This is a genomic window from Flagellimonas aurea (assembly GCF_017313785.1).
Classification (GTDB): domain Bacteria; phylum Bacteroidota; class Bacteroidia; order Flavobacteriales; family Flavobacteriaceae; genus Flagellimonas; species Flagellimonas aurea.
On sequence record NZ_JAFLNL010000011.1, the window covers coordinates 1 to 115343 of the forward strand.

Annotated in this window: 97 protein-coding genes and 2 pseudogenes (1 of these 99 running past the window's edge); 48 read left to right on the plus strand and 51 right to left on the minus strand. The window is 42.7% G+C overall.

Annotation, left to right across the window (positions count from 1 at the left end; translation table 11 throughout):
* Both J0656_RS20235 and J0656_RS16455 read left to right on the plus strand, forming a co-directional pair.
* A pseudogene (locus J0656_RS20235) lies at positions 1-117 on the plus strand (IS5 family transposase); the annotation flags it as partial.
* A 353-nt stretch (positions 118-470) separates the two neighbouring features.
* Positions 471-1201, plus strand: a pseudogene (locus J0656_RS16455) (YifB family Mg chelatase-like AAA ATPase); the annotation flags it as partial.
* 141 nt (positions 1202-1342) lie between these two features.
* Here the strand turns inward: J0656_RS16455 and J0656_RS16460 are convergent.
* Together J0656_RS16460 and J0656_RS16465 are read right to left on the minus strand one after the other, a co-directional pair.
* On the minus strand, positions 1343-1882 hold the full coding sequence (locus J0656_RS16460) for a hypothetical protein (protein ID WP_207035874.1): 540 nt from the start codon (positions 1880-1882) through the stop codon (positions 1343-1345).
* A gap of 14 nt (positions 1883-1896) precedes the next feature.
* Positions 1897-3324 carry a M20 family peptidase gene (locus J0656_RS16465; protein WP_207035876.1) on the minus strand — a complete coding sequence of 476 codons (1428 nt, stop codon included), beginning with the start codon at positions 3322-3324 and terminating at the stop codon, positions 1897-1899.
* 211 nt (positions 3325-3535) lie between these two features.
* Here J0656_RS16465 and J0656_RS16470 point away from each other — a divergent pair, with 211 nt between their 5' ends.
* The gene (locus J0656_RS16470; RefSeq protein WP_207035878.1) at positions 3536-3946 is read left to right on the plus strand and encodes a hypothetical protein; all 411 of its coding nucleotides are present in this window, start codon (positions 3536-3538) and stop codon (positions 3944-3946) included.
* Here the strand turns inward: J0656_RS16470 and J0656_RS16475 are convergent.
* Positions 3943-4386 carry a hypothetical protein gene (locus tag J0656_RS16475; RefSeq protein ID WP_207035880.1) on the minus strand — a complete coding sequence of 148 codons (444 nt, stop codon included), beginning with the start codon at positions 4384-4386 and terminating at the stop codon, positions 3943-3945. The two genes, J0656_RS16470 and J0656_RS16475, sit on opposite strands and share 4 nt — an antisense overlap.
* 178 nt (positions 4387-4564) lie before the next feature.
* On the opposite strand from J0656_RS16475, the gene J0656_RS16480 reads away from it, so the two are divergent.
* From J0656_RS16480 to J0656_RS16530, 11 genes are all read left to right on the plus strand, one after another.
* On the plus strand, positions 4565-5761 hold the full coding sequence (locus tag J0656_RS16480) for an Nramp family divalent metal transporter (RefSeq protein WP_207035883.1): 1197 nt from the start codon (positions 4565-4567) through the stop codon (positions 5759-5761).
* Positions 5762-6505: a 5-oxoprolinase subunit PxpA gene (gene pxpA, locus J0656_RS16485; RefSeq protein ID WP_207035886.1), complete on the plus strand. Its 744-nt coding sequence runs from the start codon at positions 5762-5764 to the stop codon at positions 6503-6505. It abuts the gene before it with no gap.
* Positions 6502-7236: a 5-oxoprolinase subunit PxpB gene (gene pxpB, locus J0656_RS16490; RefSeq protein WP_207035888.1), complete on the plus strand. Its 735-nt coding sequence runs from the start codon at positions 6502-6504 to the stop codon at positions 7234-7236. The genes pxpA and pxpB overlap by 4 nt, the downstream gene beginning before the upstream one ends.
* Positions 7229-8068 carry a 5-oxoprolinase subunit C family protein gene (locus J0656_RS16495; RefSeq protein WP_207035891.1) on the plus strand — a complete coding sequence of 280 codons (840 nt, stop codon included), beginning with the start codon at positions 7229-7231 and terminating at the stop codon, positions 8066-8068. The genes pxpB and J0656_RS16495 overlap by 8 nt, the downstream gene beginning before the upstream one ends.
* 362 nt (positions 8069-8430) lie before the next feature.
* Positions 8431-10107 (plus strand): dihydroxy-acid dehydratase, encoded by a 1677-nt coding sequence (gene ilvD / locus J0656_RS16500; protein ID WP_207035892.1) that lies wholly within the window; start codon positions 8431-8433, stop codon positions 10105-10107.
* A 36-nt stretch (positions 10108-10143) separates the two neighbouring features.
* Complete coding sequence (gene ilvB / locus J0656_RS16505) at positions 10144-11877, plus strand: biosynthetic-type acetolactate synthase large subunit (protein ID WP_207035894.1); 1734 nt, start codon at positions 10144-10146, stop codon at positions 11875-11877.
* On the plus strand, positions 11877-12455 hold the full coding sequence (locus J0656_RS16510; protein WP_207035896.1) for an O-methyltransferase: 579 nt from the start codon (positions 11877-11879) through the stop codon (positions 12453-12455). Before ilvB ends, J0656_RS16510 begins: the two co-directional genes overlap by 1 nt.
* Before the next feature lie 7 nt (positions 12456-12462).
* On the plus strand, positions 12463-12990 hold the full coding sequence (gene ilvN, locus J0656_RS16515; RefSeq protein ID WP_207035898.1) for an acetolactate synthase small subunit: 528 nt from the start codon (positions 12463-12465) through the stop codon (positions 12988-12990).
* A 24-nt stretch (positions 12991-13014) separates the two neighbouring features.
* A complete protein-coding gene (gene ilvC / locus J0656_RS16520) occupies positions 13015-14490 on the plus strand; it encodes a ketol-acid reductoisomerase (protein WP_207035900.1) in 1476 nt (491 codons plus the stop codon).
* An 18-nt stretch (positions 14491-14508) separates the two neighbouring features.
* Entirely contained in the window at positions 14509-15774 is a 1266-nt protein-coding gene (ilvA, locus tag J0656_RS16525; protein WP_207035902.1) for a threonine ammonia-lyase IlvA, read from the plus strand.
* A gap of 159 nt (positions 15775-15933) precedes the next feature.
* A complete protein-coding gene (locus tag J0656_RS16530) occupies positions 15934-17526 on the plus strand; it encodes an NADP-dependent glyceraldehyde-3-phosphate dehydrogenase (RefSeq protein ID WP_207035904.1) in 1593 nt (530 codons plus the stop codon).
* Positions 17527-17594: 68 nt separating this feature from the next.
* Here J0656_RS16530 and leuB read toward each other — a convergent pair whose 3' ends face one another.
* The 5 genes from leuB to recG all read right to left on the minus strand — a co-directional run bounded on the left by leuB (position 17595) and on the right by recG (position 24634).
* A complete protein-coding gene (gene leuB, locus J0656_RS16535; RefSeq protein WP_207035906.1) occupies positions 17595-18653 on the minus strand; it encodes a 3-isopropylmalate dehydrogenase in 1059 nt (352 codons plus the stop codon).
* A 42-nt stretch (positions 18654-18695) separates the two neighbouring features.
* Complete coding sequence (locus J0656_RS16540) at positions 18696-20213, minus strand: hydroxymethylglutaryl-CoA lyase-like TIM-barrel protein (protein WP_207035908.1); 1518 nt, start codon at positions 20211-20213, stop codon at positions 18696-18698.
* A gap of 30 nt (positions 20214-20243) precedes the next feature.
* The gene (leuD, locus tag J0656_RS16545; RefSeq protein WP_207035910.1) at positions 20244-20840 is read right to left on the minus strand and encodes a 3-isopropylmalate dehydratase small subunit; all 597 of its coding nucleotides are present in this window, start codon (positions 20838-20840) and stop codon (positions 20244-20246) included.
* Positions 20841-20915: 75 nt separating this feature from the next.
* Positions 20916-22328 (minus strand): 3-isopropylmalate dehydratase large subunit, encoded by a 1413-nt coding sequence (gene leuC, locus J0656_RS16550; protein ID WP_207035912.1) that lies wholly within the window; start codon positions 22326-22328, stop codon positions 20916-20918.
* A gap of 200 nt (positions 22329-22528) precedes the next feature.
* The gene (recG, locus tag J0656_RS16555; RefSeq protein WP_207035914.1) at positions 22529-24634 is read right to left on the minus strand and encodes an ATP-dependent DNA helicase RecG; all 2106 of its coding nucleotides are present in this window, start codon (positions 24632-24634) and stop codon (positions 22529-22531) included.
* A 46-nt stretch (positions 24635-24680) separates the two neighbouring features.
* On the opposite strand from recG, the gene J0656_RS16560 reads away from it, so the two are divergent.
* Positions 24681-26771: a M1 family metallopeptidase gene (locus tag J0656_RS16560; RefSeq protein WP_207035917.1), complete on the plus strand. Its 2091-nt coding sequence runs from the start codon at positions 24681-24683 to the stop codon at positions 26769-26771.
* Positions 26768-27682: a patatin-like phospholipase family protein gene (locus J0656_RS16565; RefSeq protein ID WP_207035919.1), complete on the plus strand. Its 915-nt coding sequence runs from the start codon at positions 26768-26770 to the stop codon at positions 27680-27682. Before J0656_RS16560 ends, J0656_RS16565 begins: the two co-directional genes overlap by 4 nt.
* A gap of 1 nt (position 27683) precedes the next feature.
* On the opposite strand, the gene J0656_RS16570 is transcribed toward J0656_RS16565, so the two are convergent.
* From J0656_RS16570 to J0656_RS16590, 5 genes are all read right to left on the minus strand, one after another.
* The gene (locus J0656_RS16570) at positions 27684-28205 is read right to left on the minus strand and encodes a DUF7935 family protein (protein WP_207035921.1); all 522 of its coding nucleotides are present in this window, start codon (positions 28203-28205) and stop codon (positions 27684-27686) included.
* Positions 28206-28281: 76 nt separating this feature from the next.
* A complete protein-coding gene (locus J0656_RS16575) occupies positions 28282-29055 on the minus strand; it encodes a coiled-coil domain-containing protein (RefSeq protein ID WP_207035923.1) in 774 nt (257 codons plus the stop codon).
* 41 nt (positions 29056-29096) lie between these two features.
* Positions 29097-30659: an FMN-binding glutamate synthase family protein gene (locus J0656_RS16580; RefSeq protein WP_207035925.1), complete on the minus strand. Its 1563-nt coding sequence runs from the start codon at positions 30657-30659 to the stop codon at positions 29097-29099.
* Positions 30660-30761: 102 nt separating this feature from the next.
* Complete coding sequence (locus tag J0656_RS16585; RefSeq protein WP_207035927.1) at positions 30762-32048, minus strand: amidohydrolase; 1287 nt, start codon at positions 32046-32048, stop codon at positions 30762-30764.
* Positions 32049-32070: 22 nt separating this feature from the next.
* Positions 32071-32529, minus strand: a complete 459-nt coding sequence (locus tag J0656_RS16590; protein ID WP_225604534.1) for a DsrE family protein — start codon at positions 32527-32529, stop codon at positions 32071-32073.
* 221 nt (positions 32530-32750) lie between these two features.
* Between J0656_RS16590 and J0656_RS16595 the strand changes: the two genes are divergently transcribed.
* From J0656_RS16595 to J0656_RS16605, 3 genes are all read left to right on the plus strand, one after another.
* Positions 32751-35081 (plus strand): ATP-dependent helicase, encoded by a 2331-nt coding sequence (locus J0656_RS16595; RefSeq protein ID WP_207035931.1) that lies wholly within the window; start codon positions 32751-32753, stop codon positions 35079-35081.
* 146 nt (positions 35082-35227) lie between these two features.
* Complete coding sequence (locus J0656_RS16600; RefSeq protein ID WP_207035933.1) at positions 35228-37444, plus strand: alpha/beta hydrolase; 2217 nt, start codon at positions 35228-35230, stop codon at positions 37442-37444.
* A 131-nt stretch (positions 37445-37575) separates the two neighbouring features.
* Entirely contained in the window at positions 37576-38196 is a 621-nt protein-coding gene (locus J0656_RS16605; RefSeq protein WP_207035935.1) for an L-threonylcarbamoyladenylate synthase, read from the plus strand.
* 54 nt (positions 38197-38250) lie between these two features.
* Here J0656_RS16605 and J0656_RS16610 read toward each other — a convergent pair whose 3' ends face one another.
* From J0656_RS16610 to J0656_RS16620, 3 genes are all read right to left on the minus strand, one after another.
* On the minus strand, positions 38251-39123 hold the full coding sequence (locus J0656_RS16610; protein WP_108247019.1) for an OmpA family protein: 873 nt from the start codon (positions 39121-39123) through the stop codon (positions 38251-38253).
* Positions 39124-39220: 97 nt separating this feature from the next.
* Positions 39221-40222, minus strand: a complete 1002-nt coding sequence (locus J0656_RS16615; protein WP_207035937.1) for a glycosyltransferase family 2 protein — start codon at positions 40220-40222, stop codon at positions 39221-39223.
* 12 nt (positions 40223-40234) lie between these two features.
* Positions 40235-40681 carry a type I restriction enzyme HsdR N-terminal domain-containing protein gene (locus J0656_RS16620; RefSeq protein ID WP_207035939.1) on the minus strand — a complete coding sequence of 149 codons (447 nt, stop codon included), beginning with the start codon at positions 40679-40681 and terminating at the stop codon, positions 40235-40237.
* Between the two features lie 26 nt (positions 40682-40707).
* On the opposite strand from J0656_RS16620, the gene holA reads away from it, so the two are divergent.
* A complete protein-coding gene (gene holA, locus J0656_RS16625; RefSeq protein ID WP_207035941.1) occupies positions 40708-41709 on the plus strand; it encodes a DNA polymerase III subunit delta in 1002 nt (333 codons plus the stop codon).
* A 3-nt stretch (positions 41710-41712) separates the two neighbouring features.
* On the opposite strand, the gene J0656_RS16630 is transcribed toward holA, so the two are convergent.
* The 6 genes from J0656_RS16630 to J0656_RS16655 all read right to left on the minus strand — a co-directional run bounded on the left by J0656_RS16630 (position 41713) and on the right by J0656_RS16655 (position 53018).
* Entirely contained in the window at positions 41713-42090 is a 378-nt protein-coding gene (locus tag J0656_RS16630; RefSeq protein ID WP_207035943.1) for a DoxX family protein, read from the minus strand.
* 101 nt (positions 42091-42191) lie between these two features.
* Complete coding sequence (locus J0656_RS16635; RefSeq protein WP_207035944.1) at positions 42192-44603, minus strand: alpha-ketoacid dehydrogenase subunit alpha/beta; 2412 nt, start codon at positions 44601-44603, stop codon at positions 42192-42194.
* 157 nt (positions 44604-44760) lie between these two features.
* Positions 44761-47646, minus strand: a complete 2886-nt coding sequence (locus tag J0656_RS16640; protein ID WP_207036080.1) for a gluzincin family metallopeptidase — start codon at positions 47644-47646, stop codon at positions 44761-44763.
* A complete protein-coding gene (locus J0656_RS16645; RefSeq protein WP_207035946.1) occupies positions 47606-48292 on the minus strand; it encodes an LOG family protein in 687 nt (228 codons plus the stop codon). Before J0656_RS16645 ends, J0656_RS16640 begins: the two co-directional genes overlap by 41 nt.
* Before the next feature lie 14 nt (positions 48293-48306).
* The gene (gene uvrA, locus J0656_RS16650) at positions 48307-51168 is read right to left on the minus strand and encodes an excinuclease ABC subunit UvrA (protein WP_207035948.1); all 2862 of its coding nucleotides are present in this window, start codon (positions 51166-51168) and stop codon (positions 48307-48309) included.
* A 101-nt stretch (positions 51169-51269) separates the two neighbouring features.
* A complete protein-coding gene (locus tag J0656_RS16655; protein ID WP_207035949.1) occupies positions 51270-53018 on the minus strand; it encodes an APC family permease in 1749 nt (582 codons plus the stop codon).
* Positions 53019-53101: 83 nt separating this feature from the next.
* Here J0656_RS16655 and J0656_RS16660 point away from each other — a divergent pair, with 83 nt between their 5' ends.
* Positions 53102-53626 carry a DUF8685 domain-containing protein gene (locus J0656_RS16660; RefSeq protein WP_207035950.1) on the plus strand — a complete coding sequence of 175 codons (525 nt, stop codon included), beginning with the start codon at positions 53102-53104 and terminating at the stop codon, positions 53624-53626.
* A gap of 9 nt (positions 53627-53635) precedes the next feature.
* Here the strand turns inward: J0656_RS16660 and J0656_RS16665 are convergent, their stop codons facing one another.
* Entirely contained in the window at positions 53636-54412 is a 777-nt protein-coding gene (locus J0656_RS16665; RefSeq protein WP_207035953.1) for a TIGR03915 family putative DNA repair protein, read from the minus strand.
* A 108-nt stretch (positions 54413-54520) separates the two neighbouring features.
* The gene (locus J0656_RS16670) at positions 54521-55783 is read right to left on the minus strand and encodes a putative DNA modification/repair radical SAM protein (RefSeq protein WP_207035955.1); all 1263 of its coding nucleotides are present in this window, start codon (positions 55781-55783) and stop codon (positions 54521-54523) included.
* A gap of 147 nt (positions 55784-55930) precedes the next feature.
* On the opposite strand from J0656_RS16670, the gene J0656_RS16675 reads away from it, so the two are divergent.
* The gene (locus J0656_RS16675; protein WP_207036082.1) at positions 55931-56683 is read left to right on the plus strand and encodes an XRE family transcriptional regulator; all 753 of its coding nucleotides are present in this window, start codon (positions 55931-55933) and stop codon (positions 56681-56683) included.
* A 7-nt stretch (positions 56684-56690) separates the two neighbouring features.
* Here J0656_RS16675 and J0656_RS16680 read toward each other — a convergent pair whose 3' ends face one another.
* From J0656_RS16680 to J0656_RS16695, 4 genes are read right to left on the minus strand one after another with little or no spacing between them, the layout of a single operon-like run.
* Entirely contained in the window at positions 56691-57686 is a 996-nt protein-coding gene (locus tag J0656_RS16680; RefSeq protein WP_207035957.1) for an SMP-30/gluconolactonase/LRE family protein, read from the minus strand.
* A 49-nt stretch (positions 57687-57735) separates the two neighbouring features.
* A complete protein-coding gene (locus J0656_RS16685) occupies positions 57736-58656 on the minus strand; it encodes an ATP-grasp domain-containing protein (RefSeq protein ID WP_207035959.1) in 921 nt (306 codons plus the stop codon).
* 15 nt (positions 58657-58671) lie between these two features.
* Positions 58672-60354 (minus strand): gamma-glutamyltransferase, encoded by a 1683-nt coding sequence (ggt, locus tag J0656_RS16690; protein WP_207035960.1) that lies wholly within the window; start codon positions 60352-60354, stop codon positions 58672-58674.
* On the minus strand, positions 60342-60935 hold the full coding sequence (locus J0656_RS16695) for an acyl carrier protein phosphodiesterase (protein WP_207035962.1): 594 nt from the start codon (positions 60933-60935) through the stop codon (positions 60342-60344). Before J0656_RS16695 ends, ggt begins: the two co-directional genes overlap by 13 nt.
* Before the next feature lie 91 nt (positions 60936-61026).
* Here J0656_RS16695 and glmM point away from each other — a divergent pair, with 91 nt between their 5' ends.
* Positions 61027-62415 (plus strand): phosphoglucosamine mutase, encoded by a 1389-nt coding sequence (gene glmM, locus J0656_RS16700; RefSeq protein WP_207035964.1) that lies wholly within the window; start codon positions 61027-61029, stop codon positions 62413-62415.
* Here glmM and J0656_RS16705 read toward each other — a convergent pair.
* Positions 62412-63329 (minus strand): lysophospholipid acyltransferase family protein, encoded by a 918-nt coding sequence (locus J0656_RS16705; protein WP_207035965.1) that lies wholly within the window; start codon positions 63327-63329, stop codon positions 62412-62414. The genes glmM and J0656_RS16705 overlap by 4 nt on opposite strands.
* A gap of 53 nt (positions 63330-63382) precedes the next feature.
* Between J0656_RS16705 and J0656_RS16710 the strand changes: the two genes are divergently transcribed.
* Positions 63383-64033, plus strand: a complete 651-nt coding sequence (locus J0656_RS16710) for a rhomboid family intramembrane serine protease (protein ID WP_207035967.1) — start codon at positions 63383-63385, stop codon at positions 64031-64033.
* Positions 64034-64093: 60 nt separating this feature from the next.
* On the opposite strand, the gene J0656_RS16715 is transcribed toward J0656_RS16710, so the two are convergent.
* Together J0656_RS16715 and J0656_RS16720 are read right to left on the minus strand one after the other, a co-directional pair.
* Positions 64094-65215: a TlpA disulfide reductase family protein gene (locus J0656_RS16715; protein WP_207035969.1), complete on the minus strand. Its 1122-nt coding sequence runs from the start codon at positions 65213-65215 to the stop codon at positions 64094-64096.
* A gap of 95 nt (positions 65216-65310) precedes the next feature.
* Positions 65311-65802 carry a hypothetical protein gene (locus tag J0656_RS16720; RefSeq protein WP_207035972.1) on the minus strand — a complete coding sequence of 164 codons (492 nt, stop codon included), beginning with the start codon at positions 65800-65802 and terminating at the stop codon, positions 65311-65313.
* 89 nt (positions 65803-65891) lie between these two features.
* On the opposite strand from J0656_RS16720, the gene J0656_RS16725 reads away from it, so the two are divergent.
* Complete coding sequence (locus J0656_RS16725; RefSeq protein ID WP_207035974.1) at positions 65892-68807, plus strand: FAD-binding and (Fe-S)-binding domain-containing protein; 2916 nt, start codon at positions 65892-65894, stop codon at positions 68805-68807.
* Here J0656_RS16725 and J0656_RS16730 read toward each other — a convergent pair.
* Positions 68778-69698 (minus strand): UDP-2,3-diacylglucosamine diphosphatase, encoded by a 921-nt coding sequence (locus J0656_RS16730; RefSeq protein ID WP_207035976.1) that lies wholly within the window; start codon positions 69696-69698, stop codon positions 68778-68780. The genes J0656_RS16725 and J0656_RS16730 overlap by 30 nt on opposite strands.
* 194 nt (positions 69699-69892) lie before the next feature.
* Between J0656_RS16730 and aroC the strand changes: the two genes are divergently transcribed.
* The gene (gene aroC / locus J0656_RS16735) at positions 69893-70957 is read left to right on the plus strand and encodes a chorismate synthase (RefSeq protein WP_207035979.1); all 1065 of its coding nucleotides are present in this window, start codon (positions 69893-69895) and stop codon (positions 70955-70957) included.
* Positions 70958-71016: 59 nt separating this feature from the next.
* A complete protein-coding gene (locus J0656_RS16740; protein WP_207035981.1) occupies positions 71017-72324 on the plus strand; it encodes a dicarboxylate/amino acid:cation symporter in 1308 nt (435 codons plus the stop codon).
* A 61-nt stretch (positions 72325-72385) separates the two neighbouring features.
* Here the strand turns inward: J0656_RS16740 and J0656_RS16745 are convergent, their stop codons facing one another.
* The 4 genes from J0656_RS16745 to J0656_RS16760 form a co-directional block, all read right to left on the minus strand.
* Positions 72386-74440, minus strand: a complete 2055-nt coding sequence (locus J0656_RS16745) for a DUF4139 domain-containing protein (RefSeq protein ID WP_207035983.1) — start codon at positions 74438-74440, stop codon at positions 72386-72388.
* A 111-nt stretch (positions 74441-74551) separates the two neighbouring features.
* Positions 74552-74956: a thiol-disulfide oxidoreductase DCC family protein gene (locus J0656_RS16750; RefSeq protein ID WP_207035985.1), complete on the minus strand. Its 405-nt coding sequence runs from the start codon at positions 74954-74956 to the stop codon at positions 74552-74554.
* A gap of 552 nt (positions 74957-75508) precedes the next feature.
* Positions 75509-77185 (minus strand): hypothetical protein, encoded by a 1677-nt coding sequence (locus tag J0656_RS16755; RefSeq protein ID WP_207035988.1) that lies wholly within the window; start codon positions 77183-77185, stop codon positions 75509-75511.
* A 113-nt stretch (positions 77186-77298) separates the two neighbouring features.
* Positions 77299-79200, minus strand: a complete 1902-nt coding sequence (locus J0656_RS16760) for a tetratricopeptide repeat protein (RefSeq protein ID WP_207035990.1) — start codon at positions 79198-79200, stop codon at positions 77299-77301.
* A 312-nt stretch (positions 79201-79512) separates the two neighbouring features.
* On the opposite strand from J0656_RS16760, the gene J0656_RS16765 reads away from it, so the two are divergent.
* Complete coding sequence (locus J0656_RS16765) at positions 79513-81099, plus strand: thiol-activated cytolysin family protein (protein ID WP_207035992.1); 1587 nt, start codon at positions 79513-79515, stop codon at positions 81097-81099.
* A gap of 665 nt (positions 81100-81764) precedes the next feature.
* Here the strand turns inward: J0656_RS16765 and J0656_RS16770 are convergent.
* The 6 genes from J0656_RS16770 to J0656_RS16795 all read right to left on the minus strand — a co-directional run bounded on the left by J0656_RS16770 (position 81765) and on the right by J0656_RS16795 (position 89068).
* Complete coding sequence (locus J0656_RS16770; protein ID WP_207035994.1) at positions 81765-82220, minus strand: hypothetical protein; 456 nt, start codon at positions 82218-82220, stop codon at positions 81765-81767.
* A 55-nt stretch (positions 82221-82275) separates the two neighbouring features.
* Entirely contained in the window at positions 82276-83493 is a 1218-nt protein-coding gene (locus J0656_RS16775) for a permease (protein ID WP_207035996.1), read from the minus strand.
* Positions 83494-83664: 171 nt separating this feature from the next.
* Positions 83665-85131, minus strand: a complete 1467-nt coding sequence (locus tag J0656_RS16780) for a Gfo/Idh/MocA family protein (RefSeq protein WP_207035999.1) — start codon at positions 85129-85131, stop codon at positions 83665-83667.
* Between the two features lie 111 nt (positions 85132-85242).
* Positions 85243-86109 carry an ATP-binding protein gene (locus J0656_RS16785; RefSeq protein WP_207036001.1) on the minus strand — a complete coding sequence of 289 codons (867 nt, stop codon included), beginning with the start codon at positions 86107-86109 and terminating at the stop codon, positions 85243-85245.
* Positions 86110-86213: 104 nt separating this feature from the next.
* Positions 86214-86633 carry an AlbA family DNA-binding domain-containing protein gene (locus J0656_RS16790; protein WP_207036003.1) on the minus strand — a complete coding sequence of 140 codons (420 nt, stop codon included), beginning with the start codon at positions 86631-86633 and terminating at the stop codon, positions 86214-86216.
* Positions 86634-86896: 263 nt separating this feature from the next.
* The gene (locus J0656_RS16795; protein WP_207036005.1) at positions 86897-89068 is read right to left on the minus strand and encodes an endonuclease MutS2; all 2172 of its coding nucleotides are present in this window, start codon (positions 89066-89068) and stop codon (positions 86897-86899) included.
* A 240-nt stretch (positions 89069-89308) separates the two neighbouring features.
* Here J0656_RS16795 and J0656_RS16800 point away from each other — a divergent pair, with 240 nt between their 5' ends.
* On the plus strand, positions 89309-89974 hold the full coding sequence (locus J0656_RS16800) for a uracil-DNA glycosylase (protein WP_207036007.1): 666 nt from the start codon (positions 89309-89311) through the stop codon (positions 89972-89974).
* Between the two features lie 93 nt (positions 89975-90067).
* On the opposite strand, the gene J0656_RS16805 is transcribed toward J0656_RS16800, so the two are convergent.
* From J0656_RS16805 to J0656_RS16825, 5 genes are all read right to left on the minus strand, one after another.
* Positions 90068-90916: a substrate-binding domain-containing protein gene (locus tag J0656_RS16805; RefSeq protein WP_207036009.1), complete on the minus strand. Its 849-nt coding sequence runs from the start codon at positions 90914-90916 to the stop codon at positions 90068-90070.
* 70 nt (positions 90917-90986) lie between these two features.
* Positions 90987-91874, minus strand: coding sequence for a nucleoside phosphorylase (locus tag J0656_RS16810; protein WP_207036011.1), 888 nt, complete (start codon positions 91872-91874; stop codon positions 90987-90989).
* A 3-nt stretch (positions 91875-91877) separates the two neighbouring features.
* Entirely contained in the window at positions 91878-92810 is a 933-nt protein-coding gene (locus J0656_RS16815) for a DUF1835 domain-containing protein (protein WP_207036013.1), read from the minus strand.
* A gap of 144 nt (positions 92811-92954) precedes the next feature.
* Positions 92955-93284 carry a translation initiation factor gene (locus J0656_RS16820; RefSeq protein ID WP_207036015.1) on the minus strand — a complete coding sequence of 110 codons (330 nt, stop codon included), beginning with the start codon at positions 93282-93284 and terminating at the stop codon, positions 92955-92957.
* Positions 93285-93286: 2 nt separating this feature from the next.
* Positions 93287-94237, minus strand: a complete 951-nt coding sequence (locus J0656_RS16825) for an isopenicillin N synthase family dioxygenase (RefSeq protein WP_207036018.1) — start codon at positions 94235-94237, stop codon at positions 93287-93289.
* Positions 94238-94348: 111 nt separating this feature from the next.
* Here J0656_RS16825 and J0656_RS16830 point away from each other — a divergent pair, with 111 nt between their 5' ends.
* From J0656_RS16830 to J0656_RS16860, 7 genes are all read left to right on the plus strand, one after another.
* Complete coding sequence (locus J0656_RS16830; protein ID WP_207036020.1) at positions 94349-96328, plus strand: alpha-ketoacid dehydrogenase subunit alpha/beta; 1980 nt, start codon at positions 94349-94351, stop codon at positions 96326-96328.
* 107 nt (positions 96329-96435) lie between these two features.
* A complete protein-coding gene (locus J0656_RS16835) occupies positions 96436-96921 on the plus strand; it encodes a lipocalin-like domain-containing protein (protein WP_108247318.1) in 486 nt (161 codons plus the stop codon).
* Positions 96922-96925: 4 nt separating this feature from the next.
* Complete coding sequence (locus J0656_RS16840) at positions 96926-97618, plus strand: YiaD family glycine zipper/OmpA-like lipoprotein (protein WP_207036022.1); 693 nt, start codon at positions 96926-96928, stop codon at positions 97616-97618.
* 162 nt (positions 97619-97780) lie between these two features.
* Complete coding sequence (locus tag J0656_RS16845) at positions 97781-98113, plus strand: P-loop NTPase family protein (RefSeq protein WP_207036024.1); 333 nt, start codon at positions 97781-97783, stop codon at positions 98111-98113.
* An 84-nt stretch (positions 98114-98197) separates the two neighbouring features.
* Entirely contained in the window at positions 98198-99115 is a 918-nt protein-coding gene (locus J0656_RS16850) for an EamA family transporter (protein WP_207036026.1), read from the plus strand.
* Positions 99116-99183: 68 nt separating this feature from the next.
* Entirely contained in the window at positions 99184-99741 is a 558-nt protein-coding gene (locus J0656_RS16855) for a DUF4251 domain-containing protein (RefSeq protein WP_207036028.1), read from the plus strand.
* A gap of 120 nt (positions 99742-99861) precedes the next feature.
* Positions 99862-101049 carry a PQQ-dependent sugar dehydrogenase gene (locus J0656_RS16860; protein WP_207036030.1) on the plus strand — a complete coding sequence of 396 codons (1188 nt, stop codon included), beginning with the start codon at positions 99862-99864 and terminating at the stop codon, positions 101047-101049.
* Between the two features lie 8 nt (positions 101050-101057).
* Here J0656_RS16860 and J0656_RS16865 read toward each other — a convergent pair whose 3' ends face one another.
* Positions 101058-101345 (minus strand): hypothetical protein, encoded by a 288-nt coding sequence (locus J0656_RS16865; RefSeq protein WP_207036031.1) that lies wholly within the window; start codon positions 101343-101345, stop codon positions 101058-101060.
* Positions 101346-101833: 488 nt separating this feature from the next.
* Here J0656_RS16865 and J0656_RS16870 point away from each other — a divergent pair, with 488 nt between their 5' ends.
* From J0656_RS16870 to J0656_RS16895, 6 genes are all read left to right on the plus strand, one after another.
* The gene (locus J0656_RS16870) at positions 101834-102568 is read left to right on the plus strand and encodes a cysteine hydrolase family protein (RefSeq protein WP_207036033.1); all 735 of its coding nucleotides are present in this window, start codon (positions 101834-101836) and stop codon (positions 102566-102568) included.
* A gap of 210 nt (positions 102569-102778) precedes the next feature.
* Positions 102779-103324: a carboxymuconolactone decarboxylase family protein gene (locus J0656_RS16875; RefSeq protein WP_207036036.1), complete on the plus strand. Its 546-nt coding sequence runs from the start codon at positions 102779-102781 to the stop codon at positions 103322-103324.
* Between the two features lie 28 nt (positions 103325-103352).
* Positions 103353-103820 (plus strand): YHS domain-containing (seleno)protein, encoded by a 468-nt coding sequence (locus J0656_RS16880; RefSeq protein WP_207036038.1) that lies wholly within the window; start codon positions 103353-103355, stop codon positions 103818-103820.
* Between the two features lie 67 nt (positions 103821-103887).
* Positions 103888-104304, plus strand: a complete 417-nt coding sequence (locus J0656_RS16885; RefSeq protein ID WP_207036040.1) for a nuclear transport factor 2 family protein — start codon at positions 103888-103890, stop codon at positions 104302-104304.
* A gap of 69 nt (positions 104305-104373) precedes the next feature.
* Positions 104374-105258, plus strand: coding sequence for a helix-turn-helix domain-containing protein (locus J0656_RS16890; RefSeq protein ID WP_207036042.1), 885 nt, complete (start codon positions 104374-104376; stop codon positions 105256-105258).
* A 9-nt stretch (positions 105259-105267) separates the two neighbouring features.
* A complete protein-coding gene (locus tag J0656_RS16895) occupies positions 105268-105645 on the plus strand; it encodes a DUF302 domain-containing protein (RefSeq protein WP_207036043.1) in 378 nt (125 codons plus the stop codon).
* 217 nt (positions 105646-105862) lie between these two features.
* On the opposite strand, the gene J0656_RS16900 is transcribed toward J0656_RS16895, so the two are convergent.
* Positions 105863-106486: a class I SAM-dependent methyltransferase gene (locus tag J0656_RS16900; protein WP_207036045.1), complete on the minus strand. Its 624-nt coding sequence runs from the start codon at positions 106484-106486 to the stop codon at positions 105863-105865.
* 16 nt (positions 106487-106502) lie between these two features.
* Entirely contained in the window at positions 106503-108032 is a 1530-nt protein-coding gene (locus tag J0656_RS16905; protein WP_237688978.1) for a prolyl oligopeptidase family serine peptidase, read from the minus strand.
* Positions 108033-108298: 266 nt separating this feature from the next.
* Between J0656_RS16905 and J0656_RS16910 the strand changes: the two genes are divergently transcribed.
* Complete coding sequence (locus tag J0656_RS16910; RefSeq protein WP_207036049.1) at positions 108299-109141, plus strand: 1,4-dihydroxy-2-naphthoyl-CoA synthase; 843 nt, start codon at positions 108299-108301, stop codon at positions 109139-109141.
* Between the two features lie 653 nt (positions 109142-109794).
* Here J0656_RS16910 and J0656_RS16915 read toward each other — a convergent pair.
* The gene (locus J0656_RS16915) at positions 109795-111129 is read right to left on the minus strand and encodes a serine hydrolase domain-containing protein (protein ID WP_207036051.1); all 1335 of its coding nucleotides are present in this window, start codon (positions 111127-111129) and stop codon (positions 109795-109797) included.
* 51 nt (positions 111130-111180) lie between these two features.
* Here J0656_RS16915 and J0656_RS16920 point away from each other — a divergent pair, with 51 nt between their 5' ends.
* The 5 genes from J0656_RS16920 to J0656_RS16940 form a co-directional block, all read left to right on the plus strand.
* A complete protein-coding gene (locus J0656_RS16920) occupies positions 111181-112053 on the plus strand; it encodes a pirin family protein (RefSeq protein WP_207036053.1) in 873 nt (290 codons plus the stop codon).
* A 188-nt stretch (positions 112054-112241) separates the two neighbouring features.
* Positions 112242-113576, plus strand: a complete 1335-nt coding sequence (locus tag J0656_RS16925) for an FG-GAP repeat domain-containing protein (protein WP_207036055.1) — start codon at positions 112242-112244, stop codon at positions 113574-113576.
* On the plus strand, positions 113567-114010 hold the full coding sequence (locus J0656_RS16930; protein ID WP_225605891.1) for a 3D domain-containing protein: 444 nt from the start codon (positions 113567-113569) through the stop codon (positions 114008-114010). The genes J0656_RS16925 and J0656_RS16930 overlap by 10 nt, the downstream gene beginning before the upstream one ends.
* On the plus strand, positions 113997-114656 hold the full coding sequence (locus J0656_RS16935; protein WP_207036057.1) for a peptidoglycan recognition protein family protein: 660 nt from the start codon (positions 113997-113999) through the stop codon (positions 114654-114656). The genes J0656_RS16930 and J0656_RS16935 overlap by 14 nt, the downstream gene beginning before the upstream one ends.
* Positions 114656-115343, plus strand: partial view of a M14 family zinc carboxypeptidase gene (locus tag J0656_RS16940; protein ID WP_207036059.1) — the 5' end (the start) only. It continues 761 nt past the right edge of the window; only the first 688 of its 1449 coding nucleotides appear in the window; it begins with the start codon at positions 114656-114658; its stop codon lies off the right edge, out of view. The genes J0656_RS16935 and J0656_RS16940 overlap by 1 nt, the downstream gene beginning before the upstream one ends.

A 115343-nucleotide genomic window follows, 5' to 3' on the forward strand; every position in this document is an offset into this window, starting at 1 on the left:
AGTTTCAGGTCACTGCTCAACAGGTTCGATACGACCATTGAGAGCTGGAAAGGCTTCAACTATCTATCGTTCATGGTAATGGCCTTGAAAAAATTCAAACCAAAAAAGTTTAAATGAGTTCTATTAATAAAAATTGATTTAAGATTAAGATGTCTTTGAAATATAGTAAATAACTCATACTATTAAATTCACTTTTGATACTTGCACATTCAAAACGATTACTAGATTCAAATTTTCAGTTGTTTCTAGTAAAGAGAAAAAATATTTATGGCATATCTAGTATTTAAAAGTATGGTTATGTCTTATTTGTCTCGATTTAGGAATACAGAGCGGATCTTCTTAAGATTTGCTAATTACATTTTCAATACAGAGTGTTTCTTGTTTGGTGCCAGCTAGGTTGTCATATTTTATTCCTTTATTGGATTAAAATTAGTGATATGCCATTTTAATAAAGGAAAGGATTTGGATTTTTTAGAGTACCACATTTAATAGAATAACTAGCGCTGCTTTGGTAGGAGGAGGAAGTTATCCACAGCCAGGCGAGATTTCGTTGGCACATAACGGTGTCCTGTTCTTGGACGAACTGCCCGAGTTTGAACGCCGTGTGCTCGAAGTTATGCGGCAACCCATCGAGGATAGGGAGGTTACCATAGCTAGGGCCCAGTTTACGGTAACATACCCCAGCAGTTTTATGCTAGTGGCCAGTATGAACCCTAGCCCAGGAGGCTATTTTAACGACCCTGATGCGCCGGTCACTTCGTCACCAGCTGAAATGCAACGGTATTTGGGAAAAATATCAGGACCATTGTTGGACAGGATCGATATCCACATTGAAGTGACCCCGGTCCCTTTTGATAAATTGTCGGAGGAACGAAAAGGGGAAAGCAGTGTAGCAATCAGGAAAAGAGTTGAGGCGGCACGTGACCTGCAGACCAAAAGATTCGAAAGTGTGGAAGGTATCCATTACAATGCCCAAATGGGAACAAAGCATATCAGGGAGTTCTGTAAACTAAACGAATCCTCTAAAAATCTCTTGAAAGAAGCGATGCAACGACTGAATTTGTCGGCCAGGGCTTACGACAGAATCTTGAAGGTGGCTCGTACCATTGCAGATTTAGAGGGTGTTGAAGGCGTAGTGGAAAACCATATATCGGAAGCCATTCAGTACCGGAGTCTGGACAGAGAAGGCTGGTTAGGGTGATAAAAGGTACTTTACTTTATTAACCACTTCAAATAGTTTTTCTGCTTCACAAACGTACATGTGCCATGGTATGGTATTCCGAAGTTTGTTGTACAATCTTATCTTAAAACGTATGTTGTTTTTTTAGTAAGGATTGCAAGGTTATTTCAATAAGTTCCACTCTTCTTCAGTTGCTTTGGATTTTTGATATTCCATTACCAACAACCAAGCTTTATCGCGTTTTACGAGCAAGGCATCAAAATGAACGAATTGTTTTTGATTGGCGTTACCAGTCCCATTGTTGGATTGGTAAGCAAAAATTCCCGTTTCATGTGCGGTAGTTTCGTCACCTATTCGCTGTGAAAAACGGAATTCCACACTATTCTGTGTTTTTCCTGTCTGGGTGTCTATGAAGCCTTGCTTCCAATTTAGTAGCGCCTTTGCAATAGGTATAGATGCTTTGTTTTCACCAGTTGTAAAAACAACAACCGCATCTTCATGGTAGGTAGCTTTATAGCCTTCAAAGTCCCCCTCATTTACAGTTCTCGAAACCTCGGCCCAAAAGTTATTTAGTTCCGCTAGTCTTAACGAATCATTTGGAGTTTCAATTTTACCGTTTGTATCGTTTTTAGGGTTACCCGCATTAGCAATTGCAACGCTTAGTGCAAGCATCAAAGTAATAACGATTCCAATGTTTTTCATATGTAAATTTGATTTTAATCGAACCTTTTGATCAAGTTGTAGGTAAAAACAATCATTTCCTTATAGTTATCTTTCGCGATTTTTTCATCGATTCCATGGAATCTTGTCATACTGTTCGGACCTATTCGAATAGGGTAGAACCTGTACACATCATCCGATACATCATAAAAATATCTGGCATCCGTACCGCCACCTATCAAACCCGGTACCACAACGGCTTCGGGAAACACGGAGCGTATGGTTTTTTCAAGGTTTTTGAAGGCATCGGAATCTATTCCGGAAACAGGGGAAGGGTTTGTGGCAAAGCCGTTCAGTTCAACCTCGATTCCATCCCCAACAGTTTTTTTGATATGTTCCTTAACAGATTCAATGGTCTCACCGGGCAATATCCTAAAATTAATAGTGGCTTTTCCAACCGTGGGAATCACATTGTCCTTGACCCCGCCTTCGATTATGGTGGGCGCCGTAGTGGTATGTGCGTTCAAAGCCTTTAGGACAGGGCCTTTGAAAAGCCATGGATTGGCAAATGCCATTTTTTTGAAAAAGGGCATTTCGGCGCCCATATATTCGAATTGATAATCGATGGGCTTTACCAGTTTATAGGGACGCTGATTGTTCTCTAGGTCAACAATGGCCTGGGCCAACATGCCAAGGGTGTTGTTTTCCGGCGGTGCCGAACTATGGCCTCCGCTGGTTTTTACAATAAGTTGAAATGAAGCATAGCCTTTTTCCGCCAAATTGACCATAGCGACGGTCTTGTCAAAATCGGGAACCATATTCTCTGCTAAAAACCCACCTTCGTCCAAGGTCATGGCCGCATGTACCCCTTTATTTTTAAGGTATGCTGCGATGGCCTTTGCGCCGTTTCCACCTCCAAGTTCCTCATCATGTCCAAAAGCCAGATAAATGGTTTGCTTTGGCACAAAGGATTCTTTCAGCAACATTTCTACGGATTCCATAAGGGCCATCAAGGAGCTTTTGTCATCCAGAGTACCCCTACCGATAATGTGCGTGTCCGTGATAGCCCCTTCGAACGGTCCCGCCTCCCATTCGGACAGGGTCGGTTGGTCCACGGGAACCACATCTTGATGTGAAAGCAATACAATAGGTTTTTGTGACGGGTCGGAACCTTCCCATTTATAGAGCAGGCTATAATCGTTTATTTTCTCCAAAACAAGGTTCTGGTGCAGGAGTGGATAGGTTTCTTTTAAGAACTGATGAAAGCCGTTGAACGCTGTGGAATCGGGAATGGCATCCTCACTAAAGGAGATGGTTCTGAACTGGATGGCTTTTGATAGATTTTGAAATGCACCCTCGGGGAAATCCATTGCTTCCAAAGGTTCCGAAGCAACTTGTTTTGATGTAAGGGAAAAGGTGTTGATCGTCAATACGGCGATAAGAATCACAATGATGGCCAGAATGGCAAGGAGAATTTTTTTCATGGTCGGTTATGGTTGATGCCTCCAAATTAGATAAAAATCGCCAAGCAATCGATAAGAAAAAAATAATTTAATCTGCTGTTATTGACCAAATTGTCAATTAAATCGATTTAATTGAACGAATGTTCACGGATTACGTTAAACATTACTTAATCTACTGTTTTTAAGTATTTTAAAATCTATATTTGCGCCGTTTTTAAAAGAAAGTACAGGAATGCAATGTGTGGAGTTGAACCCAGCGGGCAATTTTGACCCATGGGAGCAGGAGAAGATTGATGAGTTGCTACATCAAAAAATCAAAGAGTCGTTAACGGACAAATTGGTATTCGAGAACGAGAGCGTTAAACTTTGGGACCTCAGACTTTTACCCGGCGAAAGGCTTGATTTTAGAAGGCACAATACCAATTATGGATGGGTGTGCACCACCGGAGGCCTTGTGATCACGCGTTATGGAAATGGTAAAATCGACATGATCAAACTGAATCAGGGAGATGCCGATTACTTCGAAAATAGAGGAAAAAATTACATCAATGATCTAGAGAACATCGGCGAATACGCCATTGTCATCAATATCCTTGAATACAAGACTGTGGAAAAAAAGAGCAACATGCACTTTTCAAATTAAATCGCCTTGATATTTGCCTTAAGTCCGGATATGATACCTAAAATATTTTCTACGGTCTCGTCCAAATAATATTTGACCGCAAGATGAGGAATCCTAACGGTGGTAAAACCGTTTTTAAAGGAATGCATCGCATCTTCTAGGTCGTTTATGGCCTGCTCATGAGTTATCATATTGTAATTCCTGTCGATTTCAATATTTAATTTGACCCTGGAAATGGCAATATCCACGGATTTTTTACCATCCCACCATTCCAACATGGGGTGAACACCGGCATCTTTTAGGGCATAAAATAAATGGACCGCATCAATTGGGGTATCATTGTCTAGAATTACCTTTTTGATAAGTCGTGTATGTCGTTCGCAAAGCGCTACACCTAAAGCTTCTTTTGAGGCCTTAAACTGTTGGGGGCTAATGTCTTTGCCGCAATCCTTACATCTCATTAGTTTTAGTCAAGTTTATGTCAAAGTATGATTTGGGATTATTATAACTTTGAGATTTTTGAAATAGTATAAAAATTCGACGTACGGCACCTCACTTTTAGACGAATTGCATTTTTTTGGATGAAATGCATTTTTTGTTAAGATATCTTTTAAATTCATCATTTTAAATATAGTGCTCATGTTCAATAAAATAGGTCCCGGAGTGTTGGTAGCTGCAGCATTCGTGGGCCCTGGAACCATTACGATGTGTACCTTGGCGGGAACAAACTTTGGATACGCCCTGCTGTGGGCCTTGCTTGTATCCGTATTGGCTACCATCATATTGCAGGGTATGGCGGGCAGAATTGGCCTGGTGACCCAAAGCGGTCTTGTGGATGTCGTTAGGACGGAACTTAAGACCCGGTGGGTCAAAAATTTTGTGATTGCCATTGTTTTGGGCGCTATTTTAGTGGGTAACGCAGCCTACGAAGCCGGTAATATTGGAGGTGCAACTTTGGGGCTTGAACAATTGTTGCCCCAACCGCAGTTAAGATCCTTTTTGCCGACCATTATCGGAAGCATCATATTTCTTTTGCTATGGTTCAGTAGCTACAAGATTTTGGAAAAGATATTCGTTGGACTTGTTGGTGTTATGGGGGCCAGTTTTGTAATTTGTGCCGTTTTGGTTCAACCATCGATTTCTGAAATATTCAAAGGAATGTTCATTCCAAGGTTACCGGAAAACGGATTGCTTACGGTCGTTGCGCTGGTGGGAACTACGGTGGTGCCCTATAACCTTTTCTTGCATGCTTCATTGGTCAAAGAAAAATGGAATTCCAAAACCGATTTAAAAGCAGTGAACTGGGACACCATTGTTTCGATTGGATTGGGGGGGTTGGTATCCATGGCCATACTGATCACAGCTTCGGCAGCACCGATATCAGAAATTAACAATGCATTGGACATGGCCAAGGCCTTGGAGCCCCTTTTTGGAAAAATGGCGTTCTTGTTCATGGCCATCGGACTTTTGGCAGCAGGCATCACATCGGCCATTACGGCTCCTTTGGCCGCAGCCTATGTGGCCAGTAGTTGTTTTGGATGGGAAGGGGGCATGCAGAACAAAAAGTTTAAAATGGTATGGACCATTGTGCTATTGTGCGGCGTCCTATTTCTTTCCTTTGATATTAAACCCATCGAGGTAATCCAGTTTGCCCAAGTCGCCAATGGCATTTTGCTCCCGGTAATGGCCTTGTTGCTTTTATGGGTGGTAAACAAGAAATCCGTAATGGGCGAAAACAAAAATTCACTGGTCCAGAATGCATTTGGTGTGGCCATTGTGCTGTTCACGATATTTTTGGGCGCAAAAAGTATTTTTAAAGTAATCGGACTGTTTTAGATGCATAAATTCACTATTGATATTAATTGTGATGTAGGTGAGGGTGTGGGCAATGAGGCCGATATTTTCCCTTTTATAAGTTCTTGCAATATAGCTTGCGGAGGACATGCGGGAGATAGGGAAACCATGTTGAAGGTGACCAAACTCGCCAAGCGAAACAATATCAAGGTAGGTTCGCACCCATCTTATCCGGATAAGGCCAATTTTGGCAGGGAAGTGATGGATATTTCCAACCAAGATTTAATACAAAGCATTAGGCAGCAATTGTCGATTTTTGATGAAGTATTGAAAAAGACGGAAGTCAGCCTGCATCACATCAAAGCGCATGGTGCGCTGTACAATCAAACTGCGAAAGATGGAGATTTGGCAAAGGTATATTTGGATGCTGTTGAAAAGTATAAGAATCAAGCCGTGCTCTATGTTCCGTTCAAGTCGGTAATTGCGGAAATGGCAGAAGAGCGTGGATTTAAAATCTGGTTTGAAGCCTTTGCGGACCGAAATTACAATTCCGACCTATCCCTCGTTTCCAGAAAAGAAGAGAATGCTTTGATTGAAGAACCTGCAACCGTTTTAGAACACATATTGCCCATCATCAAAAAGGGAGAAGTGGTTTCGGTGCAAGGCCAATCCTTAAATATTCAGGCGGACACCCTTTGCATACATGGCGATACGGTTTCTGCATTAAAAATATTAATGTATCTTTCAAAAGCATTACCCCAAAACCAGGTGCAGATACAAAAGTGAAAAGTTACCCCATCAGCATTAAGCCTTTCGGAGAACGAGCTGTTTTAGTAGAATGGCCCGAAAAGGTGAGTGAATCCATTTTAGCGGACATCCTCGATTTTATGGACGCTTTCAAAGAACTGGAAATTCCAGGTTGGGAAATGTCCGTGGCCTATAATTCCTTGACCATGGTCTATAACCAAGACCATATCGACTTTGAGGAGACCAAAAACATGATTCTGGAGTGCCACGAAAAACAGGCCAAATCCAAAACAGAGCGCATACAACATTTATGGACATTACCCGTGTGCTATGACCTCGAATTCGGAATGGACATTGAAGAGGCCTCCAAAACATTAGGTTTGTCGGTCAAAGAACTTATTGAGCAGCACACATCGCACCAATATGTGGTGTACGGCATCGGATTTTTGCCCGGCTTTATGTATTTGGGCGGACTCCCAACATCCTTGGAGATTCCCAGAAGGGCCGAACCCAGGTTAAAGGTGCAGAAAGGTTCGGTAGGGTTGGCCAGTAAACAAACGGGCATTTATCCACAGGATTCCCCGGGCGGATGGAATATTATTGGCAATTGCCCGATCAATTTGTTCGATCCTACCAAAAAGGACCCTTGTTTTGTTAAGGTGGGGGACAAGATACAGTTTGAAAGCATATCGAAAGCAGAATACAAACTACATAAAATTGAGGGCGAAGTAGGTATTTACGAACCGGAAAAAGTTGTGCTGAATGCTTAAAGTTTTAAAACCGGGCCTTTATTCAACGATTCAGGACCTTGGCAGGTTCGGACATCGCGATATCGGGGTTCCAATATCAGGGGCCATGGATGTGGAGTCCGTGAAAAAGGCAAATATGCTTTTGGAGAATGATGAAAATGCCGCGGTCATCGAAATTACCATGACCGGTCCCACGCTGTTGTTCGATACCACTTCGTACATCTGTTTGTCAGGGGCACATATCGTTGCTACCTTGAACAATCAACCCATTGATAACTACACGGTGCTAAAAGTGGAAAAGGGCGATATTCTATCCTACGGTCGATTGGAAACCGGGTTCCGCGGGTATTTGGCCATAAAAGGCGGTTTTCAGTCCAAAAAAGTGCTCGATAGCCATTCCCTTTTTTTCCCGGTCACCAAGTCTGCCCGACTCAAGGATGGTGATGAAATACCGTATAAGGAAACCTTGTCCTACGAGCCAAAAATATCCGAAATCAAAATAGAGGAGCATTTTGAGAAAAACACATTGAAAGTGTACAAGGGCCCAGAATTTTCGTTGCTATCCGATGGTCAGCTCATGGAGATTTTCGCAAAACCTTACACAGTTTCCAAGGAAAACAACCGAATGGCCTACCAACTCTCCGAGCTGATTACCGGACACTCCCATTCCATGCTCACCTCGGGAACCTTGCCCGGAACTGTACAGCTGACACCGGCAGGCCGCATGATCATTTTAATGAAAGATGGCCAGACCACAGGAGGGTATCCCCGTATACTTCAATTGAGCGAGGAATCCATATCGGTGCTTGCACAGAAAAAGTATGGGGATGAGTTGAAGTTTAAACTGGTCTGAGAAACATATTCTAATTCTTGATTCTAAATTCAAAATATTTTTTCGTACCATTGACCTATGAAAAGAAATAAACAAGTCATTGTCGAGGTCGTGATTATTCCAGAAATGGGCTGATACAGACTTGTTATTGACTTAAAAAGGCCTGTATCCCACACGATACAGGCCTTTTTTATTACAATAAAATTAATTGAATATTGGAATTTTAATCAATCTAAAAAACTGAAATACAGTTATTTATGTTTATTATGTTTCCAGTGGATTTAAACAGCGAACAACTGTTAAAAATCTAGGGCTTTTTAAACATTTATCTTTGAATTACGGTATAAATTCAGAAGAATACTGTATTTGAATGAAATTTGATAATGGAATTGAACAAGTTTAGCAAAAAAGTAACACAAGACCCAACCTTGCCTGCCGCCCAGGCCATGTTGCATGCGATTGGACTAACGGATGAAGATTTACAAAAACCCCTAATCGGAATAGCGAGTACAGGGTACGAGGGAAACCCTTGCAACATGCACCTCAATGATTTGGCTCTCGAAGTGAAAAAAGGAGTGGAGTCTTCCAATTTGGTCGGCCTTATTTTCAACACCATCGGGGTAAGTGATGGAATTTCCAACGGTACCCCAGGTATGCGTTATTCGCTGCCTTCGCGTGACATTATTGCAGATTCCATTGAAACCGTTATCCATGCCATGAGCTATGACGGATTGGTAACCGTGGTAGGGTGCGACAAGAACATGCCAGGTGCCCTTATGGCCCAATTGCGATTGAACCGCCCATCCATTTTGGTATACGGTGGGACCATTGCACCAGGCTGTCATAACAATAAAAAATTGGATATCATCTCAGCTTTTGAAGCTTACGGACAAAAAGTGGCTGGGGCCATAGACGAGAATGAATACAAGGAAGTAATCCACAAAGCGTGTCCAGGAGCTGGAGCCTGCGGAGGGATGTACACCGCCAATACCATGGCATCTGCCATTGAGGCGATGGGAATGTCCATGCCGTTCAATTCATCAATTCCTGCAGTAAACGATAAAAAACAAGCAGATTGCGAAGCATCGGGTGCAGCATTGTACCATTTGCTGAAAGAGGACATCAAACCAAGGGATATCGTTACCAAAAAAGCATTGGAGAATGCCTTTAGATTGGTCACCGTGCTCGGGGGATCTACGAATGCGGTGCTTCACTTTATGGCCATCGCGCATGCGGCTGATGTGGATTTTACTTTGGAAGACATTACAAGAATAAGTGAATCCACGCCTTTGTTGGCCGATTTAAAACCTAGCGGAAAGTATTTGATGGAAGACCTGCATAACGTTGGCGGAGTTCCTGCGGTATTGAAATATATGTTGAAGGAAGGTATGCTTCACGGAGATTGTATGACCGTTACGGGAAAAACTTTGGCCGAAAACTTATTGGACGCCCCAGATTTGCAAGAAGGTCAAGACATCATCAGAAAAAAGGAGCAACCCATTAAGGAAACGGGACATATTCGTATATTATATGGAAACCTTGCTTCCGAAGGTGCTGTGGCAAAAATCACAGGAAAAGAAGGACTTGAATTTACGGGAACCGCCCGTGTTTTTGATAGCGAAGTTGCCGTAAACGAGGGCATTCATACAGGAAAAGTTCAAAAGGGCGATGTGGTGGTCATCCGATACGAAGGTCCAAAAGGAGCACCTGGAATGCCCGAAATGTTGAAGCCAACTTCCGCCATTATGGGTGCAGGCCTTGGAAAAGATGTAGCCTTGATCACCGATGGAAGGTTCTCGGGTGGTTCCCACGGATTTGTAGTGGGCCATGTTTCCCCCGAAGCACAAGTTGGTGGCGGAATCGCCTTGGTAAAAGACGGCGATGAAATCACGATAGATGCCGTGAACAACACCATCAATATTAATATTTCGGACGAAGAGTTCGAACAACGGAGAAAAGAATGGAAGCAACCTGAATTGAAAATAAAATCAGGGAGCTTGTACAAATACGCCAAAACGGTATCATCCGCAGCAAAAGGCTGTGTTACCGATTTGTTTTAACAATCATGATAGGGGTATCTCCCTAAATACAGGCTTATGGAGACATTGAAAGCACAAAAAAAAGATAGTAAAAGTCAAAAGGCCATCAGGATTACTGGTGCGGAGGCAATAATCCATTGTTTGCTCGCAGAAGGAGTGGATTTGATCTATGGCTACCCAGGCGGTGCCATTATGCCCGTGTATGACGAATTATATAAGTTTCAGGATAAACTTACCCATATTTTAACGCGTCACGAGCAAGGTGCTACGCATGCTGCCCAAGGTTACGCCAGGGTTACGGGCAGAGTAGGGGTTGCCATGGCAACTTCTGGACCTGGAGCGACCAATTTAGTGACCGGGATTGCCGATGCGCAGATAGATTCCACCCCTATGGTTTGTATCACGGGTCAGGTAACGAGAAGTCTTTTGGGTTCCGATGCGTTCCAGGAAACAGATATCGTAGGTATTTCTACGCCCGTGACCAAGTGGAACTACCAAATCACCAAGGTGGAGGAGATTCCAGAAATCATGGCGAAGGCATTTTATATTGCACGCTCGGGAAGACCAGGTCCCGTTTTGGTGGATATTACCAAGAATGCCCAGTTTGATGAATTCGACTTTGTATATGAAAAGTGCACGGCCGTACGAAGCTACAAGCCCGTACCAAAACCAAATCCAAGCAGTATCGAGAAGGCAGCAGAGCTCATCAATAGCGCTAAAAAACCTTTTATCGTATTTGGTCAAGGTGTGATTTTGGGAGAGGCCGAGGCCGAACTCAAAGCTTTGGTGGAAAAAGCGGGAATTCCAGCAGCTTGGACCATTCTCGGTCTTTCCGCCATGGATACCGACCACCCGTTGAATGTAGGCATGGTAGGGATGCATGGGAACTACGGACCCAATATGTTGACGAACGAATGCGATGTGCTTATAGCAATTGGAATGCGCTTTGATGACCGTGTAACAGGAAACTTGGAGACCTATGCGAAGCAGGCGAAAATCGTTCATTTTGAAATCGACCAGGCTGAAGTCAACAAAAACGTAAAAGTGGACGTTGCCGTTTTGGGCAATGCCAAGGAAACTTTAGCGCAAATACTTCCATTGCTGGATAAGAAAGAGCACAAGGAATGGAGGGCCGAGTTTGATAAAATGTATCAAATTGAATACGATACCCTGATTCATAACGATATTCACCCGACCAAAGAAGGACTGACCATGGGCGAAGTGATTGAACAGATCAACGTGGCTTCGGGTCATAAAGCCGTAATGGTTTCCGATGTGGGACAACATCAGATGATTGCCTGTCGCTATGCAAAGTTCAAACAATCCAAGAGCAATATTACTTCAGGAGGTCTGGGAACCATGGGATTTGGTCTTCCTGCGGCCATTGGTGCCAAAATGGGGGCCATGGATCGCGAAGTGGTCGCCATTATCGGTGATGGTGGTTATCAGATGACCATTCAGGAGTTGGGTGTTATTTTCCAACACAATGTCCCCGTGAAAATTGTGGTATTGAACAACGATCACTTGGGCATGGTGCGTCAGTGGCAAGAACTTTTCTTTGACAGGAGATATGCATCAACCGTAATGACAAATCCTGATTTTGTAAAGATTGCCGAAGGATATCATATCAAATCAAGAAGGGTGACCGAAAGAGCCGACCTTCAAGAGGCCGTTCAAGAAATGATAGCGTCCAAAGACCCATACTTTTTGGAAGTGAAAGTGGAGAAAGAGGATAATGTATTCCCTATGATTCCATCAGGAGCCTCTGTTTCCGATATCAGATTGAAATAATGGACCAATCCTTTATCATAGAACAGCCCAAGCAATATCAAGATTTGCTTGAGAAGAGCAAAGAAATGGGGTTTACCATGCCTTCCGATATTTACATCGGTACTTTGTTGAAAACACTGGTAGCATCAAAGCCTTCAGGAAACTTTTTGGAATTGGGCACAGGAATCGGTTTGTCCTTGGCGTGGATGGTTCAAGGAATGGACGAAGATTCAGGCATAACAAGTGTTGACAATGATTCCGAACTTATTGAAGTGGCCCAGCTGTTTTTTGAGGACGAAGATAGATTGGAGCTGGTTTGCGCCGATGGCGGTAAATGGCTTGAAGAATATAAAGGCGATTCCTTCGATTTGATTTTTGCGGATGCGTGGCCAGGAAAATACAGTCATTTGGATACGGCCTTGGCATTGTTAAAAAAAGGCGGTTACTATGTAATCGACGACATGAAGAAGCAGCCCAATTGGCCTGAGGGACATGAAGAAAAAGCAAACGAATTGGTCAAAACGATCGAGAAAAGAAAAGATATTACAATAACAAAGATGGACTGGTCCACAGGACTTATAGTTGCAGTAAAAAAATAAAAACAACATGGGAAAACAATGGTATACCATCTCGGTGTATTCCGAAAATCATGTGGGACTGCTCAATAGAATATCTGGAATATTCCTAAAGCGACACATCAACATTGAAAGCTTAAATGTTTCAAAATCAGAGATTGAAGGTGTTTCTAAATTCACGATTGTGGTCTTTACCACCGAGGATTGGACACGCAAGATAGTAGGTCAAATTGAAAAACAAATAGAGGTTATCAAGGCATACTATCATACCGATGATGAAACCATTTATCAAGAATCTGCATTGTTCAAAATTGCTTCGCACTTGTTGTTCGATGAGCGTCAGATCCAGAATATCATCAAAGAAAGCAATGCACAGATCGTAACCGTGAACCGCGAGTTTTTTGCCTTGGCCAAAACAGGCCGCAGGCACGAAATTGACGAGATGCACGACGCCCTTTTGCCGTATGGCATTATGCAATTTGTGCGTTCGGGCCGTATTGCGGTGACGAAGGCGGCAATGCCGATCAGCGAAATATTACAGGAATTTCAAGAAAACTAAATAGCGTAAAATCAAATACTAAAAATGGCAAATTACTTTAACACACTATCACTTCGCGAACAACTGACACAGTTGGGAAAATGTAGATTTATGGATTCCAGCGAATTTGCTGATGGTGTTACCGCATTAAAAGGAAAGAAAATTGTAATTGTTGGGTGTGGTGCCCAGGGGTTGAACCAAGGGCTGAACATGCGTGACTCGGGATTGGACATTTCGTACGCGCTTCGCCCAGCAGCTATCAAAGAGGAAAGACAATCCTTTAAAAACGCAAAAGAGAACAATTTTGTGGTGGGAACCTATGAGGACTTGATTCCAACTGCAGATTTGGTCATCAACCTTACTCCCGACAAGCAGCACACCAATGTGGTAGGCACAGTAATGCCTTTGATGAAAAAAGGAGCTACGTTGTCCTACTCGCACGGTTTCAATATTGTGGAAGAAGGAATGCAGGTACGTGAGGACCTTACCGTGATCATGGTGGCCCCAAAAAGTCCTGGTTCCGAGGTGCGTGAAGAGTACAAAAGAGGTTTTGGTGTACCAACTCTGATTGCCGTACACCCAGAAAACGACCCAGAGGGCAAAGGTTTGGAACAAGCCAAGGCTTATGCTGCAGCAACTGGAGGGGATAAAGCAGGGGTTCTTGAATCATCATTCGTGGCGGAAGTAAAATCAGATTTGATGGGCGAGCAGACCATTCTTTGTGGTTTGTTGCAAACAGGATCCATCTTATCCTTCAACAAAATGGTTGAAAAAGGGGTTGATAAAGCCTATGCTTCCAAATTGATCCAATACGGATGGGAAACCATCACCGAAGGTTTGAAGCAAGGAGGTATCACCAATATGATGGACCGTTTGTCCAATCCTGCCAAGATCAAAGCATTTGATTTGGCAGAAGAATTGAAAGTGATCATGCGTCCGTTGTTCCAAAAACATATGGATGACATTATGAGCGGACATTTCTCCAAAACCATGATGGAAGACTGGGACAATGGTGATAAAAACCTGTTGGATTGGAGAGCTGCCACAGGAGAAACTGCATTCGAAAAAACTCCAGCGGGAGATATGGAAATCTCTGAGCAGGAATACTACGACAATGGCGTTTTGATGGTCGCTTTTGTAAAATCCGGGGTGGAATTGGCCTATGAGACCATGACCGAATCTGGAATCATTGGCGAATCAGCCTATTATGAGTCATTGCACGAGACACCGTTGATCGCAAATACCATTGCGAGAAAGAAATTGTTCGAAATGAACCGTGTGATCTCCGATACGGCAGAGTACGGTTGTTATTTGTTCGACCATGCGTGTAAACCGCTTTTGACCGATTTTATGAAAAAAGTGGACACGGATATCATTGGCAAGCACTTTGGCGAAGGCAAGGACACTGGCGTGGACAACGTACGGTTGATCGCGGTGAACAAAGCCATCCGTGAGCACAATGTAGAGGTGGTTGGTGCCAGGTTGCGCGCATCAATGACCGCCATGAAGCCAATCGGATAACATAAAACCATTGGCCCCATGAGTGAAACTGTGGAAACTTACTTTCCGCAAATAGCGGATATTTATCAAGCAGCGAAGACCATTGCCCAAGTGGCGGAGGTTACGCCTATGCAGCAAAGTATCCGCTATTCCAAAACCCATGGGGCCAACATTCTTCTTAAACGGGAAGACCTCCACAGGGTGCGCAGCTACAAAATCCGCGGAGCGTACAACAAGATAAGCTCATTAAGCCAAAACCAACTGGACAACGGTGTGGTGTGTGCCAGCGCAGGGAACCACGCGCAGGGCGTTGCCTTTGCCTGTAGTCATTTACAGGTAAAAGGAACCATTTATATGCCTGTGGTCACGCCAAAACAGAAGATAGACCAGACCACGATGTTCGGTGGGGAATGGGTGGATGTGGTTCTTGAAGGAGACACCTTTGACGATTCCAAAAAAGCAGCCGAATTGTTCTGCGAGCAGGAAGGCAAAACTTTTGTCCATCCGTTTGATGATGAAAAAACCATCGAGGGCCAAGCTACCGTTGGTTTGGAAATCCTGCAACAAACCAGCGAGCCCATTGATTATGTTTTTGTCGCCGTTGGCGGTGGTGGATTGGCATCGGGTCTTTGTGGCACCTTCCAGGCTTTGTCTCCCAACACCAGAATAATAGGGGTTGAGCCAGAAGGAGCACCTTCCATGTTGAAATCCATTGAAGAGGGAGCGTTGGTGGAGCTTGAAAACATTGATAAGTTTATCGATGGTGCAGCGGTTCAGAAAGTGGGATCGTTGACCTATCCTATTTGCAGGGAATATCTTCATAAAATGATAACCGTTCCCGAAGGGAAAGTGTGCCAGACCATCTTGGACCTTTACAATAGGGATGCCATCGTGGTGGAGCCCGCAGGTGCTTTGACGATTGCAGCTTTGGATTATTTCAAGGAAGAAATCAAGGGCAAGAACGTGGTCTGTGTGGTAAGTGGAAGCAACAACGATATTACCCGAACGGCAGAAATCAAGGAAAGAGCCTTGCTGTATGCCCAATTGAAGCACTATTTTATTGTGAGATTTCCACAGCGCCCAGGTGCGTTAAAGGAATTTGTGGTGGATATTTTGGGCCCCAATGACGACATTACACATTTTGAATATTCAAAAAAGTCGAGCAGGGAAAATGCACCTGCCATAGTTGGGGTGGAGCTAAAATCTCCCGATGACTTGGCTCCTTTGATCCAACGGATGAAGGACAATAATTTCTTTGGGGATTATCTCAACAATAAACCAGACCTGTTCCAGTATTTGGTGTGATGCCCTTAACATTTACGATCCATGTTTTTACAAACCTGGTTTTCTGCCAGTTTCTATAGCAATGGAATGAAATCCTCCGGCCTTAAAAAGGTTTTTATGTTAGCTTTGTACAGGAAGGTCGACCCATTTATAATCAACAAGAATCAATAATAACAACTAATGGCAACAACAAAGAACAAAATTCCGGAAGCTTTTCAAATTACCGAAGAGCTTCATCAAAGAACATATTTGGTCAATGGAGAATTACGTAAATGGGACGGGGATACCAGTCCTGTAATCTCCACCATATCATCCACAGAGGAATATGCCCCAACGACTTTGGGAAGTGTCCCCGACATGGGAGAAGCCGAGGCCTTGGATGCTTTGGAGGCCGCTTTGGCAGCCTACGACAAAGGGCAGGGGCTATGGCCAACCATGAAAGTGAAGGACCGTATTGAGTGCATGGAAGCCTTCGTGAAGAAAATGGAGCAAAAGCGTGAACAAGTGGTGAAGCTTTTGATGTGGGAGATAGGAAAATCCAAGCCAGATTCTTACAAGGAGTTCGATCGTACCGTTGAGTATATTTACGACACCATTGAGGAATATAAGCAATTGGACCGCAATAATGCCAAATTTGAAAAGCATGATGGCGTTTATGCCCACATCCGTAGGGGCCCCCTTGGAGTGGTGTTGTGCCTTGGGCCATACAACTATCCGCTGAATGAGACTTTTGCTTTGTTGATTCCCGCTATCATCATGGGGAATACTACCATTTTTAAGCCGGCAAAACATGGAGTTTTGTTGATTACGCCACTTCTGGAAGCTTTTCAGAGCTGTTTTCCAAAAGGAGTGGTGAATATACTTTTCGGTAGAGGAAGAACCGTAGCGGCCCCCATAATGCAAACAGGAAAGGTGGATGTGCTGGCCTTGATAGGAAACAGTAAATCAGCGAATGCATTACAAGAACAACACCCCAAGAGCAACAGATTGCGTTTGGTTTTGGGCTTGGAAGCCAAAAACCCCGCCATTGTACTTCCCGATGCTGAATTGGATTTGACCATCAACGAGTGTATTTCGGGTACCTTGTCGTTTAATGGGCAGCGTTGTACCGCGTTAAAGGTGGTCTACGTTCACGATGAAATCAAGGATAAATTCCTAAAGAATTTCGCGGAGAAAGTCGATGGATTAAAATTCGGTAATCCATGGGACGACGGCGTTAGCCTGACACCACTTCCTGAACCCGATAAGCCTGCTTACATTCAGGAGTTGTTGGATGATGCTTTGGCGAAAGGAGCCAAAATCATCAACAAAAAAGGAGGGAAGCATTTTGACAATTACATATGGCCAGCAGTGCTTTATCCTGTAACCAAGGATATGCGGGTCTATCAAGAAGAGCAATTTGGGCCAATAATTCCTGTACTTTCCTTTCAGGATATTGAAGAGCCCTTGGATGATATGGCCGAATCAAACTACGGACAGCAGGTCAGCTTGTTCGGTAAGGATGTGTATACCTTGTCCCCGCTGATCGATACATTGGCGAATTTGGTGTGCCGCGTAAACCTGAACAGTTCCTGCCAGCGTGGCCCGGATGTGTATCCGTTTACGGGAAGAAAGGATTCTGCCCAGTCCACATTGAGCGTACACGATGCCCTGCGTTCATTCTCTATCCGAACATTTGTAGCATTCAAGGACAACAACCTGAACGTACAGACGGTAGAGCAATTGATGGAGGCTAAAGTGAGTAACTTTTTGAGTACTGACTATATTTTGTAAAAGAAAACTTCAAGAATAAAAAAAAGCCCCGAATTTCGGGGCTTTTTTTTGGTTTTCATATGGGTTGATTAAATATTCTTGGCCAACCAATCACCAACTTCGCTGGTCTTGTATGCTTTCCCGCCATCGGCAAGATCTTCGGTAACCACACCTTCAGCCAATGATTTGTTCACGACCTCACGGATGGCTTCGGCTTCGTCCTTAAGTCCAAATGCCGTTTCGAACATCATTGCTGCGGATAAAACGGTGGCCAATGGGTTGGCAATATCCTTTCCTGCAGCCTGTGGGTAAGAACCATGAATGGGTTCAAACAAGGAAGTCTTTTCCCCCAAAGAGGCTGATGGCATCAATCCCATAGATCCTGAAATCACGGAAGCTTCATCCGTTAAAATATCACCGAACAAGTTTTCTGTGATCAAAACGTCGTAGGCACTTGGCCATTGTACCAAACGCATGGCTACGGCATCCACAAATTCATAGGATACTTCCACTTCTGGATAGTCTTTTTCCAATTTCTGAACGGTTTCTCTCCATAAACGCGAAGTTTCCAGAACGTTGGCCTTGTCCACACAACAAAGTTTTTTGGATCGCTGCATGGCCATTTCAAAACCTTTTCTAGCCAAACGTTCCACTTCTGCACGCGTGTAGGTGCAGGTATCGTAAGCAGTATTGTCATTGTCCTCACGACCTCTTTTTCCAAAGTAGATACCTCCTGTAAGTTCACGTAGGAATACCAAATCCGTTCCTTCGATGCGCTCTCTTTTCAATGGCGATTTATCTATCAAAGATGGAAAAGTAAAGGTCGGACGTACATTGGCGAACAACCCCAGTTTTTGGCGCATTTTCAACAAACCTTGCTCGGGACGTACCTTGGCAGAAGGGTCATTGTCAAATCTCGGGTGGCCAATGGCTCCAAAAAGGACGGCATCGGCAGCAACACAGGCTTCGTGGGTTTTGTCCGGGTAAGGTTCGCCAACCGCATCAATGGCTGCAGCACCGGTTAGGGCAGGGGTCCAGCTAATTTCGTGACCGAACTTTGCAGCTACAGCGTCAGATACTTTTACGGCTTGATCAATTACTTCGGGGCCAATTCCATCTCCGGCCAAGAGTGCTATGTTTAGTTTCATTATATCAATTATCAGTTATCAATAAACAATTATCAAAGTCTGTTATACCAAATTCAACATTTTTTCCGTGGCTTTTATGGCAGATACCGTTTGGTCCGAATCGAGTCCGCGGGTGGTAAAGTCTTTTTCCTTGGTCTGCCAAGTGATCACGGTCTCGCAAAGGGCGTCGGAATTACTGCCTGGGGGAATACGCACCGCATAGTCCACTAGTTTGGGCAATTCTCTACCTTCTTTTTTGTACACTTTTTTCAAGGCGTTGATGAAGGCATCAAATTGACCATCGCCTTGGGCATTTTCCTCATAGATTTTACCTTCAATTTCTATGGAAAGGGTAGTGGAGGGTTTTAGTCCTTTGGAATGCGTTAAAACGTATGATTTCACAAAAACCTTTTGCTGATGCAGGTTGCTGTCAAGTACATCGGAAATGATGTAGGGCAGGTCGTCTTTTGTGACTCGTTCTTTTTTGTCCCCAAGCTCAATGATGCGTTCCGTGACTTTTTTCAGTTCGTCATCGTTCAAGGTCAACCCAAGTTCTTGAAGATTCTTTTGAATGTTTGCTTTTCCCGATGTTTTGCCCAGCGCATATTTGCGTTTCCTACCAAAACGTTCAGGTAATAAATCATTAAAGTAAAGATTCTTTTTACTGTCTCCATCCGCATGTATTCCAGCAGTTTGGGTAAATACATTATCTCCAACAATAGGTTTGTTGTCAGGTATGCTGAAACCCGTAAAGGCGGACACCAATTTACTTACTTTGTAAAGCGATGATTCCTTAACTCCAATCTTGATTTCGGGTAAAAAGTCGTTGATAACGGCCACAGCGCTTGCCAAAGGTGCGTTGCCAGCGCGTTCGCCCATACCATTTACCGTGAGGTGCAATCCGTGGGCACCAGCTCTTAGGGCTTCCATTACATTGGCCACGCTAAGGTCGTAATCATTGTGACCGTGAAAATCAAAATGAGTATTTGGATACCTTTCAATGATTTCCTTGAAAAATGCTCCAGTTTCGGTATGGGTCAATACACCCAAAGTGTCTGGAAGCAAAATTCGTTTAATGGGTTGTTGGGTCAGGAAGTCCAAAAACTGAAAAACGTAGTCCTTGGAATTGCGCATTCCGTTGCTCCAATCCTCTAAATATACATTGGTGTCTATGCCTAATTTGTTTCCTTCGGAAACTACCTTTTCAATTTCTGTAAAATGCTGTTCTGGAGTCTTTTTGAGTTGATGGATTAAATGGTTCAATGAGCCTTTTGTGAGTAGGTTCTGAACCTTTGCACCTGCCTTTTGCATCCATTTGAGCGATACGCCATTGTCCACAAAAGTCAGCACTTCCACTTTGGAAATATAACCTTCTGTAGCGGCCCAATCGGTTATCTTTCTCACAGCTTCCAGTTCCCCTTCGGAAACGCGGGCAGAGGCAACTTCGATACGGTCTACTTTGAGCTCTTCCAATAAAAGCTTTGCCAAGGTGAGCTTTTCCGAAGCCGAAAAGGAAACCCCAGAGGTTTGTTCACCATCCCGCAGGGTGGTGTCCATGATTTCTATGGTGCGTGTTTTCATTTTGTGTGCCGTAGTGTTCCGAGCAATGGATTATAAAGGCGTGCTTTCCGCGTATTTCTCAATGTCTTTCTGAATGTTCAACAAGTAGTCGATATCATCAAAACCATTGAGCATATTCTGTTTTTTGTAATTGTTGATGTCGAAACCTTCACTTTCGCCAGTGGCCAAAATGGTGATTTTTTCCTCGGGAAGGTTCACTTCCAACTCGGTTTTTGGGTTGGCTTCGATGGCCTTGAAGATTTTGTCCAAGAACTCGGGACTCACCTGAACGGGAAGAACTCCGATATTTAGACAGTTTCCCCTAAAAATATCTGCAAAAAAGCTGGATACCACACAGCGGAATCCGTAGTCGTATACCGCCCAAGCTGCATGTTCTCGAGAGGAACCTGAGCCAAAGTTTTTGCCACCTACCAAAATCTTTCCTGAGTAGATAGGATTGTTCAGTACGAATTGCTCTTTTGGCGTGCCATCGGAATTATATCTCCAGTCACGGAACAAATTGTCTCCAAACCCTTTACGCTCGGTAGCTTTTAGGAATCGTGCGGGAATGATTTGATCGGTATCCACATTCTCTATGGGCAATGGTACCGCGGAACTAGTTAGTATGTTGAATTTATCGTAAGCCATTTTTATTTCAATTTTCAGTTGTCAATTATCAATTACCAATGGATTTGTTCATTGCTAATTGTGCAGTGTTTATTGTTACGCCAATATTTCTTCGTGCATCAATTCTCTTGGGTCGGTCACTTTTCCAGTAACGGCTGCAGCAGCTGCCACCAATGGACTTGCCAATAAGGTACGGGCTCCTGGTCCTTGTCTTCCCTCAAAATTCCTGTTGGAGGTACTTACCGCATATTTCCCAGCGGGAATCTTATCGTCGTTCATGGCCAAACAGGCGGAACAGCCAGGCTCTCTCAATTCAAAACCAGCTTCGGTCAAAATATCCAAGATGCCTTCCTCCTTGATAGCCTCTTCCACTTTGTGAGATCCAGGAACCAACCAAGCGGTCACGTTGTCCGCTTTTTTCCTTCCTTTTATGATAGAGGCAAAAGCTCTAAAATCTTCAATTCTACCATTGGTACAGCTTCCGAGGAACACAAAATCGATAGGTTTGCCCACCATGGCCTCACCTTCGTTGTAATCCATGTATTCCAAGGATTTTTTGTAAGTAGCTGGAGAACCGTCGATGCTTTCCGCCAAAGGAATGTCCTTGCTGATACCGATGCCCATTCCAGGGTTGGTACCGAAAGTGATCATCGGTTCTATCTCACTGGCATCAAAAGTCACCTCTTTATCAAACTCGGCATCATTATCAGAATAGAGTGTGCTCCAGTATTCCATGGCAGCGTCCCAATCTTTGCCTTTCGGGGTATATTCCCTTCCTTTGATGTATTCAAACGTGGTTTCGTCTGGAGCGATCATACCGCCACGGGCACCCATTTCAATACTGAGGTTGCAAACGGTCATACGGCCTTCCATCGACATATTTTTAAAGACATCGCCTGCATATTCGGCAAAGTACCCAGTTGCACCAGAGGTGGACAATTTGGAAATAATGAAGAGCGCTACATCTTTCGGGGTAACTGCTTCGCTCAATTCCCCATTTACATTGATCCGCATACTCTTTGGTTTGGGCTGCATAATGCATTGGGTGGAGAGTACCATTTCCACTTCACTGGTACCGATACCAAAAGCGATGGCACCAAAGGCACCGTGCGTGGAGGTGTGGGAATCGCCACAAACAATGGTGGCCCCAGGTACGGTAATTCCGTTTTCTGGACCAATTACGTGCACAATGCCGTTTTTCCTATGTCCAAGTCCCCAATAGGGTATGTTGTGGGCGTTGGCGTTTTCTTCCAGAGCCTTTAACTGATTGGCGGACAAGGGGTCCTTAACGGGCAAGTGCTGGTTGCGGGTAGGAGTATTGTGGTCTGCGGTCGCAAAGGTGCGCTCTGGATACAATACTTTTATTCCTCTGTTCTTTAATCCTAAAAAAGCTACGGGACTCGTTACTTCGTGGACCAAATGCCTGTCAATAAAGAGTACATCTGGACCATTTTCAATATGCTTCACCACGTGGGAATCCCAAACTTTATCAAAAAGTGTCTTGCTCATTGTGTCTTCAATAATTTGTAAGCCTACAAAGTTAAAATTTGTGTGTAAACCGATTTTCGGTTAGTTGTAAAATTACGATGTTCAACCGCAATTTCAATGGGTTATTTTTAAAGTTAACAAATGGTAAGTGTTGATTTTCAATTTATAACAAAGAAGCTTGGAGAATCGTATCATCTTGCAATTACAAACCTAAATCGCTGCTAACTAATATAATTCCAAATGGTTTTGTTGGCCATCATTTTGGAATAGGCATTTAAAATAGGCGCATTTTCTGCTTTTTCCAGTCTTGGATCGTCTTTCAGCAATTGGATGGCATAGTAACGGGCCGTCTTCAGGATTTGATTATCCTTTACAATATCGGCAATCTTAAGGTTCAACATGCCGCTCTGTTGTGTGCCCATTAAATCGCCTGGCCCTCTCAGTTTAAGATCCACCTCCGCAATCTCAAAACCGTCGTTGGTATGCACCATGGTCTGTAAACGGGTCTTGGCATCTTCTGATAATTTATGGCCAGTCATCAAAATGCAAAAACTTTGTTCCGCACCTCGCCCAACACGCCCACGAAGCTGGTGCAACTGGGATAGGCCAAACCGCTCGGCACTCTCAATGATCATTACGGAGGCGTTCGGTACGTTGACACCAACCTCGATTACCGTAGTGGCAATCATAATCTGTGTTTCTCCTTTAACGAAGCGTTCCATTTCATAATCTTTGTCGCCAGGTTTCATTTGGCCGTGCACAATGGAGATTTGATACTCGGGCTGTGGAAAATCACGGGCAATACTTTCATATCCATCCATTAAGTCCTTGTAATCCAAAGCTTCAGATTCTTGAATCAGTGGATAGACAATATAGATCTGCCTCCCTTTTTTAATCTCATCTTTGATAAACCGAAATACTTTCAAACGGTTACTGTCGAACCTATGGACTGTTTTGATGGGTTTACGGCCAGGCGGTAGCTCATCAATTACAGAGATATCAAGATCGCCATACAGGCTCATGGCTAACGTTCTTGGGATAGGCGTAGCCGTCATCACCAAAATGTGAGGTGGCGTCTGATTTTTATGCCACAACTTTGACCGCTGCGCTACACCAAAACGGTGCTGCTCGTCCACAATGGCCAAACCTAGATTTTTGAACTGGACTTTGTCCTCCAAAACAGCATGGGTGCCCACCAAAATATTCAGGTTTCCATTTTCCAGTTGATTGTGAATCAAAGTCCGTTCAGATTTTTTTGTGGAACCTGTCAAGAGCGCAATTTTAACGTCCATGTTTTCCAAGAGTTCCTTGAGCCCGTTGTAGTGCTGGGTTGCCAAGATCTCGGTAGGAGCCATCAAACAGGTTTGGAAACCATTGTCGATGGCCAAAAGCATGCACATCAATGCCACAATGGTTTTTCCTGAACCTACATCTCCCTGTAAAAGTCGGTTCATCTGGGCATTGCTGCCCAAATCGTTGCGGATTTCCTTTATTACCCGTTTTTGGGCGTTGGTCAGTTCAAAAGGCAGGTGGTTTTCAAAGAATTCGGTAAACTTTTCGCCCACGGCTTCAAAAGGCATCCCTTTTATTTTTTGCTTGCGCTGTAAATTTTGGGAGATCAATCGCAATTGCACAAAAAATAGTTCCTCAAACTTTAAACGAAACTGAGCCTTGGCCAATAATTCTTGATTCTTCGGAAAGTGAATGTTGAAAAGAGCGGAACTCTTCGAAATCAATTTTAATTCTTCCAAAATGGTGGGGGATAACGATTCTTGGAACTTGCCCTTGCATTCCAAGAACAATTGTTGGATCATTTTACCCAAAACTCTGTTGGTGATGCCAAAATTTCCCAATTTTTCTGTTGAGGGGTAGATGGGCTGCATCACCATTTTTAATCCCTGTTGATGCTTTTGCAAAGTCTCCATTTCGGGATGGGGCATCGAGTAGGTGCCTCCATATTTGTTGACCCGTCCAAAGACCACGTAGGGTTCGTTCAATTTAAGATTTTCCTTGATCCATTTGTGACCTCGGAACCAGACAAGCTCCATCTGCCCTGTTTCATCCATAAAAGTGGCCACCAAACGCTTGCCACGCTTTTGTTCTACCATTTTTATATGAACAATTTTGCCCACTACCTGTACATCGGCGCCACTGGGCTGTAGTTGACTGATCTTATAGTAACTCGTCCTGTCCAAATATCGGTTGGGGAACAGGTGTAGCAGGTCCCTAAAGGTCTCAATGCCCAATTCGGCCTTTAAAATATCGGCTCGGTTAGGGCCAACACCCTTTAAATATGCTATGGGAGTTTGCAGAAAATTGGGATTCATCGAACTAAAATATGTAATTTGGAAGGACTTTTGATAAGATGATGGTATGAAGCTGAGCCCCATAGTTATTTTTTTCTTGTTCGCACAGTTCTTGTCCGCCCAAATTCAGGATAAAGTGGACTTTGTCCGTGCCGATGTACTCATTGAACCTACACCTTCCGAAAACCGCATCAGTGGTAAGGTTGCCTATCAATTCAAAGTGATAGAGGACGTAGATTCCATTTTTTTGGATGCCGTAAATATTGACTTTTCAATGGTCTCTCTTGATGGAATCAAAACTGATTACGATTACAACGGAAAGAAAATCACCATCAAAAAGGAGATGAAAATGGGGGAGAATCACATTGTCTCCATAGATTATGTGGCCAAACCAAAACAAACGGTATATTTTTTAGGATGGGATGATGGGGTCAGGAACAACGAGCAGGTTTGGACCCAAGGTCAGGGAAAATATACCAGTCATTGGCTGCCCAGTTTTGATGACATGACCGAAAAGGTGGAGTTTGACCTTGATATTCTTTTGAAGGAGGATTATACGGTAATCGCCAATGGAAATCTTGTAAAAAAAGAAGCCCTGCCCGATTCCGATGGATATTTATGGCAGTTTGATATGGAAGAGCCCATGAGCAGCTATCTCGTCGGTTTTGCCATTGGCGACTACAACAAAAAAACGATTGAATCCTCTTCGGGAGTTCCCATTGAGCTGTACTACGAACCTACGGATTTTGCAAAAGTGGAGCCCACTTACCGATATACCGCGCATATTTTTGACTTTTTGGAAACTGAAATCGGCATTCCGTATCCGTGGCAGAACTACAAGCAGGTGCCCGTTCAGGATTTTCTCTACGCAGGGATGGAAAACACTACCTGCACCATATTTTCCAATCAATATGTAATAGATTCCACGGCTTTTGTGGACAAGAATTACGTGAACATCAATGCGCATGAATTGGCCCACCAATGGTTTGGCAATCTGGTCACGGAAACCAGTAGCGAGCACCATTGGTTGCACGAAGGTTTTGCCACGTATTATGCCTACTTGGCAGAAAAGGATATTTTTGGAGACGACTATTTTTATTGGCATTTGTTAAAGACCGCACAAGCGCTGCGGAACTTTTCCGAGGATGATCAGGGCGAAGCTTTGCGAAATTCTGGAGCAGGTAGCTTAACCTTCTACGAAAAAGGTGCATGGGCCTTGGTGATGCTTCAAGACAGGGTAGGAGAGACGGTCTTTAAAAAAGGGGTTCAAAACTACCTAGACAAATACGCATTTAAGAACGTGACCATTCCCAATTTTATAGCGGAAATTGAAAAAACAGCGAACGATAATCTTGGGGATTTTGAAAAGCTGTGGCTACAGAACCCAGATTTCCCCTATAATCAGGTAGTTTCATTTTTGCAGGAAAAGAATGCATCCATCAAAATGTATTTTGAGCTTAAAAAACAGATAGCGGAGCAACCCGACAAGGCCGAAGCACTATTAAAGCGCAATTGGAGAAAATTAAAATCCCGTCAATTAAAGGAAAACCTTGTTTTGGATTATGGGGACAAGTTGTCGGCCGATTTTTTGGGCACTACCCTTCAGTCTGGAGATCTAAAGACAAGGCAGGCCACAATCCTCTCCCAAGACAAAATTCCAACAGAGCTACAAATGCAGATGGAAAGCCTTTTAAAGGACAAAAGCTATATCACCAAAGAGGCTGCTTTATATCGATTATGGACGGATTTTCCTCAAAACAGGAGCAAATACCTAAATGAAACCGATGGTATCACAGGTTTTCCAAATAAGAATATTCGATTGCTTTGGTTGACCCTGGCTTTGGTCACTCCTGAATATAATCCCGATTCAAAGGCGCTGTATTTTGACGAATTGAGCGGTTACACAGGTGCGGAACATCATTTTGAGACCCGTTTGATAGCTTTTGAGTACCTTAAAAATATTGGTGGCTTTACCGATATCGTGCTCAAAAACCTTGTGGATGCGTGCAATCATCACGTGTGGCACTTTAAAAAATCGGCCCGTACCATTTTGGGCGACTTTCTACAGTCCGAAGGGAATACTGCCCGCATTAAGGGACTTTACCCTTTGTTAAGTCAGGAAGAAAAGCAATATTTGGAGAAAACTTTAGGTGAATGAGGGCATTGGTCATTTCGGGAGGAGGTAGCAAAGGTGCCTTTGCGGGCGGCGTTGCCCAATTTTTGATTCAAGAGGCCAAACATGATTATGACCTGTTCGTTGGAACATCCACAGGAAGCCTTTTGATATCCCATTTGGCGCTGAACAAATTGGATAAGATCAAACATATCTATTCAAATGTTAATCAGGACAGTATCTTCAATAATTGTCCATTTATCATCAAGAAAAAACACGGGGTAGAGACCATTGCCATCAACCATTGGAACGTGATCAAAAATTTTATCAAGGGTAAAAAAACTTTTGGGGAAAGCGAAAACCTCAGAAAATTGATTCGTAGCTCCATTACCGTCCAAGAATTCAATAAGCTTAAAAAAAGCAAGGTGGATGTTGTGGTGACGGTATCAAATTTATCGCTGAATCAGGTGGAGTACAAATCCATTAATGATTGTACCTACGATGAGTTCTGTGACTGGATATGGATTTCATCCAATTACACTCCATTTATGAGTTTAGTAAAGAAAGATGGCTGCGAATATGCGGACGGAGGGCTTGGTACTCTAGTACCGATTGAGGAGGCTTTGTTACGTGGCGCTACGGAAGTGGATGTTGTAGTACTTCATACCGAGGTAAACCACTTGAACCGCATGTCATCTAAAAACCCTTTTGATTTGATTACTACCATTTTTGGGTTTATGTTGGATCGTATCGAGAACCAAAATGTGCGTATCGGGAAGTTGGTGGCCAACCAGAAGAATGCCATCATCAATTTTTACTATACGCCAACGGTTCTCACCACAAACTCATTGATTTTCAATAAAGAACGTATGACCTTGTGGTGGAAACGCGGTTATCTGTATGCCAAGAACAAGAATGACGAAACAAGTCCTATAGAACCTGAAAAACAGGAATAATTTATTTCCAAAGGTCGCTCACCTCTTTTTTAACATAGGCCAAGGCTGCATTGGAAGGTGATTCCTTTTCCATGGTCTGATTTAGGATGTCTTCTCGTAATTTATCCGGAGATTCAGTTGTACTCATTCCAGCGGAACGAATAATCTGTATGGTAGTGTTCTTCGCCGTTTTGATAATGTTCCAACAAGCATCCGACATGTAAATTTGTTGGGATAAGTTATGCTCGAACTCGGTTTCAATCTGTTTTATGAGCAAGTTTTCGTAATCACCCTTATTTTTACTGGTCGGCGCTACACGTACCACTAGGCTGTTAAGTGCAATGCGTTCCAAAAATAGGGCCATGCGCTCATACGCTTGCAAACGTATGGGCAAAGTTTCCTTTTGGGAATCTTTGTGCAACAAAAATCGTCTGCGCCCATCTTCGTTTCGGGTATGCAATCTAAAAAAGTAAAAGGCCACGGCACCCGTTACAACGGCCGGCATTAAATAAGCGAATAACTGAAGTATTTGATCTCCACTCATAAGGTAGTCTGGTTTTTTATTGATTTTACACTACCAAGAACGCATCAAAATTGTAAAAAGTATTTTTGACTAAAGGTTATTGGGTCGCTTTAGCACTTTCTTTGGCCTTAGCGTAAAAACCTTTGTAATCGGGTTGCAGTCTTATGTTGATTCCCTCTTTAAAATTACCATCCTTGGCGGAAATGCCTATGTTTTGGGCAGGAACTTCCAAATTGGTCACGAGTTCAGAGGCCACAGAAGCCACTTGGTCATAGGTAGAGCCAAATTCACCGGTAATGTTCAATCCTTCTACTTCGGCCTTAAAACTTGGATTGGATTTGATAATATCTGCCACACCGGCCAACCACGTTTTGCCTTCTTCCGTCAATTTATCAGAGGTGTCCGAACCAAAAAGCGTATTCAAGCTATTACTGATGACCACTACGCCACCTTCGACACTTACTTTGGCATTTTCCCCCAAGGTCTGTTTTATTCGCGTGAGAGAAACAATAGCGGTAGAGTCGTTTGCAGAAATCATATCATTAATTCCGCTCAATTGTCTTTCTTTTCTGGCAAGAGCAGCCATGGCACGATCCACGTTGTCCGAGTTTTGTTTAGATAGCTGTGAAAAATTGCTCATGTTGCCCAACAGGGTCGCATTTGCATCACGAAGCGTTAAGTTTTCCGATTTCAAGGCCTCTGCTTCGGCATTACTGGATGATATTTCCCTTTTTGCAACAGCGAGTTCTTGTTCCACTTCGGATATTTTTGATTTTAGATTGTCTATTTCAGCAATCAAATCACTTTTTCTCTGCGAATAAACACTTGTGGTTATAACAAGAAGCGCAATGACGAGTAGATTGTTTTTCATAAGTAGTACAATTATTTGGGTCTAAGTTATAATGTTTTTAATTAAGTTGTTTTCTTGCCTCCAAGATGCTCACAATTATAGAGCTCCTGCATAGAGGTGAAGGGCACTTTCTCTTTTTGGTACTTGTACACCCTTCTAATATCGCTGCTAAGATAATCATCATCCACATTCACTTGTATATCCTCCATATGAAATTGGCAGGGATGTTCATACCCCGCTGCATGGGTGATTTCCAAGAATTCCTTTTTGAAAGTATTGAAGTATTGGGCCAACCTATCCGATTTTAACGGCACGTTGATTCCGCTCTGTCTCCATTTGTTCTGCGTAGCAACACCTGCGGGACATCTATTGGTGTGGCAAACCTGTGCCTGAATACATCCAATGCTCATCATGGCTTCCCGGGCCACGTTGATGCAGTCCGCGCCCATAGCAAATGCCATGGCGGCCTTCCCGGGAAAACCTAATTTTCCACTTCCAATAAAAACAATTCTATCCGTAAGACCATGGTCTAGAAATATCTTGTAGACCGAAGAGAACCCATAGGTCCATGGCAAGGAAACATGGTCGGCAAAACTTGGAGGCGCTGCTCCTGTGCCTCCTTCACCGCCATCAATGGTTATAAAATCTGGGCCTTTGCCCGTTTTCTTCATCAAATCGGCAAGTTCTTGCCATTGGTCAATTTTACCTATGGCACCCTTAATTCCGACGGGGAGTCCTGTTTCCTCAGCTATGGATTCAATAAACTCCATAAGCTCTGGAATTGTGGAAAATGCTTTGTGGGTAGGAGGGGAGATGACATCTTTTCCAACTTCCACACCACGGATTTCAGCAAGCTCATGGGTGATTTTAGAACCGGGAAGTACTCCTCCCTTACCAGGTTTGGCTCCTTGGGAAAGCTTGATCTCAATAGCTTTGATACATGGATTTTCATCAACAAGGACTTTTAACTTGTCCATTGAAAACCCTCCATCTCTTGAACGTACTCCAAAATATCCGGTTCCAAAATGAAAAATCACATCGCCTCCCTGCTTATGATAGGGTGAAAGGCCCCCTTCGCCTGTATTGTGGTAGGCGCCGCACTTTTCAACTCCCTTGTTCAATGATTCGATGGCAGCCGCGGAAAGCGAGCCAAAACTCATTGCGGATACATTGATGATGGATGCCGGGCGGTATGGTTTCCTTCGTTTATTATAGGCACCCATTACCTTTGCGCACGGTATAAAATATGGATGTTCAATATTTGGATGCTTTTCTGGGACCTGGAACCCTATCATTGCATTTTTTATAAAAAGATGTTGGTGCTTGTAAATGTCCCTGTCGGTACCAAACCCTTCGTAATTATTTTCTTTTTTGGCCGATGCATATATCCAGCTTCGCTCTATTCTATTAAAAGGAAGTTCTTCCCGATTGTTGGCAACAAAATATTGCCGCATTTCAGGTCCTATACTTTCCAGCCAGTACCTTAGGTGCCCCACCACCGGATAGTTGTGGCTGATGGTATGGGCCTTTTGAAAAAAGATATCGCGAATGGCCACTATCGCCAGAAAAATCAAAACCCAAGTCCACCAAGGGACGTCGCCTAAAAAATCGAGGAATCCTTCCATTTATTCAATTTGATATAGTAGCTACAAATATCAAGCCCCAACATCCAAATTCCAAATATTGGAGGACATTGGGGCTTAAAAGTATGTATTTGTTAATATTGATTATTTGCTTCTATCCAAGTAATCCAAAGCGATTTCCGTCATGGCTTTTACACCAAGCTGTAATCCGCTATCGTCAATTTTAAAATCGGGAGTGTGATGGGGAAAGTGCTCATCAGGACCTGCATTGGGGTCTTTTCCTCCCAAAACATAAAAGAAACCGGGTATATTTTCTTGGTAGAACGAAAAATCCTCAGCTCCCGTTATGGCCTTGATCAAATGTACATTTTCCGCTCCTGCCACTTCTTGAAGACTGGGTAACGATGTAGCTGTCAAATCGGGGTCGTTGTAGGTGATTGGAACTCCTTTGGCGATTTCCACGGTTGCATCGGCACGGTAGGCCTTGGCAATGGTTTCAGCCATTTCTATCATCCTATCGTTAACTTGTTTTTGCATGTCATAATCCAACGTACGGATAGTTCCGATAAGTTCGGCACTTTCCGGAATGATATTGTTACGTACTCCGCCACTGATTTTTCCGACCGTGATAACGGCAGCTTCCTTGGTCAATTCCAATTCCCGGCTGATGATGGACTGGTACCCATCTACAATTTTGGATGCCACAAAAATGGGGTCGATACCGCCCCAAGGCTGTGAACCGTGGGATTGTTTTCCCTTGATCTTAACAACAAAGCGTTGTGCTGCGGCCATTGCTCCGCCTGGCTTATAGGCAATGTGCCCAACAGGTAAGTAGGAGCCAATGTGAAGTCCGTAAATCGCATCCACTTTTGGATTGTCAAGAACACCCTCTTTGACCATAAGTTCTGCGCCACCTTCTTCACCTGGAGGTGCACCTTCTTCGGCAGGTTGGAATATGAATTTTACGGTACCATGGATTTTGTCCTTGTTCTTGGCCAAGACTTCGGCTGTTCCCATCATGATTGCAATGTGCGTGTCGTGTCCACAGGCATGCATCACTCCGACCTCTTCGCCCAAATACTCGGATTTTACTTCTGATTTAAATGGTAAGTCGTTTCTTTCTGTCACCGGTAATGCATCAATATCTGCTCTCAGTGCGACCACTTTTCCCGGATGGTCCCCTTTTAAGAGACCTACAACGCCAGTATGGGCAACACCTGTTTGTACCTCTATGCCAAGGGATTTTAGGTGGGCAGCGATTTTCTCCGCAGTTTTGAACTCTCGGTTGCTCAGTTCAGGATGTTGGTGCATGTCGCGACGCCATTCAATCACTTTGGATTCAACGGCAGCGATGTCCTTTTCCAGCCCATGATCTTGGGCATACATGGATAAACTTGCGGTGCAAAGTGCAAGTGCTAAAATGTTCTTCATAATATAATTGTGTTGAGTTAGTTTATAGTCTAATCGGGCGGTAACCTTGGTTTTGCAATTGAATATTGGCTGTCATGGCGGAGAGCGCGATTTTTACCCCAGGAATCAAATCTTCTTTTGGTAGGTCCCTTGTTTTGGACGACTGTCCGCACATGATTATTTCCACACCTGCGGCTAACAGTTTTTCAACGAGTTCTCGATTTGGATTTTCTACGTTATACCTGGCTTTATATGCATCATCGGACAGTAAATTTCTTGCTGCGGTGCCATGCACTATCAATGCTGCCTTTAATTGAGCGGTTGGTATGCCACTTTGGGCGTGCATATTCAAAAAACGTGCAACGGTATTAATGTTCCTGTTAAGTTCTGTATCAGACTCAGGGCCATCCTTAACATCAAAAACCACTTTAAATTCTTGGGATGTGTCCGTCTCAAAGTCGGGGTCGTTGATTTCCCATACCGCACCGTAGCCTTCTATCACGGGGCCCGACTTGGTAGTTTGAGAAAATCCAGAAAACACAAGGAAAAGTAAAAGGAATTGAGGTAAACGTTGAAAATTCATCAGCTATTTGAGTTGAGACGTTAAATATATTTAAAAATAGGTCCAAATCCGAAAACGATGTTTATAAAAATTGAAAGCTTGATTTTAGCAAGAGCTCAATATTGGCTAATTTCACGGCTACTTTTAAAAGCTTCTGGCCCTTGAGTAATTTTATAGATGAATTGAATGATGCGCAGCGCGCCCCCGTGCTGCATAAGGATGGACCTCTAATGGTGATTGCCGGTGCAGGCTCTGGAAAGACCCGAGTGCTTACGTACCGAATCGCACATTTAATGGAGCAAGGAGTGGATTCCTTTAATATTTTGGCGTTGACCTTTACCAATAAGGCCGCCCGTGAGATGAAGAAGCGTATTGCTACCATTGTTGGCAATTCCGAGGCGAAAAACCTTTGGATGGGAACCTTCCACTCCGTTTTTGCCAAATTGCTCCGTTTTGATGGTGACAAACTGGGCTATCCGAGCAACTTCACTATTTACGATACCCAAGATTCACAACGTTTGATTGCTGCCATTATCAAAGAAATGGGGCTGGACAAGGATATTTACAAGTACAAACAGGTCCAGAACCGGATATCTTCCTACAAGAACAGCTTGATTACGGTGAAAGCATACTTTCAAAATCCTGAATTGATGGAGGCGGATGCGATGGCCAAGCGCCCAAGGTTGGGTGAAATCTATCAGAACTATGTAGATAGATGCTTTAAGGCGGGTGCCATGGATTTTGATGATTTGTTGCTGCGGACTAATGAGCTACTGACCCGATTTCCTGAGGTGCTGATGAAATACCAAGATCGTTTCCGATATATTTTGGTGGATGAGTACCAGGATACCAACCACTCACAATATTTAATTGTAAAGGCGTTATCGGACCGTTACCAAAATATTTGTGTGGTGGGGGACGATGCACAGAGTATTTATTCCTTCCGTGGCGCAAACATTAGTAATATACTCAACTTTCAACGGGATTACGACAATGTGGCCGTGTATCGGTTAGAGCAAAATTACCGTTCCACCAAGAATATTGTAAACGCAGCAAACTCCATCATTGCAAACAATAAAAATCAGCTGGAAAAAAATGTGTGGACTTCCAATGACGATGGGGGGCTCATAAAAATCCATCGAAGTGTTACCGATGCCGAGGAGGGTAGGTATGTGGCTGGCTCCATTTTTGAGAGCAAGATGCAAAATCAAATGCAGAACGGTGAGTTCGCCGTGCTGTATCGTACCAATTCACAATCCCGCGCCATTGAGGACGCACTGCGCAAGCGGGATATCCCATATCGTATTTATGGTGGATTATCTTTCTACCAGCGCAAGGAAATCAAGGATGTACTTGCCTATTTGCGATTGGTCATCAACCCCAAAGATGAGGAAGCGCTAAAACGGGTCATAAACTTTCCTACTCGTGGGATAGGGCAGACCACGATTGATAAACTTGTGGTTGCAGCCAATCATTACGGGCGTTCCATTTATGAGGTCATGGAACATTTGGACAAGCTCAATATGAACATCAATGCCGGTACCAAACGTAAACTGGCGGATTTTGTCACCATGATCAAGAGCTTCCAGATTATGAACGAAGGCTCCGATGCCTTTGTGCTGGCAGAGCATGTAGCAAAGAAGACAGGTCTTTTATTAGAGTTCAAAAAAGATGGTACCCCCGAAGGGATTGCCAAAATGGAGAATATCGAGGAGCTTTTGAACGGTATCAAGGATTTTGTGGAGGGCCAAAAAGAAGTTGCAGATGCCACGGGGAGTCTTACCGAGTTTTTGGAAGATGTAGCATTGGCAACGGACATGGACAAGGATATCGAGGATGATGACAGAGTGGCACTCATGACCATTCACCTGGCCAAAGGTTTGGAATTCCCCTACGTCTATATCGTGGGGATGGAGGAAGATTTGTTTCCATCCGCCATGAGTATGAACACTAGGAGCGAGCTGGAAGAAGAGAGACGACTGTTCTACGTGGCACTCACCCGGGCAGAAAAACAGGCATTTCTTACCTATACACAAAACCGCTATCGTTGGGGAAAATTGATTGACGCCGAACCAAGTCGTTTTTTGGAAGAAATTGAAGAAAAGTATGTAGAGAACCTAACGCCGGTCAATGATGGTTACCGATACAAATCAACAATCGATAAGAATATTTTCGGCGAGGTGGACAAGAGCAAGCTGCGTCAGGTAAAGCCATCGAACGGAACACCTCCCAGTGTTCAGGGTCCAAATGAAAACCAATTGCGTAAGCTCCGCAAACTAAAGCCCGAAATATCTTCTCCTACACAACCAATGGATTTGGACCCAGGTCTGGTAACAGGTGCCCGTGTGAACCATACGCGTTTTGGAAGGGGAAAAATCCTTAATATTGAAGGTGCCGGTAACGATAGAAAAGCGGAAATACATTTTGATCAGGGTGGAATCAAAAAATTATTGCTGCGCTTTGCCAAGCTTGAGGTTTTGGACAATGCCTAATGCAAATTTTCACTTTCTGACAATTTAACCTTTACTGGTTTGGGGATTTTCTAATTAATTTTCTGGAGTAGGTTGCTATGGACAAAAATGCTTAAATTCAGAGCTATTATTCTGAATTTTAAGACCAAACCAACCAACCTCCCCCTATGAAGAATCTATTTCTTAGACCTGTATTTTTAGCAGTTGCCATTCTTGTTGTCACCCTTTTCGGAGTGGCCGGTTATCACTACGCTATTGGATATCCCGCTTGGGTTACCATGGTGGCCGGAGTATTGATAGGCATCGTACTGATTCTAGTTTTAAAATTATTGCTGACTTGGCTCTTTCCATTGGCCAAGAAGATTCCAGTGCCGATTGCAACAACAATCTTAGGAGGCTTTTTGGCCCTTTATATTATGAGGATGTATGCCTTTAGATGGCCATCCATTTTGTTCTACAGTCTCGCTTTGTTTGGATTTATCTGCTTGGTTCTTCTTGTTATGGGCATCTGGCAAATCATAAAAAATAAAAATACAGGAAAGGGCAGCGCACTTATTCTTATTGGGATTGTTCTGATTGCATTGGGGCTTTATGGATTCAATACTTTGGATGGCGACCCGTATTTGGAAGAGTCATCATCTGAAGAACGAATGCCCGAAACAACATTGAGCGAACTTGGCGTTGCTGACCCATCAAAAAATGGCGATTTTGAAATTGAAGTCTTTACCTACGGTAGTGGAACCGATGAGAAAAGACCAGAATATGCTGAAGGTGTCAGATTCAAGACACCAACTGTAAACGCAACTTTGTTACTTCCGGAATGGAAGGGCAAAAAGAAAAAATGGCGCGAAAAATATTGGGGGTTTGGCGTGGACAGCTTCCCGTTGAATGCCCGTGTGTATATGCCCAAAGGTGAAGGTCCTTTCCCAATGGTTATGATGGTACATGGCAACCACAGTATGCTCGATTATTCCGATGGCGGTTATGCCTATCTCGGTGAGCTTTTGGCCAGTCGTGGTATAATAGGGGTCTCGGTTGACGAAAACTTCATCAACGGGCATTGGTTCGGTGATTTTATGGGCAAGGAAATGCCAACGCGTGGTTGGTTGTTGCTGAAACATCTGGAACAATGGCGAAATTGGAACGACGATGAGAGTTCCGAATTATCAGGAAAGGCAGATTTGGACAATGTAATCTTAATGGGGCATTCCAGAGGAGGCGAAGCGGTATCCATAGCGGCAGCTTTTAATAAATTAGAGAGGTTTCCCGATAATGGCAATGAGAAGTTCGACTTTGATTTTGGGATTAAAGGTATTATTACCGTAGCACCCACAGATTATAGGTACAATCGTGAGATTAGTTTAAAGGACATCAACTATTTGAGCATTCAAGGTGCATCAGACGCTGATGAAACAAGTTTTTGGGGAATGCGCCCATATCACAGACTGCAATTTTCCGATGATTTTGATGGCTTTAAAACCGGATTGTATATGAACCATGCCAATCATGGTCAATTTAATTCATCTTGGGGACGTTCGGATTTTGGCGCTCCTATGAAATGGTTGCTCAATCTTGAACCACTGGTCACAGGAGAGGAGCAAAGGCAAGTGGCAAAGGTTTATGTCAGTGCATTTGCCGAGAGCATATTTAAAGACGATGAAAGTTACCGACCCATGTTCAAAAATGTTGATTTGGTGCATGATTGGTTGCCCAAAGAAACCTATAGAAGTCAATATAGCGACATACATAAGAATGTGCTGGTCAATTTTGAAGGGGATATAGATTTGACCAATGCTACGGACAGCATTTTACTTGCTGCCAATAACTTCAAAGTTTGGCGTGAAACCGAGCTGATGTCCAGAGACGGCGGGAGCCAGCAAAACAACGCTTTGGTCTTGGGCTGGCACCATGGTAAAAATGTGCAGAAGGATTCTATTCCCGTTTATAGTATTATGCTGCCAGATACATTGAAAAATTTCAGTATTGCAGATACCCTCGCTTTATCTATGGCTATGGGTGATATTTCAGAACTGGAACTAAAAGATGGGGACAAAAAGGACAATCTACCAAAGTTTGGTTTCAATTTTAGTGTAATGCTTAAAGATAGTACGGGCAATACGGCCTCGGTTGCCATTTCGGACTACAATGTTTTACCGGGAGTAATCAAAACCAAGTTTACCAAGTTTGATTTTCTGGACAAAAACATGATAGGAAAAAACGCTGAGGACCAATTAAAAAGCTGCTATTTGCCCATGTCATCTTTCTTAAAACAGAACGATAGCTTAAAGCTGGACAAGATTAAAAGTATCCATATGGTTTTTGATAAGGATTCTATTGGGGTAGTGATTCTTGATGATATTGGGTTATACCGAGCTGGGAGATAAAGCATCAATATTTTACTAAAATATTTCGATTTAAGCTCATTGTTAATATGGGCGGCTTAAACGCTCTGCTGAATTATAAGCGTATCTTTGTACTTGGCTCTTTGGCTTCATTCTACTTATCTAAATAAAAAATGGCAGAGTTTATTAAGCTTTATGAAGAAAACCCGAACCCTAAGCAGGTGCAGCAAGTTGTGGACGTGCTCCGAAAGGGCGGCCTTGTGATCTACCCTACGGATACGGTTTACGGACTTGGTTGCGATATCACCAATACCAAGGCATTGCAGCGAATTGCCCGGATTAAGGGAATAAAGCTTGAAAAGGCCAATTGGTCGTTTATTTGTGCGGATTTGAGCAATCTTTCGGACTATGTTCGCCAAATAGATAGCCCTACGTTCAAGATTCTAAAAAGAACCTTGCCAGGGCCTTATACTTTTATTCTACCGGGAAACAATAATTTACCAAAGGACTTTAAGAAAAAGAAAACGGTAGGTATCCGTGTGCCCGATAATTCGATTGCACGCGCCTTGGTAACTGGATTGGGTCACCCCATTGTTTCTACGTCTATACGTGATGATGATGATATTTTGGAATATACCACGGACCCTGAACTTATTTTTGAGAAATGGCAGAATCTTGTGGATGTCGTGATTGACGGCGGATACGGTGATAACGTTGCCTCTACGGTAATAGACCTTTCAGGAGACGAACCGGAAGTGATTCGGGAAGGCAAGGGCAGCCTTGAGATATATTAATAAAAAAAGCGGCCAATTTTTGGCCGCTTTTCTTTTAAAGCTTAAGCTTATTTCTTATTTACCAGAACCACCGATTGCTGGATCCTTCATTCCTTCTTCGATCATGCTATAGAACTGATCAATTTTTGGAAGTACAACAATTCTTGTTCTTCTGTTTTTGGCTCTGTTTGCAGAAGTATCGTTACCTACTAGTGGCACGTAGTAGCTACGTCCGGCGGCAGTCATTCTTGCAGGGTCTACACCAAAATCATCTTGAAGTATTCTAACAACGGATGTTGCTCTTTTGGCACTCAAATCCCAGTTGTCAAGTAGTACACCACTTCTGTAAGGTACGTTATCTGTATGACCTTCTACCATAAATTCAAAATCAGGCTTGTTGTTTACTACCTTGGCAACTTTACCAAGTACTTCTTTAGCAGCGTTGGTCACGTTGTAGCTTCCGCTTCTAAACAACAATTTATCAGAGATGGAAACGAATACAACACCTTTTTCAACACTGATTTCGATGTCTTCATCGTCCAAGTTACCCAATACACCTTTTAAGCTCTGTACCAAAGAAAGGTTAACAGAATCTCTACGTGTAACGGCATCTTGCAGTTTTCTAATGGTAAGGTCTTTTTCTTTAAGGCTTTCCAAAGACTTTTCAAGGTTTTCAGCACCTTTTGTTGTAAGCGTAGTCAAGTTGCCCATATTGTTGATGAGTTCTTGGTTGTTCGCTTTAAGGAATGCATTTTGGTCTTCGAGAGTTTTCAACCTAGAGTCAGCGGTTGCTTTATCTTCCAAACAATCGTTCAATTTAACGGTTGCGGAATTTAATAGGTCTTGCGTTTCTTTGTGCTTGGCCTCCAATTCGGCATATTTCTTTTGCGATACGCAAGAGGATAATAGAATCGTCATTGCCAATGTTCCTAGAAAAACTTTTTTCATAGTTCAGATTATAATTTAAGGATTGTTAGATATATCAAATGTTAAAAAAACTATACCAAAATTAGATAAAAAGCAAAGTACCTATATTTCGGCTTCGTTAATCTTTTACTAAAATGTTAAAATTCTCTACTTGATGTACGAAGTAGGACCATACTATGGATGTCGTAATATGGTATTTTAATATAAAATTAGCTTTTTCGCGTTTTTTGTACATTTTTATAAAGTTAGCATAAAAGCTAAGATGGGCCCGCAAAATGGCGAAACAATGGTCGAATTTTAATTGGAATACAAAGCGCAAGGCGGCCAAGGCGTCCAAGACCAATCGGGCAAATACCAAAGGGATTGCTTTTTTTCTGGGAAGATTTTTTGTAATGGAGTACAACGAGTTCCTAAAGTTGAGAAATGTTTTCTTCGGGTTCATATTGGAAAGGGTGCTCCCGCCCAAATGATACACGCTGCTGTGTCCCACATAATATACTTTGTGTCCTGCATTTTTTGCGCGCCAACATAGATCTATCTCTTCTTGATGGGCAAAGTAATCCTCGTCAAAACCTTCCAGTTGATGGAACACTTCACTTTTGATAAACATACAGGCGCCCGTGGCCCAGAATACTTCTTTGATATCGTTGTATTGGCCTTCGTCTTTTTCTATGGTCTGAAAAATACGCCCCCTACAAAAAGGATATCCGAACATATCAATAAATCCACCTGCTGCACCAGCATATTCAAAGTGGTCTTTTTGGATTAGGTCCAAAATTTTTGGTTGAATAATGGATGCTTCGAGAATCGACTTAAAGGCATCTTTGATAGGCTCCAGCCAGTTGGGAGTTACTTCCACGTCAGAATTCAATAAGCAGAATACGTCAGCTTCAATATGTTTAAGGCCATCGTTATATCCCTTGGCAAAACCACCATTAGAGCTATTTTGAACTATTCCAATGGTAGGGTAGTGCTGTTTTAGAAAATCAACCGATCCGTCGGTGCTGGCATTGTCCACTACATATATATCGGCTCCATCCGAATGCTTCATAACAGAAGGCAGGAACCTTTCGAGCAAGGCTTCTCCATTCCAGTTGAGTATGACGACGGCGATTTTCAAAACGGAGGCAAATTAACGGCTAAATTCAGGAATATCCTTCAAAAAGGTATACTTTTCATTCTCATGGTCCATTTTACAATAATAATGATCTAGGCCGTTGGTCACCATTAAGTATTCAGCCTTTAGCTCATAATTGTAGCGGGCTATTTGGTCAAAAGTATCCTGAGTGATTTTCACATCCGGCCCCTTGCATTCGATTAAAAGAAGTATGGAGCCATCAGGGTTAAATACCACGACATCGTATCGTTTCTTTAGGTTGTTGACCGTCAACTGTTTTTCAACGTTGATCAAGCTCTTCGGATAATTTTTGGTAAAGACCAAATATCTGAGCACGTGCTGGCGAACCCATTCTTCCGGTTGGAGGACTACAAATTTTTTACGTAGCCCATCAAAAATGTACTGCCTATTTTGGCTATTTTTGATTCGAAACGAATAGGGTGGAAAATTCAAATCTTGCATTCTACAAAACTGGTGATATAATTTGAATGGACAAAGTAAAGGAGATTGTATCGGAAATCAACAATGGAAATCCAAAACCTATATATTTTTTAATGGGGGATGAGCCCTATTATATTGATAGGATTTCTCAATATATTGCCGAAAATGTACTCACGGAAGATGAGAAAGGCTTTAATCAAATGGTATTGTACGGTAAGGACACCTCTGTGGATGACATAGTTGCGAACGCCAAGCGATTTCCTATGATGGCCCAGTACCAAGTGGTAATTGTAAAGGAAGCCCAACATTTGTCAAGAACTATCGAAAACCTTGTTTCTTACGCTGAGAACCCACAGCCGACCACGATTTTGGTGCTTTGCTACAAATACAAGAAGTTGGATAAGCGTAAAAAACTGTACAAGGCCATTAACAAAAGTGGCGAGCTGTTCGAAAGCAAAAAACTCTACGATAATCAAGTGGCGGATTGGATTCGAAGGACCTTGGCGAGTAAAAAGTACAAGATTTCCCCCAAAGCCTGTGTAATGCTGGTGGAGTATCTTGGAACTGATTTGAGCAAAATCAGCAACGAACTTGATAAATTGACTTTGATTGTGCCACCTACCAAGGAAATTACTCCCGAGCTGATAGAGGAACATATTGGGATAAGCAAAGACTTCAATAATTTTGAGCTGAAAAAAGCGATTGGGGAGCGTGATGTTAAAAAGGCATCACGAATCATTGATTATTTCGCACAGAACCCAAAGGACAATCCCTTTGTGGTTACGGTTACGCTACTGAACACCTTTTTCACCCAACTTTTGCAATATCATGGACTCAAGGACCATTCTCCAGGAAATGTGGCCAAGGTACTTGGCGTTAATCCTTATTTTGTAAACGAGTATGTAGTGGCCGCAAAAAATTACCCGATGAAAAGAGTGAGCGGCATTATTTCCAGCTTAAGGAATTTAGATCTAAAGGGGAAAGGAGTAGGTGCCAGCAATATGGGACAGGCCGATTTGCTGAAAGAACTACTATCCGAAATAATCTAAAGATTATTTTTTATCCACACTGTACTTGCCCGGACCCAATAGCATGATGATCACAAAAAAGGCAAGATAAAGCAATGGCAACTCTTTTCTTCCGAACGGATCAGCACCGTGGATCATAAATGCGGCTACAAACATAGTAATGGCTGCAGGTATTGCGGCCCAACGGGTTTTAAACCCAATAATCATTAATAGGGGGCAGATAAATTCACCAACAACGGCTAAAAACAATGAGGGAGCTTGTCCAATCCCAAAAGGATCAGCGAATTCCGTGTTGCCATTGATAAGTTTCATAAGTTTTGGATAACCATGGGTCAGCATAAATGCAGATGGTACAATTCTAAGCAATGCGAGACCAAGGTGGATAAGAGTATTGTTTTTCATTCGAGGGGTAAAAATTATTCCCCGTGAAATTAAAGATTATGTTTTAAAAAACGTAACATTAATTGACGAAAAGTGCTTTTGAATTGACGTATAAGGATATACTAACGCAAAGACGGATACGATTTAGGATCGGATTCATGCATAATTTGGTACACTTTCTCAAAAATATCCTCGGCATTGGGTTTGGAAAAATAATCCCCATCAGAAGCATAAGCTGGCCTATGTTCCTTGGCCGATAACGTTTGGGGAGCACTGTCCAAATATTTGTAACCACCTTGCTTTTCGACCACTTCTTGCATCAAATATGCCGAACACCCACCTGGAACATCTTCGTCAATCACCAAAAAGCGGTTGGTTTTCTGAAGACTTTTTACCAGGTCATGGTCTAAATCAAATGGAAGAAGTGATTGCGCATCGATTACCTCGGCATCAATGCCTACTTCCAATAAATCGTTTGCTACTTTTTCTACAATTCGAAGTGTGGAACCGTATGATAAGAGTGTAATGTCCGTTCCTTCTTTAAGGGTTTCCACCTTGCCAATGGGTGTGCAGAACTCTGCTAGGTTAGCAGGTTTTTGCTCTTTTAGGCGATATCCGTTAAGGCTTTCTATGACCAAAGCGGGCTCGTCACTTTTCATAAGTGTATTGTAAAAGCCTGCCGCTTGGGTCATGTTCCTTGGTACTAAAATGTACATTCCCCTTAACAAATGCACCAATCCTCCCATAGGGGACCCAGAGTGCCAGATTCCTTCCAGACGGTGCCCTCGTGTACGAACGATGAGCGGGGCTTTTTGCTTACCTACCGTTCGATACATTAAAGTAGCCAAATCATCGCTCAAGGTTTGAATTGCGTAAAGGATATAATCCAGATATTGTATTTCGGCAATGGGCCGTAAGCCACGGAGTGCCATACCGATTCCTTGGCCTATTATGGATGTTTCACGAATTCCGGTATCTGCAATCCTTAGTTCGCCATACTTCTTTTGAAGGCCTTCCAGTCCTTGGTTTACATCGCCAATATTTCCTGTATCCTCGCCAAAAATAAGGGCTTCAGGATATTTGGAGAAAAGAGCGTCAAAATTATCCCTTAAGATGATTCTTCCATCGACCTCTTCTGTTTTTTCTGGGTATGAGGGAGGTACAGGCTCTATTTTTGTGGCTTTGTTGCCCAGCTCATTGTAAAGATGCGAACTGTAATGGGGTTGGTTTTCTATCAAGAAGCTATCTATCCACTGCTGAAGCTGTTTTTTTTCTACGGTGGATTCTCCCAAAAGGTAACGTAGTGCTTGTCTCGCCTTCGAAGCCAAGTCTTTTCTTAATGGTTCCTCTACTGCGATTAAATCATTCTTTAATTTATTGATGAAGGCTCTATTTGGGCTTTGGGCAGCTACTTTCTCCAATAGTTGCACCAATTCCTTTTTTGCGGTCAATTGTGGTTTCAAAAACTCGGACCAAGCTTCTTTTTTAGCGGAACGTACCTTGTGTTTTATGTCGCGCTCCACCTTTTTGAGTTCATCTTCGGTGCTTATACCATTCTCAATGATCCATTCCCTAAAGCGTTTGTTGCAATCATTTTTTCGTTCCCATTCCAAACGTTCGGAGGATTTATACCTTTCGTGCGACCCAGAGGTAGAGTGACCTTGGGGCTGGGTCAGTTCCGTTACATGGACCAATACAGGTACATGACCTTCGCGGGCAATGTCCGAAGCGTTTTCAAAAGCATGTATCAAGGCGGTGTAATCCCATCCCTTGACTTTTAAGATTTCAAAACCGTCATGTTCTTCATCCCGCTGTAATCCGCTCAAAGCTTCGGAAATGTCACCTTTGGTGGTATGGAACTCGGAGGGTACGGAGATTCCGTATTCATCATCCCAAATGCTTATTACCATGGGCACCTGCATTACCCCGGCTGCATTCAGGGTTTCAAAAAAATGACCTTCGCTGGTACTTGCATTACCAATGGTTCCCCAAGCTACTTCATTTCCGTTTTTGGAGAAATTGGTCTGGTCGATACCTTCAACATGGCGATATATTTTAGAAGCTTGGGCCAAACCTAGCAAACGAGGCATTTGGCCTGCAGTACAGGAAATATCCGCGCTACTGTTCTTTTGTTCGGTCAGGTTTTTCCATGTCCCATCTTCATTTAGGCTATGGGTCACAAAATGCCCGCCCATTTGCCTTCCGGCACTCATAGGTTCCTTCTCCAGATCCGTTGTGGCATAAAGCCCATGAAAAAATGCTTTGGGGCTTAAGTAGCCCAAAGCCATCATAAAAGTTTGGTCACGATAATAACCGCTTCTAAAATCACCATCCTGGAATGCTCTTGCCATTGCAAGTTGGGGAAGCTCTTTGCCGTCTCCGAATATTCCAAACTTGGCTTTTCCCGAAAGTACTTCGCGACGTCCCAATAGACTACATTCCCTACTCATAACGGCAGTCTCGTAATCTTGAAGAATTTGAGATTTGAAATCGTCAAAAGAGATGTCGTTACTTGTGCTAGGTTTAGGTTTCATGGAAATTTGAAGATTTATGCAAAACTATTAAAAATACATCAAAATAGCAACATCAAATCTCGTTAATAAAATGAGAATTTATCAAAATAAACGCAATAAAAATTAATTTATATTAATTATAAGTGATTTATTGGGTGTTGAATTATTGATTTGACAATCAAAACCACTTTCGTGTAAACAAACCTGTTAAGGTTCTAGGACTAATGGTAACTATAAAGCGAATACGCTCTCCATAGTTGTCCTGAGCTATTTCCCACCCCCGGTTGGAGTATACTGGAAAGTAGAGTTCAAAATAATCCGTTACTAAATTTAAGCGGATACCAGAATCGTAAACAAAACGAGGGTTGTCGCCTTTGTTCCTTAGGAACCCTAAGTCGCCATATGCCTCGACCCATCGCCAAATATTGGTGCTGGCGTTTGTTGTGGCGATCCAATCGTTTGCAAAAGGGTTTTCCAACTTTGATTTAAATCCACCTTCTGCTATTATCACCTGTTGGCTGTAAATACCGGAATCTTCTGATCGCCCGAGATATGCTAGGTCGAACATATAATCCGTAGGCCTGTCCAAAGCAAAACTGAAAAAATCGGATTCGGTATCATTCCTCAAAAACTTACCTGCATAAAAACGCAGATTAAGCTGCCTGTTGCTCTGAAAAAGTTTTCTGTATTCGAATTCAAAGGCAAGCTTTGTGAATTCGCTTGAATGCTGTGCATCCACAGACCATAGGGAGTAGTTAAGGATATTGTTGTCCACGTCCGTAAACCTTACGTTCATAACACCGTAGTCGGGGTCGGTATCCAATTCTCCAACTAAGTTCTCATCAATGCTCCTGTAGACACTTCTGTATCTGAAAAGAAGGTTTTGTCTATGGTTGGAGCGTAGGTCTTCGGGTCGCCAGCCAAAACTTACTGCCGGAGTAATTGTGGTAAACCTGGAATTTTCCTGAAAGTGAGAGGTGGAAGCAGAAAAGGAATAATTAGTGACATAGAGCCCGGTTTTTTTGTGATATTTTCTATACCTGAAACCAACTTTCCCTACCAATGTTTTTTCCAAAAAGGAGTAAGTTGGGGATATATCGTACTGGAATTGGCGCTCCAAAAAGGTTTTGTTGTACAATCGCAACCCTGGTGTAATGCCGTCATAGAGATTGAAATTTGCAATGGGGACATAAAACACCTGATTATAATAAGGGTCTTCGGTATCCTTAAAGAATTGAAATTTTAATTTTTTATTGCTGGACAGCCACCCGTTCAAGGTCTTCCAGTTATCACGTTGATTGAATTCCGGAATTTTTTGGTCGTAATTAAGTACCAGTCTATCCTCACTTTTTCTGGGTATGGTAAAGGTTTTTGTACTATCAATTTCCGAAAACCAATATTGCGATACCACTGTATCATTTTCCAACCCAAAAACAGATATGGGAACATTGGTGCCCCTCTTATTTTTTAGCGTGAAGGTGATAGAGTCCTCAGACTTTTGGATCTTTTTGATTTTGAAATCTATTTTCTTGTCCGTGGATACATATTCATCAAAAAACCAATCAACATCTTTGTCAGCATATTTTTTAATGGTTGCTCTAAAATCAGTAGCGCTGACCTGTTGCTTCTGTTTGTAATTTTTATAAAAGTCCAGCACCGTGCTATCAATCTCCTTTTTGCCCAAATAAGCGGACAAATATGACATGCCAAGCCCAGCTTTATAGCCATTGGCGATTTTTTCGTTGAACTTGATCAATGAATCGTTGGAGGTGGTCAGCGCTTGGTCAATGTTTTTCCGAGCGGACAACATACTGAACAAGGAGTATTGCTCGTTAAAATCCATTTGTGCCAAATGGAAGTTTTTAAGGCCCCAAATCCGAGAAAGTTTCCCTATCAGTTTTTGATTGGGATAATGCTCTTCCACAAATTTTATCATGAGGTAGTACCCGATGGCATCGTTCACCCACCGCTCTTTTCTTGGATTTAGGTATAAAGATTCCTTCAAGTAATTTCGGATGGCCGTTTTTAAAAACTTCATTTCAAATTGAAACTGCTCTTCGTACGGCCTGATAAATGAGGGAAGTTGACTGATTCCATAAAGCGGGGACCTGTTGTAGTCAAATTCACTGACCAAAAGGTTGTCATGGGGGTATTCCCCTAGGTTCTCATACAGAAATTGTGAAATCTTGTTTATGGATATACCTTGGGCTATTTCCTCATATTTATTGGATTCAATATCGGTAATAATATTAAGGTGTCCTGTGATATGCTTGGTAAACCTTTCATCAATGGTCAAGATAATTTCACAACTTTTTCGTTTGTCGCCAATAAGTTGTACATGCTGCCCCCCTGGAAAATTGGAAATGCTGGACATACGATAATTAGAGGCAACATATAGCAGGTTCGGAAAAGTGAAGTTAATTCGTGTGTTGGTAATATCGGTATAGAGGTCGTCAAGGTTCTTGTTATCGTAAAGCTCCCAATCTCCATTTGTGAAAACTGCAGGGGTAAAATACCAATCCTTTAAATTATAACCATTGCCTGTATATCCATACCCGGTGAACTTTGCTTCCGGCAATTTAATGGTGTAAGTGAAAAACAGCTGAATCGACTCGCCTGGTTTAAGGATTTCATTCAGGTTAACGGCAATGATATCCGTATTGCCGCGCCGTTTCCAATCCAAACCCGTATAGTTGTTGTCAACAATGGATTTAATTGTTGTTTTTCCTCGTTCCCTGTCCTTTGCCAAGTGCAAACTTCTGTTGAATTCCTCGCCGAATCTTTTGGCCAAAGCTGTATTTTTATTGGAATAGGCATGGTTCCAATCATTAAAATATAAAGTGGAGAGCCCTCTTTGGGAATGGTTCACATAAGTGAAATGTTGTCGTATCCGAATCTGATTGGTGGGTCCATCGAGTGTGGCCACAATCTCATTTTGGTGTTGCGACCAAAGCGTTGGGCACACCAGAATGATAAGCAGCAAAGTGCTAAGTAATGTTCGATGGTTAATCAATGCGGTACGATTAAAAATTTGGACTAAGGGTTCTTCCCTTGTAAAAGGCATCGATGATTTCGACCACCTCATCTTCGGTGTCCACTAATTTGATCAAATCAAGGTCTTTTGGGCTTATGTTACCGGCTTCAACCAATGTATTTTTAATCCAATCCATCAGTCCCTTCCAAAATTCGGTACCAACAAGTATGATGGGAAATGTATGTATCTTGTGGGTTTGGATGAGTGTGAGTGCTTCAAAGAATTCATCCAATGTGCCGAACCCGCCCGGCATTACCACAAAACCTTGCGAATACTTCACAAACATCACTTTTCTGACAAAAAAGTAATCAAAGTCAAGGCTCTTATCATCATCAATATAGGGATTGTCATGCTGCTCAAATGGTAAGTCAATGTTCAATCCAACGGAAGTTCCACCTGCTAAGCTGGCACCTTTGTTACCAGCTTCCATAATTCCGGGCCCCCCACCGGTGATCACCCCATAACCCGCCTCGGCGATTTTTTGGGATATTTTTACGGCTAAATCGTAATAATCATGTCCTTCACGTACCCTTGCCGACCCAAAAATGGAGACACAAGGGCCTATTCTGCTCATTTTTTCAAATCCATTGACAAACTCGCCCATAATTTTAAATATGGCCCATGAATCGTTTGTCTTGATCTCATTCCAACCTTTGGAATGTTGCTCTCTTCGCATATGCATAACTTTATTTAAACTGCTCGCGCAATTTTTTGTTTTGTGTTTTCCAATTCTTTCTTTAAAAACTTGGCGGTGAAGCTCTTCTTGTCCTTGGCGACTTCTTCCGGGGTACCTGTAGCAACAACCGTTCCACCTCCTCTTCCTCCTTCATAACCTATGTCAATAATATAATCCATCATTTTGATTACATCCATGTTGTGTTCAATGACTAGAATGGTATTTCCTTTGTCCACCAATCGGTCGAGTACGTCCATAAGTACTCTAATGTCTTCAAAGTGCAAGCCTGTTGTTGGTTCGTCGAGGATATAAAAGGTATTTCCAGTATCTCTTTTGGAAAGTTCAGTAGCTAACTTTACCCTTTGGGCTTCACCACCGGATAGGGTAGTGGACTGTTGACCCAATGATATATAACCCAAACCTACATCTTTTATTGTCTTAAGTTTACGATGAATTTTTGGAATATTCTCAAAGAAATCTACTGCTTCGTTGATGGTCATTTCCAAAACATCGGCAATCGACTTGCCCTTGTAGCGGATTTCCAAGGTTTCCCGGTTGAACCGTTTACCATTGCAAGTTTCACATTCCACGTACACATCGGGCAAAAAGTTCATTTCAATAACTTTTAGGCCGCCTCCTTGGCAGGTTTCGCATCTTCCACCGGCCACATTAAAGCTGAAACGTCCTGGTTTATATCCACGGATGGTTGCCTCGGTGGTTTTGGCGAAAAGTGAACGAATTTCGCTAAAAACGCCAGTATACGTAGCCGGGTTTGAGCGCGGTGTACGCCCAATGGGAGATTGGTTGATATCGATAACCTTATCAATATGTTCCAAACCCTTGATTTTTTTATACGGCATTGGTTTTTTAACGCCATTAAAATAGTGGGCATTCATAATGGGATAGAGGGTTTCGTTAACCAAAGTGGATTTGCCACTACCAGATACTCCTGTAACCCCGATCAATTTTCCCAAGGGAAAATCAACCGTCACATTTTTAAGGTTGTTGCCGGTACAACCAGAAAGTGTAATCTTTTTGCCGGTTCCCTTACGTCTTTCTGTTGGTACTGGAATTTCCAGTTCCCCTGTAATATATTGAGCGGTCAATGTTTGTTGATTGACCAGGTCCTTGGGACTTCCTTCTGAAATGATTTCTCCACCGTGCTTACCAGCTTTTGGACCAATATCGATGACATGGTCGGCACATTCGATCATATCGCGGTCGTGTTCCACCACAATCACCGAATTTCCGATATCCCGAAGCGATTCCAGGGAGTGAATCAACCGTTCATTGTCTCGCTGGTGCAAACCGATACTGGGTTCGTCCAAAATATAGAGCACACCTACCAACTGGGAGCCAATTTGCGTGGCCAATCGTATACGTTGCGCCTCACCGCCCGATAAAGATTTGGAACTACGGTTCAAGGAAAGATAATCAAGCCCCACATCCAATAAAAAACCGATACGTGATTTGATTTCTTTGATGATTTCCTCCGCAATTTTCTTTTGGTTGCCCTCCAAGGTATCCTCTAAATGTTTGAAAAAGTTGGCAAGCTCTGCAATGTCCATTTGGGCCAACTCGGCGATATTTTTTCCATCTATTTTAAAATAGAGCGACTCTTTTCGTAAGCGGGAACCTTCGCAGGTTGGGCATTTCACCTTATCCATATAATCTTTGGCCCATCGCTTTATGGATGTTGAATTGGCTTCCTCATATTGTGTTTTGATGAAGTTGGAAATACCCTCGTAATCAATTTTGTACTGTCTTTTTACACCCAGACTTTTGGAATCCACCTCAAAACTCTCTTTGCCTCCGTTCAAAATAACGTTCATGGCCTCTTCAGGGATTTTTTCAATGGCATCCGTGAGATCAAAATTGTAACGCTGAGCAATGGTTTCCAGTTGTTTGAACGCCCAGGATTTTTTGTATTCGCCCAAAGGAGCGAGTCCGCCGGATTTAATGGAGATCTTTTTGTTCGGGATGATTTTATGCTCGTTCACTTGGTATACATGACCAAGACCACTGCACTCAGGACACATTCCTTTTGGTGAGTTAAAGGAAAACGTGTTCGGTTCTGGGGTAGGATAGGAAATCCCTGTTGAAGGACACATTAAATCTCGGCTAAAATACCTTGGTACAGATTCACCTTCTTCAAGCACCATGAGTACATTGTCACCACTGTACATGGCGGTATTAATGGTTTCAGCCAGTCGTTTATGGAAGTCTTCACTATCGCCCACCTTCAAGCGATCAATCACAATTTCAATATCGTGCGTTTTGTAGCGGTCCACTTTCATCCCCTTGGTAATGTCCGTAATCTCACCATCAACCCGCACCTTTACAAAACCTTGCTTTGCAATCTGCTCGAAAAGTTCACGATAATGTCCTTTTCTGGATTTGATCACGGGGGCCAGTACGTTTATTTTTTTGTCCTTGTAAGATTCGATGATCAAATCCTTGATTTGTTCATCACTGTAGCTCACCATTTTTTCACCAGTATTGTAACTGTAGGCATCGCCAGCCCTAGCAAACAGCAATCGCAAAAAGTCATAAACTTCGGTAATGGTTCCTACAGTAGAGCGAGGGGATTTTGACGTAGTCTTTTGTTCAATGGCGATTACGGGGGAGAGGCCATCGATTTTATCTACATCGGGGCGTTCTAGTCCGCCCAAGAATTGTCGGGCATAGGCCGAGAACGTTTCTATGTACCGCCGTTGTCCTTCGGCATAAATAGTATCAAAGGCCAAAGAGGATTTTCCACTGCCCGAAAGCCCCGTAATGACTACTAGTTTTTCACGTGGAATGGTAACATCTATATTTTTCAGGTTATGGACCCTGGCGCCCCTTACCTCAATATTTTCTTCGTAATTGATCATAAATCATAGCAAACCTCAAATGTAGCGATTTGAACCGTAAAAACGAAGTGGCCCAAAGTCACTCTTTTTAATGAAAGGTACGACAACAATCAGGATTTAAATCAAATAATCAGCCTAACCCCCCCGAGCTCCTGCAAGGGGTATGGAAATTTCTCACTGGGACTTCCAATGAACATAAAATTGATTGGGATTTTCCATCTTTCAGAGAGTTCCCTGATCAATTCCGGTGTAAACTCACCTTTCAATTGAATGTACTCAATCTTTATCTCGGGGTATTCTCGATCCAATACATCCAAATCGGACACAAAACTATCCGTAGCTTTTTCTCCCTCTGGAAATACGGACACAATTTTCAGTTTTCGGGTATGCTCATTGTTCCGGATGTAGAGCAACACCTTATTAAGTGCCGCAACGTCATCTTTTTTAGTGAAATACACAAATTCCTGATCATTGATCTTGTCGATTACCCGGTTGATTCCTTTGTAAGATCTGATAAGAAAACGATTGATGGGGTCTAAGAAATATCGAATCAATCTCAACAACAGTTTGAGCAAAGCGGTCCTATTGAGCATGACCAGAACCAAGGCTATTGTAGGAATAAAATACTCCATGAAAACCGCAAGATAATCCGGGTTTAGGATGATGTTACCTACCAAAGCTATAATTACGGCCAAAATGGCAATCATCAAGGACAACCACCCCGAACGTTCTGGACGCGGAAGATTTTTTCGTCGGACCTTTAATAGAATATTGCCTATGCCAAAAAGCGCCATCACTGATAAAAAAGCAATGGTGTAGACTCCGGCCAAGGCTTCCAGATTACCTTCAGTAATCAATAGTATAGAGACGCATAGAAAAAAAAATACAATGGCTATGCGATACGTGCTGCCATTTTTATTTCTCTTTAAAAGAAAAGGAGGTAAGATCCTATCCAGGGTGATGCGTTCCACAAGACCGGAAACCCCAACAAAAGAGGTGAGCACTGCACCGCTTAAAACCAATACGGCATCCAAAGAAACCAAGAAGGATAGCCAAGAACCACTAACTTGGTTGCCCATAACGGAGAGCAACGCCTCACTATTTATTTCTATTTCGGAAATGGGCAAAACGGCCAATGCCAAAAATGCAATCAACGGGTTAAAAATAGTGACCACCACCCACATATTGCGCAATGTTTTTGGAAACACGCCCTTTTCCTGCTCCTCAACAAAGTTGGCCGAACTTTCAAATCCGCTGATGCCCAACATGGCGGCAGAAAAACCAAAGAATAAGGCCATGGGCAATGCACCGTGCTTTACGGGCAAAGCATTGTTGCTCGCAAAAACATCCCACCCGTGTTCAAACAGATAGAAACCAGCAAAAGAGGACAGCAATATCAATGATGATAGATGGAAGATGAAAATGGCGATTGCCACTTTGGACGATTCCCCGATTCCAATGATGACCAACCCCATAAATATGGCCAATAGACCTATTGTGGCCAAAATAACGGGCAGTTGGGGCACAATATTTTTTAAATAGGCCATTGCTTCATTGGCAGAAATAACCGCGGTTGCCATATAGGAGAGCAAGGTAAGGGATGCCGCCAAGGAGGCCATGCCCTTATTGGTGGTATTGAGCAAGGCGTTGTAGGCCCCACCGTTCATAGGAAGGGCGCCGACCACTTCACCATAAATTTTCCGAAACAAAAAGAGGACCGCACCAACGATCAATAAAGAAATCCATGCATATTGGCCTGCGTGCAACACCGCCAATGCAGATACGTAAAGACAAGAAGAACTGATGTCGTTACCACTGATTGATGTAGAGGCCAACTCTCCGAGTTTTGCTCTAATTTTATGTGGTTCCATGTATACTGGTTTATAAAACCAAACACGAAGGTAGGGGAAATGACCAAAAATTCTAAATTTGGAAATAGAAAAAAATCATAAACATGAAAGTATTGGGTATTGGCTCAAGAATCGACCACCCGGAGTATGGTAAAGGGGTGGTAACCAACGTATCGTCCAAACACTATTGGGTAACATTTTTGGAAAATGGACTGGAAACCATTGATTTGGATGCTGACTTCGAAGTGATTGAAGGTGTGGAGTACGAAGTGGACAGTGTCAGTTTTTTTGATGTGGAACGGTCTCTGGTCAAAATACTGGAAAAATGGAGCGATACCCACGAAAAAGTGGCCATGGCCGATAAATGGAAAGGCGGCAAATTGATCTTGGAACCTGATGATGGCACAGCCAACAAGGAAATACCCATTGAAACCTTTTTCCATAAAATTGTGATGGTGCGCGACCGTATCCGTGTAATGGAGCAAAAGATTAACAGCAGCAAAAACTTGGACGACCAAGAAAAGGTAGACCTACAACAATACATTACCCGAGTTTATGGCAGTTTGACCAGTTTTAATGTGCTGTTCAAGACCAAAAGCGACCATTTTGTGGGGGAGAAGAGTAAATAGTTGTAAAATTTAAACTGCCTCTTTCTTCTCGCTCAAATACTTCCAATACCGTTTGGGTACGTGTTGCGTATGTAATTTGGGGTTAATGCGCGAGGCAATATTCGTGCTTTTAAAATAATCGTTCCAAAGGGTCTGGTATTCGTATTCTTCGGTGGCAAAGGCATCACTTTTGACAGTTTTGTTGTGATGGATGTCCTTTAAGTTCAGGGATACCATCTCCACATGGTCCAGGTCATAATAAATGCCATATTTTCGTTTAACGTCATAGATCAACCATTTTTGGTCGGCGTAGCGGTCACGAAAATGCTTCGAGATGAGGGGCAAAACATCAAAATCGGGTTCAATGTTGGCAAAGTAAATATTGTCCTTCGTCAATTGGAACCGCACAAAGGCCTCCATTCTATGTTTTTCTCGGCCTACTTTTCTTGCCAGTTGCGCAATAAAGAGCACCGTGCTGTCCGAATAATCCAAATACTTACCGTTTTTGGCACGCATCAATTTTTGAATGTAGGTATAGAGCATCATCTCAACACCTTCGGTTTCGCTCAAAAAAGCAAAGTATATATTGGAAATGGCGTTGTGGCTCTTGTTGCGGATACCGTTCCATACCCGTTTGGCTTTGTCCACATGGGTAAAAATGGTCTCCGTTTCGGAAAACAATCCGTTTTGTGATTGATTGTTCTTTTGAATGTCGGCCACATTGATCTTTTCATCAAAAGCGACGAAGACGGCGGTCAAGAACCCATTAAAGCTGCCGTCGTAGACTAAGGTTGTTGAAGCATTCATAGTGTTTGCTTTTTAGTTTCTTTACTGTCATTTCAAAGGAGTTTACGACCTAGAAATCTAAATTTCTCCCCCTTCGGTCGAAATGACTTACTTGTCAATTGCCTATTCCTAATTGAACAATGACAATTGTGTACTGTACTGATCTCGAAACTTTCCGTAGGAATTCTGCAAGATCATGCCTTTAATTCTCTCCGCGTCCAAATCGCGACGCTCCCATTGGTTGGAATCGCAAACCACAAAATATTGGGCACGGTTGAGGGCTACCCCGATTTTCTTGAGGTGGTCCCAGTTCAATTTTCTAAATTTTCTGGCCTTCATTATTTTATCCACGGATTGCATTCCTATGCCGGGTATTCTGGCCAATAGCCGCTTATCGCCTTTGTTTATGTCCACAGGAAAATGATGTAGGTTGCGCAAGGCCCACGAAAGTTTTGGATCAACATCCATATCCAAATTGGGATGTTGCTTGTTCAACAGTTCCCCAATGGAAAAGCCATAAAAACGCAATAGCCAATCGGTCTGGTACAAACGGTTTTCCCGTAGCATGGGCACTTGGGAGCCAATGGCGGGCAAACGCGAATCGTGGGTAACGGGCACATATCCGGAATAATACACACGTTTCATGTTGTACGTTTTATAATAATAGGTGGCGGAATACATAATATCCTTATCCGATTCGCCCGAAGCGCCCACGATCATTTGGGTACTTTGGCCCGAGGGAGCGTATTTTGGAGTGTTCTTTATGATTTTCCGTTCGGATTGATAGCGTACAATTTCATTTTTCACTTTTTCCATGGGTTTGGTAAAGTCTTCATGCTTTTTATCCGGGGCCAATAATTTAAGTCCGGAGATAGTGGGGACCTCGATATTAACTGAAAGTCGGTCTGCGTAAAGACCTGCTTCGTACATCAATTCATCGCTTGCACCAGGAATCGACTTTAAATGGATGTAACCGTTGAAATTTTCCTCTTCCCGTAACTTTTTGGCCACGGCCACCAAACGCTCCATGGTGTGGTCGGGACTCTTGAATATCCCAGAGCTCAAAAAAAGCCCCTCGATATAGTTTCTACGGTAAAAATTGATGGTAAGGTCAACCACCTCTTGGACCTTGAAGGCTGCTCTGGGCACATCGTTGCTTTTTCGGGTAACGCAGTAGGCGCAATCAAAAATGCAATGGTTGGTCAACAAAATTTTCAATAGGGATACACATCGTCCATCCGGGGTATAACTGTGGCAGATACCCATTTTGGAGGCATTTCCAAGACCTTTGTTTTTATTGGTCCGATCACTGCCGCTGCTGGCACATGAGATATCATACTTGGCGGCATCGGCCAATATGTTCAGTTTTTCGCGTATCCTATCAAAATTCATAACTTGGAAATATTCCAATCAAATATATGGAAATAATCCAAATAATGGAAATAATCCATAAAAGTTTTTGGAAATATTCCAAAATACCTATATTTGAGAAAGTGTAGTCAATACGAGCTTACTCGTCCTGACTTTATCAACATGAAGATGGAAAATGAAATAACCCTAAAACGATTTACCGATATCCGCAGGGAACTGGGATATACACAAACCGATTTTGCCAAATTATTGGGTGTGAAGAACACTACGGCCGATATAGAGCGGGGGAGGACCAAACTTTCTGGAAAAGTGGTGGCGGAACTTTTGAAACAATTCAAAATAAATCCGTTATGGTTGTTCGGGGAAAGCGACCAAAAACATTTGGACACCTCCAAAACCAGTGTCATCCCTAAGGTGGTGACCGTGGACAATTCCGATAACGACAACATGGTGATGGTGAATGCCAAGGCGGCCGCTGGTTACCCACAGAATATTTCGGATACGAGTTGGTACAGCCAATTACCTGCTTTTGACATGCCCATTCCGGAATTTAGAAATGCGACCTATCGAGGATTTCAGGTGGAAGGTGACAGTATGTTGCCCAATTTAAGACCAAACGATTGGGTGTTGGCACGAGCCATTGAGCATATAGATCATGTCAGCCCGAATAAAATGTATGTTGTGGTGCTTCAGGATTCGGTAATGGTGAAGAAAATAGAACGAAAGCCGAATTCCAATAACATTACTTTGGTCTCTTTGAACGAAACCTATCCACCCTACGAAATCAAACCGTTTCAAATTCAGGAAATTTGGGAGGTGAGCAGTAAACTCACCTTTAATGTGGATGCCACTACCGAAACAGGTTTGCTCAGACAGCTTCAGGAATCGATGGAGGAGCTGAAAAAGCAGATTGCCAAGTAACCCGACCTTAGAAACCTGTTCCCTTGGTTTTGGTCTGAATTTTCGTCAGATAATTGTTCGCGGTCATATACAGAACCGACCCATCTTCTCCCCAAGCGCAGTTGGCCGTAGGTTGTCCGGTTGCTATGCGGCCCAAAAGTTTTCCTTTAGGGGTTATGACCAACACTCCTCCTGGCCCTGTTGAGAAAAGGGTGCCATCCTGTGCCACTTTAAGGCCGTCCAAAGAACCTTTTAAGCCAGATTCTTGTAACGAAGAGGCATCAAAGAATATCCGGCCTTCGTCCAAAGACCCATCCTGTTGGATTTTGTATGCCATAATGTAGGGAGCTTTGGAATCCGATTGGTTTACGTACAGTATTTTTTCATCTGGGGACAGAGCTACCCCATTGGGTCTTTTAAGATTGCTTACGACCATATCTACCTTTCCGTTTGAATCGATTTTATAAACCCCGAAAGCTTCAATTTCCCGCGAAGCTGAATTTTCTTGTTCAGGTAGGCCATAGGGCGGGTCGGTAAAATAATAGGTGCCATTTGATGCTTGCACAATATCATTGGGACTATTGAATCGTTTGCCCTGCCACGTATCCGCTACGGTCACTTTTCCTCCTTGGGACAAAGGCATCCGGGATATTCTACGGTCTCCATGTTCGCAAGCTACCAATTCACCATCCTTATTTATTATTAACCCGTTACTGCCAGGTTCACGGCTATACGGTAAAATACCGGTATACCCCGATGGCTCTAAAAAAACAGAGATACCTTCGCCGTCCTTCCATTTAAAAATGGTGTTCTGTGGAGCATCGGAAAACAGGAGGAAACCACCCTCCCTTACCCAAACAGGACCCTCCGACCATTTAAATCCTTCAGCAAGTACCTCTATCTCTGTACTTTTATCCACATAGTCAAAAAAGGCATCTTCGTTGGCCACCAAGTCTTCCGTCGTGTTTTGTTGGGCAGAACAACCAAGGGATATGCTCAATAGAATAACGGCTAGTTTTTTCATTTCTAAAAGTTTATTTAAAGATAAAAATATATATCAATCCCATTTGGTTTCAATCGAAGGCGAGGGTTTCCTTGATTCCTTTTGCCAGAACATTTGCTGCTACGGGGTTGAGGCGAAACCATAGTTCCGGTTCAAAAATTTCCAGTTCGGCCAGGGCCCAGCTACCATTATTGTCCCTAAAAATATCTACTCTGGCATACAGTGGCAGCTCCGGTGCAGCCTCGACCACACATTTGGCGAATGCAATCTGTTCGGCATTTGGATTGTACTTGTGAACACTTCCCCCAAAATCATCCTGTACCCTAAAATCACCGGGTTTGGCAATTTTCAAAACGGCATGGGTAAACTCTCCATTGAAAACCATCATGGAGATTTCCCCTTCAGAAACAATATTGTACTGAAATTCTTGGAGCATCATGGCCTCATTTTTCACCAATTCTTGAAAGATGGACTCGTAATCAGTGACCCCATCCTCTGCTATTTTGTAGGTATGACGGGCAGCTCCAGATACACATGGTTTTAAAATGTAAGTGTCGGCAATAAAACCATGTTCCGATTTTGCTTTTATGATGGACTCCAACAATGTTGTGGTGGAACCTTTCTCTACAAAAACTGTTTTTGGAATAGTTACCCCAGCTTTTGATAAATCTTGCAAATAGTGTTTGTCAATATTCCAATAAATGAGTTCCTTGGAATTGATGAACCTTGTCCGCTTTGAAGTTTTTTCCAGCCATTCGGAAAACTCGGCGTATCGATCAAAGTAATCCCATGTGGTTCTGAAGAGAGCATATTGGGTAGTAGACCAATCAAAATCGGGGTCGTCCCAAGCCTTGCGCACTACTTTAAGGCCTTGCTTCTCCATAGCTTCCAAAACCAAATGGTCCTCTTGCAGTACATTTTCAATATAAGGTGTCCTTGTTTTGGGTGCCACATAGCGGTGGTCCGTCAAAACTACAATATCAAATTTCATCCAAAGTGAATAGTATTAATATCCAACAGCGGCATCGTCACCGCGCTTATCGGCTCCGCCTTCCAGTTTTCCATCGGGCAGCACACGAATGGCATCCACTTTTCCGATAATGGGCGTGCGCTCCTCATTGATGATATACCCTTTTGATTTTAATTCTTCTATCAACTCTTCCGAGAACCCTTCCGGCTCAAAAATCACCATATCGGGCAACCATTGGTGATGGAATCTTGGTGCGTTCACAGCTTCTTGCATGCTCAAGTTGAATTCATAAACATTCAAAATGGTCTGTGCCACCGCGGTTATGATAGTGGAACCCCCAGGAGTCCCAACAACCATATACAGTTTGCCATCTTTTTCCACGATTGTTGGTGTCATGCTGCTCAACATTCGTTTTTCGGGCGCAATACTGTTGGCTTCTGCACCTATTAGTCCAAACATGTTGGGTACACCGGGTTTGGCACTGAAATCGTCCATTTCATTGTTCAGAAAGATGCCCAATTCTTCACAGAACAGTTTGGACCCGTATCCTCCATTTAAGGTTGATGTGACCGAAACGGCATTACCTTCGCTATCTACGATAGAGAAATGGGTGGTTTGGTCACTTTCGATAATTTCTACCTCGCCATGGCTCACTTCAGAAGAAAGAGTTGCCTTATCAAATGAAAAATTATCCATTCTATCTTGAAGGTACCCGTCACTCAAAAGTACATCGTAAGGAATGTCTACAAAGTCAGGGTCTCCCAAAAAGAAGTTCCTGTCCGCATAGGCTCTTCGAGAAGCTTCCGTAAACAATTGAATGGTTTTGGTTGAATTATGCCCAAACTTGGAAACGTTATAGGGTTCCATCATCTTGAATATTTGATTGATAGTAACACCGCCGCTACTTGGAGGGCTCATGGAAATCACTTTGATATCCTTGTAGTTGAAAACAATGGGGTCTCTCCAAACGGCTTCGTACTTTTCCAAATCTTCTTCGGTGATAAGACCACCTTTTTCTTGAACAAAGGCAGCTAATTTTTGGGCCACTTCGCCTTTGTAGAAGCCATCACGACCTTCTTCCATGATTTTTTGAAGGGTTTTGGCATAAGCAGGATATTTAATGGTGTCTCCTGCCGCAAAAGGCTGGGCAAATTTGGTGCTATCGCCATTGGCCTCGATAAAGCGTTCACGGGTATTTTCCAGTCTGGCCGCCTGTTTTTCGGTTACCACCACGCCTTTGTTGGCCAGTTCAATGATGGGCGCTATGATTTCTTTTAAGGGAAGCTTTCCGAATTTTTTATGGACCTCAATCACTCCTGCCACCGTTCCCGGTACTCCAACGGCAGTACCTCCAGAGGTGCTCAATCCAGGGATTACATTCCCCAAGGAATCCAAATACATGTTTTTATGCGCGGCTAACGGAGCTTTTTCACGATAATCGATTCCTCCGACCTCACCGTTGTTCTTGCGGTAGACCATGAATCCGCCACCGCCCACGCTTCCCGCAAAAGGGTAGGCGACTACGAGGGAGAGTTCCGTTGCTACCATGGCATCAAAGGCATTTCCGCCTTTTTTCATGATGTCAACCGCCAGTTGGGACGCTTCTTCCCGTGCTGACACGACCATGGCTTTTTCGGCCACCAGCCCAGTAGGTTCAGCTGGTTTCTGCTTACAATTGACAAAAAGGATTAGGGGAAGAAGGAGTATTAGTCTTTGCATAGAGAAATAAATTTTTGGTTGGAAAAGGTAATCAATTCTTCAAAAAATGAGGTGAACTCATTTTCAAACTCTGTATAGTGTTCTTCAAGATCCAAAATAGCAAAGTTCATTCGGGACTTGTTTTTGGTTCGTCTATTCATTCCATTTAGAACGCGGTCTATTCCTGCTAAATTGGCGTAATTGAGCAGCCAATTGTCCGCAATCATATAGGGCATCATCCGTTTGGTGGGCATGGGGAGGATATCATAGTTGTCCTCCAATAAATCATAGAAGTTTTCAACGTATTCATCTAAAGGCACATCAGAATAATCACTCCAATTCTTGGCCAAAAAATGGTCGTAGTAAATATCCACGATCACACGGCTGTAATGGCTGTAGTTTTTGTGCAGGCGTTTGCTGCTTTGTCTTGCCGTGGGGTGTGCATCGGTAAATGTGTCTATTTCTCTGTGGAGAAGAATGCCTTTCTGGATTTTGTCGGGAAAGTGCTTGAACTTATTTCCACGGATATGATCGGCAAAGAAATTCCCTAAAGTGATTTCCTTATCATCAAAAGATAGGTAGATATGCGCTAAGAAGTTCATCGGGGCAAAGTCCTTTTCTGTCGAAATTTACAAATTCAAAACATGGAATCGACCAAGCCCAGTTATATTTGCAAAAACTTTTTTAACAATTATGACACTGATCAAATCAATTTCTGGAATACGAGGCACTATCGGAGGCCAAACTAACAACAACTTAACACCTGTTGATGCGGTTAAATTTGCCGCGGCTTATGGCACATGGTTAAAATCGTATTCCGGTACGGATGATTTGAAAGTCGTAATTGGACGTGACGCTAGATTATCTGGAGAGATGATCCAAAATTTAGTGGTCTCTACCTTGGTTGGTCTTGGAATCGATGTGATTGATTTGGGATTGTCCACCACACCGACCGTGGAAATTGCGGTTCCTTTGGAAAAAGCAGATGGTGGTATCATTCTAACGGCCAGTCATAATCCCAAACAATGGAATGCATTAAAACTGCTGAATGAAAAAGGCGAGTTTTTGGATGCGGAGCAAGGTGCTAAGATTTTAGCCTTGGCGGAGAAAGAGGATTTTGAGTTTGCCGAGGTGGATGATTTGGGGGAGATCATTAAAAATGATTCCTATATCGACATCCATATTGATGAAGTGTTGGAATTGTCCTTGGTAGATGCGGATACCATTAAAAAAGCAGGTTTCAAAGTTGTTGTTGATGGTGTTAATTCCACGGGAGGTATTGCCATTCCCAAGCTGCTTGAAGAATTGGGGGTGGAAGTCGTAAAACTCTATTGCGACCCAACAGGACATTTTCCTCATAATCCAGAACCTTTAAAGGAACATTTGGGCGATATCTGTAAAAAAGTTGTGGAAGAAAAAGCTGATTTTGGTATTGTGGTGGACCCAGATGTGGACCGTTTGGCTTTTATCAGCAACGATGGGCAAATGTTTGGAGAAGAATACACTTTAGTGGCCTGCGCCGATTATGTGCTGTCCAAAACCAAAGGAAATACGGTTTCTAACCTATCATCTTCAAGAGCATTGCGCGATGTTACCGAAAAACACGGTGGGACTTATGAAGCTGCAGCGGTTGGAGAGGTGAACGTGGTGACCAAAATGAAAGAAAACAACGCCATCATTGGTGGGGAAGGAAATGGTGGGATTATCTATCCAGAGAGCCATTACGGTAGGGACGCATTGGTGGGTACTGCCTTATTCTTGATGCTGATGGCGGAAAGAGGAGGAACGGTTGCGGAACTGAGAGCTAGCTACCCAAGCTATTTCATGAGCAAAAAGAAAATCGAACTCACCGCTGATCTTAATGTGGATGCTCTTTTGGAAGCCATGCACCACAAATACAAAGATGAGGAGGTGTCGACCATTGATGGTGTGAAGATTGACTTCCCAGAAAATTGGGTACATCTTAGAAAATCTAATACGGAGCCCATTATCCGAATTTACACCGAGGCTAAATCTCAGAAAGAAGCCGATGATTTGGCGGATAGAATCATAAGTGAAATCAAAGAAGCAGCGGGACTTTAAGCGTTACTTGATTCTGCTGGTTCTTGTTGAAACTCTTTTGGAACTTTGTCCTTGTGTTTCCAACGTTTGTGTGTCCAGAAATAATATTCGGGAGCTTCCCTGATGGATTTTTCCGTTTCCCGCAGAAAGGCATCCGTTATACCGTAATCAGGAACTTCGCGGGGATTTTCAGTGAGGATTTTAAAGGTACCTTCGTAATATCCCCTTTTTAGTTTTTTAACCTTAAGGTAAACTGGTACAAAGTTGTTCGTTTTGCAGATTTCTTCGCCACCAACGTGAGCGGGAACCACTATACCCATAAAGTCGGTCCAATATTTGGCCCTGCCCACCATAGGGGACTGGTCGCTGATGATGCCTACCATCATCAGATCTTTACTTTTCCTTGCGGCTTCCAGTATTTTTCTGGATTCTCTAGTGGATATTAGTTCGGTATTGTATTTGCCCCGTATGTCCCTTACTAACTTATCAAAATATTTGTTTTCCACTTTTTGATATATACCGTATCCTTTGGATATTATTTGAAGGTTTAAGGACAACACCCACTCCCAGCTTGCGTAATGGGGAAGCATCAGCATAGTATTGATGCCTTTTTTCTCAAGGTCGTTGAGCATTTTCATATTGGTTACGGTAAACCTTTCTTGGATTTCTTTTTTGCTCATGCCCATGGTCTTCATCATCTCTAAAAAGATGTCGCACATGTGCCTGAAGAATTTTTTTTCTATCAATAATCGCTCCTCCTTGGTTTTTTCGGGAAAAACGAGGGCCAAGTTATTCCGTACTACTTTTTTACGGTATCCGATGATATGGTATAAAAGCACATAAACACCATCCGAAATAAAATAAATGACTTTAAAGGGAAGTCTGGAAATCAACCAGAGCAAAGGATAAACAAGGATATAAACTACCAGCTGCATAGACTATTCTTGTCTGCAAATATAGCTATATTTGAACCCAAACCTTTATTTACATGCTCAATTTACATATCGCTACCATTGCTATTATGGCCGCCAATGTTCTGGTTTCCCTTCGCGGATTCAACAATAACACATTCTTTGATAGATATAAATTCAGTATCAGTGCCATACAAGCGGGACAAAAGGAACGAATGTTGACTTCTGGTTTTTTACATGTTGACATTTCCCACTTGTTCTTGAACATGTTTACCCTATACTTTTTCGCTCCTGTGGTGATAAGTTGGTTCGGCTCCATAAAATTTTTGATTATTTATTTGGTGAGTTTGATTGCAGGAAGTCTCTTGGCCCTGGTTTTTCATAAAGATGAGCCATATTATAGTGCTGTGGGAGCTAGTGGAGCAGTAATGGGCGTTCTCTATGCGGCCATATTATTGAATCCGGATATGCAATTGGGTATTATGTTTATCCCGATTCCGTTACCGGCCTATGTGTTGGGTATCGCTTATTTATTGTATTCCATTTGGGGCATGAAGAGTCGCATGGGAAACATTGGCCATACCGCCCACTTTGGTGGTGCTATAGGCGGGTATGCTACCACATTATTGTTTATGCCAGGGTTGTTTGTAACGGATACTTTGATTGTGATTTTGCTCGCCATTCCTATAATCGTTCTTTTTGTGTTGGATAAAATGGGCAAACTATAGGGCAATAAAAAAGGCCTTGAAACCATCAAGACCTTTTTTCATTAAAATATATTTTACTGTTTAGCTCTTTCCAAGTATTTCGGCTACTTTTTCCTCTAACGCTGGCCCCCTTAAGTCTCGTGCTACAATAACGCCGTTTTCATCCAATAAGAATGCGGCAGGTATTGCGTTGATATTGTATAGGCGAGCAATTGGGTCTTGGAAACGTTGTAGGTTGGAAATATGGTTCCATTCCAATCCATCGGATGCAATGGCATTTTTCCATAAATCTTCTTTGTTGTCCAAAGAAACGCCCAATACGTCAAAACCTTTGTCGTGGTATTTTTTGTAAACCGATACAATGTTCGGGTTCTCGGCACGACAAGGTCTGCACCAACCGGCCCAAAAATCTACCAACGTAAGTTTTGCGTTGCTGGTCACATCGCTAAGAGCCAACATCTCACCAGATGGGGTAGGGGCCGAGAAATCTGGGGCAACCGCCCCGATTTCGGTCGACTTTAAATTCTCTAATTGCTCCGCAATCTTCTTCGCTGGTTCCGTTTGCTTCATTTCAGGGGTAAGACCCTCAAACATTGATTTGATTTCATCAACAGGTACTGCTTTTGTGGCCAAAAGATTACCGATAACCAATACGGAAACAAATGCATTCGGATTGTTTTTTGCAAAATCGATATTAAAGTTCTTGGCATCTTCTTGGAATTCGATGAATTCTTCACGCAGAGCGGTAACTGTGGCCGTATCTTGTTGCTGGGCTGCCATTCGCATATCGTTTTGCATAGACCTTGCTCTTTCGGACAGTTGGCGGGATTTTTCCAAAAAGTCCATGAACAACTCATTTTGCTGCGTACCCTTTAATTTCGCATGGTCAATACTATCTTTGGGGAACTCCACTTCAATGGTGCCATTTTCAATGATTACGGGAACATTTCCACGAACTTTATCCACAAATAAATAGTGCATTTTAGGTTCGGACTGACTTCCACTAAAACTGAACAGTCCGTTCTCTACGGTTGTAGTGTCTATATCAATCAATTGATTGATGGAATCTGTGGTTTTTAAAAATATTTGGGTGCCATTTTCGGGCTCACCGGTAATGGTACCGCTCAATGTGTAACCTTTAGGGTCTGAATTACATGATGATAAAAACAAAATTCCCAAGGATATTGCTAAAAGTCTTTTCATTTCAGAATGTTTAAGTTGCTAAGGTATTCAATGTTTATGGCAAAAAAAAACCCTTGGCTTTTATTGGCCAAGGGTTTTTTTACATGTGTTCTATATTAAAATTGATATCTAATACCTAATGCAATATCAAAATCAAAATCATTATCGAAGCCATCGTAGCCCACAAGCCCGACTTCAGGTCTAAAGTCCAATGATAACAGTAAAGGGATATTGAAATTGTATTCAATACCAATATCACCGGCTCCAAAAATGAATAGTCCTTCATCGTCGTCAAAAATGGGATCTTCAAAGTCAACGCTTCCCAATCCACCACCGGCACCAACGTACCAGTTAAAATTACCGTCTAAAGGAAATACCCATTGGTAAAGTCCGGCAAGTTTAAAGGCGTCGAAGTTTCTGTTGTCCCTCCAGCCTAGGTCAACTTCCAACCTGTTATTGGCTCCAAGAGCATTTTGGTACGAAATTTCGGCCCCAAAGCCATCGCTGTCTCCCAATCGTAGCCCCAAGGCATGTTCGGAAATACTTTGAGCGCTTACGCTAGCTGTTGCAAATAACATAACAGCGGCAAATAATGTGGTAATCTTCATGAGTTTCTCTTTTAAGTTAAAAATTAGAGATAGTTTTGTGTTAGATTTACGTTTGAAAAACCGTTTTAGTTCCCAAAAAGTATTCCAAATTGAATAAAAATTTGTTAAAAGACCTTTCTGCACATCTGAAAGGTGAGTTGTTGTTCGACGATTTGAGCAAAGCGATTTATGCCACGGATGCTTCTGTATATCGTAAATTGCCAATAGCAGTTGCATATCCAAAACATACAGAAGACCTTAAGATTTTGTTGGGTTTTGCCGGCAAAAATAAAGTTGGGTTAATACCTCGAACCGCTGGAACTTCTTTGGCAGGACAATGTGTTGGTGAAGGGATTGTGGTGGATGTCAGTCGTTATTTTACCAAAATTGTCAGTTTGGACAAGGATAAAAAGCAGGTTACCGTTCAGCCTGGGGTGGTCCGCGATGAACTCAATCAGTATTTAAAACCATTTGGTCTCTTTTTTGGCCCCAATACCTCCACATCCAACCGTTGTATGATCGGTGGAATGGTAGGAAATAATTCATCCGGGACAACTTCTATTCAATATGGGGTCACTAGGGACAAGATTATCTCCATGCAATGCGTTTTGTCCGATGGCAGTGACGCATTTTTCTCGGATATTTCCAAAGAAGAATTTGAAAAGAAGAAGGAAGGAAGCTCCTTGGAAGCAACAATCTATAGAAAACTTTACGAAGAACTTTCCAATCCAGACATACAGAACAACATTAAAGAGGAGTTCCCAAAACCTAGCATTCACAGAAGAAATACAGGCTACGCAGTAGATGAATTGTTGCATAACAATGTTTTTGGAGAGAATACAGCCGATTTTAATCTGTGCAAGTTGTTGTCCGGAAGCGAAGGAACGTTGGCATTTACTACCGAGATAACTCTGCAACTAGATGATTTGCCGCCCCAGTTTGCGGCAATGGTGGCAACCCATTACATGACCTTAGAAGATTGTTTGACCGATGTGGCCCCTGTAATGCAGCACAATCTGCATTTGTGCGAGATGATGGACAAGGTAATATTGGATTGCACCAAGAACAATAGGGCGCAACTGGCCAACCGTTTTTTTGTGGAAGGTGACCCCGCCGGAATTTTGATGCTGGAGGTTAAAGCGGATACCGAGGAAGACCTTGAAAAACGATTGAGGTCACTGTTAAAAACTATAGAAAAGTCTGGTTTAAGCTACGCCAATCCAATTTTATATGGAGACGACATAAACAAGGCCATAGAACTGCGTAAAGCAGGCCTTGGTCTTTTGGGTAATATGGTCGGAGATAAAAAAGCGGTGGCTTGTATAGAGGATACCGCCGTGGCGCTGGAAGACCTGAAAGATTTTATAGCGGAATTCTCTTTAATTATGAAAGGCTACAACCAAGATGCGGTTTACTATGCCCACGCCGGTGCAGGTGAACTCCATTTAAGGCCTATATTGAATCTTAAGAAATCCGAGGATGTAGTGCTTTTCCGAAGTATTACCACAGATGTGGCCAAATTGACTAAAAAATATAACGGTAGTTTTAGCGGGGAACACGGGGATGGAATTGTTCGTGCAGAATTTATTCCATTAATGATAGGAGAGGCGAATTATGAGCTACTGAAAAGAGTAAAGGCCCTTTTTGACCCTAACTCGATTCTAAATCCTGGGAAAATCGTGGACGCCTATCCTATGGACGAATCACTTCGTTATGAAATCGATAGGAAGGAACCCGAAGTGAAGACCGTAATGGACTTCTCCGATAGTGAAGGAATTTTAAAAGCCGCTGAAAAATGTAATGGTAGTGGTGACTGTAGAAAAAGTCACCATATGAACGGGGGTATGTGCCCAAGTTACCAAGCTACCAAAGATGAGAAAGACACTACTCGGGCCAGGGCCAACGCGTTACGGGAATTTTTAACGAACTCGGACAAAACCAATAGGTTCGACCATGAGGAGCTCAAATCTGCATTCGACCTTTGTTTGAGCTGTAAGGCCTGTGCCAGCGAATGCCCCAGTAACGTGGATGTTTCGGCTTTAAAAGCTGAATTCCTGTACAACTATCAAGAAGCCAACGGATACTCGCTACGTAGTAAATTATTCGCTCACAACACCCAATTAAACGCCTTGGGTAGTAAGGTTTCGGGTATAACCAACTGGATGTACGAGTCCAAAGTTATGGGTGGTATGCTCAAAAAGGCTGTTGGCGTGGCTCCTGAAAGAAATTTGCCCAAAGTAGGTCGTTTCAACTTTGAAGAGCATCTTAAAGCTAACCTTGGCCAGCTAAAGGAAGTTTCCAAACGACCTGTTGTTCTCTATATTGATGAGTTCGTTAAGTATTTGGATATTCAAGTTGGTAAAGATGCCATCGAACTTTTGTGCAAGCTCGGTTACGATGTGGAACTGTTCTATGGAGAAAGTGGCAGGACCTATTTATCCAAAGGATTTTTGAAACAGGCCAAAAAGTTGGTGCAGAAGAATATGGAAAACCTAAAGGATATTTTGGGTGCCGGGACACCCATTGTGGGGCTAGAGCCTTCGGCCATTCTTTCTTTTAGGGACGAATACCAGCGTTTGCACGATGATAAGGGACAATTAAAAAAGTTGTCCTCACAATCATTTTTGATCGAGGAATTTTTGGCTGCTGAGATTGTGGCAGGAGAGATTTCTTCAGATAGCTTTACCGAAGAGGAAAAGACCATCAAAATTCATGGACATTGCCATCAGAAAGCACTGAGCAATCAAAAAGTGACGTTTGATATCCTGAATCTACCGAAAAACTACAAAGTGACCATCATCCCATCAGGCTGCTGTGGTATGGCGGGTTCGTTCGGGTACGAGAAGGAACATTATGAGGTCAGTATGCAGGTTGGCGGGTTAAAACTGTTCCCTGCGGTGAAGAAGAGTTCAGAGGATACGTTGATCGCGGCGAATGGAACCAGTTGTAGGCATCAAATAAAAGATGGGACGAAAAGGGAGGCGCAACACCCCGTTTCAATCTTGAGACAGGCCCTTGTCATCTAAGAAATCAGTCTCTATATTCTCTTCTTTCTTTTCGCTCAGGTGTTCTTCCGTGACATCTTGAATATTCACTTCCTTGTCGGTAATGGAAGCGATAAGGTCGTTCATGTCCATTTCCTTGAGGTCCTCATCCATAAAAAATGGGGAAAGCCTATCATGGTTGTAATGGTAAATCTTCCATCGTTTGAAAGAGTATTCAAGTGCGGTCAAGTTTTCCACCCAATCTCCTGAATTTAGATAGGTGCAACTACCATATTTATTCTCGTACACTTCTTTTTTAGGTTGATGGATATGGCCGCACACCACATAATCATACTCATTTTCTATAGCAAGATCTGCTGCGGTTTTTTCAAAGTTGTTGATGTATTTGACGGCTCCCTTGACGCTATTTTTGATTTTTTTTGACAAGGAATATTTTTCGCGGCCCATTTTTGCCAAGCACCAGTTCAAGAAGCTATTGATCAAAATAAGAAGGTCGTAGCCATAGCCGCCCAACTTGGCCAGCCATTTTGCATTTTGAATAGAAACATCGAATACATCCCCATGGAAAATCCACGCTTTTTTGCCATCTAAATTGAGTACCAACTTATCCATCACCTTAAAATTACCCATTGAAGTGTTACTGAACTTACGGAGCATTTCATCATGATTACCAGTGATATAGTAAACTTCAACACCCTTGGATGCCATTCCTATGATCTTCCTGAGCACCTTAAGGTGGGAAGGAGGGAAATAACGTTTGCTAAACTGCCAAATATCAATGATATCCCCGTTCAAAATCAGCTTCTTCGGCTGTATGCTATTGAGATATGTTATGAGTTCATCGGCATGGCAGCCATAGGTTCCCAGGTGAACATCTGAGATAACCGCCAATTCTATCTTCCTTTTTTTCAATTGTATAGGGTTTAGTACAAAATAAAACGGTAGGAATAAAATAGAAATCAAATCCAAATCATTAATTCATGAGGATATTGTTAAAATAATATCACCTTAAGATGAATTATGTTACAATAACATTAAGTCAAACCCCTGTTTTTGAATTAGCTTTGTAACATCTACCTTTGATGGCGATATAATTTTTATACCGAATGGCAGGAAATTCTTTTGGACAACTTTTTAAGCTCACCACTTTTGGTGAATCTCACGGAAAAGCTTTGGGGGGCATCATTGATGGGTGTCCTGCAGGAATTACATTGGATTTGGATAAGATTCAAGAAGAATTGAACAGAAGAAAACCCGGACAATCTGCTATTGTCACTCAAAGAAAAGAGCCCGATACCGTTGAAATTTACTCTGGAATATTCGAGGGTAAGACCACTGGTACGCCGATAGGTTTTGCCATTCACAACACCAATCAAAAGTCAAAAGATTACTCACATATCAAAGATTCGTATCGTCCATCGCATGCGGATTACGTGTATGATCAAAAATATGGTTTTCGTGACTACCGTGGAGGTGGAAGAAGCTCGGCCCGTGAAACGGCCAGTAGGGTAGTGGCCGGGGCCATAGCCAAACAATTTTTAAGTGAAATCAAGATAAACGCCTTTGTCTCCCAAGTTGGAGAGATGAAATTGGACAAGCCCTACCAAGATTTGGACTTTTCCAAAATTGAATCCAACGCCGTTCGCTGTCCCGATACCGAGATGGCGAAAAAAATGGAGGACTATATCAAATCCATTAAAAAAGAGGGCGATACCATCGGTGGCGTTATCACTTGCGTCATCCAAAATGTACCAATTGGTCTTGGTGAGCCTGTTTTTGACAAGTTGCATGCTCGATTGGGAGAGGCCATGTTATCCATAAACGCTGTAAAAGGTTTTGAGTACGGCAGCGGCTTTGCCGGAGTGGCCATGAAGGGTAGTGAGCACAATGATGCATTCAATACGGACGGTACCACCAAAACCAATAGAAGTGGAGGCATCCAAGGTGGTATCAGCAATGGTATGGATATTTATTTCAGTGTTGCGTTTAAACCAGTGGCTACGGTGTTGCAGTCCTATGAAACCATCAACAAAGAGGGTGAAAAAGTGACCACTCAAGGCAAGGGGAGGCACGATCCATGTGTTGTCCCAAGAGCGGTTCCCATCGTGGAGGCCATGGCTGCATTGGTTTTGGCGGATTACTCGCTTTTGGCCCGTACCAACAAAATCTAGGTAGAGGTTAGGACGTTTCCATTCAATAAAGTATCTTTCCGTCCCTAACTTAACTCTTTATGAAGAAACTGGAATTACACTGGCAGATTCTAATTGGAATGGCCGCAGGTGTTTTGTTCGCGCTATTGATGGTTCAATTTGAATGGGGACCCAAAATTGTCTCCGATTGGATCAAGCCTTTTGGAAACATTTTCATCAACTCCCTAAAATTGATCGCTGTACCCTTGATTTTGGCTTCACTGATCAAAGGCGTTTCAGATTTAAAGGATATATCCAAGCTATCCCAAATGGGGGGTAGGACCATTGGCATTTATATTATCACCACGGTTATTGCGGTTACGATAGGTTTATTGGTAGTAAATACGATTAAACCGGGAAGTTCCATTTCCGAAGATACCCGGAATGAATTGGTCGAAAACTATAAAGGCGATGCCGATAATATAAAGACTGCCGCTGATAAACAGAAGGAAGCGGGGCCTTTGCAGGCGTTGGAAGATTTGGTGCCGAGCAACATTTTTAAGGCCGCGAGCGATAACGGTAACATGCTTCAGGTCATTTTCTTCGCTATTTTCTTTGGAATAGGTTTGATTTTGATTCCCGAAAAAACCGCAAAACCGGTCAAAAAATTCTTTGATGGCTTTAATGAGGTCATTCTCAAATTGATAGATATCATCATGTTGGCCGCTCCATACGGTGTGTTTGCCTTGTTGGCTGCACTTGTAGTGGAATCGCCAAGTTTGGACTTGTTCAAGGCGTTGGCTTGGTATTCCTTCTGTGTGGTGCTTGGTCTGGCCTTAATGTTATGTGTTTACCTCTTGATTGCTTGGGTTTTTACAAAAAGAAGCCCTGCCTTTTTTATGAAAGGAATGTCTCCTGCACAATTATTGGCATTTTCTACGAGTTCCAGTGCGGCGACCTTGCCCGTGACCATGGAAAGGGTAGAAGAACATTTGGGAGTAGAGGAAGAGGTTACCAGTTTTGTACTGCCCATAGGTGCTACCATTAATATGGACGGAACCAGTTTGTACCAAGCTGTTGCCGCTGTTTTTATCGCACAGGCATTTGGAATGGAGCTTAGCCTTTCCGCACAACTTGGAATTATTGTAACGGCTACGCTGGCATCCATTGGTAGTGCTGCGGTTCCCGGTGCGGGAATGGTAATGTTGGTGATCGTATTGGCACAAGCGGGTATTCCAGAAGCTGGACTTGCTTTGATTTTTGCAGTGGACCGTCCATTGGATATGTGCCGAACCGTGGTCAACGTTTCGGGAGATGCGACAGTTTCAATGGTTGTTGCAAAATCAGTAGGTAAATTGGGCGAGCCGAAAGTGAAGAACTGGGACGACAACTATCAAAAGAAACAATAGATAGATTTAAGAATCGTAAATAAAAAGACCTCTTTTTAAAGAGGTCTTTTTTGTTTTTGTTTTAAAGCGAGATATATCTTCCTTTTGGGAATTTCACTTGAAAAGAGAAGTTTTCTTTCTGTACGGATTTGGGCCCGAGTGTCATGTTCCACGTTAACAAGCCTTTGCTTACGTCGTATTCGGCATTGTTGGTACTAAGATCATCAACTTTAATTTCTTTATTTTGGGATTTTGGTATGCGGTCCATCAGCTTCAGATTAATGGGGATGTTTTTATTGTTTTTAACTTCCAAAACATATGTACGATCTACTATTCGGTTGCTGCCAACAAACGGTTTACTTTTAAAATTTCGGTCCTGTTGCCTCGTTACGGAAATATTGTGCTCAATGCCCAAGGATAGAATCATTTCTTTTTTCGTGGTATATGGGTCTATAACCGTTTTACCGGCATAGATTCCCTCAAAGTAGATATTGGCTTCTCCCGGTAAAAGTTGATGTTGTTCCCAATCCTTGAAACTTGCGGTGAGATAAACATTATCATTTAGAACGGGAGCGGCAAAGTATTCATAAGTGGCCGTCATTTTAAATGTATTCACCTCAATGGCGGTTATACCCCCATTTGCCAAAATAGTGTACGGCTCTTTTATGGCGAATTCTGTTTTGGTTGCTCCTTCCTGCATTTGACTTTTCTTGGTGGTTATCACAACAACGCCATTGGCACTCCGGTTTCCATAAATGGAGGAGGCATTAGTGCCTTTTAAGACTTCAATGTCCTGGATTTCGTTCTCGTCCAAATCACCTTCGGTAAAATTATCAATAGGAACTCCATCAATAATGTATAAGGGTTCTGGTGTACTGTCAATGGATGACGCACCTCTGATGGAAACGCCAGCTACACGACCATTTAAGGTTCTTTCAGGGGAAACCGAACCAACTGCTGCCGTGCCGTATCCGGTTACAACCACTTCTTCCAATCTTTGCGCATCTTCTTCCATACGCACGTTCATAATGGAGGAGTAAATGGGCAATTCTTGCATGTGCATCCCAATGTAGGAATAGGTCAATTCTTTCCCGGAAGGTACCTCCAACGTATAATTTCCGTCAAAATCCGAAGAGGTGCCCATAGAGGTTCCTTTGACCACAATATTGACACCGGGTAGGGGAGCACCGGATTCGTCCGTAACAGTTCCTGTGACCTTTTTAACATAAGGATTAAAAGCATAGCCCTTTTTACTTGTAGTTGCAACCTTTCTTTTATCATACGCGCTTACAAAGTTCAAATAATGTGCATCAATAGCGGGTTTGCTAATGTTATACTGGGGATTTCCCGTGGAGAGAGAAATTTTGACGTTCTTCCAATCCTGACCCGTATTTTGATACACATTGCCTTTATATGCCAAGGAAATAGGAGCATTCAAACCAGAGGATTTAATGTCGTAATTGGGTACCCATCCCGCATCTTTTACCAAGTAGGATAGCGTAGCATTCAAAGTTGTGGTAATAGGCGCATCAAAAGTGATGGTGATTTCTCCTTGGGGAGTTTGGCTGCCATTATTGGCTTCGGCCAATTGTTGTCGCAAATCATTGATTTCAAGATTGTATGTGTTAATATTCAGATTGGTCTTGAATATCTCGTTTTTGATTTCCGTGATCCTTTCCCGGTAGTAGGCACCAATTTGTTTCATACGCTCTAAATCCAATACTTGGCTATCACCGTTTACGATTCGATTGGAGGTAATTACCTTTTCTTCCTCTTCCAGACCAGCAATGGTGTTCTTTAACAACGAGATTTCTTCTTCCAATGCTTTAATTTGGTTTTCCCATTCTTTGATTTTTGGATTGCTTTCGGATTTTTCAAGATAATTAATGTTGTAGGCAATGGATAAAATGGAAACGGAACCCAAACCGGAGATTTGAATGCTACTTTCATCAATTTTATGGGACAGTCCAGTAAATATTACTTCGTTTGAACCCTCTTGGAGCAGACAAGAGGCTGTTCGGGTAATCTGTGCCCCATTCTGGTAGACAGTGACCTCCTTGATTTTGGAAGGGGTTTTCGTTGCGTTGGCAATTAAAAACAAGGGAGCCAACAAAAATAGGATGACTGTATTTTTCATAAGGGTTGGATATTTAATTGTTTACCCAAACCTATGATTCACATATTCCAATTAAAACCAACAATGGTGTGAATGGGCCGATTGACTTAGGGAAAGTCGGGTTTAGATGAGTCAGTCCAAAAACTTGGCCTTTAACTCGGGCGTAGGAATCATACAAGCATCCTGCTTTCCGAACCATTTATAGCGGTTTTTGGCCACAAGATTGTAAATGCTGTTTCTTATTGATGTGGGAATCCATGTAAAAACGGCAGTAAGTTTCCATAAGCCTCCTAAATCCTGTGCTATTTCCAAAGCGGCATCCGATTTGGTGTAGTAGGCCACACCTGGCTCAATAAGGATAATGGAATCCACCTTACTGGTATCGATATGGCGTTGGTTCACCAATTCCTGACCGATTTCACTTTGCAATGCGGCATAGCGGAATATATCCTTTTTGTCCCGCTTGATCACAAACTGGACGGAACTGTTGCACAGATTGCAAACACCATCGAACAAGATTATTTTTTTATTTTCCATAATGCAGTCATTCCCTAAGAAGTGGAAAGCCAATTTCTTTTTCACAAAGATACGCAGCTTTGCCATCAAAGGCTAACGGGTCGATACGAATGGTGCGAATTTTAATACCGTCATTTCGAACCGAGCTCTGCGAGTGTGAGAAATCTGGATTTCTCAATCGGAACTTTGTTCCTCATGTCGAAATGACCTTGGGAAGAACAATGCCACAGCACGACTGCATTCCTTTGTTGCTTGTTTTCTTAAAAGTAAGGAATCTAGCTGTGGGTGTGGGTGGAGGTGGAGGAATAGATTATGGTCTAATTTCTCACAATGAATCATTTTATATAGAACATTCCAATATCAAGGACTCGTCAAAGCCTACAGTGGTTTGTTCAAATTCCTTTTTATAAGCTTCGCCTTTTTCTTCAAACGCAACATTTAAAAATTCCAAGTACACATCCGGAATTGTGGGAGTGTATTGAGCGGATTATTGGTGATGGGGGTGATGGGTAAAGGGGTGAAAGGTTAAGGGGGGGCTTTTACGGCCCTCTTTCCTTTTGTTTTATGCTGCGTTTACTCTGTAATTATCTTTAAATGCTCATTGGAGCCCGTCATTTGCCAATGTCCCAACGAGATAGGGATATTGCCAATGCTGTTCAGCGTATCAAAAAAGTCCTTTGGGGTAAAGGGTTCGCCCTCCAGTTCTTGCAGTCGGACATAATCGGCCAAGGCGGCTTCCAACAAATATTTACCGGTAATATAGCTAGATCCATACCCCGGTTGGCGCAAATAGAGGTGTTGCTCAAAAATGAGCAGCTCCTTTTCGGTCTTCATCCAACCCCGCGGGGTGTATTCGCTGTGGATGCCTCCGGCCTCTTCCATGGTCATTTCATTGGCGTGGGCGTACAATGAGCCCAAACCTCTGGCCGCACGCTGCGCGATCATTATGTATACGATTTCCTTGGTCCGTGGACTATCGTTGTACAGACCGGCCTGCATAAACATTTCTTCCACAGCCGTGGCGGTCCCTTCGTTCCGGGAATCCCAAATGTTGTACAATAACGGACCTTTCCGTATTTCACTTTTATGGGGCTCCAAATCCATGCGCGCCAGTTCAAACCAATGGTAAAAATGGGAGTAGAGGGGTCTGGCATCGTAATGCTCCCCGATGGCGAAGAAATTACGTTTTTCCTTGGGGATAAATTCCCCTAAATGCTCCCGTAGGGCAGGGTCAAAATAGGGTTTTACGGTAACAATGTCCTGTTGCTCCAAAAAGTTTATCAAGCTTTTAGCTGATGCATCGGCCATTTTATCATAGGCTTCCGGGGAGTAGGCATCCACCAGTTCCGGCAGGTTCCTGTTATTGTGCTCCACCAATTTTAAGGAGGTCCATGCACGGGCAAGCTCCCGTTTTAGGATTATCACCTCATCTTCCCAAGTCAATGGTACGAGGTGTACATTTTGCATATACCAAGTGTAATTGTCCTTGCCAATGCCCGACGGGCCGGTTTTTGACTCGGATTCGGTCTCCAACCAACTAACAAGGTCGTCGGTGGAGGCAATGGCCTCATCGATAACGGCGACCAATTCGGCATCGTTGGCAACGGCATCGTTTTCTTTTAACTCGGTAAGCACTTCGCTCTGGTTTTTGATGTCACGGATTCCTGTGACCCATAACTCACGAGCGTTCCCTGTCAAGTTTTGCTTGGCTTGCGTGTAGAACGGGGCAATCACTTTTAAATCGGACAGAAGCTTGGAACGTTCCTCTGTGGATAAAGGAAAATTATAGGTCCAGAGTTCCGTAGTCCCATGATTGGTAGGTCCTTCGTGGGCGGGCACATCGCTTTTGGCGGTCCAGACCACTTTGTAATAGGCTGGGTCACGGACCCAAGGCTGTAAAACGCGCTGGTTGAAGTCGTAGCCGTTCATCTCGGCCCACACGATCATCCAATCCACTTGGTTTTCCACCGACCAATTGGTGGTGTCGATAGCTTGTAGTTTTGATTGCAGTTCCTTGAACCTTGGCCAGCGTTTCTCAAAGGTTGCTGCAGTGTAATCGGGAGCTCCATCCAACAGTGGAGGATTTTCGAAGGTTCTCCATTCCTTGAACAAGGCCACTAGGTCTTGATAGTCGTTGGAGGAATAATTTTCGGTTTTGGTCGGGGTTTCTGTGGCGTTCTCTTTCTTTTCTGTCTGACAGCCCATCAAACATATGAAGAGAAAGGGCAGGATAAAGTTGGTTGTTTTCAAGTGGTCTATTTTATAAGCTACCAAGTTCGTGGAAATATCTTTGAAAAACAAAAGTTCAATGCAATGGTTTGCAGGCACTTTTACATAGCAACAACCAGCATAAACCACTGACTTTATAACGTATTTAGGAAAGTGGTCAAATCGGTATCCTTTTCCAATCCCAACTTCTTTTTTAATCTATATTTGGATTTCAAAATGCTATCGGGCAACACATTGAGGGTGGCGGCGATTTCCTTTGTGGTAAGGTTCATACGTAAGAACGCGGCCAAGCGAATTTCCTTTTCTGTGATATCCGGGTAAAATGTCTTGAGTTTTTGGTCAAAGTCGTTATGTACTTCGGCAAAGTAGGTTTTAAACACTTCCCAATCCTTATCGGAGGCATTTTCCTTTTTAAGGAGCATTACGATGCGCCTAAACTCCATTTTAAATTTTTCCGGGGAGTTTTTAATGTTCTCCAAGTTCTCCATCAACTCTTGGATAAAAGTGTTTTTTTGAACCAAGTGTAAGGTTTGGCTGGCGAGTTCCTTCTTTTTATGGGCTATTTCCTGTTTGTAGATTTCCTCTTGCTTTTCGCGCTCCGCTTTGTTTTTCTTCATTTTTTGGCGGTAACCAAACACCAACAGCCCAGAAAGGGCTAGGGCAGAGGCCATGCCCCCAGCGTAAAGGCCTTTCGTAAGCTTGTCAACTTTGGCTTTGGCGTTTAAGGTGTTGATTTCCTCTTCTTGTAGGGCAATTTCAGCTTCTTTTTTCTCTGTTTCGTAGATGGTTTTCAGCTCTTCAATTTGTTGGGACTTTTTACTGTTGAAAATACTATCGTTGATAATTTGGTACGTTTTTAGGTCCGCCATGGCATTGGTGTATTTACCCAAGCTTTCATAAATCTCGCTACGTTCCTTGTAAGACTCCCCTAGGATGGATGTAGCGCCAATGCTTTCGGCCATCTCAATTACGCGGTCCATTTTTTTTAGGGCCTCGGCAAATTCTTTGGATTTGAAATCGACTTGTGCAAGCTCTTTAAGTGCGGAGGCCATGTCCAATTTTATTCCTGTGCTCTCAGCCTCTTGATACGACTCTTGCAGCAATGCCCTCGCATCATTCAACAGCCCTTTTTTAGCATAGATTCTTCCCAAATCCCGCAAAGCGGTGGACAGGGCCGATTTTACCCCCATTTCTCTCGCCAATGCTATGGAAGCTCTTTGATATTCCTCCGCTTTTTGCATATTTCCGAGCGCTTCGGCGGCCAACCCGGAATAGTTCGCTGCATAGGATTGATAAACCTTATCGCCTTCATCCCGATAAATGGTAAAGGCCTCCTCTTCGTAGGTAAGGGATGAGTCAAAATTTCCAAGTTTGTATTCAATCTGTCCTAATTGAAGCAGGGCATCTCCCTTTCGTACCCTGTCATCAACCTCTTCAAAAAAACGTAACGCATTCAAGGTTTCATTTAACGCCAAGGTATAATTGCCTTTGTCCATGTATACGCTTCCCAAAACCTCATATTCTGCTCCAATCAAGTTGAATTCTTTTAAATCCGTAGTATCCCGGTTCTCATCATTATATAGACCAATGTTTCTTTGGGTAATTTCAATGGCCTTATCGTAATTTCCTTTTTCACGTTCAATTCCGGCCAGGGAATGGTTGGCGAAAATTTGCCCTCTGATGGACTCAATTTCCTTGAATTTCTCCAAGGATAGATTGTAGTAATAGGTAGCCGAGTCGTTCTCGGTTCGGTTGGAAAAATAATTCCCGAATTGAAGATACCCGTTGCCAACACCTTTTTTGTAGTCCAGTTTTTTTGAAAGTTGAAACGCCTGCTGGGCATAATTTCTGGCCATATCGGGGTCCGAGAACATCATCCTTTCATGTATTCGGGAAAGTACTTTGGCTTTTTCAATGCTTTCCGGAAGTTGCTCAGCATGATTTATCAAACTATCCAATTCTTTTTCCCGGCCTTGTGCGTTGATGGTTTGCCAAAAACAGTTAAGTAAGCTTAAAATAATGATGAAGTGTTTCACGAGGTTATGCTTTTATACTTTCTAAAGTAGTAAATAATCCAGAGCGCCGTAACCATCCAATACCTGGTCGTAACCCCTCTTGTCCATTCATTGTCCATGGTTTAAGATGGGTTTTATTTTATTGTTAAAAATATAAAATATTGACTATCAAATATATAAATTCATTTTGAACATCTCCTGTACTATCACTGTCCATGCTCTTCAACTCACTTTGTGTCTTTGCGTGTCCATACTTTGTCCATGTCAGTAAATAGGTTGGTGGGGGTTTGAGGTCTAATTTCGACAGTGTTGAACCCATAAAGCCAAATAGTTATGAAATCAATTCTTAAAAAAATCAACTTATGGACCCTATTGATATGGTCCATGACATTATGCCTCGCTGTTTCGTGCAGCAAGGATGAAGGAACGGACCCGCCAATTGATCAGGGTGGCGAAAACGGTGGCGAGAATGGAGGAGGGGAAGATGATGACCTCGAGGCCATAAACGCCTACGTAGAAAAATTGTCTTACAATCCTGATGAACTATTAAATTTACAGTATACCGGAGGAGGCGCCACGGAGCGCACCGTAACCAATGATAATACAACCAATACCGGTCCCACATTGGGAGAGAGTTTTGAGTGTAGGACACAGGATTACAGTTTAGAGTCCAATTTTGATGACGTGGCCATATTGCGTCCGACCAATGGCATCGTATTCCCTGGAGCTTTGGTCGTTGGAAACCAAGGAATGTTGGATGGTGCTCCAGACCCTTTGACATTAGGTCGTGCACCAGTGACTCTAAGACTGGATTTACCGGGAATTGGATCGCAAGGGAATATTGTGGTGGATAATCCCACAAATTCTTCGGTACAGTCAAGTATTGATGATGCTTTGGAGTGGTGGAACGCCAATGCCTACCAAGAGGGTTATGTGAACGCTTCCAATTCTTCTTATCAAGCTTCTACCTCATACTCTTCCAAACAATTTAGTTTGGATGTTGGCCTGAATGTGGAATGGGCCACGGGATCATTGGCCTCCCAATTTGATTATGAAAGCTCAACGGAGAAGCGATACGCCGGGGTAGTGTTTAAACAAGTTTTCTATACCGTAACTATGGACACCCCAAGCTCTCCGGGCAGTGTTTTTGATACCTCGGTTACCCAAGCCGATGTTGCGTCTGCCATCGATTCCGATACGCCGCCAGCCTATGTAAGTTCCGTTTCGTACGGGCGTATAATTATGGTGCGTATGGAAACTACCAATACAAATACGTCGATTGAGTTGGATGCAGTATTGGAATATGCCGGTGGAGTGAGCGGTGTAGGAACGGTAAATTCTGACTACGATGAAATCTTGAAAACGTCCAATATAACGGTCGTTACCATTGGCGGAAATGCGGAAGCAGCCTCCGAAGCCATCAATTTAGCGGATATTGAATCGGGCTATGGTTCCTTGAACAGTGTAATTACAGGAGAGAATGCAGTGTACAGTAGAGAAAATCCAGGAGTGCCCATTGCCTATACTATCCGGTACTTAAAGGACAATACGCTGGCCAAAATGGGGTACACCACAGATTATCGGGTGGAAAGTTGCCAAACATTTAGGTATGACCACGCCAGTGTTGATGTAGACAATAATTCAATTTTCGATGTTCGTTACAGGTTTGTTTATAAGACCGCTGGTACAAACAACACGGTTATTGGCGGCTACCATACGGTAAACAATGGACAACGTTCCGTAAAAAGCCCACCCGACGGAGCGCACGATGTGGAAGTAGAATTCCAGTTTCAGGATGCTTTTGTTTGGAGGGCATTGGGCAGTCCAAGGTCTTACGGATATCTGAGCAGTCAAAAATGTTTTGAAGTGACGAATAATTTTATTCTTCAGATTACACTTTCACCAATTAGTTGTAATTAAATAGTGCTGACAGTCGGCCGCTCAAGTGGGGTTCAACCATTTGATGCCGGCTGTTATTTTATTCCCGCGAATGTGGAAATTCATGGGGTAGGTCATTTTTTGTCATTTCGAACCGACAGGAAGGAGTGTGAGAAATCTAGATTTCTCAATTGTCGCTTTGCTCCTCATGTCAAAATGACCTTTTGCGTGATGAGTCATGTAGAGCGCAGTCGAGACAGTTATTTTTTTGATTTCTCAATCCTCACTTCGTTCCCCTTATCGAAATGATCATGACATTGTTTTTTGTCATTTCGAACCAAGCTCTTCGAGTGTGAGAAATCTCTCATGTTTGGGTTTCTTAATCGTCGCTTGGCTCCTCATATCGAAATGGCCATGATACGGTTTTTGTCATTCCACTCGGATACTGAGCGTAGTCGAAGTAAGTTGCGGAATCCATTGTGGTTTTGGATTCCTGTTCTCGCAGGAATGATATCGACATAGTTGATTGCACAAATTGATACCATGTCATGTCGAGCGCAGTCGAGACATCTATTTTCTAGATTTCTCAATTGTCGCTTTGCTCCTCATGTCGAAATGACCCTAATACGGTTTTTGTCATTCCACTTGGATACTGGACGTAGTCGAAGTAAGTTGCGGAATCTATTTTGGTTTTGGAACTGTTCGTTTTAGTTGTTGGTTGACATAAAACCATACTTATCCCAATTATTTGGAAATTCATTGGTTATTTCTAGTTTGTTTGAAGTGATTGTAGGTTTCACCCTTATTATTTGTACCGTGTCTGTTATAACAACTTTATGAGTACTCCGCATATTTACCACGTCAAGATGCCTGATATTAAAAACATGATTGCCATTTTCGAGTTGTATTATGACAAAGTCCTTGGCTTTTAATTGCCCCAGATTTTTATCATCTAGTACGATGTTGAGTCTAGCGGTGTTGTCACCCGTGTGAAGAATATTTGCATCATTGTAAATCAAAACTCTTCCATTGCCCAAGCTTTCCGAAGAAATATCCTCTTTTTCCATTCTCAATAGGGCGTGTTCACTTGAAATTGGCTTTAATGCGCAAGAAGATGAAATCAGCATCAGAGCAAATAAGATGGTAGGTCGGGTTGGTTTCATGAGGTTGAATTTTGTCTTTGATTGATAAAGATAAGAAGATGGTTTCTTTCCGACATTAAACGGAAAACTTCAAAACAATCCCAACGGCCAACCATACATAGCAAACCATTGCTATCCATTTCAATGTTTTTTCCATCAACGGACTTTTTGGAGCCATTTCCTTGTGGTGTTTCACACTTTTCCATTTATAAAAACCAAAGTAGACCATCAATCCGGACAGTGCCACAAAAGCCAAATTCAAGAAAAAGGTATAATCAATAGAGAAATGCTTTTTTTCCGTGATGCCCTTATCCGTTCCCTGTGGAATCAAACTGAATAAATCAAATCCATAATGGAGCAACAGTGATGTGGCAATCAAGGAGGTAAACAACAGAAATAAGATAAAGAGCGACATTTTCCATCCGTAATATTTCGCGTTGATACGCAACACAGGAAAAACGACCAAATCACTAAAAATAAAGGCCATGACACCTGCAAAGCTCACGCCTTTGCCATACAACAGCGCGGCTAGGGGTATGTTGCCCATGGACCCGATAAACGTTAAAAATGCAGCAACGGGACCAACGATTACATGTTCCAATAGTGTAAAAAAACCAAAGGATTGTTGACCTTCTCCCGTATTGATAAAGAGTGTCTGAAAAAAGGAATCGGGAACAAAAGCGGCAACAATTCCTGCGATGGTGAAACCTACGGTGACATCTTTCCAGACCATTTTCCATTCCATACCATATTGTTTGCCCACTTTGGCCCAATTTTCATGTGATTTGATTTTTTCAGACAAGGATTTTTTATCCGCATGGTCTTCATTGGATTCATCGAGTCGTTTCCGCGCGTTCTCAATCATTTTTTTTGGATTGATGATGCGTATCAGGAGCCAACTGAACAAAATCAATAATACTCCACCGACATATTCACCGACTACGAACTGCCACCCCAAAAAGATGGATATTATGATTCCCAGTTCGATGACCAGGTTTGTGGATGCCAGTAAAAATGCAATGGAAGAAACAAAGCTGGCCCCTTTTTTAAACAATGATTTGGAGGTGGCGAGCGCAGAAAAACTACAGGAACTGCTGATAAACCCAAAAAAGGTTCCCAGCAGTACGCTTTTCCTTCCTTTGTCGCCCATCATGTTCTGCATTCTTTTTTCCGTGACGAAGACTTGGATCATCGAGCTTATCAGATAACCCAATGCAAATGCCCATAATGCCATCCAAAAAAAGCCAAGACTTGTATAGGCGGCTTCTCCCCATTCATTCAAAAACTGATTCATGTAACATGGTATTTGATGTTTTAACTATAAAAAGTGAGCTCCTATAAGTTCAGGGATTTTTGGGCCAATTCAAAATAATCTATTAGTCAACTTTCTGGATGACTTGTCTTTGGGATGATAAACTAAAAAAGGCCGCGTGTTGGCGGCCTTTTTAATAATTGTGTATTTGGTTTATACATCTTGCATTTCCCAACCTTCACGGTAGGTACGGGTAACAAACTGGTTGGCATCATCAAAATTGGTGATTTCCATGTTGTCGCCGTCCCAAAGCAATTTTTTACGGCCATAAAATTCCATATTGCCCTCGGCATTTTCCTTGCGCAACATATAACTGCGTATCGCCAAGTTGCCCATGAGTACGGTTTCCGTCATAGGTCCGGCATAGTCAAAGGAAGATGTAAGGTCTAGGTGTTCGGTACTTCCGAAACCGGCTTTACAGGCATCTACCCATTTACGTTGGTGACCGTATTCAGGCTCTGGCATTTCCTCTACCTCTGGTCCAAATTCAGTGACACCATTGCTCATGTATAATTTCGGAGTCAAAGGTGAGCTGTCATTAATATTTGTTGAGATAACTCCATGCTCTCCATGGATCAATACCCCATTTTGACTTCCTGGCCCTCCGATATCGCTATCCGCAGGTATGATCTCTGGGTGCGAAGGTCGGATTCCGCCATCGCTCCAAGTCATGGTCAACGGAGCCCCGGTCTTGTCGGTAGCTTCGTAGTTCAATGTAATAAAGGATGATGGTGGACAGCCTTCCGGATGGTAATCAGGGTTCCACATTTGGGAGAATACGGTACCTACGCTACATTCGGCCGCGGTTGGATACTTAAGTTTCAGGGTTCGGTAAGGAATGTCTATCAAGTGGCATCCTACATCGCCCAAAGCTCCGGTTCCATAATCCCACCAACCTCTCCAGTTGAACGGATGCAGGTTCGGTGTATACGGTTTCATGGGGGCTGGGCCTAACCATAGGTCCCAGTTCAAATCGTTCGGTTTGCTGGAGGGGTCCGGTTCTGGCATTGCATTACCTTGTGGCCAAACAGGACGGTTGGTCCAAATTTCGACTTTTGTGATTCTGCCCAATGCTCCGGAATCCACCCATTTTTGCACCATGCCCAATAACGGGTTGGACGCTCCTTGGTTACCCATTTGGGTCACTATTTTTTTATCACGGGCCATTTGAGTGAGCATACGTGCCTCTCGGATATTGTGCGTCATCGGTTTTTGTACATACACATGCTTGCCACGTTGCATGGCATAAGCTGCAGCCGGACCGTGAACGTGGTCGGGCGTACTGATGGTAACCGCATCGATATCCTTCATGGTATCGAGCATCTCGCGATAATCGCTAAAGAGCTTTGCCTTGGGAAAACGCTCTACCGACCTCTTGGCCGACCCGGAAAAATCGACATCACAAAGGGCCACTACATTTTCACGCCCATTAACGGAGGCGTTGGCAATATCGCTAGCTCCTTTGCCACCGGCACCAATGGCAGCGATGTTCAAACGGTCGCTGGGGGCCAAAAAGCCCGGACCGCCCAGCACATGGCGGGGCACAATAAAAATACTGGACGCCAGCGCAGTGTTTTTAACAAAATTTCTTCTGCTTTGGGAATTGGTTGTTTTTTTCATTTTTTCGTTATACGATGTTTAGTTTCTAATTGCTAAACAAGATAGGAAAAAATGAACTGAACGCTCGGAGGGATTTTGTGATATGTGTAAAATGGGGAGGGTTTGTTGGTATTATTTTTTCTTTTTCCAAGCCACTATTTTATTGCCAGTTTTGCTCATTACTGGTTCTATTAGATCCTTATCTCTTAAGTCGTAGAAATGCCTTTTCATAACATTCTCAGACTTTATACCAGTAATTTCCCTTGCCTGTCTATTCTTGATTTTTTCATTCACTTCTAAATATTCCATTATCCTTTCTTCTGGGGAGGCCAATGAAGTATGAGCAATAATTACCTTAATGTAATTTCCGTCTTCAACTATTTTTGGTGGTTCAAGCCGAAACTCCTCCATTCTTTGAAAAGCTGTGTTCAAACCTTCTCCCATATCCTTGTTAGCTGGGTTTTTATATTTGTTCAATACGCGAACTAACTTTGAATTTCGGGAAAATCGTGCATCAAGAATATTATCAATTGTAACATATCCAGGTAGTTTTCCAGGGCTTTTAATCTCAATCCTGTTATTGAAAACCAAAACTTGAATATCGTCTGAAATTGAGTAATCCCTGTGAATAAAAGCGTTCACCAAAATTTCCCAAATAGTTTCAGGTGGGTATTTCACCTTTTCTAACCCTTTAGGACCCATTACCTGTACAGCCTCCATCATTTCAGTGATTATTCTAGATGCATTTTTGATTTGTTCATTTAAGCATCCTTCGACTGAATACTGATCTTTTAGGTGTGTTCTTTCCAGAATTTCTCCCGATGTTTCATACCTGTTGATTTTAATACCACATCTTTTTGGAAGCAAAGGAATGGGGTTATCACTAAATAATAAAATCTCAGCAGTACGAGGGTCATATGATTTTCTGTCGACTAAATTTTGATTAACAGTAAAGTCAATTGAATCCGATTGTGGAGAATAGTCTGCAAGAAAACTCACAATTTCTTTTGATTCAAAAATGTCTTCTGCAGTCGCAGAATTAACTATTGAGTCTTCATATGATGATTCCCCTTTCGCATAAGATATAAGATAATGCTTGGATTTTAGCGAGGTCTTTTAAAGGAAGAGACTGGGCTGATTTTTCGCACATAAACCGTATTATTGGCTGTTTTATGTACAGATTCACTTTTTTCAATGGTAATTCTCAGCGCAAATCTTCCTTTTTCATCCTTTAGGAATTTATAGTTATGTGGAATAGTCGGTGAGAGTTGTGTTAAGTTTTGAAACACAAAGTTGAAAGATTCGATATTTTCAATTCCCTGCCAACCCTTTAAAAAATCAACTTCTTCTTTCTTGTCTCGAATTCCAATGATAAATTCTCCACCGTCAGCATTAGCGAAAGCAACTGCGATTTTCTGAATTTTACCACCCTTTATTACAAACGCTTTATTATCATAGAAATGACTTTCTTGCCTATTTGAGAGTTCCGCAATTTCCATATTTGAAACAATTCTTTCTTTCATGTTATTTTAAATTAATGCCAACGATTAAGCTAGATATTATTTCACTGACTTTTAGCGATATCCATTGAACCCCTTTTCAGCATAAATACTAAATTTCGCAGAAAACTTCTTCAGAAAAAATAGGCTAACCCACTGACTTATTAGGAGTTATCAACACTAAAAATGATGGCAGCGTGTCATTTCGAAAGCATGTGAGAAATCTAAAGTTGGCAAAGGAATTTCTCAATCGTCGGTGCCCTCCTCATTTCGAAATGACAACCGGATTACTTTTTGGCTTCCACCAATTCCAATTGGTCCACGCTCACATTTGTTGTGAACATCCCGTAGTTGACCACCGCTTTGCCTTTTTCCAGTGTATCGATGCTGCCTACGGCCTTACCATCCATCAAACGGACACGGTCACCGATTTTAAAAACAGGTCTGGGTTTGTTCTTTTCGGCCTGGATTTCCTTTTTCTTTTGGATTTTCTTCTCGACCCGTACCTTTTTGATTTTCTGCTCCAGCTCTTCGGCCACCTGTTTCTTCTCTTCCTGTTTGGCCTTGGCCTTTTTGACAGTGGTCTTTTTGCGTTTGCTGTTCTCGGTTTCCACAATACGCAGCATCTCGGAGATCAAAGGACGCTTTTTCTTGTCCATGAAGTATTTTTCCGCAGCGGTATTCACCTTGTTGCCCAATTGGATCATACGCTGGTTGTGGTCGTACATTTCTTGGTAGCTCTCCAGTTTGGATTTGATCTTGGAATTCAGTTGTTCCAAACGTTCATTTTCCTCACGGGCCTTGTTTTCTTCTTCCTTAAGTTTGGAGCCGGTCTCCACCATTTTGCTGCGCTCTTTTTGCAGCTTGGCAATTGTGGCGTCAAAACGGACCTTTCCACGTTCAATCTTTTTCTTGGCCTTATTGATCAAGGAGTAGGGGATGCCGTTCTTTTGGGCCACCTCAAACGTAAAGGAACTTCCCGCTTCGCCCAATACCAATTGAAAGGTGGGTTCCAGCGTTTTGGAATTGAACAGCATGTTGGCGTTGGTAGCATGTGGCAATTCATTGGCCAAAGCCTTCAAATTGGCATAGTGCGTTGTGATGACCCCATAAGCCTCACGCTCGTAGAACACTTCCAAGAAAGCTTCGGCCAGGGCACCTCCCAATTCGGGGTCGCTTCCCGTTCCAAATTCATCGATCAAGAACAATGTTTTGTCGTTGCACTTTTTAAGAAAGTGGTTCATGTTCTTTAACCGATAACTATATGTACTTAAATGATTTTCAATGGATTGATTATCTCCAATGTCCGTCAAAATCTTATCAAAAAAGCAAACCGAACTGCGCTCGTGCACAGGAATCAACATACCGCTTTGAAGCATTATTTGAAGCAAGCCTATTGTCTTCAACGTGATACTTTTACCCCCTGCATTGGGTCCCGAAATCACAATAATTCGGTTCTCCCTATGCAGTTTTATGGTCTGTGGCCACGTCTTTTCGTTCTTTCGCTTGTTGGATAAATAGAGTAGTGGGTGAAAGGCATCGCGAAGGTACATCTTGCGCTCCTCATTGATTTCCGGCAATAGACCGTTCATCTCGTTGGCATACCGTGCCTTTGCCGCCGTAATATCGGTTTCGGCCAAATACGTTTGATACGCCTTCATTACTTCCAAGTAAGGACGGATTTGGTCCGTCAACTTGTTCAAAATACGTTGTACCTCTTCTTTCTCGTCAAATTCCAGATTGCTCAACTCTCTGGTGTAGGCCAGCGTAGCTTCCGGCACAATGTAAACGATACTTCCAGTCTTGGATGTGCCCATCACGGTGCCCTTCACTTTTTTGCGGTGCATGGCCTTAACGGCCAAAACCCGACGGTTTTCAACTACGGATTCACGGATTTCATCCAAAAAATCAGACGATTGATAACGCCCCAATGCAGCACTAAAGCTCTGGTTTATCTTGCTACGTACTTCGTTGATTTGACTCCTGATGTACCGAAGTTCATCCGAAGCGGAATCCTTGATTTCCCCAAACTTATCGATCACATCATCAATGGCATCGGGAATTTCAGGATGTAGCTCCAAAGCATCCACTTTATTAAAAAGTAACGGATAATATTCCTTAAACTTTTTGAAGAATTTATGGTGAATGGCAACAGTCTTGCAAATGCTGCCAATTTTGCGAAAACCGCTAATTTCCAAAGTGCTGTTGTCAATTTTGAGCAGTCCCAGCTCACTATTGATGTGGTCGAAACCGTGATTGGGAATACGGTTATCGTTGGAAAACGAAGCCAGATACTCCGAAGTCTGTCCCAAAACATCCATCAACTCATCTTTGTGGCGGTATGGTTGAATGGACAATGCCTTTTCCTTTCCCAGCTCCGTATTGCATCGTGCAGCAATCTGCGTCAATACGGTTGGAAACTCTAGGTCTTGAAGTGTTTTGGGGTGAATGTTTCGCATCTTTCTCAAATAGCAAGGCAAATATAGGATTTTGAAGTGTCTTTTGAGTGCCACCCGTTTAGTAAAAACACTCCACTTTGTTTACTTTTGATTCATGCTTGATGAATACCCTACAATTGAGTTAAAATGAGGAACGACAATACCATAATCTACATAATCGCAGGGATTGTTCTGCTTCATTTTGTTGCGGGCATCGGGTATCTGATCTACAAACTGACCAAAAAGAAGTAAAGTCGACGCATGGAAGTAACTATTGAGCCAAGCTGGAAAGCACAGTTGAACAATGAATTTGAAAAACCCTATTTCCAACAATTGGCCGCTTTTGTGAAGCGGGAATATCAACAGCATACCTGTTACCCCAAAGGAGCGGATATTTTTTCGGCGTTCGACCATTGCCCATTTCATGAGACCAAAGTGGTAATTATTGGACAAGATCCGTACCACGGCCCGAACCAGGCCAACGGATTGTGCTTTTCCGTAAAAGATGGGATTCCACATCCACCATCGTTGGTCAATATTTTTAAGGAAATCAAAACTGATGTTGAAAAGCCATATCCCAAAAGTGGAAACTTGGAACGTTGGGCAGACCAAGGCGTACTCTTGTTGAACGCGACGCTGACGGTTCGGGCGCATCAGGCCGGGAGCCACCAGAAAAAGGGTTGGGAGCAGTTTACCGATGCGGTAATCCAAACAGTTTCCAACGAATTGGAAGGTGTGGTTTTTTTACTTTGGGGCGGATTCGCCAAGAAGAAATCATCTTTGATAGATAAAACCAGACACCATATTCTTACTTCTGGGCATCCTTCACCCTTGAGTGCCAATCGAGGCCTGTGGTTTGGCAATCAGCATTTCAGTAAAACAAATGATTTGTTGAACCGTATGGGTAAAGAGTCTATTGATTGGTAAATGGGTCACCTCGAGCGCAGTCGAGAGGTATATTGGCGAAATAATGACTGAGTTGATTGGTCTCGACTGCGCTCGACTTGACATCTATTTATTTTATTTCCAAAGGAATTCTGAAGCATCCTTGACTTCATCCACCAGATTAAGGTCGTGCAATCTAGATTGGACCTCGTTCACGGTTGCTGAGGAAAGTTGTTCCTGTCCCCAAGTAGTTTTGGATAGCCATGCTTTTATGTCCTCTAGTTTTTGTTCATATCTATTGGACAGGGTTCTGTCAATACTTGGAATTTGTTTGAATTCCGAGGTATATGTATTAATGACTTCCAAAACATGTTTGAGCACGCCTTCACTATGCTGAATAAATGCATCCGAAGCAGCAATCACAAAACAAGGCCACGGGGTAGGGCAGTCGCCCACTCTTTTAAAAGTGCCGTTGTCTACCAAAGGCTTTGTAGTGAAATGCTCCCACATAAAATAGGCATCGGAACCGCTGGTGAGGCTTTCTATGGCGCCATCCAAATTATTGATGATCTCAAATTCCAGCTTTTCGGTATTCCATCCTTGGTTTTGCGCATTAACGTAGGCCATTAAGTGGCTTCCACTTCCCATTCGGCTAATGGCAACTTTATCGTTCTTAAGATCAGAAATAGACTTGCGGCTACTTTTGGCATCCACATGAATGCCCCAAAGCAGCGGAGAAGAAATGAATCCCTGAACAATTTTACTGGGATTGCCCTGTGATATGCTTTTGATAATGCCCTCGGTAAGAATTATGCCCATATCGGCTTCTTCATCCTGCAGCATTTGTGTCATTTTACCTGTTCCCTCAGGAACATCGGTCCATTCCAATTGAATGCCCCTGTCTTCAAAAGCACCGTCTTCCATGGCCAGATGCCAAGGGAGGTTAAAATGTTCTGGGACACCAATAATTTTTACGGTCTTCATAGGGCTTGTTGCTTTGTGGTACTAAAATTATGATTCCGTTCGGTATCCATCAAAAAAAGTAGCCTTAAAATTATATAAGGTCACTATTTGCGATAGCGTTTAAAGTGTACTTAATGAGTTCTTCGACCGTTTTATGTCCCTGTTCGGAAAACTCTCCGGTGGCCCTATTAGCCAATATCGCATTGAGCGAAACTGCTCTGTGTCCTAGGAGTTTGGCAAGACCATAAATGCCGGCGGTTTCCATTTCAAGATTCGTTATCCTTGCATTTTGATAGGAAAACCGGGCCAACTTGTCGTTAAAATCCTGAATGGATGGCGCTAATCTCAATGTTCTTCCTTGTGGTCCATAAAAACCTGAATTTGTTATTGTTACGCCATATCGTATACGATTTGATTCAAAAATTTCGGCTAATGACTCGTCAAAATCGACAACGTAGGGATGTATGTTGTGGTTTTCCCAACCCAAATAGGATATAAGGGCGGATTCGACCGCATGGTTCGTAACGTGTCCATGCTCATAAAAATGAAGCAAGTTGTCAAAACCTATTGCGGAGCTGCTCATCAAAAACGAATCAACTGGAATATCCGGTTGTATGGAACCGGATGTACCAATCCGTATAAAACTGAGCTGTTTTTTTTCTGTTTTAACCTTTCGGGAAGCAAAGTCAATGTTTATGAGGGCGTCCAATTCATTAAAAACAATGTCGATATTGTCCGTTCCGATGCCTGTTGAAATGACAGTTATTCGTTTGTTGCTATAAATACCTGTATGAGTGATGAACTCGCGCTTTCCTTTCTTTATTTCGACGGAATCAAAGTGCTTGGAAACCTCGGATACGCGCTCAGGGTCACCTACGGTGATAATGATATCGGCAATATCCTCTGGAAGAAGGTTGAGATGGTAAATGCTCCCATCAGCATTCAGAATCAGCTCTGAACTGCTCAGTGAAGCTTTCATCTATTACAATTTCAGGATTCGTTCGGTGTCGGTATTGTATAAGAAGCTATACTTTAAAGAACCCCCCAAATACATTTGATTATCACGTATTTGCGAATAATAATTAGCCTCTTGTTTTAAAACATGTAATCCTTTTTTGGTCAATTTGACAGGGTCAAAAGAACTGAACAAAGGTTTTAACGAGGAAATCATTCTGTCGTATTGCGTGTCCCCAAAACCATAAAATCCTTGGTTGGCCAATAGCTTACCCATTAATTCATTTCTGGAATTGGGCTTTTCTTCTTTGGCCACTTCCAAAATATGGTTCTCTAGGTCGTTCAGGCCATTCTTAATGGTGGGGTAGCGCTTTAAATGCGTTTTAAGAGCGTCTGAAAGATATTCGAACTGGAAATCGTTATTGGCAATCTGATTTTCCAAACGGATGGGATTATCACTGCAATACAATTGCCAAATGTAATCCGCGTATTCGATATCATCCTGAGAAAGGAGTTTTTTGTTGTCGTAAAGTTCCAGTAGTTTTTCGTCGTTGAGCTCATTTAGGCCGTAAAGCTTATTGGAGCCTTCAACTTTGCCGCTACATACCAAGTAGATTTCGGCATGTCTTCTGTGTGTTTTGAGCCAACTAAGTACGGCCAGCATGTTTATTTGGCAAAAAAGGTCATATTCGAACCATAGCACTATCTGGTCCTGTTGTTTGTGGTTGCAAAGTGACCTGTATTCTTTCAGGGTTTTTTCTATGAACCAAGATTTGGAGACTTTATAATTTTTGTTCAGGAACTCAAACCTTGTTTTCCAGAAAGATTCGCTCCCCACGGAAGAGAGGGTTTTGCCTTCGCAAAGCATTTCTCTCCATGTAATTACGTCTCCTTTTAATTGTAAGGACTGTAATCTGGACGTGAAACTGTCTCCGTTGGTTATGTGCAACAGTGATTTCATTTTCAGCTCAGTTTTCGTTGGTTAGGATGAATAAAAGTAAGGTTTAAAGCAAGAACACAAAAATTTTTTCACAAAACATTGCTCTTAAGGTCAAGTTTTTAACATCAATTAAAATCTGAATCGATTTTTTGTTAAATTTTTATATTATCCACCAACACGCTTTACGGAAAATCCATTTTCCTTTAGGAAGTCCATAATTTTATCGCGATAATCCCCTTGAATAATGATCGCTTCGTTCTTAAAACTGCCGCCAACTCCCAAGAGAGTTTTCAAGTCTTTGGTCAGTTTTTTAAAATCACTATCGGCGCCATTGTACCCCTCAAGAACGGTTACTGGTTTTCCCTTCCGCTTCTCGTATTTACAGATAATGGGGTCATCTTGTAGCCAGTATGAGGGTTCGTTTTTATCATTGTCCGGTTCGTCTTCCGGTTCGTGGTCGGGAAATAGATTCTTTAGTTGGTCTTGCAGGTCCATCTTTATTTTTTTACGAGTCCTAGCTCAATAAGTCTTTCGTGCAGGTATTCGCCGGCAGTAATGTCCTCAAATGCCTTGGGATTGTCCTCATCGGTACAGTTTTCAAGGCAATCCAAGGGCATATCGCTTACCGGGTGCATAAAGAACGGAATGGAATAACGTGATGTGCCCCAAAGTTCTTTTGGCGGGTTCACTACCTGGTGAATAGTGGATTTTAATTTATTGTTGGATAATCGGGACAGCATATCGCCGACATTGATCATTAATTGGTCGGGTTGGGCAATGGCGTCCACCCAGTTGCCTTGGTGATCCTTTACTTGGAGTCCTTTTCCGTGTGCGCCCATGAGCAATGTAATCAAGTTAATATCGCCATGGGCGGCAGCACGAACAGCATTTTTAGGTTCTTCTGTAATGGGTGGATAGTGAATGGGCCTTAAAATCGAGTTTCCGTTTTTAATGTAGTCATCAAAATAGGTTTCTTCAAGGTCCAGGTGCAATGCCAAGGCCCGAAGCACATATTTAGCGGTTTTCTCCAACATTTTGTAGGTTTCCTCTCCAACACGATTAAAATCGGGCAGTTCCTCAACGGTAACATTATCAGGATATTCGGCCTCTAATTTTGGATTGTCATCGATATATTGGCCAAAATGCCAAAATTCTTTCAAATCCCCTTCTTTTTTGCCTTTGGCGTGTTCCTTTCCAAAAGAAGTGTATCCACGCTGTCCGCCAATACCTTCAATTTCATATTTATCTTTCACCTCTTGTGGAAGGTTGAAGAACTTTTTTATTTCCGAATACAGGTCGTCCACCAATTCATCGGATAAAAAATGTCCGCTTAGTGCCACAAAGCCAATATCCTCAAAAGCAGCACCTATTTCATTGACAAATTTTTCTTTTCGTTTTGGGTCGCCCGAAACAAAGTCTTTCAGGTCCACACTTGGAATCGCACTCATATTGTCATCTTTGATATAAAATCAAAAATAAGGAAATAAGCTGAAGGTTTTTGAATTTTAAAGCGTTTTGAAGGGCTTTTTACTACTTTTAGCCAACAGAATTTTTACGATATGAGGTATCATGTTGGCAGCTTGGAACGTGAAAAGTTGCTGGAGTTGTACAGAGGCATGTTGAAGCCAAGGATGATAGAGGAAAAAATGTTGATTCTTCTTCGGCAGGGCAAAATTTCCAAGTGGTTCAGTGGAATTGGGCAAGAAGCTATTTCTGTCGGCGTTACACAAGCGCTCAAGGAAAGTGAGTTCATTCTCCCCATGCACCGGAATCTTGGGGTTTTTACTTCCAGGAACATCCCATTGAACCGTCTTTTTGCCCAGTGGCAAGGAAAACAGAGCGGGTTTACCCAAGGTAGGGACCGTAGTTTTCACTTTGGGACCCAAGAATATAAAATAATAGGTATGATTTCGCATCTAGGCCCGCAATTGGGGGTGGCTGACGGAATCGCCTTGGCGGATATGTTGCGCCGAAAAAAACGTGTAACCGCTGTGTTTACTGGTGAAGGAGCCACTAGTGAAGGGGATTTTCATGAAGCTTTGAACGTAGCTTCGGTATGGAACCTTCCGGTATTGTTCTGTATAGAAAATAACGGGTATGGGCTATCCACACCAACCAATGAACAATATAAATGCGAACATTTGGCGGACCGCGCTAAAGGCTACGGCATGGAGTCCCGAATAATTGATGGTAATAATATTTTGGAAGTGTACACCAAAGTGGATGAATTGTGCAGGGCCATACGCAAACGTCCAAGGCCTGTGTTGCTCGAGTTCAAGACTTTTCGGATGCGAGGGCACGAAGAAGCGAGTGGCACCAAATATGTTCCCGATAAGTTGATGAAGGAATGGGGCAAAAAAGACCCTATTTCCAATTATGAACATTTTCTGTTGACGGAAGGAGTGCTGACCCAAGAATATATCGAGAACCTCAAAGAAGAAATTACAGAGGAAATCAACGCTAACTTGCAGTTAGCTTTTGATGAGAATGCGGTTGAGTGTGTCGAAAGCAAAGAGTTAAAAGAGGTGTATTTTGATTTTGATTATCAGCGTATTGACCCAAAATCAAACTCAAAAGAAAATATACGTTTTGTAGATGCCATCTCCCAAGGTTTGGAACAATCCATGTATCGTCACAACGAACTCATCATTATGGGACAAGACGTGGCTGATTATGGCGGAGTTTTCAAGATTACTGAAGGTTTTGTGCCCAAATTTGGTAAGAGCCGGGTGCGGAATACACCCATTTGTGAATCGGCCATTGTCTCCACGGCTATGGGACTATCCATCAATGGCATGAAAGCGGTCGTTGAAATGCAGTTCGCTGATTTTGTGAGCTCCGGGTTCAATCCTATCGTCAATTATTTGGCCAAAGTGCATTATCGCTGGAACGAGAAAGCCGATGTTGTTATACGAATGCCTTGTGGGGGCGGTGTAGGGGCGGGGCCGTTCCATTCCCAGACCAACGAGGCTTGGTTTACCAAAACCCCAGGTTTAAAAGTCGTATACCCAGCATTTCCAGATGATGCAAAAGGGTTATTGAACACGGCCATCAACGACCCAAACCCGGTACTGTTTTTTGAGCACAAGGGGCTGTACCGAAGCGTAAAAGGAGACGTCCCTACCGATTACTACACCTTACCTTTTGGCAAGGCCAAATTATTGATGAAAGGAGCGGCCTTGACCGTGGTCTCTTATGGTGCAGGCGTGCACTGGGCGTTGGAAATTTTGGAAAAGCATCCAGAGATTGATGCGGATGTGCTGGATTTGAGAACCCTTCAGCCGCTGGATGCCGAATCCATTTACAACTCGGTCAAAAAAACGGGCAAATTGATCATATTGCAAGAAGATACTTTGTTCGGAGGTATTGCCAGCGATATTTCGGGCATGGTCATGGAGAATTGTTTTGAATATTTGGATGCTCCCGTCAAAAGGGTGGGCAGTTTGGAAACACCTGTTCCATTTGCAAAATCACTTGAAACAAACTATTTGCCCAAAAGTCGGTTCGAAGCAGAGTTAATTGAACTGTATCAATATTAATATGGTCTTTATCCCATTTAAAACAAGTGGATTAGCCATTTTTTTCATAATTTAACAACTATAATACGTCCCCAAACGTATATTCTTAAACATTAACTTAATTACCTATGATGAAAAGATCACTCTTATTGATTACAGTGGTGGGACTTTTGCTCTCATCATGTTCGGTTTCCAAAAGTGCTAGAACACAGCGAGATTTGTTCAGCGGAACTTGGAATTTGGACAATGTTTACTACCAAAACGCTTCCGGAAACTTTAAATCCACCATCTTCAACGATGCAGAAGATATCTGCTTTGAGGATAGTGAGTGGTTTTTTAGGGACAATAACAGTACTGGACGCTACACTATAGCTCCAAGCTCGCTCTGTCAAGGAGGCGACCGTTTTTTTAGATGGTCCGTTGTGGAGCCGGAACAAAATTACCAGAGTCAATTGCAGTTCAAGTTTATTGACGAGAACCGAAAGGATATCTCCGGCGGTTACGGATACCGTTTGAACATTGTCAGTTTGTCCGAACAGTCCATGACCCTTAACTCCAATGTATCGGTTGACGGTCAGAGTGTGACCATTGTTTACGAATTCTCAAAAAAATAATTACATGAAAAATATTGTATTGAAAGGAGCAACTGCTTTTTTAGCATTGACCATGATTATTAGCTGTGATGCTGTCAAAAACGCGAACAACACCCAAAAAGGTGCCGCAATCGGTGCCGGTGGTGGTGCCGTTATCGGTGGTGTTATCGGTAACAATGTAGGTAAAGGAAATACTGCACTAGGTGCTATTATTGGTGCCGTGGTAGGTGGTGCTGCTGGTGGCTACATTGGTAACCGCATGGACAGACAGGCAGAAAAAATTGAACAGGAAATCCCAGGTGCCGAAGTGCAAAGGGTAGGTGAAGGTATAAACGTTACCTTTAGTGGAGAAAATGGTGTTTATTTTGACACCAATAAGGCTGATATCAAAGGTGCTTCTGCTACTACTTTGGATAAATTGGCAGGAATCTTTAAGGAATACCCAAAAACCAACATCTTGGTCGAAGGTCATACCGATTCCGATGGCGCTGCAGAGTACAACATGAGCCTTTCTCAGCGTAGAGCTCAGTCGGTAACCAGTTATTTGGTATCCAAAGGAATTTCCAGCGGACGTTTTACCACTAAATGGTATGGTGAAGAACAACCTATCGAAAGCAACGAAACAGCTGCCGGTAAAGCCGCCAACCGACGAGTGGAGTTGGCCATTATAGCCAGTGACGAACTTAAGGAAGAAGCTAAAGAACAGACTGGAAATTAAAAGTCTTTTTCCTCTTAAGCACAAGGCCCGGATAAAACCGGGCTTTTTTTATGACCAGATGTTAAATAAACTATTAAATGTGGGTTAAGCCCATCAACTTTTGAAGGAAATGTTTTAACTTAATAGTGGACAACACGTTACACCATTAAAACCTTGTATGCCATGCAACAGATATCCCCAAATACCATTGAACATAAGCAGGAACTTCTTGTAAGGGTAGAAAGAAACGAACGTATGGTGCAGAGACTATCGGAAAAGTTGAATTCCTATACCTATGAGCCCAAATGCCCACAGCGGTTCGAAAAGTTTTACGAGCTCAACAGGCATATTCAAGAGTTTAGGAAGCATCAAAACAGGTTGTTGTCCAAAATAAGAAATCAACAGATAGATTTGCCGGAAACGGATACCCATGAGATTGAATCCCATCTGGCACGTTTTAAAAAATTGGAAAGCGAGTTTGCAGCGTATCTATTCGACCTTAAAAAACCTTTGTAGCTCTTTTTTACCTTAAAATTTCAACAAATCCCTTTTCACCGAATATTCATGCGTAATATTGCAGGACATTAAAATTGTCCTGTTATGGCAAAATCCTCAAACTCTGTACTTGTCATCCTGGCATTTTTCGCCATCTATTTTATATGGGGTTCAACCTATTTGTTGAACAAGATTGCCGTTATGGAGCTTGAGCCGTTCATGTTGGCGAGCTGTAGGTTCACCGTGGCAGGACTCTGTATTTTTATCTTGGCCAAGATCATGGGCATCTCCCTCCGAATCACTAAAAAACAGCTTATAAACTCTGTATTGGCAGGCATCCTTTTCCTTAGCGTTGGCAATGGATTGGTGGTTTGGGCATTGCGGTATGTGGACACAGGCTTCGCGGCCCTCGAAATTTCTTCCCAACCGCTGATCATCCTGTTGATGATGCGCATACTCCAAGGGAAAAAAATACAGCCCATGTCCGTAGTGGGAGTGTTTTTTGGGATTGTGGGCATCTACTTGCTGGTAAGTCAAAAACAGATTATAGCCCAAGAAGAATCCATCGTGGGAATGGCAATGATTTTCTTTTGTATGCTCTGCTGGGCCTATGCAAGCCTTTTTGTGGCGAAAGCCGACCTGCCTACCAATTACTTTGTAAATACGGGCTACCAAATGTTCTTTGCAGGCCTTATTTTAAGTTTGATGAGCCTTGGGTTTGGAGAAGAATGGTCGTCACCATTGGCTTGGAGCGGCGATGTACAGATTTCGATGCTGTTGCTCATATTTTTTGGAAGCATCTTGGCGTTCACCTCGTTCAACTATCTGCTCAAGACCGTTTCTCCTGAAAAGGTGGCAACGTCCACTTATGTGAACCCCATTGTAGCCTTGCTATTGGGCTGGTATTTTTTGGACGAACAGATTACCCTTCAATCTATTCTGGCGGCGGCCATATTGTTGACCGGGGTCTATTTCATCAACACCAAAAAGACCTTGGCCATTTTTGAGCGCTTTAAACGTTAAGACTCCGTTATTTATCTCGGAATTGGTTTGGCTTTTTCGTATTTTAAGTCGAATTAATTTTAAACCAAATGAAATCTATTGTAAAATTTGGAGCTTATCTTTTGCTTTTAGTGTCCGTAGCCTGTGCATCTAGCAAAAACCAGGCATCTCCGGAAGCAATCGCTGCTTTGGATAAAATGATTGCCGATCAGCAATTTGAAATCGATGCCAATTGGGCCCAACCCATGGCCAGTCAAGGATTGAACAGCATTGCCAATGCAGGCCTTTTGCCTTTTGGCAGTACCGCCAGCCGTATAGATATTAGTGGGTCTGGTGGTTACTTGAGAATGGTGGGTGACAGTGTTAAGGCAGATTTACCCTTTTTCGGGGAGCGCCGTATGGGCGGATATTACAATCAGAACAAGACCGGAATACTATTTGAGGGCATACCCAAAGACCTTTCTTTTTCTCCCAATAAAAAGGATTCCGGAAAAACCATGCGGTTCAATATTAGCGGAGATACCGAGAATTATCAGGTCATCGCACAGCTCTATCCCAACGGAAACGCTCGACTTACGGTATCCAGTAGCCACCGCACCAACATTTGGTATCAGGGCAACCTTTCCGAGTATAAAAAGAAAGAATAGGTAGGGGAGACCATCAAAATCTTGTTGGGCTTTCTGCCATTGGCTCGGGATATCTTTCCACTTTCCATCATTTTGTTATAGCTTTATTGATTCAGAAACTAAAACATCTAAACTAATAAAATGAAAATGTACACTTTGACCCAACGGTCAATATTTATGTTGATGCTCTTGACGGCTTTTGTGGCCTGTAAGGAAAACAAAAAAAGCCAAGAGGAATCGACCCAAGAAGAAGTAGCGGAAAATACCGAAACCACCACCGATTTGCCATTGGACCGCCTTAATCTGCCCGATGGTTTTAGCATAGATGTATATGCGGAAAATATTGAAGGGGCACGTTCCATGGCCATGGGGTCCGATGGCACCCTTTTCGTGGGCACCCGTAACGAAGGAAAGGTATATGCCCTTAAAGATACGGATGGTGACTACAAGGTTGATAAAACCTACACCATTGCATCCGATTTGGAGCAGCCCAACGGTGTTGCCTTCAAAGATGGAGCCCTCTATGTGGCAGCGGTGAGCAAAATGTTCAAGTATTCGGATATTGAGTCGAAGTTGGAAGACCCAAAGGAGCCAGAACTGGTCTACGATGACTATCCAACAGAGTTCCACCACGGCTGGAAATACATTGCCTTTGGACCTGATGACAAACTCTACGTGCCTGTTGGCGCTCCCTGTAATATTTGTGATAGTGCTACTGTGGATAAGCGATATGCCTCCATCACCCGAATGGATTTGGATGGCAGTAACCGTGAAATCGTGGCCAACGGGGTACGAAACACCGTAGGATTCACTTGGCACCCAGAGACAAAGGAACTTTGGTTTACAGATAATAACAGGGATATGATGGGGGATGATACACCTCCGGGAGAGTTGAACAAATTGACCGAGGTAGGTCAACACTTTGGATATCCGTTCTGCCATGGCGGAACCGTGAAAGATCCCGAATACGGGGATCAACGTCCCTGTTCAGATTTTGTGCCACCAGTACAGACATTACAGGCTCACGTAGCAGCTTTGGGCGTTAAGTTTGGGCAAGGCCCTATGTTTCCGGAGCAATATACCGGACAGGCATTTTTGGCGGAGCATGGTTCTTGGAACCGTTCCAAAAAAGTGGGCTACAGGATAAGCATGGTAAAACTGGAAAACGGCGAGCCCGTAAGCTACGAGCCTTTTATAGATGGTTGGTTGGACGAAGAATCGCAAGAGGCTTTCGGTAGGCCAGTAGACCTACTTTTTCTTAAAGATGGTTCGTTGTTGATTTCCGATGACGAGGGCAACGCTATTTACAGGGTCACTTACAAAGGATAACCTTTTTTTTAAGATAACGATTCAAGGTACTTGGGGATGGGCAATTGTTCCATTTTCCAAGTACTTTTTTTTTGGTCCTTATCGGTGACCTCAACAAAATAATAATGGGGCACCCTGCTTTTATTGGGATGAATGTGCTCTACCGAAAACGTACTTTCCTCGTGCGTAAACACGTATTCCGTGGTCTCACCCTCGGCAGACTCCCTTATTTCACCATTTTCAAGGATTAGGTTAGGCTTGGTGAGGATACCGTTGCGCTTGTTCCAGCACAGGTAGCGGATTTCGCCGTTGCGCAAACGATCTATTCGTATAATGTACTGCCCATCTCCGATATAGGCTAAAATGCGTTCAATATTGGGGTCTCTCCAAAAAATGGCTAAGTAGGTTTAAGTAGGTTTGGAGTGTGTAGGAACGTTTTAAAAACTGAGGTATTGTTTTAACACCTGTATTTTCTGGTGAACTCGGCGCCTAGAAGCCAACCTACCATAAAAATGATGAATCCCAATACCACTAAACAAAAAATCTATAAGGCGTTTATCGTTTCAAGCGTAGTCATACTCTTATTTTTTTACCAAACTACACAATAGGCAATAATTCTACGTACTCAATTGACGAATGCCCCTTTTGAATTGAGGAATGGCCGTTTTGAACCAACGGATTTTATTTTGCACTGCAAAAAGAAAAATTATCCATTCAGTGGCGAACTCCGTCCATTTTTTCACCCATGCCATTGCCGCAACTTTGTTCCATCAAAATTTAAGTTTAATCAGTTAAAAAGAATATCATGAAAAATTTGATACGAACAGTATCCCTGTTCTTGATTACCGTAACGGGCATATATGCCCAATTGCCAGAACCAGGTTTTATTATTGACGGAACAACCGCCATTGTGATCACCGATCCGCAAAACGATTTCCTTAGCCCTGATGGCGTGGCTTGGGGTGCCGTGGGACAAAGTGTCCAAGAGAACAACACCATTGAAAATTTGGAGACCATTTTTAAGTTGGGCGAACAGTACAACATTCCTGTGTTTGTTTCCCCACACTACTACTACGAGCACGATCATGTGTGGAAATTTGAGGGCACCCTTGAAAAATTGATGCACAACATCAGCATGTTCGACCGTGGGGAACAATTGAATGTAAAAGGTTTTGAAGGTTCGGGAGCCGATTGGTTGCCCCGCTACAAAAAATACATCAATAAAGATAGGGTAGTGGTGACCAGCCCGCACAAAGTATTTGGCTCCGAATCCAACGATTTGGCCCTACAGTTACGTAAACAAGGGGTGGACAAAGTGATCTTGGCAGGAATGTCAGGGAACCTGTGTGCCGAATCTCACATGAGGGAATTGGTGGAAAACGGTTTTGAAGTCGCCGTGGTCGGTGACGCTACCGCTTCTGCCATATTGCCTGGATTAGATGGCAACCAAGCTGCCCAGACCAACTATAAAATGATTTCCAGCCGTGTATTCAGCACCGATGAATTGGTAAAAGAATTGAAAATGCATCCAATCAAATAAACGTCAGTGAGCGTGATGTTGCAGTGGAGTGATGAGGGGTCCAACCATAGGTTCGGCCCTTCTTTTTTGTTGATAATCAGTATGGTATTTCGCAATGGGGAAAATTGTCCAAGGAGTTGCGGCATCTGTCCATTTTATCCGAACACCCATCATCGCACCTTTGTAATGTCAATAATGACAAACCATTTATTCATTAAAAAACAGAAAGTTATGACACGTTTACAAGCATTAGATCCAAAAGTAGCCACTGGAAGATCAAAAGAATTATTCGACGGCATCCAAGCCAAATTGGGAATGGTTCCCAACATGATGAAGACCATGGGGAACTCCCCAGCCGTTTTGGAAGGGTACCTCAACTTGAGCGATGCTCTGGGCAAGGGATCTTTGGGCGGAAAATTGGGCGAATTGTTGGCCTTGTCCGTTGCAGAGTCCAACGCCTGTAACTATTGCCTATCCGCGCACTCTTTTATCGGTGAAAAATTGGTAGGCATCGATACTGATACGCTTCAAGCGGCACGAGAAGGCATCAACGCCGACCCAAAAGTGGCCGCAGCACTTCAGTTTGCGAAAACCTTGATTAACAAAAACGGTCGTGTTTCCTCCGAAGATGTGGAAGCCGTAAAAGCCGCTGGCTATACCGATGGTGCCGTGGGCGAGATCGTGGCGCACGTAGCCTTGAACATTTTGACCAATTATTTCAACAATACCGCCAACACCGATATCGATTTCCCAGTAGTGGAAGTGGCTACGGTTTAATCAATCAATAATCTTAAAATCAAAACAAATGAAAACGTTCAGAAATTTATTTCTTTTTGGAATTGCATTGTTTGCCGCCATCAGCGTGCAGGCACAAACCCCTCCGGTAGATGATGATGGTCTGGCCGTTGGTGGGTACGATGTGGTTTCCTATTTTTCGGGAAAAGCAACACACGGAAGCAAAAGTTATGCAGTGAAGCATAACGGAGCTACCTATTACTTTGCCAACAAGGCGAACCAAAGTGCCTTTAAAAAATCGCCAAACAGTTATTTGCCTCAGTTTGATGGCTATTGCGCTTGGGGCGTAGGGGCCAAGGAAGCCAAATTTCCTATCAACCCAGAAACTTACACCGTGATCGATGGTAAACTGTACCTGTTCTTTAACGGACCGTTCAACGGGGAGCTTTTCAATACCTACGAAGATTGGGGGCAACGCACCACGGAGCTCAAAACGGCAGCACATGCCAATTGGCCCACGGTCAAAAACAGCAAGTAGTTTTAATTAGCTGATAGGGTAGGGCCCGCCATAGGTTCCTGCCCTTTTTCATCCAAAAAACATGATCATGGAAACAGAAAAAAAATATCCATTGCCCCCTTTTACTGAAGAAACTGCCCGCGACAAGGTACAATTGGCCGAAGATGCTTGGAACAGCCAAGACCCTGAAAAGGTAAGCAAAGCATATACCATTGACACCGAATGGCGCAACCGTTCGCAGTTTATCAACGGGCGTGAGGAGGTGGTTGCCTTTTTGACGGAGAAGTGGCAAAAAGAAAAAAATTACAAATTGAGAAAGGAACTATGGGCCTTTACCGACAACAAGATTGCAGTTCGGTTTGAATACGAATACCAAAATGCCGAAGGAGCGTGGATTCGCGCATATGGAAACGAGAATTGGGAGTTCAACGCGCATGGGCTTATGCAAAAGCGCTATGCCAGCATCAACGACCTGCCGATAGCCGAATCGGAGAGAAGACTTTAATTACGGATTTCAGACATCAGACTTCTGATAACTGACAACTGCCTACTGAAAACTGATAACTAAACACATATGGACATCTACAACACCAACACGCTCATCGACGAACAAACGGGAAACCTGGCCTTTAAACTCTCCGAATTTGAGAGCAGCTGTCAGTTTTGCGACACGCACCGTTTAAATTACTATTCCTTGATCTGGATAAAAAAGGGGAGGGGCACCGCCCAAGTGGACTTTTCGGAGTACACGTTTACGCCAAACACCCTAATTGCCGTAACGCCCTATCAGCCTTTTGCGTTCACCGAGGAAGAACCGTTGGAGGGCGTGGTGTTGAATTTTCATCCCGATTTTTTCTGCATCCACAAGCACCACGAACAGGTAGCCTGCAATGGGGTGCTGTTCAACAATATTTACAGCCCGCCCATGCTCTGTGTTACCGTCGATATGGCCCAAAGTTTTGAACTGGTGCTGGAGCAGATGTATGCCGAAGTGCAAAAATCGGAACTGGCGCAGTACGAGCTGTTGGTCTCTTATCTTAAAATATTCTTGATCACGGCCTCCCGTGCCAAGGCCAAGCAACAGCCCGAAGCCTTGGAGGGCACTCCTGAGGAAAAGGAGCCCTTTATCCTCCAAAAGCTCAAAAACCTGATAGAGACGCACTACAAGACCATGCACTCCGCTGGGGAGTATGCCGATTTGCTGAACATTAGCCCCAAGGCGCTGGCCAAGATGACCAAGAACCATTTTAACAAGACCATGACCAACCTGATCAGCGAACGGATCATTATAGAGGCCAAGCGCGAGCTGTACCTCACCAACAAAACGGTAAAGGAGATTGCCTACGACCTCGGGTATGACGATGAGCACTACTTTAGCCGATTTTTTAAGAACAATGCGGACATTTCGCCCAAAACCTATCGCGAAACGGTGGGCTTTGCCCGTGCCGCCATGGCCTAACCTATACCTATGAAAGCCCATGTGATCCACCAGACCCTGCCCGTGCCCTTTGGGCAGTTGTACGGCGCTTTAAAAAAACGCATTGCGGACCACGGCTTTTTGCTCCTGCACGAAATAGACACCCAGGCCATTGTGGCCAAACATGGGGTATGCATAGCGCCCTTGCGGCAATTGCTCTTTTTTCACCCGAAATATATTGCGGAGATCATGGCGAACGATCCTTTGGCCATAAACGATATTCCCCTAAAACTGGTACTTCACCAATTGGATGAGACCACCACTCAACTGAGCTTTAAAAACCCTGTGGATAGCTTACAGGATTATGGTTTAAAGCCCGAAATGGCAGCCGAGTTGTTAAAGCGGGTGCAGGGCATACTTTCTTTTTAAGGACGGTTGGATTATTGGATTTATTGGAATGTTGTAGAAAGCCTTTTAGAGATTTCTTTGTGATTATGTTCAACTCCGTAATCGTCTACGTGTTAATATTTTAATATATTTATCTGTAGTATGATATAAATAACGCCTATTCAACAATACAATTTATCTGAATAAGTCCAATAAGGATCTGACAGATATTCAGCATACACGAAACAGTATAGCTTAGCTATTGCTTTTTACCGAAAAAACGAATTACCGACCCGGTACCAATATGGCCCTCGCCCTCATTGAGCGCTACCGTTGTTTTTTTGAGTTCCAGAATTTCGTAATCTGTAAAACTGGTTTCCAGCTCTTCCAAGGAAAACAGGTAATCCACATTGTTTGGTCCGCCTACACTGGGGTTTTGCTGCTTGTAAGCGAGATGGTCTTTACTAAAGGCTTCAAAAATTAGGTGCCCGCCTTTTTTTAAGTAACTGCTCAACATTCTAAGATATTCTGGGCGAATGGTGGGAGGGAAGTGGGCATAGACCAACGCCAGCGCATCGAATTCCTTCTCCTTAAAACCTAAATCTGGCAAATCGCCCAATTTATAATCTATGGAAACCTTTTTATCCTCCGCTAATTTCAAAGCTTTTTGTTGACCTGCCTCGCTGATATCAAAAGCGGACACCTTCCAGCCCAATTGTGCGGCGTACACAGCATTTCTGCCTTCTCCCTCGGCGGCAAAAAGAATGGAGCCCGCAGGAATATGCTGAAGTTTGTCCTTTAAATAGTTATTAGGTTCTGTACCGTAGGCGTATTCCGTTTGTCCAAACTTGGTGTTCCACATGTTGAGCCAATCGCTTGCCATATACTTTCAGATTAATTTATTTTTTCAGTTGTTGTAATCGATGGAGGGCATTTTGACTTTGAGGATTTAATTTTAAGGATTTTTCAAAATTCTCGATGGCCTTTGCTTTATCGCCCATAAATAAATATCCTTCTGCCAAACTATCATAAAGGTTTGAAGAATTTGGATAAAGTTTTGTTGCCAATAAAAATACGTTTATTCCTTGTAAAGATGTTTCTGGATTAAAAACAAGTTGTAACCCTAGAACGTTTAGATTGCCCTCTGGAATTTCTAACGAAGGATGCATCGCTAAAATAGAATCATGTAGTTGTACCAAGTTCTCGTAATTTTGATTTAATGCCAACTGATTAAAATCTTGAAACGTGAACACTTGTTTTTGTGGTTGTTTGATTTTCTGAGTGATCAGTTTTTTTCCAATTCCATTGTTTTCTGGGCTATTTTCGATGAACCCCAATGCTTTTTTATCCTTATTCAAAGTAGCTTCCAAAAAATTCAATGTGTACATCGCAGCCCATTTGTAAGATTCCATAATTTCAGAATCGCTTTTGTCTTGTCTTTTATCCCTATCTGCAAAAAGGACCCCCAATGTGCTAAAGTAGCTATGGGTTAAGTTATGAAACCTTAAACGATGAACCTTGCTGTTTACTATGCTATCGTATAATTGAAACACAGTGTTGAGTTCGGAATCAATCTTATCTTCCTTTAAAACTGTTTCGGGAATTTCCTTCTGGGCCATATGGGCATATGGAACGTCTATTTTTTCAGCATCAAAAAACGGGGATTGTTCTAGCGATTCATATTGATATCTTTCTGTACCGTCAAGGCTAACAATTGCTTTTATATTGTCGTTACGATTTTGCACTATGATATTTGATAACCCCCCAAAGCTGAAGCCCATTAGGGCAATCTTTTCATGATCAACAAAAGAAAATTTCCCAGCCTCCTTTATCAAAAACTCCGTATCCCTGGCCTGTGTTTCAATTTCCCTTGCAGAGTTGCTGCTGAACCAACGGGTTTCCGTTCCTCTACTTGGACTTGATATGACCACAAAGCCGTGGCTTGCCAAATATTCACAAAGAGCAAAGTTCTCGATGGATGATGCTTGGAAACTTGGTCTGTAAATGACTGTTGGTAATTTTCCTTTTGCAAATTCCATGTTGGCATAAGCCGTCGTTATTTCCGTAAGGTGTTTTTGGTTAGCAGGCGTATTTTGGTAATAAAACCACTTCAATATTTGATCATTGGGCAGATGCTCCCATTCTTCTTCCTCTTTTAAAATTTCAAGATAATCCAAGACCGTCAACGGTTCCGCATCATCCACATTCTGTTCAGTGGGATACCATATACTTACCAGAATCGGTCTTTCAATTTTTTCATTGGTGTAGTCAAAAACTCTACTATAAGTTCTTGTACTATCATAGGAAGTATAATGCTGAAAACCCACTTTGAATTTTCCATTGTCAAGGTCAATTTCATCAAGAGAGGTCTGAGAAACTATTGAGTTGGTTTGAAGGAATATTAAAAATAGTAGAATTGTCAATCTCATGATAAATCGGTTAGTGTTCACTTTAAAAGAGGGTGTTATTGAACTATTGTTACAGTTTCAATTGTCTATAAATAGGTTAATGGTGATTTTCATAAATTAATTTTAAAGTTGAAAAAAAATAAAACTACCTCAAGGTTGAGCAGGCATTAATCTATTGTCAATCATTAATTTAATCAAATTATTCTTTTAGTGGTGCCGGAAGGAACAATTCAAAACGACAATAATCCAGAAATTCCGTTATTTGTATTTCAATAAAAACTACAACTATGGAATCACCCAACTGGCAAACCGCCATGGAATTCGAAGATATTACCTATAAAAAATGTAATGGTGTGGCTCGTATCGCCTTTAACCGCCCCGATATACGCAATGCGTTCCGACCCAAGACCACCAGCGAGCTGTACAAAGCTTTTTATGATGCGCAAGAAGACACCTCCATTGGAGTGGTGCTGCTTTCCGGTGAAGGACCATCGTCCAAGGACGGTAAGTGGGCCTTCTGTAGCGGGGGCGACCAAAAGGCCCGTGGACACAAAGGCTACGTAGGCGATGATGGTTACCATCGATTGAATATTTTAGAGGTGCAGCGTTTGATTCGTTTTATGCCCAAGGTGGTAATTGCCGTAGTGCCCGGATGGGCCGTTGGGGGAGGGCACAGCTTACACGTGGTGTGTGATATGACCCTTGCCAGCAAGGAACACGCTATTTTTAAACAAACCGATGCCGACGTTACCAGTTTTGATGGTGGCTACGGCTCCGCATATCTCGCCAAAATGGTAGGGCAGAAAAAGGCCCGCGAGATTTTCTTTCTAGGACGTAATTATTCCGCACTAGAAGCGTATGAAATGGGTATGGTGAACGCTGTCATCCCTCATGATGAATTGGAGGATACTGCATACCAGTGGGCCCAGGAAGTATTGGCCAAATCACCGACATCCATAAAAATGCTGAAATTCGCCATGAACCTTACCGACGATGGCATGGTCGGACAACAGGTGTTTGCAGGCGAAGCTACGCGATTGGCCTACATGACGGACGAAGCAAAAGAAGGTAGAAACGCATTTTTGGAAAAGCGTAAACCCGACTTTGGCAAGGACAAGTGGATTCCGTAAGTCAATTTACAGCTACCAATAAAAAATTTACAACTACCCATTGTCATTTTCTGAAGCAGTGAAATGGTTGAAGCATCTATATGTCTCGACTGCGCTCGAAATGACAAGAAATGAACAATTGTAGTTGTCACATCGAGCGCAGTCGAGATGCGTTTTGATTAATTCAGGATGTCCCCAAATAGAAAAGAGCCTTGCCGTTATGGTCAAGACTCTTTTACGAGAACACTATATGAAAATGAAAAAATTACTTTCGTTTTTTATTACATAGTAAAAGTAGCTCACCTCTTCATTTTGTTGAAATTATTGTTGTGAAGTATCCTTTACCTGTTGTCATCTTTATATTTTAGGTGATTCTGTGTTTGAGAACATAGATTTCTCGACTGCGCTCGAAATGACAAAAAATAAAGAACTGTAGTTGTTACATCGAGCAGAATAGAGATGCGTCTTGGATTAATTCAGGATGTCCCCAAATAGAAAAGAGCCCTGCCGTTATGGTCAAGACTCTTTTACGAGAACACTATATGAAAATGAAAAAATTACTTTCGTTTTTTATTACATAGTAAAACTACTACGAGAGTTCCCGTAAACGAAATTATTGTTGTGAAGTGTCTTAATTCTGTGGTTTTTCAAGTATTTTGATATATCTCATCGATTTACGGTACCGCTTTTACGATGTTCGACAGCACTCCGTTGACATCAAAATACGGTTCCTCGGCCAAACCTGTGCGCACAACCACCAAGTCTTTGGAGGGAATCATGAACACATGTTGACCTTCAAAACCATTGCAAGAAAACATATCCCTGGGCACATCCGGATATTTCCCTTCCGCATTCAACCAAAAATGAGCACCGTAAGTACCGTTGGAATTTGCGGTTGGAGTTGTAATGTAATCTATCCAAGAAGCATCAAACAGTTGTTCCCCGTTCCAATTCCCCTTATCCAAATGTAATTGTCCAAAACGTGCCCAATCCCGTGTACTCGCCCATGCGTAGGAGGAGCCCACATAATTCCCTGCAATATCAGCTTCCATAACCATGGAATACATCCCTATTTTATCGATTAAAGCGGAGTAGGGGAAGTCCAAATACTCTTGATGGCTCCTAAATTGCTGCTTTAGTATTCCCGAAAGCAAATTTGTGGTCCCCGAAGAGTAGTTCCATACTTCAGTTGGTTTTGCTATCGCTTTTTTATCACGTTGGGCCTGGGTCATATCACTGTCCAAGAACAGCATTCGTGTAACATCAGATATTCCGGTATAATCCTCGTCCCACGCTAATCCGCTTTGCATGCGGAGTAAATGATTTAGGGTAATGTTCTTTCGCTCATCATCCTTCCATTCAGGAATGGGAGCGGGCCAATCCATTTCCAACTTTCCTTGGTGTTCCAAAACACCATAGCAAGTGGCCAACACACTTTTGGTCATGGACCATCCCAAAATAGGCGTATCCTTATCGAACCCATCAATATATTTTTCGGCGATCAAATGTCCTTTGTACAGAATTAGAAAGGTTCGTGTTTTTTGAGTTTCAGGCTCGGCGAAGGCCATGGCGATGGCCTTGTTGATTTGATCCATATCCACATCAGCCAATACGGTATCCAATGGCGCCGCTTGTCCATACGGGTAAGGAATGGTATCGACAGGTTGGTTTCTTTGAGGTCTTATTGTTAACGCTTTGGGGTCGTAATCATCATTGATCAAAACGGCTCCAAGACCATCACGATATACTGCTGTACGCTCCATCATCCCATAAACGGTTGAAGATGCGGATTGCTCACTCTCATCAATCTCAGTAGATGCTATTTCAATTAAGGGAGCACTATTGTCATATTGATTCATACTGGCAGCGGAACGATGCGCCAAGAAAACACCAGATGCCACATTTTTTGCAGCATAACCGGAGATAATGTTCAATTTGGGATAATTTAGGTAAACGACAACCCCTATGATTACGACAAGGAGCAGCAAAACACGTTTAAGTAGTTTCATGGTATAGGATGTATTTGTAACTTTCTGCTTCTAAATATAAACATTTAACCTATGTCCAACATTGGATTGATCATTGAAGAGCGTAGTAGGGATATTGGCGATTTTTTGGTAGGAAGATTGATTCCTTTCCGCAAGAAGCGTATGATCGGCCCCTTTATTTTTATCGACCATATGGGACCTACAAAATTAGGACCTGAAAAGTATATGGACGTGGACCAGCATCCGCACATGGGTCTTTCCACTTTGACATTTATGTTGGAAGGTGAGATCAACCACGAAGATAGCCTCGGGACCCATCAACGTATTAAACCCGGTTCCGTTAACTGGATGACGGCAGGAAAGGGTGTGACCCATACCGAAAGGACGCCACAAGATTTGCGCAACGGCAATACGTTTACAGCGCATGGTTATCAAATTTGGGTAGCATTGCCAAAAGAATTGGAGGACATGGAACCTCAATTCCATCATATTGATGGCGAAGACATTCCCAAATGGACCGATGGCAGTACGGAATTTAAATTAGTTGCGGGCGAAGGTTACGGAAAAAAATCCCCGGTACCCGTGCATTCCAATCTTTTTATGGTAGAAGTAATGGCAAAGGAAGCGTATTCCTTGAATGTAAACGGTAACCTAAAAGGTGAAATAGGTATTTGTATAGTCGAAGGCGGCATTGAAGCCTGCGGAGAAACGGTTGGCGAAGGAAATATTCTGGTGTCAAAAGTAGAAGATACCTGCAACATAAAACTAAAACCAAATACACATTTAATGTTGTTCGGGGGCGAACCTTTCCCTGAGGAACGTTATATTTATTGGAATTTTGTTTCTTCCAGTAAGGAAAAACTGGAGCAAGCAAAAAAAGCATGGGCCGATAAAACCTTTCCCATGATGGAAAACGACAACACCTATGTGCCATTACCCAACTAAAGATAAACCAACTCGCTTAAATTTTAAGACAGAACCGACCAATGCCGAACAGACCAAGTATTACCCCACTACTTTTATTACTTTTAATTTTTATTTCTTCCTGTAAAAAAGAAAAACCAAAATCCCCGGAGGCTGAGCTCTATACAAAATATTGCGCCAGTTGCCACTTAGCTCCTAAATTGGACGAATTGCCCAAAGAAATATGGGAAAAGTCGGTGCTTCCAGCAATGCTGGAGCGTATGGAAGTGGAAGGGATCAATGAAGGTGCAAATGCTGGAGCACCAGGCTTTAGACCTAAACTAACCTTTGAAGAATGGGTACAGATTCAGACCTACGTACTGGCCAATGCGCCCGAACATTTGGAAGCGATAGACGTACCCAAGGCAGATACCTTGAACCAATTTGTGGCCAAGCCATATGCCGTTGATGAACAAAATGGTGGTATGATCACTTATTTGGAATTTCTTGAGGATAATAACCAAGTCCACTATGGAGATCTCACAGGAACTTTAGGGTCTTTTAATTTTGACAAAGAAGCCTCTGAACAAATTTATCAAGGCAAGACACCTATAACTTGGTACAGTAAAAAAGATTCCATGGAAATTATCAGTGAGGTAGGAATCATCCGTCCATCCGAATTGGAAAAAGGAAAAATACTTCGCAAAATTGGAACGGATACATTAGCTGTGGACCAAAGTTTTCATAGGCCCGTCCATACTTTATTGGAAGATTTGAACGGTGACGGCAAAAATGAAATCGTCGTGAGCGAGTTCGGCAATGAATCCGGTCGGTTGTCACTTTTGATCGAGAACGAATCTGGAGGGTATGACAAAAAAGTATTGCTCAACCTACCCGGTGCCATACGTACTGTGGCAAAGGACATGAACAATGATGGCAAACTCGATATTGTAGCCTTAATGACCCAAAGTAACGAGAGCATTACTGTTTTCCATCAGACTGAAGATTTAGTGTTTGAAGCCAAAAAACTTTTGGAGTTTAGTCCTTTGTTCGGAACAAGTTGGTTCGAAATAGTAGATTATAATGGGGATGGATTGGACGACATCATAACAGTTCAGGGGGATAATGCGGATATTTCGTATGTTCACAAACCCTACCATGGAATGCGAATCTACCTTAACAAGGGGGGCAACGAGTACGCTGAGTCCTATTTTTACCCAATGTACGGCGCTACAAGAGTGCTTTCCAGGGATTTTGACCAAGACGGTGACATAGATTTTGCTCTGATCAGTACATTTCCCAATTATATGGAGTTTCCAGAACGCTCCTTCGTGTATTTGGAAAACAAGGACTCGGATACATATGAGTTTTCTACAAAAATATTGGCAGACCCCGCTTTGGCGCGTTGGTTTTTGATGGATGCTTCGGACATTGATGATGACGGTGACCTGGATATTGTACTTAGTTCATTGACCTTGGGCTTCACGCCGGTTCCCGATGTGTTGTCCGACCGATGGAACAACACCAATGTGGACATTATGCTCTTGGAAAATTTATTGCATTGAAAAACTGTGTTTTCATACTGATCATTATTCTTGCGGGATGTTCATCAAAAGAAGATGAAACAAAGCCCAACAAAAAATATGATTGGTACGGACACGAAGTCACGGCTTCTGCCTATAACTCCGTATTTTGGCAAACGGATAGTATCAACCCTTCCGTTGCGGCTTGGGGAGATACCTTAAAACCTGGCATGAAAGTCATCGCAGTATCCAGAGACCTTATCAAAAAAGGATTAACACACAATACCATGGTTAAAATTGATACTTTCCCGGATACTTTTTACGTGAAGGACAAAATGCATTGGCGTTGGAGAAATCGTATTGATATTTACATGGGAAAAGATGTAAAAAAAGCTAGGGAATGGGGCAGAAAAAAACTGATCATCTGCTACGCCGTTCCCATTGATTCTATAAATACTCCGAATGAAAAAAACTAGTTTAATTGTATGGGCCTTGGCCTTGGGAGCATGTTCCACCCAAAAGGAGATTGTGGATATTCCCATTATTTTTGATGAACAACGTGTGGAACTGACCAAAGAATACTTGTTTAACCGGTACAAGTTGGAGCAGGATACCCCGGAAATCACGCCCAAAATGGTAGTGCTACATTGGACGGCCATTCCATCCTTAAAAAAATCGTTCGAAGCTTTCAACCGGTCTACCTTACCCAATTGGCGACCCGATTTGGTAAACGTGAGCGGACTAAATGTAAGCTCCCATTTTTTGGTGGATCAAGATGGCACCATTTACCGATTGATGCCGGAAACCACCATGGCAAGGCACACCATTGGATTGAACCATTGTGCCATAGGGATAGAGAATGTTGGCGGTACCGAAGGATTGCCATTGACCAAAAAACAGTTGCGTTCAAATATTTATCTGGTGAACTATTTAGCATCAAAATATGACATTGATTATGTAATCGGTCACCAAGAATACACGCTTTTTGAAGGACATCCTCTTTGGTTGGAAGTTGATGATGGCTATCGTACCGAAAAAACAGATCCAGGAATGGATTTTGTGGAAAAGGTTCGAAATGCCACTAAAAAATTTAACTTTAAACCTGTTCCAACAAAAAAATAATGATAAAGCAACTTTTACTTTCGGCTGTCTTCCTTCTAGTTTGTAATGTGCAGGCTCAGGACGAACTTACCTCCAAGCTATACGAAACATATGATGATTACAAAGAATCGAGCATCGGGAAACGAAGGATAAAGCATGCCGATATCCAACCCTTGATCGAAAAATTCAAGGCGAATCCTAAATTTGAAGTCCAAAAAGTAGGAGAGTCCATTCAGGGGCGGGATTTACACCTGATAAGCATTGGTTCGGGGGACAGCAATATATTTTTATGGTCCCAAATGCACGGTGACGAGCCCACGGCCACCCAAGCTATTTTTGATATCCTTAATTTTTTGGATGCTCCTGAATTCAAGGAAGAGAAGGAAGCAATCCTATCCAAGTTAAAACTTCACTTTTTACCAATGCTCAACCCGGATGGCGCAGAAGTATTTACTAGAAGAAATGCCTTGGGAATAGATATCAACAGGGATGCCCTGCGCCTGCAGTCTCCCGAAGGGCAAACCTTGAAGCGCCTTCGTGATAGCCTTGATGCCGATTTTGGTTTTAACCTTCATGATCAGAGCAAGTACTATAATGCAGAACGGACCGACAAACCCGCAACTATTTCATATCTCGCCACAGCGTATAATTACGAGAAGGACATCAACGATGTTAGGGCCAATGCCATGAAAGTGATTGTTTTTATGG

Bases quoted from the DNA above. Each gene is read 5' to 3' on its own strand.
- J0656_RS16460 (WP_207035874.1), bottom strand. From the start codon at position 1,882: ATGAAAAACATTGGAATCGTTATTACTTTGATGCTTGCACTAAGCGTT.
- J0656_RS16465 (WP_207035876.1), bottom strand. From the start codon at position 3,324: ATGAAAAAAATTCTCCTTGCCATTCTGGCCATCATTGTGATTCTTATC.
- J0656_RS16470 (WP_207035878.1), top strand. From the start codon at position 3,536: ATGCAATGTGTGGAGTTGAACCCAGCGGGCAATTTTGACCCATGGGAG.
- J0656_RS16475 (WP_207035880.1), bottom strand. From the start codon at position 4,386: ATGAGATGTAAGGATTGCGGCAAAGACATTAGCCCCCAACAGTTTAAG.
- J0656_RS16480 (WP_207035883.1), top strand. From the start codon at position 4,565: ATGTTCAATAAAATAGGTCCCGGAGTGTTGGTAGCTGCAGCATTCGTG.
- pxpA (WP_207035886.1), top strand. From the start codon at position 5,762: ATGCATAAATTCACTATTGATATTAATTGTGATGTAGGTGAGGGTGTG.
- J0656_RS16495 (WP_207035891.1), top strand. From the start codon at position 7,229: ATGCTTAAAGTTTTAAAACCGGGCCTTTATTCAACGATTCAGGACCTT.
- ilvD (WP_207035892.1), top strand. From the start codon at position 8,431: ATGGAATTGAACAAGTTTAGCAAAAAAGTAACACAAGACCCAACCTTG.
- ilvB (WP_207035894.1), top strand. From the start codon at position 10,144: ATGGAGACATTGAAAGCACAAAAAAAAGATAGTAAAAGTCAAAAGGCC.
- J0656_RS16510 (WP_207035896.1), top strand. From the start codon at position 11,877: ATGGACCAATCCTTTATCATAGAACAGCCCAAGCAATATCAAGATTTG.
- ilvN (WP_207035898.1), top strand. From the start codon at position 12,463: ATGGGAAAACAATGGTATACCATCTCGGTGTATTCCGAAAATCATGTG.
- ilvC (WP_207035900.1), top strand. From the start codon at position 13,015: ATGGCAAATTACTTTAACACACTATCACTTCGCGAACAACTGACACAG.
- ilvA (WP_207035902.1), top strand. From the start codon at position 14,509: ATGAGTGAAACTGTGGAAACTTACTTTCCGCAAATAGCGGATATTTAT.
- J0656_RS16530 (WP_207035904.1), top strand. From the start codon at position 15,934: ATGGCAACAACAAAGAACAAAATTCCGGAAGCTTTTCAAATTACCGAA.
- leuB (WP_207035906.1), bottom strand. From the start codon at position 18,653: ATGAAACTAAACATAGCACTCTTGGCCGGAGATGGAATTGGCCCCGAA.
- J0656_RS16540 (WP_207035908.1), bottom strand. From the start codon at position 20,213: ATGAAAACACGCACCATAGAAATCATGGACACCACCCTGCGGGATGGT.
- leuD (WP_207035910.1), bottom strand. From the start codon at position 20,840: ATGGCTTACGATAAATTCAACATACTAACTAGTTCCGCGGTACCATTG.
- leuC (WP_207035912.1), bottom strand. From the start codon at position 22,328: ATGAGCAAGACACTTTTTGATAAAGTTTGGGATTCCCACGTGGTGAAG.
- recG (WP_207035914.1), bottom strand. From the start codon at position 24,634: ATGAATCCCAATTTTCTGCAAACTCCCATAGCATATTTAAAGGGTGTT.
- J0656_RS16560 (WP_207035917.1), top strand. From the start codon at position 24,681: ATGAAGCTGAGCCCCATAGTTATTTTTTTCTTGTTCGCACAGTTCTTG.
- J0656_RS16565 (WP_207035919.1), top strand. From the start codon at position 26,768: ATGAGGGCATTGGTCATTTCGGGAGGAGGTAGCAAAGGTGCCTTTGCG.
- J0656_RS16570 (WP_207035921.1), bottom strand. From the start codon at position 28,205: ATGAGTGGAGATCAAATACTTCAGTTATTCGCTTATTTAATGCCGGCC.
- J0656_RS16575 (WP_207035923.1), bottom strand. From the start codon at position 29,055: ATGAAAAACAATCTACTCGTCATTGCGCTTCTTGTTATAACCACAAGT.
- J0656_RS16580 (WP_207035925.1), bottom strand. From the start codon at position 30,659: ATGGAAGGATTCCTCGATTTTTTAGGCGACGTCCCTTGGTGGACTTGG.
- J0656_RS16585 (WP_207035927.1), bottom strand. From the start codon at position 32,048: ATGAAGAACATTTTAGCACTTGCACTTTGCACCGCAAGTTTATCCATG.
- J0656_RS16600 (WP_207035933.1), top strand. From the start codon at position 35,228: ATGAAGAATCTATTTCTTAGACCTGTATTTTTAGCAGTTGCCATTCTT.
- J0656_RS16605 (WP_207035935.1), top strand. From the start codon at position 37,576: ATGGCAGAGTTTATTAAGCTTTATGAAGAAAACCCGAACCCTAAGCAG.
- J0656_RS16610 (WP_108247019.1), bottom strand. From the start codon at position 39,123: ATGAAAAAAGTTTTTCTAGGAACATTGGCAATGACGATTCTATTATCC.
- J0656_RS16620 (WP_207035939.1), bottom strand. From the start codon at position 40,681: ATGCAAGATTTGAATTTTCCACCCTATTCGTTTCGAATCAAAAATAGC.
- holA (WP_207035941.1), top strand. From the start codon at position 40,708: ATGGACAAAGTAAAGGAGATTGTATCGGAAATCAACAATGGAAATCCA.
- J0656_RS16630 (WP_207035943.1), bottom strand. From the start codon at position 42,090: ATGAAAAACAATACTCTTATCCACCTTGGTCTCGCATTGCTTAGAATT.
- J0656_RS16635 (WP_207035944.1), bottom strand. From the start codon at position 44,603: ATGAAACCTAAACCTAGCACAAGTAACGACATCTCTTTTGACGATTTC.
- J0656_RS16640 (WP_207036080.1), bottom strand. From the start codon at position 47,646: ATGCCTTTTACAAGGGAAGAACCCTTAGTCCAAATTTTTAATCGTACC.
- J0656_RS16645 (WP_207035946.1), bottom strand. From the start codon at position 48,292: ATGCGAAGAGAGCAACATTCCAAAGGTTGGAATGAGATCAAGACAAAC.
- uvrA (WP_207035948.1), bottom strand. From the start codon at position 51,168: ATGATCAATTACGAAGAAAATATTGAGGTAAGGGGCGCCAGGGTCCAT.
- J0656_RS16655 (WP_207035949.1), bottom strand. From the start codon at position 53,018: ATGGAACCACATAAAATTAGAGCAAAACTCGGAGAGTTGGCCTCTACA.
- J0656_RS16660 (WP_207035950.1), top strand. From the start codon at position 53,102: ATGAAAGTATTGGGTATTGGCTCAAGAATCGACCACCCGGAGTATGGT.
- J0656_RS16665 (WP_207035953.1), bottom strand. From the start codon at position 54,412: ATGAATGCTTCAACAACCTTAGTCTACGACGGCAGCTTTAATGGGTTC.
- J0656_RS16670 (WP_207035955.1), bottom strand. From the start codon at position 55,783: ATGAATTTTGATAGGATACGCGAAAAACTGAACATATTGGCCGATGCC.
- J0656_RS16675 (WP_207036082.1), top strand. From the start codon at position 55,931: ATGGAAAATGAAATAACCCTAAAACGATTTACCGATATCCGCAGGGAA.
- J0656_RS16680 (WP_207035957.1), bottom strand. From the start codon at position 57,686: ATGAAAAAACTAGCCGTTATTCTATTGAGCATATCCCTTGGTTGTTCT.
- J0656_RS16685 (WP_207035959.1), bottom strand. From the start codon at position 58,656: ATGAAATTTGATATTGTAGTTTTGACGGACCACCGCTATGTGGCACCC.
- ggt (WP_207035960.1), bottom strand. From the start codon at position 60,354: ATGCAAAGACTAATACTCCTTCTTCCCCTAATCCTTTTTGTCAATTGT.
- J0656_RS16695 (WP_207035962.1), bottom strand. From the start codon at position 60,935: ATGAACTTCTTAGCGCATATCTACCTATCTTTTGATGATAAGGAAATC.
- glmM (WP_207035964.1), top strand. From the start codon at position 61,027: ATGACACTGATCAAATCAATTTCTGGAATACGAGGCACTATCGGAGGC.
- J0656_RS16705 (WP_207035965.1), bottom strand. From the start codon at position 63,329: ATGCAGCTGGTAGTTTATATCCTTGTTTATCCTTTGCTCTGGTTGATT.
- J0656_RS16710 (WP_207035967.1), top strand. From the start codon at position 63,383: ATGCTCAATTTACATATCGCTACCATTGCTATTATGGCCGCCAATGTT.
- J0656_RS16715 (WP_207035969.1), bottom strand. From the start codon at position 65,215: ATGAAAAGACTTTTAGCAATATCCTTGGGAATTTTGTTTTTATCATCA.
- J0656_RS16720 (WP_207035972.1), bottom strand. From the start codon at position 65,802: ATGAAGATTACCACATTATTTGCCGCTGTTATGTTATTTGCAACAGCT.
- aroC (WP_207035979.1), top strand. From the start codon at position 69,893: ATGGCAGGAAATTCTTTTGGACAACTTTTTAAGCTCACCACTTTTGGT.
- J0656_RS16740 (WP_207035981.1), top strand. From the start codon at position 71,017: ATGAAGAAACTGGAATTACACTGGCAGATTCTAATTGGAATGGCCGCA.
- J0656_RS16745 (WP_207035983.1), bottom strand. From the start codon at position 74,440: ATGAAAAATACAGTCATCCTATTTTTGTTGGCTCCCTTGTTTTTAATT.
- J0656_RS16750 (WP_207035985.1), bottom strand. From the start codon at position 74,956: ATGGAAAATAAAAAAATAATCTTGTTCGATGGTGTTTGCAATCTGTGC.
- J0656_RS16765 (WP_207035992.1), top strand. From the start codon at position 79,513: ATGAAATCAATTCTTAAAAAAATCAACTTATGGACCCTATTGATATGG.
- J0656_RS16770 (WP_207035994.1), bottom strand. From the start codon at position 82,220: ATGAAACCAACCCGACCTACCATCTTATTTGCTCTGATGCTGATTTCA.
- J0656_RS16775 (WP_207035996.1), bottom strand. From the start codon at position 83,493: ATGAATCAGTTTTTGAATGAATGGGGAGAAGCCGCCTATACAAGTCTT.
- J0656_RS16780 (WP_207035999.1), bottom strand. From the start codon at position 85,131: ATGAAAAAAACAACCAATTCCCAAAGCAGAAGAAATTTTGTTAAAAAC.
- J0656_RS16790 (WP_207036003.1), bottom strand. From the start codon at position 86,633: ATGAAAGAAAGAATTGTTTCAAATATGGAAATTGCGGAACTCTCAAAT.
- J0656_RS16795 (WP_207036005.1), bottom strand. From the start codon at position 89,068: ATGCGAAACATTCACCCCAAAACACTTCAAGACCTAGAGTTTCCAACC.
- J0656_RS16800 (WP_207036007.1), top strand. From the start codon at position 89,309: ATGGAAGTAACTATTGAGCCAAGCTGGAAAGCACAGTTGAACAATGAA.
- J0656_RS16805 (WP_207036009.1), bottom strand. From the start codon at position 90,916: ATGAAGACCGTAAAAATTATTGGTGTCCCAGAACATTTTAACCTCCCT.
- J0656_RS16810 (WP_207036011.1), bottom strand. From the start codon at position 91,874: ATGAAAGCTTCACTGAGCAGTTCAGAGCTGATTCTGAATGCTGATGGG.
- J0656_RS16815 (WP_207036013.1), bottom strand. From the start codon at position 92,810: ATGAAATCACTGTTGCACATAACCAACGGAGACAGTTTCACGTCCAGA.
- J0656_RS16820 (WP_207036015.1), bottom strand. From the start codon at position 93,284: ATGGACCTGCAAGACCAACTAAAGAATCTATTTCCCGACCACGAACCG.
- J0656_RS16825 (WP_207036018.1), bottom strand. From the start codon at position 94,237: ATGAGTGCGATTCCAAGTGTGGACCTGAAAGACTTTGTTTCGGGCGAC.
- J0656_RS16830 (WP_207036020.1), top strand. From the start codon at position 94,349: ATGAGGTATCATGTTGGCAGCTTGGAACGTGAAAAGTTGCTGGAGTTG.
- J0656_RS16835 (WP_108247318.1), top strand. From the start codon at position 96,436: ATGATGAAAAGATCACTCTTATTGATTACAGTGGTGGGACTTTTGCTC.
- J0656_RS16840 (WP_207036022.1), top strand. From the start codon at position 96,926: ATGAAAAATATTGTATTGAAAGGAGCAACTGCTTTTTTAGCATTGACC.
- J0656_RS16845 (WP_207036024.1), top strand. From the start codon at position 97,781: ATGCAACAGATATCCCCAAATACCATTGAACATAAGCAGGAACTTCTT.
- J0656_RS16850 (WP_207036026.1), top strand. From the start codon at position 98,198: ATGGCAAAATCCTCAAACTCTGTACTTGTCATCCTGGCATTTTTCGCC.
- J0656_RS16855 (WP_207036028.1), top strand. From the start codon at position 99,184: ATGAAATCTATTGTAAAATTTGGAGCTTATCTTTTGCTTTTAGTGTCC.
- J0656_RS16860 (WP_207036030.1), top strand. From the start codon at position 99,862: ATGAAAATGTACACTTTGACCCAACGGTCAATATTTATGTTGATGCTC.
- J0656_RS16870 (WP_207036033.1), top strand. From the start codon at position 101,834: ATGAAAAATTTGATACGAACAGTATCCCTGTTCTTGATTACCGTAACG.
- J0656_RS16875 (WP_207036036.1), top strand. From the start codon at position 102,779: ATGACACGTTTACAAGCATTAGATCCAAAAGTAGCCACTGGAAGATCA.
- J0656_RS16880 (WP_207036038.1), top strand. From the start codon at position 103,353: ATGAAAACGTTCAGAAATTTATTTCTTTTTGGAATTGCATTGTTTGCC.
- J0656_RS16885 (WP_207036040.1), top strand. From the start codon at position 103,888: ATGGAAACAGAAAAAAAATATCCATTGCCCCCTTTTACTGAAGAAACT.
- J0656_RS16890 (WP_207036042.1), top strand. From the start codon at position 104,374: ATGGACATCTACAACACCAACACGCTCATCGACGAACAAACGGGAAAC.
- J0656_RS16895 (WP_207036043.1), top strand. From the start codon at position 105,268: ATGAAAGCCCATGTGATCCACCAGACCCTGCCCGTGCCCTTTGGGCAG.
- J0656_RS16900 (WP_207036045.1), bottom strand. From the start codon at position 106,486: ATGGCAAGCGATTGGCTCAACATGTGGAACACCAAGTTTGGACAAACG.
- J0656_RS16905 (WP_237688978.1), bottom strand. From the start codon at position 108,032: ATGAGATTGACAATTCTACTATTTTTAATATTCCTTCAAACCAACTCA.
- J0656_RS16910 (WP_207036049.1), top strand. From the start codon at position 108,299: ATGGAATCACCCAACTGGCAAACCGCCATGGAATTCGAAGATATTACC.
- J0656_RS16915 (WP_207036051.1), bottom strand. From the start codon at position 111,129: ATGAAACTACTTAAACGTGTTTTGCTGCTCCTTGTCGTAATCATAGGG.
- J0656_RS16920 (WP_207036053.1), top strand. From the start codon at position 111,181: ATGTCCAACATTGGATTGATCATTGAAGAGCGTAGTAGGGATATTGGC.
- J0656_RS16935 (WP_207036057.1), top strand. From the start codon at position 113,997: ATGAAAAAAACTAGTTTAATTGTATGGGCCTTGGCCTTGGGAGCATGT.